The sequence below is a fragment of the Rheinheimera soli genome, from assembly GCF_021290985.1.
Taxonomy (GTDB): Bacteria; Pseudomonadota; Gammaproteobacteria; order Enterobacterales; family Alteromonadaceae; genus Pararheinheimera; species Pararheinheimera soli.
Genome location: NZ_JAJOYU010000008.1, coordinates 57,672 through 145,665 on the forward strand (window position 1 = coordinate 57,672; position 87,994 = coordinate 145,665).

General features: G+C 45.2%; 71 protein-coding genes, 1 pseudogene and 1 riboswitch. Of the genes and pseudogenes, 43 read left to right on the top strand and 29 right to left on the bottom strand.

The genetic code is table 11. The features are described 5' to 3' along the window. Positions 1-3 precede the first annotated feature (3 nt). Positions 4-453: a hypothetical protein gene (locus LSG37_RS07620; RefSeq protein WP_233079320.1), complete on the bottom strand. Its 450-nt coding sequence runs from the start codon at positions 451-453 to the stop codon at positions 4-6. A gap of 172 nt (positions 454-625) precedes the next feature. After that, the gene (locus LSG37_RS07625; RefSeq protein ID WP_233079321.1) at positions 626-1,474 is read right to left on the bottom strand and encodes a LysR family transcriptional regulator; all 849 of its coding nucleotides are present in this window, start codon (positions 1,472-1,474) and stop codon (positions 626-628) included. Between the two features lie 100 nt (positions 1,475-1,574). Here LSG37_RS07625 and LSG37_RS07630 point away from each other — a divergent pair, with 100 nt between their 5' ends. From LSG37_RS07630 to LSG37_RS07640, 3 genes are read left to right on the top strand one after another with little or no spacing between them, the layout of a single operon-like run. Beyond that, positions 1,575-2,750: an acyl-CoA dehydrogenase gene (locus LSG37_RS07630; protein ID WP_233079322.1), complete on the top strand. Its 1,176-nt coding sequence runs from the start codon at positions 1,575-1,577 to the stop codon at positions 2,748-2,750. A 13-nt stretch (positions 2,751-2,763) separates the two neighbouring features. Next, a complete protein-coding gene (locus tag LSG37_RS07635; RefSeq protein WP_233079323.1) occupies positions 2,764-5,085 on the top strand; it encodes a thiamine pyrophosphate-dependent enzyme in 2,322 nt (773 codons plus the stop codon). Further along, on the top strand, positions 5,082-6,158 hold the full coding sequence (locus LSG37_RS07640) for a malonyl CoA-ACP transacylase (protein ID WP_233079324.1): 1,077 nt from the start codon (positions 5,082-5,084) through the stop codon (positions 6,156-6,158). Before LSG37_RS07635 ends, LSG37_RS07640 begins: the two co-directional genes overlap by 4 nt. Positions 6,159-6,257: 99 nt before the next feature. On the opposite strand, the gene LSG37_RS07645 is transcribed toward LSG37_RS07640, so the two are convergent. Then, positions 6,258-6,656 (bottom strand): SirB2 family protein, encoded by a 399-nt coding sequence (locus tag LSG37_RS07645; RefSeq protein WP_233079325.1) that lies wholly within the window; start codon positions 6,654-6,656, stop codon positions 6,258-6,260. 288 nt (positions 6,657-6,944) lie between these two features. On the opposite strand from LSG37_RS07645, the gene LSG37_RS07650 reads away from it, so the two are divergent. The 3 genes from LSG37_RS07650 to LSG37_RS07660 all read left to right on the top strand — a co-directional run bounded on the left by LSG37_RS07650 (position 6,945) and on the right by LSG37_RS07660 (position 10,723). After that, a complete protein-coding gene (locus LSG37_RS07650; protein ID WP_233079326.1) occupies positions 6,945-9,206 on the top strand; it encodes a nitric-oxide reductase large subunit in 2,262 nt (753 codons plus the stop codon). Positions 9,207-9,394: 188 nt separating this feature from the next. Further along, positions 9,395-9,691, top strand: coding sequence for a hypothetical protein (locus LSG37_RS07655; RefSeq protein WP_233079327.1), 297 nt, complete (start codon positions 9,395-9,397; stop codon positions 9,689-9,691). Between the two features lie 336 nt (positions 9,692-10,027). After that, entirely contained in the window at positions 10,028-10,723 is a 696-nt protein-coding gene (locus LSG37_RS07660) for an outer membrane beta-barrel protein (protein WP_233079328.1), read from the top strand. 68 nt (positions 10,724-10,791) lie between these two features. On the opposite strand, the gene LSG37_RS07665 is transcribed toward LSG37_RS07660, so the two are convergent. Together LSG37_RS07665 and hemN are read right to left on the bottom strand one after the other, a co-directional pair. Next, the gene (locus LSG37_RS07665; RefSeq protein ID WP_233079329.1) at positions 10,792-12,756 is read right to left on the bottom strand and encodes a methyl-accepting chemotaxis protein; all 1,965 of its coding nucleotides are present in this window, start codon (positions 12,754-12,756) and stop codon (positions 10,792-10,794) included. A gap of 148 nt (positions 12,757-12,904) precedes the next feature. Then, positions 12,905-14,266 (bottom strand): oxygen-independent coproporphyrinogen III oxidase, encoded by a 1,362-nt coding sequence (gene hemN / locus LSG37_RS07670; RefSeq protein WP_233079330.1) that lies wholly within the window; start codon positions 14,264-14,266, stop codon positions 12,905-12,907. Positions 14,267-14,577: 311 nt separating this feature from the next. On the opposite strand from hemN, the gene LSG37_RS07675 reads away from it, so the two are divergent. Together LSG37_RS07675 and LSG37_RS07680 are read left to right on the top strand one after the other, a co-directional pair. Beyond that, entirely contained in the window at positions 14,578-15,792 is a 1,215-nt protein-coding gene (locus LSG37_RS07675; RefSeq protein ID WP_233079331.1) for an HPP family protein, read from the top strand. Positions 15,793-15,927: 135 nt separating this feature from the next. Continuing rightward, a complete protein-coding gene (locus tag LSG37_RS07680; protein WP_269836519.1) occupies positions 15,928-16,314 on the top strand; it encodes a putative zinc-binding protein in 387 nt (128 codons plus the stop codon). On the opposite strand, the gene LSG37_RS07685 is transcribed toward LSG37_RS07680, so the two are convergent. Both LSG37_RS07685 and norR read right to left on the bottom strand, forming a co-directional pair. Next, on the bottom strand, positions 16,304-17,080 hold the full coding sequence (locus LSG37_RS07685) for a HesA/MoeB/ThiF family protein (protein ID WP_233079332.1): 777 nt from the start codon (positions 17,078-17,080) through the stop codon (positions 16,304-16,306). The two genes, LSG37_RS07680 and LSG37_RS07685, sit on opposite strands and share 11 nt — an antisense overlap. A 31-nt stretch (positions 17,081-17,111) precedes the next feature. Beyond that, complete coding sequence (gene norR, locus LSG37_RS07690; RefSeq protein WP_233079333.1) at positions 17,112-18,635, bottom strand: nitric oxide reductase transcriptional regulator NorR; 1,524 nt, start codon at positions 18,633-18,635, stop codon at positions 17,112-17,114. Positions 18,636-18,808: 173 nt separating this feature from the next. Between norR and ytfE the strand changes: the two genes are divergently transcribed. Continuing rightward, positions 18,809-19,507, top strand: a complete 699-nt coding sequence (ytfE, locus tag LSG37_RS07695; protein WP_233079334.1) for an iron-sulfur cluster repair protein YtfE — start codon at positions 18,809-18,811, stop codon at positions 19,505-19,507. 536 nt (positions 19,508-20,043) lie between these two features. On the opposite strand, the gene ubiT is transcribed toward ytfE, so the two are convergent. Then, positions 20,044-20,538: a ubiquinone anaerobic biosynthesis accessory factor UbiT gene (gene ubiT / locus LSG37_RS07700; protein WP_233079335.1), complete on the bottom strand. Its 495-nt coding sequence runs from the start codon at positions 20,536-20,538 to the stop codon at positions 20,044-20,046. 103 nt (positions 20,539-20,641) lie between these two features. Between ubiT and ubiU the strand changes: the two genes are divergently transcribed. From ubiU to mog, 3 genes are read left to right on the top strand one after another with little or no spacing between them, the layout of a single operon-like run. After that, on the top strand, positions 20,642-21,637 hold the full coding sequence (gene ubiU, locus LSG37_RS07705) for a ubiquinone anaerobic biosynthesis protein UbiU (protein ID WP_233079336.1): 996 nt from the start codon (positions 20,642-20,644) through the stop codon (positions 21,635-21,637). Positions 21,638-21,641: 4 nt separating this feature from the next. Then, on the top strand, positions 21,642-22,535 hold the full coding sequence (locus LSG37_RS07710) for a U32 family peptidase (RefSeq protein WP_233079337.1): 894 nt from the start codon (positions 21,642-21,644) through the stop codon (positions 22,533-22,535). A gap of 4 nt (positions 22,536-22,539) precedes the next feature. Then, positions 22,540-23,097, top strand: coding sequence for a molybdopterin adenylyltransferase (mog, locus tag LSG37_RS07715; RefSeq protein WP_233079338.1), 558 nt, complete (start codon positions 22,540-22,542; stop codon positions 23,095-23,097). 4 nt (positions 23,098-23,101) lie between these two features. Here the strand turns inward: mog and LSG37_RS07720 are convergent, their stop codons facing one another. Further along, complete coding sequence (locus LSG37_RS07720; RefSeq protein WP_233079339.1) at positions 23,102-24,862, bottom strand: bifunctional protein-serine/threonine kinase/phosphatase; 1,761 nt, start codon at positions 24,860-24,862, stop codon at positions 23,102-23,104. Positions 24,863-24,892: 30 nt separating this feature from the next. Further along, positions 24,893-26,389 (bottom strand): NarK family nitrate/nitrite MFS transporter, encoded by a 1,497-nt coding sequence (locus LSG37_RS07725; protein WP_233079340.1) that lies wholly within the window; start codon positions 26,387-26,389, stop codon positions 24,893-24,895. 306 nt (positions 26,390-26,695) lie between these two features. On the opposite strand from LSG37_RS07725, the gene LSG37_RS07730 reads away from it, so the two are divergent. From LSG37_RS07730 to modC, 12 genes are all read left to right on the top strand, one after another. After that, complete coding sequence (locus LSG37_RS07730) at positions 26,696-27,988, top strand: MFS transporter (RefSeq protein ID WP_233079341.1); 1,293 nt, start codon at positions 26,696-26,698, stop codon at positions 27,986-27,988. Positions 27,989-28,016: 28 nt separating this feature from the next. Further along, a complete protein-coding gene (locus tag LSG37_RS07735; protein ID WP_233079342.1) occupies positions 28,017-29,234 on the top strand; it encodes an NnrS family protein in 1,218 nt (405 codons plus the stop codon). 126 nt (positions 29,235-29,360) lie between these two features. Then, positions 29,361-29,765, top strand: coding sequence for a putative zinc-binding protein (locus LSG37_RS07740; RefSeq protein ID WP_269836520.1), 405 nt, complete (start codon positions 29,361-29,363; stop codon positions 29,763-29,765). A gap of 200 nt (positions 29,766-29,965) precedes the next feature. Further along, a riboswitch (molybdenum cofactor riboswitch) is annotated at positions 29,966-30,125 on the top strand. Continuing rightward, positions 30,117-31,088 carry a GTP 3',8-cyclase MoaA gene (gene moaA, locus LSG37_RS07745; RefSeq protein ID WP_233079343.1) on the top strand — a complete coding sequence of 324 codons (972 nt, stop codon included), beginning with the start codon at positions 30,117-30,119 and terminating at the stop codon, positions 31,086-31,088. Its footprint overlaps the riboswitch before it by 9 nt. Before the next feature lie 49 nt (positions 31,089-31,137). After that, positions 31,138-31,698: a molybdenum cofactor guanylyltransferase gene (gene mobA / locus LSG37_RS07750; RefSeq protein WP_233079344.1), complete on the top strand. Its 561-nt coding sequence runs from the start codon at positions 31,138-31,140 to the stop codon at positions 31,696-31,698. Between the two features lie 42 nt (positions 31,699-31,740). Beyond that, positions 31,741-32,301 (top strand): molybdenum cofactor synthesis domain-containing protein, encoded by a 561-nt coding sequence (locus tag LSG37_RS07755; protein WP_233079345.1) that lies wholly within the window; start codon positions 31,741-31,743, stop codon positions 32,299-32,301. After that, complete coding sequence (moaC, locus tag LSG37_RS07760) at positions 32,298-32,861, top strand: cyclic pyranopterin monophosphate synthase MoaC (protein ID WP_233079346.1); 564 nt, start codon at positions 32,298-32,300, stop codon at positions 32,859-32,861. The genes LSG37_RS07755 and moaC overlap by 4 nt, the downstream gene beginning before the upstream one ends. Next, entirely contained in the window at positions 32,861-33,109 is a 249-nt protein-coding gene (gene moaD / locus LSG37_RS07765) for a molybdopterin converting factor subunit 1 (protein ID WP_233079347.1), read from the top strand. The genes moaC and moaD overlap by 1 nt, the downstream gene beginning before the upstream one ends. A gap of 1 nt (position 33,110) precedes the next feature. Continuing rightward, positions 33,111-33,584: a molybdenum cofactor biosynthesis protein MoaE gene (locus tag LSG37_RS07770; RefSeq protein ID WP_233079348.1), complete on the top strand. Its 474-nt coding sequence runs from the start codon at positions 33,111-33,113 to the stop codon at positions 33,582-33,584. Then, positions 33,578-34,363 (top strand): molybdate ABC transporter substrate-binding protein, encoded by a 786-nt coding sequence (gene modA, locus LSG37_RS07775; RefSeq protein WP_233079349.1) that lies wholly within the window; start codon positions 33,578-33,580, stop codon positions 34,361-34,363. Before LSG37_RS07770 ends, modA begins: the two co-directional genes overlap by 7 nt. After that, positions 34,360-35,049 (top strand): molybdate ABC transporter permease subunit, encoded by a 690-nt coding sequence (gene modB / locus LSG37_RS07780; RefSeq protein ID WP_233079350.1) that lies wholly within the window; start codon positions 34,360-34,362, stop codon positions 35,047-35,049. The genes modA and modB overlap by 4 nt, the downstream gene beginning before the upstream one ends. After that, entirely contained in the window at positions 35,046-36,263 is a 1,218-nt protein-coding gene (modC, locus tag LSG37_RS07785; RefSeq protein ID WP_233079351.1) for a molybdenum ABC transporter ATP-binding protein, read from the top strand. Before modB ends, modC begins: the two co-directional genes overlap by 4 nt. 10 nt (positions 36,264-36,273) lie before the next feature. On the opposite strand, the gene LSG37_RS07790 is transcribed toward modC, so the two are convergent. The 3 genes from LSG37_RS07790 to narL form a co-directional block, all read right to left on the bottom strand. Beyond that, entirely contained in the window at positions 36,274-37,941 is a 1,668-nt protein-coding gene (locus tag LSG37_RS07790) for a thiamine pyrophosphate-binding protein (protein ID WP_233079352.1), read from the bottom strand. 194 nt (positions 37,942-38,135) lie between these two features. Further along, positions 38,136-39,410 carry a molybdopterin molybdotransferase MoeA gene (gene moeA, locus LSG37_RS07795; protein WP_233079353.1) on the bottom strand — a complete coding sequence of 425 codons (1,275 nt, stop codon included), beginning with the start codon at positions 39,408-39,410 and terminating at the stop codon, positions 38,136-38,138. Next, positions 39,407-40,066 (bottom strand): two-component system response regulator NarL, encoded by a 660-nt coding sequence (gene narL / locus LSG37_RS07800; protein ID WP_233079354.1) that lies wholly within the window; start codon positions 40,064-40,066, stop codon positions 39,407-39,409. The genes moeA and narL overlap by 4 nt, the downstream gene beginning before the upstream one ends. A gap of 302 nt (positions 40,067-40,368) precedes the next feature. On the opposite strand from narL, the gene LSG37_RS07805 reads away from it, so the two are divergent. Then, positions 40,369-41,985, top strand: a complete 1,617-nt coding sequence (locus tag LSG37_RS07805) for an MFS transporter (protein WP_233079355.1) — start codon at positions 40,369-40,371, stop codon at positions 41,983-41,985. A gap of 96 nt (positions 41,986-42,081) precedes the next feature. Here the strand turns inward: LSG37_RS07805 and LSG37_RS07810 are convergent, their stop codons facing one another. Beyond that, on the bottom strand, positions 42,082-43,884 hold the full coding sequence (locus tag LSG37_RS07810; RefSeq protein WP_233079356.1) for an ATP-binding protein: 1,803 nt from the start codon (positions 43,882-43,884) through the stop codon (positions 42,082-42,084). 317 nt (positions 43,885-44,201) lie between these two features. On the opposite strand from LSG37_RS07810, the gene LSG37_RS07815 reads away from it, so the two are divergent. The 14 genes from LSG37_RS07815 to LSG37_RS07880 all read left to right on the top strand — a co-directional run bounded on the left by LSG37_RS07815 (position 44,202) and on the right by LSG37_RS07880 (position 63,818). After that, positions 44,202-47,933: a nitrate reductase subunit alpha gene (locus LSG37_RS07815; protein ID WP_233079357.1), complete on the top strand. Its 3,732-nt coding sequence runs from the start codon at positions 44,202-44,204 to the stop codon at positions 47,931-47,933. A 10-nt stretch (positions 47,934-47,943) separates the two neighbouring features. Beyond that, positions 47,944-49,479: a nitrate reductase subunit beta gene (gene narH, locus LSG37_RS07820; protein WP_233079388.1), complete on the top strand. Its 1,536-nt coding sequence runs from the start codon at positions 47,944-47,946 to the stop codon at positions 49,477-49,479. Between the two features lie 3 nt (positions 49,480-49,482). Next, positions 49,483-50,274 (top strand): nitrate reductase molybdenum cofactor assembly chaperone, encoded by a 792-nt coding sequence (narJ, locus tag LSG37_RS07825; protein WP_233079358.1) that lies wholly within the window; start codon positions 49,483-49,485, stop codon positions 50,272-50,274. A 1-nt stretch (position 50,275) separates the two neighbouring features. Continuing rightward, a complete protein-coding gene (narI, locus tag LSG37_RS07830; RefSeq protein ID WP_233079359.1) occupies positions 50,276-50,980 on the top strand; it encodes a respiratory nitrate reductase subunit gamma in 705 nt (234 codons plus the stop codon). A 129-nt stretch (positions 50,981-51,109) separates the two neighbouring features. Continuing rightward, entirely contained in the window at positions 51,110-51,886 is a 777-nt protein-coding gene (locus LSG37_RS07835; protein WP_233079360.1) for a peptidylprolyl isomerase, read from the top strand. Positions 51,887-52,131: 245 nt separating this feature from the next. Next, the gene (locus tag LSG37_RS07840; RefSeq protein ID WP_233079361.1) at positions 52,132-53,349 is read left to right on the top strand and encodes an alginate export family protein; all 1,218 of its coding nucleotides are present in this window, start codon (positions 52,132-52,134) and stop codon (positions 53,347-53,349) included. 396 nt (positions 53,350-53,745) lie between these two features. Then, the gene (nrdG, locus tag LSG37_RS07845; protein WP_233079362.1) at positions 53,746-54,360 is read left to right on the top strand and encodes an anaerobic ribonucleoside-triphosphate reductase activating protein; all 615 of its coding nucleotides are present in this window, start codon (positions 53,746-53,748) and stop codon (positions 54,358-54,360) included. A gap of 16 nt (positions 54,361-54,376) precedes the next feature. Then, on the top strand, positions 54,377-56,218 hold the full coding sequence (gene nrdD / locus LSG37_RS07850; RefSeq protein WP_233079363.1) for an anaerobic ribonucleoside-triphosphate reductase: 1,842 nt from the start codon (positions 54,377-54,379) through the stop codon (positions 56,216-56,218). A 195-nt stretch (positions 56,219-56,413) separates the two neighbouring features. Beyond that, positions 56,414-56,818, top strand: a complete 405-nt coding sequence (locus LSG37_RS07855) for a ribonucleotide reductase subunit alpha (RefSeq protein ID WP_233079364.1) — start codon at positions 56,414-56,416, stop codon at positions 56,816-56,818. Positions 56,819-56,875: 57 nt separating this feature from the next. Next, a complete protein-coding gene (locus LSG37_RS07860) occupies positions 56,876-57,148 on the top strand; it encodes an HU family DNA-binding protein (RefSeq protein ID WP_233079365.1) in 273 nt (90 codons plus the stop codon). A gap of 142 nt (positions 57,149-57,290) precedes the next feature. Further along, entirely contained in the window at positions 57,291-58,040 is a 750-nt protein-coding gene (locus tag LSG37_RS07865; RefSeq protein ID WP_233079366.1) for a substrate-binding periplasmic protein, read from the top strand. A gap of 375 nt (positions 58,041-58,415) precedes the next feature. Then, positions 58,416-58,997, top strand: a complete 582-nt coding sequence (locus LSG37_RS07870; RefSeq protein WP_233079367.1) for a hypothetical protein — start codon at positions 58,416-58,418, stop codon at positions 58,995-58,997. Continuing rightward, complete coding sequence (locus LSG37_RS07875; protein WP_233079368.1) at positions 58,994-60,994, top strand: hypothetical protein; 2,001 nt, start codon at positions 58,994-58,996, stop codon at positions 60,992-60,994. The genes LSG37_RS07870 and LSG37_RS07875 overlap by 4 nt, the downstream gene beginning before the upstream one ends. 64 nt (positions 60,995-61,058) lie before the next feature. Next, positions 61,059-63,818, top strand: coding sequence for a tyrosine-type recombinase/integrase (locus LSG37_RS07880; RefSeq protein ID WP_233079369.1), 2,760 nt, complete (start codon positions 61,059-61,061; stop codon positions 63,816-63,818). 185 nt (positions 63,819-64,003) lie between these two features. Here LSG37_RS07880 and LSG37_RS07885 read toward each other — a convergent pair whose 3' ends face one another. The 9 genes from LSG37_RS07885 to LSG37_RS07925 form a co-directional block, all read right to left on the bottom strand. Beyond that, on the bottom strand, positions 64,004-65,443 hold the full coding sequence (locus tag LSG37_RS07885) for a UvrD-helicase domain-containing protein (protein WP_233079370.1): 1,440 nt from the start codon (positions 65,441-65,443) through the stop codon (positions 64,004-64,006). After that, complete coding sequence (locus LSG37_RS07890) at positions 65,412-67,145, bottom strand: ATP-dependent nuclease (RefSeq protein WP_233079371.1); 1,734 nt, start codon at positions 67,143-67,145, stop codon at positions 65,412-65,414. Before LSG37_RS07890 ends, LSG37_RS07885 begins: the two co-directional genes overlap by 32 nt. 341 nt (positions 67,146-67,486) lie before the next feature. Beyond that, positions 67,487-68,131, bottom strand: a complete 645-nt coding sequence (locus LSG37_RS07895) for a hypothetical protein (protein ID WP_233079372.1) — start codon at positions 68,129-68,131, stop codon at positions 67,487-67,489. After that, the gene (locus LSG37_RS07900; RefSeq protein ID WP_233079373.1) at positions 68,128-68,820 is read right to left on the bottom strand and encodes an HNH endonuclease; all 693 of its coding nucleotides are present in this window, start codon (positions 68,818-68,820) and stop codon (positions 68,128-68,130) included. The genes LSG37_RS07895 and LSG37_RS07900 overlap by 4 nt, the downstream gene beginning before the upstream one ends. Before the next feature lie 31 nt (positions 68,821-68,851). Next, positions 68,852-72,112, bottom strand: coding sequence for a type I restriction endonuclease subunit R (locus tag LSG37_RS07905; protein WP_233079374.1), 3,261 nt, complete (start codon positions 72,110-72,112; stop codon positions 68,852-68,854). Between the two features lie 24 nt (positions 72,113-72,136). Beyond that, positions 72,137-73,504, bottom strand: coding sequence for a restriction endonuclease subunit S (locus LSG37_RS07910; RefSeq protein WP_233079375.1), 1,368 nt, complete (start codon positions 73,502-73,504; stop codon positions 72,137-72,139). Beyond that, positions 73,504-75,813: a type I restriction-modification system subunit M gene (locus LSG37_RS07915; RefSeq protein WP_233079376.1), complete on the bottom strand. Its 2,310-nt coding sequence runs from the start codon at positions 75,811-75,813 to the stop codon at positions 73,504-73,506. The genes LSG37_RS07910 and LSG37_RS07915 overlap by 1 nt, the downstream gene beginning before the upstream one ends. 220 nt (positions 75,814-76,033) lie before the next feature. Next, positions 76,034-76,450, bottom strand: a complete 417-nt coding sequence (locus LSG37_RS07920) for a hypothetical protein (RefSeq protein ID WP_233079377.1) — start codon at positions 76,448-76,450, stop codon at positions 76,034-76,036. Positions 76,451-76,760: 310 nt separating this feature from the next. Further along, the gene (locus LSG37_RS07925) at positions 76,761-79,622 is read right to left on the bottom strand and encodes an SNF2-related protein (protein ID WP_233079378.1); all 2,862 of its coding nucleotides are present in this window, start codon (positions 79,620-79,622) and stop codon (positions 76,761-76,763) included. A gap of 830 nt (positions 79,623-80,452) precedes the next feature. On the opposite strand from LSG37_RS07925, the gene LSG37_RS07930 reads away from it, so the two are divergent. Together LSG37_RS07930 and LSG37_RS07935 are read left to right on the top strand one after the other, a co-directional pair. Continuing rightward, positions 80,453-80,725: an HU family DNA-binding protein gene (locus LSG37_RS07930; protein WP_233079379.1), complete on the top strand. Its 273-nt coding sequence runs from the start codon at positions 80,453-80,455 to the stop codon at positions 80,723-80,725. A 247-nt stretch (positions 80,726-80,972) separates the two neighbouring features. Then, positions 80,973-81,269 carry a hypothetical protein gene (locus tag LSG37_RS07935; protein WP_233079380.1) on the top strand — a complete coding sequence of 99 codons (297 nt, stop codon included), beginning with the start codon at positions 80,973-80,975 and terminating at the stop codon, positions 81,267-81,269. A 10-nt stretch (positions 81,270-81,279) separates the two neighbouring features. Here LSG37_RS07935 and LSG37_RS07940 read toward each other — a convergent pair whose 3' ends face one another. The 5 genes from LSG37_RS07940 to LSG37_RS07960 form a co-directional block, all read right to left on the bottom strand. Further along, entirely contained in the window at positions 81,280-81,480 is a 201-nt protein-coding gene (locus LSG37_RS07940) for a peptide chain release factor family protein (RefSeq protein ID WP_233079381.1), read from the bottom strand. A gap of 116 nt (positions 81,481-81,596) precedes the next feature. Next, positions 81,597-81,905, bottom strand: a complete 309-nt coding sequence (locus tag LSG37_RS07945) for a hypothetical protein (protein ID WP_233079382.1) — start codon at positions 81,903-81,905, stop codon at positions 81,597-81,599. Between the two features lie 189 nt (positions 81,906-82,094). Continuing rightward, on the bottom strand, positions 82,095-82,988 hold the full coding sequence (locus tag LSG37_RS07950) for an HD domain-containing protein (RefSeq protein ID WP_233079383.1): 894 nt from the start codon (positions 82,986-82,988) through the stop codon (positions 82,095-82,097). Continuing rightward, the gene (locus LSG37_RS07955) at positions 82,975-84,189 is read right to left on the bottom strand and encodes a tyrosine-type recombinase/integrase (RefSeq protein WP_233079384.1); all 1,215 of its coding nucleotides are present in this window, start codon (positions 84,187-84,189) and stop codon (positions 82,975-82,977) included. The genes LSG37_RS07950 and LSG37_RS07955 overlap by 14 nt, the downstream gene beginning before the upstream one ends. A 12-nt stretch (positions 84,190-84,201) precedes the next feature. Then, a complete protein-coding gene (locus tag LSG37_RS07960) occupies positions 84,202-84,408 on the bottom strand; it encodes a hypothetical protein (RefSeq protein ID WP_082335862.1) in 207 nt (68 codons plus the stop codon). Positions 84,409-84,578: 170 nt separating this feature from the next. Here LSG37_RS07960 and LSG37_RS07965 point away from each other — a divergent pair, with 170 nt between their 5' ends. Beyond that, on the top strand, positions 84,579-84,782 hold the full coding sequence (locus LSG37_RS07965) for a helix-turn-helix domain-containing protein (RefSeq protein ID WP_233079385.1): 204 nt from the start codon (positions 84,579-84,581) through the stop codon (positions 84,780-84,782). Positions 84,783-85,025: 243 nt separating this feature from the next. Beyond that, positions 85,026-85,496: a hypothetical protein gene (locus LSG37_RS07970; RefSeq protein WP_233079386.1), complete on the top strand. Its 471-nt coding sequence runs from the start codon at positions 85,026-85,028 to the stop codon at positions 85,494-85,496. Between the two features lie 181 nt (positions 85,497-85,677). On the opposite strand, the pseudogene LSG37_RS07975 reads toward LSG37_RS07970, so the two are convergent. Then, positions 85,678-87,994: pseudogene (locus tag LSG37_RS07975) on the bottom strand (P-loop NTPase fold protein); the annotation flags it as partial.

Consider the following 87,994-nt stretch of genomic DNA (forward strand, 5'->3'; position numbering starts at 1 on the left):
GTCTCATTTACCATTAAAGAAAGCTGTTATCTGACAGAGCACCAGAAGTACGAGTATTGGGGAATAAAATCGTCTTATTGCGGGTGCCGCCAAATTGTCTAGTTGCAGAATTTTGACCCTGGACATGGCACTACTTAGCTCATTGGCAACATCTTTGAGCTCCCACTCATCAGGAGTTGCTCTGGATTTCTGGTACTGCTTAAGTATCACTCTCAGTGCAACATAGTAACCATCCATTAAAGCGCTTAAAAAAACAGGCAGGACTGCAACAAAAGTATAAGTTAGTTGATTGTTGTAAACTGCACCGAGCAAAATCGCAGCTACGACAGTAACGCACCAGGCTCGGTAATTTTCGCTATTGCTTGCAACACTCTGCTCCATACTCTGAATAATATCCTCATACCTTGATAATATAGAGTCATCTGAATTTTTGTGCCGGGGTGTAGTCTTCATTATCGATTTCCCAAACTCTCTTTTGGTTGCTCAATTTACCGTAAAAGAGTGAAAGCCAAAGAAAAGCGGACAACATTAACATTCTGAAGAGAAAAAATATCTTACCCAATGGGGTTATACCTCCAAAAGGTAAGCATTAAGTCATATAAGACAAAGAGTTCAACAACTAGAACTATTCACCAATCTGTTTGCATAACTGTAGTAAACAATTTAACAATGGACTGCTGCTTAAGCGTGGGCTCGCTAACCCCAACTCCCTGGGGAGAGTCAGCTCATTAAAGCTTTTCAAAACAATATCAGTACGCTGAGTAAATGCGTCAAAGTTAGGAACGAGAGCAGCTCCAACTCCGGCTGTTACCAATCCAACCGCATACTCTATGGTATGAATATCTGCACGAATGTCAGGCTTGATACCTTGCCTCAACAATTGCGGATATAAAACAGACCAGGCTTCGCAGGGGGTGCGTTTAATCATGGGTAAATTGTGGAAATCACTTAATGTTAACTGAGGCTTTAACATTAAAGGATGTTGGGCTGGCAGTGCTAATTGATATAGATCTTTCCAAAGCGGTGTAAAATCCTCCCCAGCACGCAAATGTTTAATGTTGATAATTCTAGCATCACAGGGATCATCAGGTTCTACAAGAACCAATTCCAGTTGTACTGAAAGATTCGCTGCCTGCTGTTGAAAATCCTTTAACAGCTGGCTCATTCGTTCAACTCCAAGCGCCTTTACCAATCCCAATTTGAACTGCACCCTTTCTGGCGCAGGTGAAAATGTATTTTGTACGGCTTGTAGTTGATTTAATAAATTACAGGCATGCCCATAAAGACGCTCAGCGTCCTCTGAAGCAACTACTCCTTTAGGAATACGCCTGAATAAACAAACCTGCAGTTGAGTTTCAAGTTGAATCATTGCGGCAGACAAAGTGGGTTGGCTAATACCCAGCCGTCGCGCGCCAGCGCTGACAGAGCCTGACTCATAAACCGCAATAAAATAATTTAATTGTCTAAAGTCCATAGATAAAAGCTATTGATACCAAAGGATACATCTAATTTAACTTTACATGGTCTCAAGCTAAGCTCCCAGCACTTTTTGTGTTTTCTATCTGGAGTCTAAGATGCGTGCAGCTTTTGATTGGCAAGACCCATTTTTATTAAAACAATTACTGTCTGAAGACGAGAGAATGATCTGTGATATGACGCATAGTTTTTGTCAGGATCGATTACAACCTCGAATTCTGGAGGCCAACCGTAAAGAATATTTTGATCGGGAAATCATGAACGAACTGGGTGAGTTAGGCCTGTTAGGCCCAACCTTACCAGAGCGTTATGGTTGCGCTGGCGTCAATCATGTTAGCTATGGCCTGATTGCTCGCGAAATAGAACGTGTGGATAGCGGCTATCGAAGTGCAATGAGTGTGCAGTCAAGTTTGGTGATGCACCCGATTTACACTTATGGTAGTGAAGCACAGAAACAGCACTACCTGCCGAAACTCGCGTCAGGCGAATGGGTTGGCTGCTTTGGATTAACAGAACCAGATTCAGGTTCAGATCCGGCGAGCATGCGCACAGTAGCCACACGCAACCAGGATGGGTTTACCATCAATGGCAATAAAATGTGGATAACAAACTCTCCTATTGCCGATGTATTTATTGTCTGGGCCAAGCTTGAGGGTGAAATTCGTGGTTTTATCCTGGAAAAAGGCATGCCAGGTCTGAGCACTCCAAAAATAGAGGGTAAGTTTTCGCTACGAGCCTCTGTGACTGGTGAAATTGTGATGGAGGATGTTCATGTGCCTGAATCTGCGTTATTGCCTGATGTGACAGGTCTAAAAGGTCCTTTCAGTTGCTTAAACAAAGCTCGCTACGGAATTGCCTGGGGCTCATTGGGGGCTGCAGAATTTTGTTGGCATGCCGCGCGCCAATATACTCTCGATCGCAGTCAGTTTGGCAGGCCTTTAGCCGCCAATCAATTGATCCAGAAGAAACTGGCAGACATGCAAACGGAAATTAGTATTGGCCTGCTGGCTTGTCTGCAGGCGGGACGATTAATGGATCAAGACGCACTCGCCCCTGAAACTATTTCACTGATCAAACGAAACTCCTGTGGCAAAGCATTAGAAATAGCGCGTAACGCTCGCGATATGCATGGCGGCAATGGTATTGCAGACGAGTTTCATGTCATTCGTCATCTGATGAATTTAGAGGCAGTCAATACCTACGAGGGGACACATGACGTGCATGCGTTAATACTGGGGCGCGCGCAAACTGGCCTTGCAGCATTTGCCAACTAGTTGAGGTCAGAAAATGAAGCACTCCCCCTGGCCCTGGGCGTCATTCACAGAAGACTCTGCTGATCATTCAGCAGAGTCTCAAAGTCATCCATGGTTTACCGATTTTTGCGTTCAACTGCAACAAGCAGACAACAGATTTTGGTCAGACTATCAAATCCATAGTCAAGAACCGGAAGCGGCATTGGACCAGGCAAAGTTCATGCAGATCTATCAAAGCCAGTGGCAAAGTCGTTTGCTGGATTTACGCTCAAGAACTTTGCAACGTCAGGGGCAGAGTTTTTACACTATAGGCAGCTGCGGTCATGAAGCTAATGCTGCCATAGCTGCCGCTTTGACGCCACAAGACCCAGCTTTACTTCACTACCGTAGCGGCGCTTTTTTCATGGAGCGCAGCAAGCAAGTGCCCGGACAAACTCCTCTGTATGATTTACTTTTGTCTTTCACTGCCAGCAGCCTGGATCCAATCTCTGGTGGACGGCATAAGGTGCTGGGTAGCGTACCATTAAATATATGGCCACAAACAAGTACCATTGCCTCGCATTTACCAAAAGCTTTGGGGGCAGCTTTCGCCATTGAATTAAAAAAGCGTCTTGATAAAAATCAGACGGACACCTCTGTGCCGTTGCCTGATGCCACTATTGCAGATCCAATAGTCATTTGTAGTTTTGGTGACGCATCAGCCAACCATGCCAGCGCTCAGGCAGCTTTTAATACGTCGGCCTGGACCAGTTATCAAGGGCTTGCTCTTCCTCTGCTGATGGTTTGTGAGGACAATCAGATAGGGATTTCAACACCCACTCCTGCCGGATGGATAGCCAGGCGCTTACAGAGTTATGCTGATATCGCCTATTTTACTGCAGATGGCAGGGATCTGTCCGCTAGCTATCATGCCGCAAAATCAGCTGCCGACTATGTCAGGTTTAACCGCAAACCAGCATTTTTACATCTAAAAACAATACGTTTGTTCGGTCATGCCGGTGCTGATGCCGAAGCAACCTACTTAAGTCAAAGCCAAATCGCCCAGAACCACGCCAATGATCCGCTGTGGTTTGGTGCGGCTTATCTTTTGTCCAAAGGCTGGCTGAGCGCTGCACAACTGCTGCACTGGTTACACAATCTAGAGCAACAAATAGTTCGGGTTAGCCAAAGTGTCATCAAGCAACCCAAACTACAAGGTGCAGAGACCATTACCGATAGCATTATTGCTAAAGTCCATTCGATAAAGACTAAAGCTCTGACAGCAGTTGACAGCCAACTCGCGCTGCAGTTTGACAAACATAATTTAGAAAAACCGCAACACATCGCCAAATTACTGAACTGGACTCTGCATCAATTGATGAGCCAATACCCTGAACTTATTTTATGCGGCGAGGATATTGCAAAAAAAGGCGGCGTCTATGGCATCACACAGCACTTGGTACAGGATTTTGGCTATAAAAGAGTGATCAACACTCTGCTGGATGAGCAAAGTATTCTGGGGCTAGCGATAGGTCTGGCGCAACAGGGCTTTATTGCCATGCCAGAGATCCAGTTCTTAGCTTATGTGCATAACGCTGAAGACCAAATCAGAGGAGAAGCGGCAACATTACCTTTCTTCTCCAACGGACAACTCCACAATGGTATGGTGATCCGTATTGCAGGCTTAGGTTATCAAAAAGGTTTTGGTGGCCATTTCCATAACGACAATTCATTTGCGGTGTTTCGCGATATACCGGGCCTTTTGGTGTTTTGTCCCTCGACCGGAGAAGATGCAGTTCTGATGCTGCGTCAGGCTGTTAGGTTAGCCTATGAGCAAAAACGGGTTGTGATTTTTCTGGAGCCTATAGCACTGTATATGATGCGGGACTTACATCAGAGCAAAGACGGCTTATGGCTAAACAACATGCCGGATATCAATGCGGCCTTACCTGAATTGGGTGCCCCCCGCAGTTATGGTGCAGGCAAAGATGTTGCGCTGTTAAGCTATGGCAACGGTCATTATTTATGTCAGCAGGCGTCAAAACATCTGGCTTGTCACAATATTGCTGTTCGTATTATTGATATCCGTTATCTGGTTCCTTTAGACATACATGCCATAGTGCAGCACCTGGAGGGATGTAAGAACATAGTGATCGTAGATGAATGCAGACGCCGTGGTTCATTAAGCGAGGAACTCTATACCCTGTTGCATGAAGCTAAACCTGAGCACTTTAGAATTCAACGACTCTGCGCTGTCGATAGTTTTATCCCTCTGGGCAAAGCCGCCTATGACGTTTTACCCAGCGTCGACGACATAGTGCATGCAGTTCTTTCTCATCTGTCGGTTCACGCTTCATCCTTAGCGGAGTCTGTATGAATTACTCAACGTTAGTGGTAGCTCCGGGAAGGGGCAGTTATCAGAAACAAGAATTGGGCTATATCAGCCAAAACCTGAGCGACACAGCTGCGGGCGCTGTATTATTAGCGGGCTTTGATCAGAGCAGAATAAAGCTTGGATTAAGCACTGTCACTAGCCTGGACCAGGCTCCACAATTTAATTTCAGGCGTTATCAGCAAGCGGACAATGCCGCCGCACTTATTTTGGCCAGTGGCCTGATTGATTATCAAACCTTGCAGCAAAGCTGTTATCAACCCGCAGTGATCACAGGGAATTCGATGGGATGGTACACGGCGCTGGCCTGTTCCGGAGTCTGGCATAGCACAGAGGCTATGCGGATAGCCAGCCTGATGGCTCAGTACACGTCCCAAAGCCACTATAAAGGTGACAATGGCGGTCAGCTCATTTATCCATTAGTGGATGAGCACTGGCGCCCCAAATTGGACTACCAACAACAGGTTAACGCTTTATTAGCCCGCTGCAGTGGTCAGCTGTATATGTCCATTCTTTATGGTGGTTATGCAGTATTGGCAGGCAGCAGTGAGGCTATCAGTCTGGCCATGCAGACTTTACCTAAAATTGACGAACGTTTTCCGCTGCTGTTGCCTGGCCATTCGGCCTTTCATTCTCCTTTTATGGCGCAAGCCTCAGAGCAGGCACTTCAGAACATAGGTCATTCATCCTTTCAGGCCCCTGCAGTGCCGTTGGTTGATGGCTGTGGCCGGATCTGGCAGCCAGATTGCAGCGATTTGAACAAGCTGCGTGACTACACTTTGCGACAGCAAGTAACAGAAACCTATAATTTCACCGCATCTATTCAAGTCGCGGTAAAAGAATTCTGTCCTCAACGTATAGTGCTTCTGGGGCCGGGTAATGGTTTAGCAGGTGCGGTGATCCAGGCCTTGATTGAACTGAACTGGCAAGGATTAAGCAGCAAACAAGATTTTATTGCTCAGCAGCAACAGCAGCCCTGGTTACTTGCCATGGGCACCCCAGTTCAACGCGCCATCCTGTTGGAGCGCCCCCCTTCAACAGAGGCAAAGAGGGCCTAAAGGCGACGTATAAAGCCTGAAACTGGTGAGTTAGGGCGAATCATCTATCAAGGTCCGATGCAGCATCACCCGATACAGGCAGGTAGCTTAAACAATGGCTTAAAATAGGACAGGCTTAAACTTTGCCAGATAAAACACCAGGAACAGAGACGAAATGGACAGCACAGAAAATATCAAACGGGTACGCCATCTGAATTTTTCCTTCATGGCAAAAAAGCCAAAAACTACATAACAAACAATAACTAATATCTTAATGCCTAACCATTGATGCACAAAGGGCTGCCAGGGGCCTATCGCCAACAAAACAAAAGCCAGAGTCAATAATATCGAATCATTAAAGTGCGGCAGATAGCGCAGAGAACTTTTACGCCAATCAAATTTACCTGTCAGATCCAATAGCAGACGAGCAATAAACAACGCGGCACTCAGATAAGCGCAAAACATGTGCAGCAGCTTCACATTTGGATAAAACTCCATAATCAGCTCCCAAAAAAACACTGCCGCCACCTTAAAGCAATTGATTAAGCCTTGCCTATATAGCTAAAGAGGTAAGGCTTCATACTTCCTTTTTACCATGGCAGGTACATTTGACCAAGTAAGGTATTTAGAACCCAAATTTAAATGGTTAATTTAACCATAGAATATAAAAACATAATAAAAACAACAATTTAAAATATGGCCCGTTTATTGATATCAGTCTGTGACCGACGGGAGGACCGTCCGTAATAGCACAACTGGAGTAAAAAATGAGATTTGGATACATCACCAACGTAGTGAGGGGGCCTCATGGCTGGATATCGTAAATTATGGTGGCTGTTAATTGCCATTCTGGCCATTACCTTTAGCGTGCTGGGCTATTTTGGTGCCGAGGTGTATCGCTCGGCGCCGCCTATTCCGGCCAAGGTAGTGAATGCGCATGGTCAGGTCATTATGACCAATGAGACTATCTTAAACGGCCAGACCGCCTGGCAATCTGTTGGCGGTATGCAATTGGGCTCTATCTGGGGCCATGGCGCTTACCAGGCACCGGATTGGACCGCCGACTGGCTGCATCGTGAACTGATGGCCTGGCTAGAGCTTGCAGCACAGGATGAGTTTGGGCAAAGCTACATTGAGCTTAACGCGGCACAACAAAATGGCCTCCAGTTCGCATTAAAGCAGGCCTATCGCACGAACAGCTATGATAAAGCTACGGATACCTTAGAGCTTAGCGATCGCAGGGTACAAGCCATAGCCCAAACTGCTGAACACTATATTGCCTTATTTGGTGATGATGCAGCGCTTAGCCAAACCCGCTCTAACTATGCAATGAAAAACAATACCCTGCCCTCTTTAAGCCGTCGGCAGGAAATGACGCAGTTTTTCTTCTGGACAGCCTGGGCAGCCAGTACTGAGCGCACCCCGGATAGCGCAACCTATACCAATAACTGGCCGCACGAACCGTTAATTGACAATAGACCCACGGCGGAAAACCTGATTTGGTCATTAGTCAGTATTATTTTACTGATCGCCGGTGTCGGTGGTCTGATTTGGGGCTGGGCATTTTTACGCAAACACGATGAAGAAGAGCCCGCAGTACCAAAATACGATCCTATCGCACAGCTTAAACTTACGCCGTCACAAAAAGCCTTAGGCAAATATATTCTGGTGGTGGTCGCACTATTTACCCTGCAGGTGATGTTGGGCGGTTTTACTGCGCACTACACGGTAGAAGGCGATGGTTTTTATGGGTTAAATACCACTGAATGGTTGCCTTACAGCCTGGCGCGTACCTGGCATATTCAGGCCGCCATGTTCTGGATTGCTACTGGCTTTTTAGCGGCTGGGCTGTTTTTAGCTCCGATTATTAACGGTGGTAAAGATCCGAAGTTTCAAAAACTCGGGGTCGATCTGCTGTTTTGGGCCTTAGTAGTGTTAGTGGCAGGCTCTTTTGCTGGTAACTACTTTGCCATTATGCAAATTATGCCGCAGCAATACAGCTTCTGGTTTGGCCATCAGGGCTACGAGTACATCGATATTGGTCGTTTCTGGCAAATTATTAAGTATGTTGGCGTCTTGTTCTGGTTGTTGCTGATGCTGCGGGCGATAGTGCCGGCCTTTAAAGCACCGGGGGATAAAAACCTGCTGGCACTGTTTGCTGCCTCGGTAATTTGTGTCGGCTTATTTTATGGTGCCGGGCTGTTTTACGGCGAACGTACGCATTTATCGGTGATGGAATACTGGCGCTGGTGGGTAGTCCACCTGTGGGTAGAGGGCTTCTTTGAAGTATTTGCTACCGTATCTCTGGCGTTTATTTTCCACAGCATGGGGCTGGTATCACGCAGCGTTGCCACCAGTGCCAGTTTGGCGTCAGCCTCACTGTTTATGCTCGGCGGTATACCCGGCACTTTCCACCATTTGTATTTCTCTGGTACCACTACACCGGTGATGGCGGTAGGCGCTACTTTTAGTGCACTGGAAGTGGTGCCACTGGTAGTACTGGGCTACGAAGCCTGGGAAAACTGGCGTTTAAAAAATAAAGCCCCCTGGATGGGCGATATTAAATGGCCACTGATGTTTTTCGTTGCGGTAGCATTTTGGAATATGCTCGGCGCCGGGGTGTTTGGTTTTATGATCAACCCACCAATAGCGCTGTATTACCTGCAGGGATTAAACACCACACCAACCCATGCCCACGCGGCGCTGTTTGGGGTGTATGGTTTCCTGGCACTGGGTTTCTGTCTGCTTATTCTGCGTTATATCCGGCCACAGCTGGTGTTTGATGAAAAGCTGATGAAAACCGCGTTTTGGTGGATGAACGGCGGCCTGCTGCTGATGTTGTTTACCAGCCTGCTGCCTATAGGTTTTATTCAGTTTTACGCAAGTGCAACAGAAGGACTGTGGTATGCCCGTAGTGAGGCTGTGATGCAAAGTGACATTCTGGTCACCCTTCGTTGGGTACGGACTTTCGGTGACGTTATATTCATCGTCGGTGCTTTAGCTATTAGCTGGCAAGTCGTCAAAGGTGTGTTTTCCAGCCCCCCTGTCAAAGAAAGCAAACAAAGCTAAATTGACAGCCTGACAACCCGCTGCGGTATGACAAATACTGCAGCGGTTTTACAAACGAACTCGCGTACTCAAGCCAACAACACGAAAGCGTCAGTTCAACAACAACTAACCCCTATGGGGAATATTCTGATTCTGTTACGCCTGATAGCATAAGGACACATTGCGTACAACGAGGTGCAAACAATGTGATGAGCAAAAAACCGGATTTGAAAACAGCAATGCTCCAGCTTATTGCAGAGGTCAAACAAACCCTTCCGCTCTACGAGCCATCCACTTTTGTTTGTGGCACTAACACAGATTGTGTCGGTTGCCCGAAGAAAATGCTGGAGATGGTTGACTCGGAACTTTCGTATTGGGAAAGCGCGATGAAAAGAGGCATTACGCCTAAGTTTGATGAGTTAAGGCGGTTTGGCAAATTATGCCAAAGCGTAAGACGCAGTTTGGTGCGGAACAAGATAATTCCCGATGTCATCACGCTGTCCTAAAGTGTTGTAGCTCCTCTTTGGCAGTTTAGCCGACAGGCTCCAATCTGACCTGGCGGTCGGTTGTGAGCGAATAGCAGAAATTTACCCCGCACCAGAATGTTCTGGCGGATGTCGGCTCGACTGCAAAATCGGACATATTGCCCGGTTTATTTAAATACGAAATTAACTAACTATAGGGCTAATTGTCCCAAATGATTATTGATGGATGACATGCGTAGCTCAATTTTGGAATGCAAATTTTATCAATTAGTCGGGCGTTAGGCGCTTGTGTTGCCGAGCTAAGTGCTATAGTGATTCGGAGTTGAAAGTCGATAATTCAGAATTAAGGGGGCACAAATGTTGAAGCAGCACAGAATGATCATGCTAGTGATTGCGGTATCGTTGGCTGCACCGGCGATGGCGCGCGCGGCAGATATCGGCTTTACCTACATCGAGGGCGGTATCGTCGGCGGCTTTGTCAACGACATCGAGACATCCGGAGCGGTCACGGGGAGCGTCCCACTCGATCTTGAAAGCGATGCTGATGGCGGTGGATTTATTGGCGGGGCGTGGCAGTTCGGAGATCAGATGCACTTGTTTGGCGAGTATGCATCACTTGGCCAAGAGCTTGAAATACGCAGCGGCACCAGCACTGCAGTAGGTGAGTACGACGTTGAGCGTTGGCGCATTGGTGTTGGTTATCAATACCCTGTCTCGGAAACGTTGGCTTACTACGGTCGGCTAAGCCTTGACCAGCTCGAGTTAAAGGATGCGCGCGCTACGGGTTTCAATCTAGATGTCGACGCTGACGATAGCGGCATCGGTGGGGAGATTGGCGCTATCTGGGAAGCAACCTCGACTTTTCATCTTCAGGGCCATGCACGTTACACCGTGGTCGGTGGTATCGCGTCCAGCGGTTCAGATCCCTTTGAATCCGACGTCCTGATCGGTGTGAACGGACGCTGGCATTTCCTTCCCAACATAGCACTGGTTACAGGCTACGAGTACGGAAAAATAACGACGTTGAACGTAGGCGTGCGTTTATCGTTCTGAGTGCTTCCCAATCACCGATGGAACAATAGCCTGCGGATTGAAGGTCCGCAGGCTTTATCTCAAGGTGATCAGGTTCTGAGCGTAAAACGGCTGACCTGGTCCTGCAACTGTTCAGCTAACTTAGCCAACTGATGACTGGTTGCTGCTGTTTGTTCTGCACCTGAACTCGTTTGGGTCGCTATATCACTAATACTTACAATCTTCCGGTTAATATCTTCTGCAACCGCGGCTTGCTCTTCAGTCGCTGAAGCGATCTGCATATTTTTGTCATTCATACCATGTATCCCTTCAAGTACTCCTGACAATATAGTTCCCGTCTCCGCAACTTTTTCTCGCCCGCTATGAGCCAAAGTGAGACTCAGGTGCATTGCATTAGATGCATTCAACGCATTATTCTGCAAAGCCTCAATCATTTGTTGTATGTCGCCTGTAGACTGTGCCGTGCGCTGTGCCAAAGTGCGTACTTCATCTGCTACCACCGCAAAACCACGCCCCTGGTCACCCGCTCTGGCTGCTTCAATGGCCGCATTGAGGGCCAACAAGTTGGTTTGTTCAGCAATCCCTCGGATCACATCAAGGACAGAAGTAATGGATGCACTATCGCGCTTTACACTTTCAATAACATAGGATGTATCTTCAACTTGAGTCGTTAACTGCTGGATCAGGCTTATTGTTTCCTCAAGCTTCAGCTGGCCATTCGCAGCGCCAGACTGCACAACCTCAGATAAAGACACGGCTTCAGCGGTACTACTAGCCACATCGCGCACTGTCGCTGTCATTTCATGCATTGCTGTTGCCACCAGTTCGGTGTCTAACTGTTGCCGTTGCACGCCCTTGCTCGTCTCTACAGCCACAGCTGAGGATTGCTCTGCGGCCGTTGCAACCTGAATGGTCGCCTCGCCAATCTCACCGATGACTTTCTGTAGCTCTGCAGCCATAGCGTTTGTGCTTAGTACGATTTGCCCAAATTCATCTTTTGAGCTGTAGGCACAGCGAACGGTAAGATTGCGATCGGCTAAAGCCCGAATGGTTCCGTCAACACTTTTCACGGCAGAGGTTATATTACGCACAGACACCATGGCGATATAAAAAACCACTGCTGCTATTACTAAAGTGAGGACAGACAGTACCCACAGATTAGTGACTGCTTGACGTTTAAGAGCATCAGCTCGACTTGTAATATCAGCATTAAGCAGTTTTTCAAATTCGGTCATATCAGCTAATCTTTTTGTAGCTATGTCAAACCAAAGACCATCATCAACATGCAAGGGCGCTTCCAAAGGAGTATTAAAAGCCAACTGCTGTAGTTTTACGACCTCCGAAAAACTATTCTGTAAAACAAGTTCTTTCCAATCATCAAGTCGTTCGCTAGACAACAATCGGGTAAAGTTTTCCGTTAAAGCATTGTATGCACCGAAATTATCACTGTATTTTGTTAACAAATCACTGTTAAAACTTCCTCTGCTAAATACTAAGCCTAATAGCGCCCGATCTCTGCCCGCCCGCTCTTTCATCTCAATAAACTGATTTAAAGTGGCAAGTTCTCTGGCCATATCACGATGAGGTACGTCAGCCTCTAATTGGTGATTGACCGCAATCATGGATTTTATAAGGTTGGTATAACGCTCAGCAGATTCAGTATTACTGATGATCAGTGAGTCAATCAGATTACGTAACTCAAGCACTGCGTCTAATTGCTGCTTCAAAGAGAGCAATTCTGGTTGGCTTAATGCAGCCACTATCTGCAGCTTCTCATCAGATTGAACACGTAATTGCTTCAGCCGATCGCCGAAACGCTGACCTTTGCTTGCCAAATAGACACCACTGGCCCCACGTTCAGCCTGTAAAGCACTGATTAAAGAGTTCATCGTGACCGAAGTGGTTATAGACGAGGACACATAGTTAGCCATCTGGTGCTGCGACCAACTCGCAACAAGACGCTCGCCCAGCAACCAAAGCACTACGCATACTGGGAATACTAATAATAAGCTGAGCTTTTGACGTATAGTCAAATCACGAATAAAGGAAGCCATGGGGTATACCTCTTGGTAGAAATTACCGTTATTTTAGGTAAAAACCACCAGAACCCCCAGAAAACAAAAGGCCTACCTCTATAGGATGAATGAATACTTCTTTTGCTCTCTTTATTTATCAATAAAACATGACTAACGCCTATAATTTCTAGACTACTTTTGAATAACTCTGCTGCCCTTGGGTAAGATAAAAATCAAAGCAAGCGCATATACTACGGACCCAAAGACGACCTTTCTCGGTCACTCGCAGATGACCCATACTGACTTCAACAAGCCCATCACTGATGAAGGGCTGGAGTTTTTTCATCGCATCGGCAAAATACAGCATAAAATCTTTGACGGGCCATTTAGTACAAAACGCTTTCAGATCCAGTTCAAAATGACAAATCAGCTGGCTGATCAACTCAGCCCGGATCTTGTCGTCAAGATTTAAGCAAAATCCTTTTTCAACCGGGATAGCATTGGATGCAATAGCTGCATAATACTCAGGCAATTCTTTGGTATTTTGCCAAAGCACGCCGTTCACCTGGCTGATACTAGATACGCCCAGACCAACCAAGGCATCCTGTCCAGAGGTGGTATATCCCTGAAAATTACGCTGTAGCTGACCAGACTTTTGAGCTTGGGCCAGGCTATCGTGAGGTTTAGCGAAATGATCCATTCCTATAAACTGATAACCAGCTTCTACAAATCTATTGATAGCGATTTGCATCAGTTCAAGCTTCAATGGAGCGTCTGGCAAACTGCTTTGTGGTATTTTGCGCTGTGACGCAAAGCGATCAGGAAGATGAGCGTAACTGAACAAGGAAATACGGTCAGGGTCCAGACGCACAATTTCCTCAACAGTTTCTGCGAAACTGTTGGTCTGCTGATGAGGGAGTCCATAGATAATATCGAGATTCACCGACTCAAATCCAAGCTCTTTACTTAATTTCACCTGACGACGTATCAAATCAACATCCTGCACTCTGTTGATGGCAATCTGAACTTTTTCATCAAGGTCCTGGACCCCAAAACTAACACGGTTAAAACCTAAACCTTTCAGATGAGCAAGTTTTTCATCACTGCAGCTACGAGGATCTATTTCGATACTCACTTCTGCATCTTTATTTAAAACAAAATGACGATGGATAAGACGCATCAAGCGACTCAATTGCTGTTCAGTGAGAAAAGTAGGTGTACCGCCGCCCAAATGTGCCTGATTGATCAATCTCCCCTTAAGTAGAGGTGAATACATTTCCATTTCTTTCTCAAGTGCATCCAGATAATCGTCAGCTTTATTTTGATGACGAGTGATGACTTTATTACAACCGCAGTAATAACAGAGCTTGTGACAAAACGGCAGGTGAATGTACAAACTCAATTCTGAAGAACTGGCTAAAAGCGTTTTATTAATAATCTGGTGTGAAAAACTTTTATCCATCGCAAGAGCTGTTGGATAGGAGGTATAGCGAGGACCGTTAATATTGTATTTGGCTATTAACTCAGGATCCCATAACAACGTATTCATGCTTACCTCGGCCCAGGAATGCTTTCGGTGGTGCTGCAAACCGCGACCACCGGAAAAAACTACTTTATTGCTTATTCTAACAAGCTAACCTGATAGGCTTGAAAATCATTGCGGGTACCTCCCAGTAACATTAGAGGTATAAACGAGTTTAAATCGGCTTTTATAGCTGGCAAAAAAACGGTAGCTAGCCATTTTGTAGCCATTCAGTCCGGTCTACAATTTGGTGTATTAGGTAGTTTTCAGAATGCACACTATAGAGTTGCACCAATTTAGTTCACAAAAACGCTGTACGCTTTGTTTTGGTGCAGTTTATGATAGCCCTACTTGCTTCCAACAGACCAGATTCACCAATGACTCCAGACACTTTGCTGCAACGACTGCTGCGTCAATTCGGACTATATCACCCTCACGAACAACGCTTGTCGGCCATTACGTTGCAACAGCGTTTAAAAGTAGTCTGCGCTGCATTTGTCGCGCTTGGTCTGGTCGCTCAGGTAAGTAGTCTGCTATTGGCCGGCAGCAGCTATACCCTATTACTTGCGTCAATGGGAGCTTCGGCCGTATTGTTATTTGGCATACCAAACAGCCCGTTGGCCAGACCATGGGTATTTCTGGCTGGCCATCTGTTCCCTGCAGCCATTGGCCTTGCATGCAGTCACCTGTTTAACAGTTTTCCACTGATGGCAGCGACCACCATTGCTGTGGTGTTATTTGTAATGTACCTGCTTGAGTGCATGCATCCACCAGGAGGTGCTACAGCGCTGGTCCCGGTGATCGCCACCACAGCAGGGCCTGCGCCTGGATTGGAATTCCTTTTTTATCCGGTAGGCCTTAATCTTTTGGTGATGCTAAGTTGCGCGCTATTTCTACAGCGCTACTGGCTTAAAGCAAAGATGACATCTGAGGGACCTGGCGCACCAGCAACAGCAGACGCCAAGCCGCTAGACAGGTTGCAGCTGCAGCACAGTGACTTAGCAGCGGCAATCAATAGCCTCGATCGGGTGCTGGATATTAGCGAAACTGATTTATTGCAGCTGTACCATAGAGCGCAACAGCATGCGTTTAGCCGCCACTCGCAGCTGTTGTGTCGCGATATTATGGCAAAAGATTTATTGACCATAACATCAGAAACACCATTGCAAACAGCCTGGCAACTGCTGCGTCGCCACAAGGTTAGTATGCTGCCCGTAATCGATCAGCAGCGGCAACTGGTAGGCATATTTACCTTGGTGGATGTAGTGAAAGACTTGACCGAATCTGATCTGTTCTCGTTCAGAACACAGATCCTCAGTTGGTTAAAACCACAGCCTGATTCTGCGCGAGCTACAGTTGGAGATTGGATGAATCGTAAGCTGGTAACAGTCAAAGAGACAGACCATATCGCGGCGTTGATTCCTTTGCTTGCACATAACGGCTTGCATCAAGTACCTGTGCTCAATGCCGCTCAGCAACTCTGTGGCATTATCACCCAATCTGATTTACTAGCTACATTGGTTCAGCAACAACCTCTGCGGCAAGCTATATAACATCCTAGGCGACAAGCGGTATAGCAAACTGATTACCCATAAAGTGGTAGTCAGGACAACGAATTGATTTGAATCAATTTTCTGCTGGCAACAAGTATTAGACTCGATAATCAATCTTGTTTGCTGGAATTAACTATGAAACATATTAGTGACAACAAGCCTCTTGTATATGCTTGTTCTGGTTGTTCAAACGTTGCGCAACTTGCTAATGATTTAGCCCTGATACTAAACAGGAAAAATCTGGCGGAAATGTCCTCTATTGCTGGTATTGGAGGCAATATCACAGAGTTGGTAAAAACAGCACAATCGGGAAGATCTATATTAGCTATTGATGGCTGCCCACTAAATTGCGTAAAACAATGCCTTGCGACAATAAATGTAGTTCCAACCTGGCATATCGAATTAACAATGTTTGGCTTAAAAAAGCGTGCCCATGATGACTATCTAGTAACAGACGCATACGACATACTTGAATTGTTCCCACGCGAAATTGTGACTGAAGACATTCGCGTCATCGATTAGAGCCACACACAGGACAATTTGGATCCTTAGCCAACTTAAATTGACGCCACTGGCCGTGAAAGGCATCAAAAAGCTGAAGAACCCCAAATGACGGAGATCCGACAGACGCGAGTATTTTTACTACTTCCAGTGCCTGAACCGCACCTATAACACCAACTACCGGGCTCAAAATACCAGCCTCCATACAAGTCAACTGCTGTTCTGTAAACTGAAGACTCAGACATTGATAACAAGGCATATCATCGTGCATATTAAAGCACACTACCTGACCTTCAAAACGAATGGCAGCTCCAGAAACCAGCGGCACGCGAGCCTTAAAACAAGCTTCATTTATCGCATTTCTCGTAAGTAAATTATCTGTACAGTCCAGTACCAACGAATAACCACCAACAAGTTTAGAAAGCTCTTCTGCATCCAACCTTCTGCAGAGCGCCTCAATTTCTATTTCAGAATTGAGCTCACGCAGAGCCATGCAAGCACGTTGCGCCTTGAGCGAACCCACATCACTTTCCCGATATAGGATCTGTCTTTGTAAGTTAGTCCGGTCGATCAGATCATCATCGACCAGAGTGATGTGCCCTATACCACTGGCGACAAGATAAGGAGCTGCTGCGCACCCAAGCCCTCCCATCCCCACCACCAATACCCTTGATGAGAGTAAAGTCTCCTGACCACGAAAGTCCATGGCAGGCAGCATCAAATGCCGACTGTAGCGTAAAGCTTCAGTTGTACTCAACTCAGCAGTGTCGCGGGATTTTTTTGTCATGTTGTTACCACTTTATTTTCGTCAATGATGATTATTTCAACCCGAGTCGTTGAGCTAGTTTATGCAAATTACTGGGGTCTAAATCCAGTTGGCGAGCAGCTTGGGACCAACTTCCATTATTTTTATCTACAGCTTGTCGAATAAGCGATTTCTGTATTTGCTCAACGCCTTGCCTTAATGTGACATGACTTAACTCGTCAACTCTATAGTTCTCAGAGTCTGGAAGATTCTGCATACCGTCAAAAATATCCAACAGGTCTGGTTCTATAGTAACAATGTCTGAACGTTGGGCGCCGCGGCTTAAAGCTTTGATAGCAGCTCTGCTAATGACGTGCTCAAGCTCTCTGATATTTCCGGGCCAGCTGTAATTGATAAGCCCGAGTTCTGCCGACGCAGACAACCGCAGAGCCCTCATTCCCAATCGACTTCGGTTTAGTTCGAGAAAATGACCGGCAAGTAATGGAATGTCGTCCTGTCGCTCTCTGAGCGGAGGAATAGGTAAAGGATAGACAGACAATCGATGGTATAAGTCAGCTCTGAATTCCCCCATTTTCACTTGTTGATGCAAATCCCTGTTAGTCGCGGCCACAATCCGCACGTTGACCTGACGCTGTTTGTCACTACCTAAGCGCTGAATCTCACCGTTTTGTAAAACCCGTAATAACTTTGCCTGTATAGACAATGGTAATTCTCCAACCTCATCGAGAAATAAAGTACCCTCATCAGCAGCTTCAAAACGTCCCATCCGCTCACCATGAGCTCCGGAAAATGCACCTCTGACATGTCCAAATAACTCGGTTTCAGCCAGGCTTTCTGGCAATGCTGCGCAGTTTACATACACCATAGGTTTATTTCTTCTGGACGAGCACCGATGTAAATGTCTGGCAAAAAGCTCCTTCCCAACGCCGGTTTCGCCCAACAGTAATACCGGAAGGTCTGAACTTGCCACTACGGTAAGCTCCTGCAATATTTGCTGTAAACCAGAACTTTGTCCTATCAGTTCGTATCGTTCAGGTAGTTCTCTATTTTGTTCCCCCTCATGCTGATGATTCAAACGCAGGGCCCGATTTGCCTGTTCCAGTTCAGTCATACGGACAGAGGCTTCAACCAATAAGCTATATCGCTGTAACTCGTACACAGCAACGTCAGTAAAACGGTCCGCTTCAAGTGCATCAAGAGTTAATACCCCCCAACACCGACCTTCTACATACAAGCTGATCCCCATGCAATCATGCACTGGCAGCGCTTGCCCTGGCTGATCAGCCAATAGTCCATCATAAGGATCTGGCAACTCTGAACCGGGCTCAAATCGAACGGGGTTACGGCTCGTAAGAATTGCAGCAAGCCGGGGGTGTTGCGACACAACAAACCGCCGGCCTAAAGCCTCGCGTACAAGGCCGTGCAAAGCCACAGGTTTGAGAACATCATATTCAAGCCGAAGTATACCTACAGCTCCACATGCGAAGTGACTGCGCAATGTGCTCACAAGCCGCTGCAAACGCACGGCAGCAGGCAAGTCAGTAACTAAATCGGCAATAAGGCTTTCTTCCAGCATGGTACTTTTTACCTTCGTGGTGCATTTAACCCAACCTCAACTGGGTGTAATTTACCATGCGGGGAAATAAACCTATATAAATCAAAGGAGGTATATCTGGCCTGAGTATTGCGATGTTTAAGCATGGAGAAACAACTCGTCCATATCAAACTCAGTCAATCTCAGGAGCTCTTATGTCATTACTAGATAAATCGTTAGGGGAAATTGCAACCACAATCCCTGGGGCCACTTCAGTATTTCATCAATACAAACTTGATTTTTGTTGTGGAGGTCATCAAAGCCTAGGCGAAGCTCTGGCGAAAAAACAACTGTCCCCCACTCAAGTTGTTGAGCAATTGCAGAAACTTCTCAATTCGGGAGAAACAATGATGGATTGGAGAAGCGTTCCCGTGAAACAGCTGATTGAGCATATCCTGGAACGTTACCATCAACGTCATCGCCAACAACTGCCAGAGTTGTGCCGCTTAGCCCGCCGTGTTGAACATGTGCATGCCGCAGCCAATGACTGCCCGACAGGATTGGCAGATCATCTGGAAGATATGTATCAAGAATTAGAAAGCCACATGATGAAAGAGGAACAGATTTTGTTTCCTATGCTTGCCAGAGGTATCTACCCTTCAGGTCCGATTTCCGTTATGGAAGAAGAGCATATTCAACATGGCGACGCATTGCAAAAGCTTGATGCACTCACCAACAATATAATGCTACCAGACGGAGCATGTAATACCTGGACCGCTTTGTACTTGGGTTTAAAAGAATTAAAAGAAGATCTGATGAATCATATCTTGCTGGAAAATGAAATTTTATTTGTTGAGTGGAATACCCCTGCTCAACCAGCCGAAAAACACATGTGCTGCGGCAGTTGCCAATAAATTGGAGCTACACCTCGAACTCTGCAGAGCCAAGTCGTGATTAATTAGTGAGGCATACAAATAAATGCCTCACTCTCAATATCCTCTTGAATACCTAATTTGGTGTATAGCCAGTTTATATTCAAAGAACACAGAATGAGAACATCCAGTGCAACCTAGGCAAACCAATATGACATTCGCCTCTAAAACAGACGACAACATCCTTTCAGCCCAAGACTTTACAGAACATAAACTCAGAACTCGCTTCTCTAAGCTTCAGAACGAACTTAAGACAACTCAAGACCCATCTAAACGGTATTTAGCCATGAGTGAAATGATGGCAATTAATTTAGATTTAGTGAAGATACGTCTGCTAAAACTCAGTGCAGAACTAAAATCTAGTGATTGTGCCAGCTAAATTAGCCCTACATAGCAGTCAAGTTCAGGCAGATCTGAAACAAATTCTGATGTTTCAAGACTATTATCTCAAATCCACCACACATTTAACTCAATAACGACAATATAAAATTCTCACTTAAGAAATACGGTAGCGAAATCTATTCCCTGAGCTTTAATAACTCAGTCGCTATATGTTGTTGCACACTCAACAACGAAGCTGGCACATGGGTTGTCGTATCAAAGCTATCGAGGAAGTTTTTCAGGTAAAGTCCAAGCTCAGTATCCCCCAACATGCTTAACCTGCGCTGGAAAAACAAAGTATCAGGATCCGCTTTAGCGCTGCAAAGAAGAAAGAAGTCCTCGCTGCTGGCCTTCACTCTTAGATCAGGTGCTGCCACCAAAGAATTCACCAGTAATTTTTGCTCAACTAAGCTCAGGCTAAATTGAAATTCAAAGTCACTCACTTCAATAAGAACTATTTTTCCTTTTAAAAAATCCAGCTCCCCTTCCTGGCAGGCGGTGAAAAAAAGCCGGTTCAAAACCTTACTGATCAACACATTTTTTAATGATGAAGGCAGCAAATTAGATAGGGTTTTACCGAACGCCGGCAATGCAACTATCACTTTTGGGGTAATCATTTTGCTTTTAAACATAGGGAACACCTCTCTGACACAACAACTTATACTGAATATCTGAATTGCGCACATAGTGTCACAGACAGGTTAAAACGCCCATCGGGCAAAAGAGGTAGTAGACATGGAATTATTATGTCCCGCCGGAAGTGTAGCGGCGTTGAAAGCAGCCATTGAAAACGGAGCTGATGCCGTCTACGTGGGACTTAGAAACGAAACCAACGCGCGTAATTTTGCAGGATTAAATCTTGATGATTTAAAGCTGGCTGAAGCAGCTGCCTATGTACATAAAGCAGGGAAAAAGCTGCATGTCGCAATCAACACCTTTGCACATCCAGACACATGGCAATTATGGCAGCACGCAGTGGATCAAGCCGTACATGCCGGAGCAGATGCACTGATTATCGCTGACATGGCGGTACTTGCCTATGCAGCTGAGCGTTATCCTGAAACCGAACTTCATTTGTCAGTACAAGCGTCGGCAACAAATCTCGCCGCTATAGAGTTTTATCGGCAGTACAATATTAAACGCGTAGTACTGCCAAGAGTCCTCTCCATTCAACAAGTAAGGGCTCTGGCACGCAGCACAGATATCGACCTCGAAGTTTTCGCTTTTGGCAGCCTGTGTATTATGGCAGAAGGTCGTTGCTATCTGAGCTCCTATCTGACAGGCCAATCCCCCAATACTTTTGGCGCTTGCTCACCCGCATCCTTTGTACGTTGGGAGGAAACAACAGACGGTCGACTTGAATCAAGACTTAATGGAATGCTAATTGATTGTTTTGAGAAGCATGAAACGGCAGGTTACCCAACCTTGTGCAAAGGACGGTTCGACGTCGATGGAGAGCGATACCATACGCTGGAAGAGCCAACCAGCTTGAACACCTTAAGCCTGCTGCCTGAGCTTTACAAAGAAGGGGTGAAGTCGCTCAAAATTGAAGGACGCCAGCGCAGTCCGTCTTATGTAGCCAGCTTAACCAGAGTATGGCGCCAGGCCATTGATTCACTTCTCACAGACCCAACAGCCTTTGAAGTTCAGCCTGCCTGGGACAAACTACTGGCGTCAATTTCCGAAGGCAGCCACACCACTCTTGGCGCTTATCACCGAGCCTGGAAGTAAGTTCATGACCAAAGAATCTATTCAACCTTTAAAATTTACTATTGGTCCGGTTCAGTACTATTGGACCAAACAGCAGATGCAACTGTTTTACAAGGAAGCTGCAGCTTCAAAAGCTGATGTCGTCTATTTGGGTGAGACAGTCTGCGCGAAAAGAAGAGAACTCAAGTTCTCAGATTACATGGACATTGCGATGATGCTGCGTGAAGCCGGCAAAGAAGTCGTCTTGTCGACCATGACTCTATTGGAGTCACCCTCCGAGCTTCGGGAACTTCGTCGCTACTGTGACAACGGCGAATTTATGATTGAAGCCAACGATGTGGGTGCTATCTCCATGTTGCAGGAGCAGCAACTTTCCTTTGCTGTAGGCGCTGCAGTAAGCGTGTATAACCATGTGGCGCTTCGGCAATTACTGCAGCTTGGAATGAAACGTTGGATCATGCCAGTAGAACTTTCGAGGGACTGGTTATCTAACATCCTGCATCAACCTCTGATCGCTGATGTCCGGGATTGTTTTGAAGTAGAGGTATTTGCACTGGGCCATTTACCACTGGCCTGGTCAGGTCGCTGTTTTACCGCCCGCTCTGAAAATAGATCTAAAGATCAATGCGAACTCTGCTGTCTAAAATACCCAAAAGGACGATTGGCAAATAGCCAGGACGGAAAGAAAATGTTTGTACTGAACGGCATACAAACCCAATCAGGTGATAGATATAACTTGCTCAATGATTTACCTTCCATGCATGGTTTAGTGGATTTAGTCAGGATCAGTCCAGAGCCGGAACATACTTTTTATTGGCTGGATCAATTTCAGCAAGAAAAACGCGCTGCGCTGCCACAAGGGGATTGCAACGGATACTGGCACCAATTAGCTGGGTTAAATCAGATAGAGGTTGAATAATTTCATGACGGACTTAAGTAAAGGCAATCAGCAGCAAAAGGCCAAAATTGGCATTGTCACCATCAGCGATCGAGCCTCAGCAGGAGTGTATGAGGATATATCTGGTCGGGCTATCATTGACAGCTTCACAGATTACCTGACAAGTCCATGGCAAGCGGAATATCGCGTGATTCCCGACGAAAAAGATCTGATTGAGAAAACGCTTTGCGAGTTAGTTGATCAGCTTGGTTGCGCTTTGATTGTAACCACAGGTGGAACAGGACCAGCGAAACGTGATGTCACTCCGGAAGCTACCGAAGCTGTTTGCGACAGGATGATGCCAGGTTTTGGAGAACTGATGCGGCAAGAGTCATTAAAATATGTACCTACAGCTATTTTATCCAGACAAACGGCTGGACTCAGAGGTAATAGTCTTATTATCAATCTGCCAGGTAAACCCTCTGCCATTCGTCAATGTTTGGACGCCGTATTTCCGGCTGTACCTTATTGTCTTGACCTGATGAATGGCCCTTATCTGCAAACCAATGAAGCCGTGATGAAAGTATTCAGACCGAAAAACTGACACCTCAATTGCTGCGGATCAAGAATAACCAGATCACCAAAAGCAGAGTGGCAAACCAAAAACCTGACATCATTTGCCAGAACAGCAGCCGGTTTGTTTTGTGTTTAGCCACCACCTGCTGCTGTAAAAACAGAGGATTAGGATTTTGCAGATCTTTCATCAGCAGAGGAACTGAGGCATAACGCTGGGATAAATCCAGGCTCACTCCAAGCTCTAACGCCTTGTCAAACCAAAGAGGGATCACAGGATTATGCAAATAACTGGGTTTGTAACGTAACTTCTGATAATCACGCATACTCTGGCATTCCTCCACTTTCGGACCGTACGGAAGCTCACCGGTAAAAAGTTCATAGCAGATAGTCGCCAGAGCGTACACATCCCCCTGCTCGCCTGAATTATGGCCGAGTAAATAATGCGGATCGGAATAGCTGGCAGTACCCAGCGCACTGTCCTGCGTAAGAGGTGAATAAATTTCCGCTAAGCCAGCGACATAAACAGAGCCAAAATCTACAAGTATCAACTGGTCATCATTGCGATACATGATATTCCCGGGTTTCAGATCCTGGTGTACAGCCCCTTGTCGATGAAACGCCAACAATGCTTCCGCAATTTGGCGAACCAGAGCAATAGCTTTTGTTGGTTTGATCGGCTTGCTTGTATTGGCAAACCACTGCTCAAGAGTTTCTCCGTCAATATACTCAAGCAAGTAATATAAAAAGGTTCTGGGACGCTTTTGCCTGTGAACCTGAACGACGTGAGGATGCTGTATCCTTAAACCAATCCACTCTTCCCGAATAAAACGCTCGATATAAGAATGATCCTCGCAGAAGTTTGTAGAGGGTGTTTTTAAAACCCAGGAAAGACCTGTTTCTGTATCACGGACCAGATATAAATGGCTACGACTGCTTGAAAACAACTCTCTTTCTATCAGATATCCATCTACTTTCATTCCAGGCACAAGTGCAGGTAAAAAAGGCAACTTCGTCAAACGCTCACTGTAATCATCCAGACTCTCTGAGGGTAAATTAATAATATCTACAATCAGTGCACTTACATTGTCGTCACTGCCTTTGGAGATAGCTATTTGACAGAGCTCAGCTGATAGTTCCTCGGCAGATTGGTTGGCACTTAACGCAGCAAATAGGTCTGACTCCTCAACAAAATCATATAAACCGTCACTACAAAGTAAAAACCTGTCTCCATTTTCAATGCTGATGCCATCTTGATCCCATTGGACACTTTGATCCATTCCCAAAGCCCGTCCGAGAAACTGCCTGCTCTCGCTAAGAACAGTGGTATGGTCCTGAGTCAATTGACGCAGCAGGCCTTGCCTCCAAAGATAAATACGACCATCGCCAATATGAAACCAATAGGCCGTCCGTGACTTGACCACCAGTGCATCAAAGGTAGTTAAGAAGCCTTTCTCATGATTGGTAAAATTATGGCTTTGTTTATAGAGTGCACTATTTATCGTGGCGATAAGTTGGCCAGCACTATAGGGCACTGACCAACTATCAGGGGTATTCAGGTACTCTTCTGCAAAATATTTAACTGCATATTCGCTGGCTTCTTGCCCGGCTTCCGCGGAGCTCACGCCATCAGCTAAGCAAAAGCAAGCTCCTTTGTACACAAGTAAATGCTTATCTGAAGGGAGCTGTTGGCTAATCGCATCTTCATTAGAAGCTTTGATACCAGCCAAAGTCTCACCACCAGCGGCAAGTTGTAACAACATACCGCCAGAACCAGCTATAACATCTGTGAACACTGAGCCTCCGTTCAAGCTAAGTAACTTAGATTAGCTGACATGTATATGATGCACATTGCCTTCTTCGTCTACCTCAGTCATGTGTCCCTTTGGATCATCAAGAAACATCACGGCCACTAATCCAACCAACGCAGATGCACCAATCACATAAAAGAACGTACTGTAGTCAACATAACTAAGTACTGTCAGATACACAACTGCTCCCACATTACCGTAAGCACCAGCCATTCCAGCTATTTGACCTGTCATTCTTCTTTTGATCAGCGGCACTATGGCAAAAACAGCCCCCTCACCACCTTGAACAAAAAACGAACAGGCCATGCTAACGAACACCGCAAGTGGCAACCACCAATGACTGTCCATCAAGCCCATCATGAAATAACCTGCAGATAAACCAGCTATCAATAACACCATGCTCTTACGTCGGCCAAATTTATCCGAAAACCACCCTCCCATAGGTCTGGATACCAGGTTCATAAACGCAAAACTGGACGCAAGTAAGCCTGCACTGACAGGACTCAAACCATCAAAGGTTTCCAGAAAGTACAAGGGTAACATGGAGACTACAGCTAACTCAGAACCAAAGGTTGTGAAGTACGCCAGGTCTAAAATTGCGACTTGTTTAAAGGAGTACTTTTCGTGTTGTGGTACACCTTTTCGTAAATGTTCAACGTTAACCCGCCACACCTGATGAGTTTGGACAATATACAGAATGACTAAGCTGGCCCAAATCAGATACATGTATTGTTCAGAAAACAGGTTGACTCCAGCAGGAGACATTTTCCAGGCCAACATAGCAAGAGCCAAATGCATCGGGATGTTTAACACAATCAGCAACCACAAATCGGTCCAACTTGTGACTTCCATTGCACCACTTTTTTTAGGTTTAAAATACACCGAGCCTTTAGGTGTATTGCGCGCCTGATGATAAAAGATAAAGGAATAGACAGCGCTGAGGACACCAACACTGATCAACGCATATCGCCAACCATCGGCCCCCCCAAATATCAACGCAATACTGGGGAGCGTCATAGCAGCTGCTGCTGAGCCAAAGTTCCCCCAACCACCATAGATACCTTCTGCGGTGCCCACCTGATGACTTGGAAACCATTCCCCCACTAACCTGATCCCCACAACAAAACCAGCGCCAACAAAGCCCAGCAAAAATCTGAATAATGCAAGAGTTTCGAAACTTTCAGCGAGCGCAAATCCAATACAAAAAAAGGAGGAAATCAGTAACAATAGACTGTACATGATCCGCGGACCGAACTTATCAACAAGGATCCCAACTACTATCCTGGCAGGTATAGTCAACGCAACATTTAAAATGAGTAAGGCTTTTACCTGTGCGTCAGTTAAGCTAAGCGCCAGCTTGATTTCAGTTAGCAGAGGCGCATGGTTAAACCACATGACAAAAGTCAGAAAAAATGCAAACCAGGTCAAATGCAGTGTTTTAATTTTTGCATCGCCAAAGTTCAGCAAATTGACCTTTCCGACATCAGCAGCGGAAGAGGACAGCTTGGACATATAAACCTCCATTGGGGAACCAATTACCTTTAAACAAGCTGAAGAATAGAGAGTCTGCAGACTAAAAACATTGACTTTGATCAATCAAAAAAATCCATAAACTTATGTTTTTAATTCAAATATCCACATATAGGTAGTTAGCCAATTACACCCAAACCGCCCCACAGCAACCCCCTCTACCACCTAGGAGGTAATGCAGCTCGTCATGCAGTTAAAACAAAAACGAAAGAGATACTCCCCCTGAAACCCCCTTAATGCTTCGAACAGGTTTATTATCTCGACTAACGTTAGAACAGAGGCTATCTGATGTCTCATCCACAAGCCCAAAGGGCTCTTATTAGCTCGATACTAGCTTTTGCCTGGTGCTTTGCAATCTGGAGTTTGTATGCTGCAGTAGGGCTTGAACTTGCCGCAGATTTAGAATTTAGCGCAACTCAATACGGGCTATTGGTTTCGGCCCCAATATTGACAGGGGCTTTACTACGATTTCCGGCCGGCTTGCTGACACAAACAACTGATCCACGCGCAATGTGGATGTGGCTTATGGTGCTGTTAATACCAGCATTACTGCTATTGCCTTATGCCCAAAGTCTGCTCAGTTTGCTGACTCTTGGGTTGTGGCTAGGGTTGTCAGGTGCCTCCTTTACCCTCGGCATTCAGTATGTTTCCGCATTTTACCCTCCATCTCAACAGGGCACTGTAATGGGGTTGTTTGGTACTGGTAATGCTGGCGCAGCGCTAAGCTTATTTCTAGTGCCACAACTTACAAAATGGGAACTTCCAGTCAGCATCGGCGCTGTTTATGCAATACTGACAACATTCGTTCTACTGTTTTTTTATTTATATTCTCCTGCAATGACACAAAATAAAACATCAGTGGTAACAACGGTCGAAGAAGCATCGGAACACTGCTTGATGTCAAGCCTTCAGTTGCTTAAAGATATAAGACTGTGGCGTTTTTCGCTCTACTACTATTTTGTATTTGGCAGCTTTCTTGCCCTTCTGTTGTGGTTACCGCATTACTACATGCAGGCCTATCAGCTAAGTGCATCAGATGCGATGACGTTCACACTCTTCTTTGTCGTTACTTCCAGTATGGCAAGAGCACTTGGAGGTTGGTTGGCAGATCAATATGGCGGCAGAGCAGTGAACTGGAGTGTGTTCTGGATTTGCCTGATTTGTCTGTTTATTTTGAGCTATCCACCCACCAGCCTGGTCATTCATGGCATAGAAAAAGAAGTAGTTCTGGAAATTAATATCAACATCTGGCTATTTACTGTTCTGATTTTTGTTATTGGGATTGCTCAAGGGCTTGGTAGAGCCAGTGTATTCAGAACGCTTTATGATTATTACCCGGAACAGTTAGGTGCCGCAGGAGGCATGGTTGCGGCGATAGGAGCTCTTGGTGGCTGTACTTTACCGCTGATATTCGGTTTGTCACAAGACTTACTGGGGATTCACACTGCTTGCTTTATGGTGCTTTATGGCGTCTTGGCACTTTGTATGATCCTTATGTTTTTCGCTAACCAACAACAACTTTATCAACGGGAACTATCTTTAGCCCGGGCTCATAATTTTTTATTGGATGATGACGCTTAAGTCGTCAACTTAACTACTGGAAACAGATATGCAAATCACTGACCTGGAAACTGAGCTTAAAATGCATCCGTTACTTAGACTGGCTTTTCGCCCACTTTTCTTGTTTGGTGCAGCATTTAGTGCTCTGGCAATATTAGTATGGGGTCTTGCGCTGTTCGGAAAAATCCACATTGAACCCGCTGGAAATATTCTATTCTGGCATAGCCATGAGATGATTTTTGGCTTTTCCTGCGCGATTGTGATCGGTTTTTTACTTACGGCTATGCAAAACTGGACGGGGCTAAGAGCTCCACACGGTAAGCAGCTATTTTTCCTTTTAACCATATGGGTTGCGTCGAGAGCGCTAGTGTTATGGGGAGCAGCCTTTCCTTTATGGCTAGTTGCCTTCATTGATATACTTTTTTTACCTTCAGCTGCAGTTCTGCTAGCCATTCCAATTCTGGCCGCAAAACAATGGCGGAATTTGTTTTTCATACCCGTATTACTGCTTCTGACTGTTTGCAATGCTATTAGTTGGCTAGGTTTATATCTGCACGACTATACATTACAGCAACATGGGCTCTACAACGCTGTCCTATTAATTACTTTATTAATGAGCATCCTCGGCGGCAGAGTTCTACCGATGTTTACCGCAAATGGTACCCAGACCAAAAAGGTTGAGCCTATTGTGTGGCTGGACCGACTTGCGCTTGGATCCCTATGGCTTATTTTCATTCAACAGTTTCTCAAGCTGGAGAATTATGTACCGCACCAACTGATTGGCCTGCTTTATGGTGTCGCAGCTGCCCTCTTAGCTATTCGCTGTGCTCGCTGGAAACTTTGGATCACCTTTAAAGTACCACTGCTCTGGTCTTTGCATCTGGCGTACTGGTTCATTCCTTTCGGACTGGCTTTCTTTGCTATGCATTATAGTGGCGTTGGTTTGAATGGAACTTTGATATTGAAGAGTACAGCAATGCATACATTGACCGCTGGCGCCATGGGATCGATGATTCTGGCAATGATGGCCAGAGTATCTTTAGGACACACAGGCAGACCTCTTCAGGTTGCTCCACTTATGGTGCCAGCATTTGTACTGATTCTAAGCGCAGGGATTAGCAGAAGCTTACTGGTCATCATTTTCCCAGAGCTGACTCAGACAATTCTTGCGCTCTCTGTCATATTTTGGGTTTTAGCTTACAGTCTTTTTTGTTTTTGCTATAGCAGAATACTCACAACTGACAGAGCAGACGGCAGACCAGGTTAACCCAAGCAGATAAACCAAAGAGAACAAGCTACCTATGAAGTAGTAGCTGAACAATAGAGTTGATTTATATCAATCTCCATGAGGCTCAACAGCCTAGACTGCATAGTAACTGTGCAGGAGATAAATATGGCAACGAAATCAGATAAACCTATAGTGTACGCTTGTTCCGGCTGTTCCAAAGTTGCTCAATTAGCCAACGACCTTGCAGTAGTGCTTGATCGTGAAGGAATTGCGGAGATGTCCTGCATCGCAGGTGTTGGGGGACAAGTAAAGCAATTGGTGCGAATAGCTAAGTCAGGGAGGGATATTTTGGCCATTGACGGCTGTCCGCTCAATTGCGTAAAACGTACACTTGCTTGCCATCAAGTCGTCCCAACATGGCATTTAGAGCTGACCAGCTTCGAAACAGAAGCTTTGGAAAAAGGTCAAAACGAAATTCAGCAGGCTTATAAACTGCTACAACATATTCAACAGGACATACTACCACCAGCTGCTTATACAGAATTGATTCGAGTTCAGACCATACATTAATGGCGTCACTCGAATAAGAGCCTATAAGTTCGGGCAGTCCTCAGGTATTTACCTGAGGACGTTATCACTCTTTCAGTATGGATAGAAAAATACATCTATGGATTTGAGTCACTTAAGATACGACGCATTTAAGGAACTACCCCCAAATAGGTATCCCACCCGCCACTTGAAGGTCATATCAATAAATAGCTTGGCACTCTAACATTCATCTAACGCCGAGCGATGCGGGCTAAGTCCGGAACACCGGATACGTGATAGCAAACAGCAATCCGTCTTCATCTGCCGTGGTAATAGTGCCACCGGGCCTGATTGGAAACATTCAGACCTCCCCACTTGGAAAGGTGTGAAATAATGCTTCAAGATCAATTTAGCCGAAGATTCAGCTACCTCAGACTATCGTTGACGGAAAGTTGTAATTTCCGTTGTAGCTACTGTCTACCAAATGGAAATGAATGCCATACACGTAGTAACGAACTCACATTGCCAGAAATAAAACGACTGGTTACGGCTTTCGCTATGGCGGGTACCCGGAAAATCAGATTAACAGGCGGAGAGCCGAGCCTTAGGCGCGATCTATGCGAAATTATCTCCATTTGCAAAGAAGTCCCCGGCATAGAAACCGTTGCAATGACCACAAATGGCTACAGACTAAAACGAGATATAAGTAGCTGGCTTGATGCAGGTTTAGATGCTTTGAACGTCAGTGTGGATAGTCTTGACCCTGCGACTTTTGAACTCATCACGGGACAGGACAAGCTGGCTGAAATCCTCGAAGGTATTGAACTGGCTACTGAACTTGGTATTAAAAAACTAAAGCTCAATACAGTGTTACTCAGGCAACACAATTCAGGTGCACTGCCGGACTTTATGGACTTTGTGAAACACCGCGCAGTCACACTGAGATTCATTGAACTGATGCAAACCGGTGATAACAATGCTTTCTTTGCGCGTCAGCACCTCTCGGGTGATCAAATCAAACAGCAATTATTGGCTGCTGGCTGGTTACAAGCGGTGAAAGACAAAGATGCCGGACCTGCGCAAGAGTTTTATCATTCATCCCACCAAGGTGGTATTGGCTTGATTATGCCGTACAGCAAAGACTTTTGTGCGGATTGCAACAGACTCAGAGTCTCCAGTTTGGGAGAGCTGTATCTGTGTTTATTCACCGAGCAACATCGTAGTCTTCGACACCTGTTACAACAGGATCAACCGCTTAAAGTTCAGCAGTTTTTGCAACAAAGTTTGCAATTTAAAAGCAGCAGTCATCAACTCTCAGAGCAAAAAACCGGGGCAACACGCCATTTGGCAATGATTGGCGGCTGATACAAACAACAGTCATCTTGGTATGCGATAGAAAGCGGGTGTAGCGGTAATGCAAAGTGCAATAATTTTGGCTGGTGGTCGCTCCTCAAGAATGGGGCAAGACAAGGCGCTGTTAAAGCTACAAGGCAAGACATTGCTGCATCGTGCAGTATCTCTGGTCAAAGCTGCTGGCATCAGTCAAATACTTATAAGCAGGAATGAACCCGGCTTTATCAATGATTTGTTCCCTGATACAGGGCCTTTGGCTGGTATTCAATCCGCCTTATTACATGTCAACGCAGATCATTGCCTGGTGTTGCCAGTAGATACCCCTTTACTTACTGCAGATTTACTGAAGTTGCTTCTACAACATCCTTGTAGCTGCTTTGCAGACTCCCCATTACCCGCAGTCATACCTAATACCAGTGAAGTAAAACACTGGTTATCAAATCAACTGCAACAAAAAACGCCGGACAGATCGGTTCAGCGTTTTTTGCAGCGCTTCGGTGTTGTGGAAATAAAGTGCCCGGACCAGCAAGCACTGGCCAATACCAATACACCGGATCAGTGGCAGCATGTGATAGAGCTCTGTGGGGATCATGCAAAAAACCTTCAGCACCATCAGCCATGATGGGTGAAAAATTAGTCCGAATTTTCTGAGAGAGCATGCAACATGGCAAAAAAAACGAAGCCCTTTAAATCAGTCAATATCGCTGTTTTGACTATTTCAAATCGCCATACCTCAGACACTGATGAGAGTGGGCATTTAATCCATCAATTACTGGTCGACGCAGGACACAGCGTGACTTGTCACGAAATAGTCCAGTCGAATTTATATAAAATCAGAGCGATCGTTTCTCAATTTATTGCGGATCCCGCTTGTCAGGTGATTATCCTCAACGGAGGCACAGGTTTTGCTCCGGATAATTGTACTGAAGAAGCACTGCTGCCCTTGCTGGATAAAAAAGTAGAAGGATTTGGCGAGCTGTTCCGTTACCTGTCCTACCAACAAATTGGTAGCTCAAGCATGCAGTCACGGGCCCTATCCGGCCTTGCCAATCAGACTTTGCTTTTTGCCATACCCGGCTCGCCCCCGGCATGTTCTCTCGCTATGGTAGCGCTCATACTACCGCAACTGGACGCGCGTCAGGGCCCATGCAATTTTGTTGGGCAACTTTGTGATATCACCTCTGCTTGTAGTAAAGATTCGGGGAACGAAGAAGGTATTTTATGAACAATGACCCAAGTGTAACTGCAGCCCTCACACATTTAACCAAAGATGGCAGTGCCCAAATGGTGAATGTTGGGCATAAAGCAATCAGCTCCCGAAGAGCAGTAGCATCAGCTGTTGTGATGACCACGCCTGAAGTGGTGGGCTTGCTGTTATCTGCATCACTGAAAAAAGGGGACGCCTTTGCTTGTGCCCGTATTGCAGGGATCATGGCGGCCAAAAAAACCAGTGATCTGATCCCACTCTGCCATAGCCTGCTGCTCAGCCAAGTCCAGGTGGAGTTCAGTGTGGATCAAAAATCAGGACAGGTAAAAATAATTACCTCTTGCGAGGTCAATGGAAATACAGGGGTAGAAATGGAAGCTCTGACTGCAGCAGCCGTTAGCGCACTGACTATCCATGATATGTGTAAGGCGGCAGACCCTGCTATCGTCATAACGGACATAAAACTTGAAGAGAAAACGGGTGGTAAATCTGGAGTCTGGACACGTGAAGACTATTTACAGCACAGAGCAGCCAATCCAGACCATACTGTAGCCGACAAGAAACAAGGAAACCTCTGATGATCAAGATCCTATTTTTTGGAGCCCTGCGCGAAAGATTGCAACAGGACAGCCTGAACCTTCCATTGACAACAAGCTGCAGTGTTGAAGAGCTGCAGCATAAACTTTGTTTTCATTCACCAGCTTTTACCGAGTCATTCACCAGCGCAAATTTGCTTTGTGCGGTAAACCAAAAACTTACAAAGAAGGATCAGATGATTCAAAGTGGTGATGAGGTTGCTTTTTTCCCCCCTGTAACAGGAGGATAAAATGACTGAGAAACAATCAGCAGCTATCACAGTAAAAGTTCAGACTGAGGATTTCTCTCAGGAACTGATTTACAAGCAGTTGGCCGCAATCCCCTATTGCGGCGCAATAGTCACCTTTGTCGGTCTGGTACGTGATCACCCTGAACTTGAGTTGAAGGCGCTGGAATTAGAACATTATCCGGGAATGACTGAGCACTGCCTGTACTCTATTGCTGAAGAGGCCGTTCAACGCTTTTCTTTGAAAGCAGTGCAGATAGTTCATCGTGTCGGTTATCTGACGCCAGAGCAGCAAATTGTAGTGGTTGGCGTCGCTGCAGGACATCGTTCCGATGCCTTTGCAGGTGCAGAATTCATCATGGATTATTTAAAAACCCAAGTCCCTATCTGGAAAAAGCAGCATGATACGTCAGGAACGCTGTGGGTAGAGGCGAAAACCAGCGATCAACAGCAATACAACAGGTGGTCGAAATGTTGAAACTCTGGCCAGCACAGTCCTTGTTAAATTTTTTTTGTAGCTTGCTTTGTCTTGTGAGTTTCAGCATCCATGCCGAACAACAGCTTGTACTCAGAGTTGCGGCAGCATCAGATTTACGTGACGCACTGAACGCTATTAGCCACGAATTTCAACAAACTGAGCCGGGAATACCTGTTCAGATCGTATTTGGGTCGTCAGGAAAACTGAGCCAACAAATACAGCACGGAGCTCCTTATGATCTCTATTTCTCTGCAGATATGCATTTCGCAGAACAGTTATGGCAAAAAGGTTTTGCCCAGCACGCACCAGTCGCTATCGGTATTGGCCATTTAGTTTTAGTCACAAGAGCTACACTTAAACCTGCAATCCAATTAGAAGACCTTGAGGCTCCGCACTTTCGCCATATAGCCATTGCTGAACCACAACACGCCCCCTATGGCGACAGAGCTAAACAAGCTTTAGAAAATAGCGGGCTTTGGAACAAACTGGAAAAAAAAATTGTATATGGAGAGAATGTCGCCAAGACTTTTCAACTGGTACAAAGCGGGGCAGCTGATGCAGCACTGGTTGGTATGGCATTGGTGACCAAACCAGAGCATACTCAACCATACCCAATCATAAACCAGAATTTGCACAGGCCTTTAGAAACGACTTTTGTCACGGTAAAAAGAGCGCAAAGTTCTGCAGAAATAACCTCCAGAGCTCACCAGTTCAGTGACTTTATGCGCTCAGACAAAGCACAAAAACTACTGCTGAGTTATGGATTCACTGCCCCATGAACCTTACGTTTCTAGACCTTAGCACCGAAGACTGGCAGGCTATTTGGTTGACGCTCAAATTGTGCAGCCTCACCACCCTGATATTGCTATGCATCGCTATTCCTTTGGCCTGGTGGCTGGCATTTGGTCAACAGAAACGTCATAGTTTCGTTGAGGCTTTGGTCACTCTTCCTCTGGTGTTGCCTCCAACTGTGCTTGGTTTTTATCTTTTGCTGCTACTCAGTCCAAATCATGGCATTGGTCATTGGCTTACTGCAGCTGGACTACCGCCCTTGTTGTTCAGTTTTGAGGGGCTTGTACTGGGGTCCGTGATTTATTCTCTACCATTTGCAGTACAACCTCTGAAGCAATGTTTTCGTAGCATTGGCTATCAACCTCTGGAGACAGCCGCATTACTGGGCGCTAAAAAGTTCGATAGGTTTTACAATGTGCTGCTGCCTCTGGCAAAACCAGGCTTAATAGCGGCAGCCAGCTTGAGTTTTGCCCATACCTTAGGTGAGTTTGGCATGATCATGATGATTGGCGGTAGTATAGCTGGCGAAACTAAAGTACTTTCCGTGCTTATTTACGATCACACTGAAGCCATGAATTACGACGCAGCCCATCAGCTGTCTTTTTTCCTGTTAGTGTTATCCGTTGTACTACTATTCATTCTAAATCGCTGGCAGCAGGATAGTCGCAGATGAACTACAGACACGACTTTATCCCTCCAGTGTCTGGTGGCAGGTTAGGCAAAGCTGCCGCTTACCTCAGGCAGCTGATGCATTCAATCGTCCACTCCACTGACGTAAAAGAAACGCCCTGTTTAAAGAAACCAGAAGCGTCATCGTTATTGATCGATATTTCGCTTCAACGCCAGGGTTTCAAGTTACAGATAAACACGCACATTGCTTTAACAGGTATTACCGCCATTTTTGGGCGCTCAGGATCCGGCAAAACAAGCTTACTAAGAGCACTAGCCGGTCTTGAACCCAAGGTCACCGGAGATATCTGTTTTGGCGAGCAAGTCTGGCTTTCAGACACGTACAAATGTCCGGCAGAGCAAAGGCGAATTGGCTTAGTGAGTCAAAATGATTCACTGCTACCTCATCTCACTGTTGAACAAAATCTGCTATTTGGTTACCAGCGGACCAGTCCAGACTTACGTCAATTGCATCCAGAGGATATCTATCAGCAGCTTGATTTAACCCCTCTGCTTCACAGATCTGTGCAGCAGTTGTCCGGCGGTCAGAAACAGAGAGTTGCTCTTGGCCGAGCACTACTGGCACAACCCCAGTTATTGCTGCTCGATGAACCATTGAGCGCTCTGGATCGGATAGGAAGACAAGAGATTGTGCCCTATTTACGGAAGGTACTTATCGATATCAATATTCCAGTTTTGTTTATCAGCCACCAATTAGAGGATGTGGTACAACTGGCCGACTATCTGGTTTTGATCGAGCAGGGACAGCTAAAGGCTCAGGGAGCGCTAGCAAAATTACTGCACAGCGAGCCTGGATTGCAATCAGAAGCGATGAGTTTGTTATATGCCAGACAATTACCCAAGGATGAATTATTATCTTCATCCGTCAGCCCCTTTATCCTGAGTGCTCAGCAAATCTTATTGCCAGCGCCGCTGTCACAAAGTACGGCCTTGCCTAACACATGTAGATTAAGGATCCGGGCAAAAGACGTCAGTGTCAGCCTGCGACCTTTAGAACAGAGTTCGATACAGGTGCAGTTGCCTGTTCAGGTAAAGCACTGGCAGGCGACGTCACATCAAGCCGAATTACTTTTATATATGTCACTCAGTGATGGCCAACAACTGAGCGCTCAGATAAGCCAATACTCTTTCGACCAATTAGGCATTAAAAAAGACTGCAGACTTTATGCAAATATAAAGGCTGCAGCTATCAGTTGATTATCATCTGCTAGATTGCCGGTAAGGCTTTTTTCTGCGCAGCTAGAAAACCATTTGCAAATGCCTGCAAACGCTCGCTGCGGCTATCCACCGGCAGTATCAGCTCGATTAATGTAAATTTTGTTGGTTCTTGTATCGCCATCATCATCGCTTGCTCTAATTCATCAAAATTTCTGACTTTATGACTCTCACCGCCCATGCCTTTGGCAATGACTGAGTAATCCCAGCCCTGGAGACAAGTAGAACTTAAATCGGGTGAAAAAGCTTTGATCATTTGCCAGCTACTATTGTTGAACAACAAGACAATAGGAGCAAAACCATATCTGGTGCAATGTCCAAGCTCCAGTCCCGTCATTTGGAAGGCACCGTCGCCGACTAACACTAAAGGACGAAGACCTGTTGCAGCCTGGACACCCAGCGCAGCAGGCACCGCATATCCCATAGACGCATAAAATGATGGGGCTAACAAGGTAGATGACCTCAGATGCAAAGACGCGAAAAGACAATCACCAATATCACTGACCACCGGAACAGTGGAAGAATGCTGGCTTAGTATCTCATCCACTACAGCAACTGCGTTGACCGAATTAAAGCTATTCGCAGAACGAGTTCTTCTGCTTTTTAATCTGTTTTGTTTTGCAGCCTGAATAGGAAAAGATGGTAAATCTGTTGAAAGCAAAATCGACAATAAATCCCGAATAGCCAAATCATGGAAGGCAAAGCCTGCCATTCTGAGTTCTCCCTGCTGGACAAGTATCGATTTTTCTATCGGAAACAATGCCTGATGAGCAGCAAAATTACTGTCGCTTTGAATAACTCCTAACTGAATGATTAAATCGGCGTCTCGGATCAGTTCATACTGAGACTGATCCTTGCTGTCGATAAAAACCCCCGCATACAAAGGATGTAACTGGTCAACACAAGCTCGCCCCAGCAAAGTGGTCATCATAGGAATATTCAATTGGGAGGAAAGTTGCTCAACTAAAGCGCCAATCCCAAAACGGCGAACTCCAATACCACACAATAACACCGGATTTTTAGCTTGAACTAACCGTCTTTTAATTTCCTCTGCCGCAACTGACAACAGTTGTTTATGCTGAAGATCTGAATGAATTAAGGCGCTGCATAGCTTTGAATCCGACCGTTCAACATCTATGGCCGGGAGTACCCAATTTGAAGCATCCCGAGGCATTTCAATCAATATTGGACGAGATTCCTTTAGGCAACAGTGAATGGCATGAGAAAGCTCTGCAGCCGCCGTATTCACGTCATCTAACCTTACTTGTGCACAAGTAATCTCCCTATAAATATCCCGCTGGGAATCTACATGCCGTGCTTGATGGTGAATAACTAATTCCCTATTTAGTTCTTGTTTAGATGGAAAACCCGCGATAATGATAAGCGGAACCTGTTCCATATAAGCTTGAGCCACGGCATTTACAGCATTGAGCGCTCCGGCTCCATAGGTTAATACAGCAACAGAAGGTTTATTACTGATCCTTGCAGCACCGTCCGCAGCAAAGATGGCTGATGGCTCATGACTCAGGTAATAAAGTGGGATTTTTCCGGACTGTTCTATCGCTAAAAATAAAGGTAAGACGAAGTCACCCGGAATGCCGAAGATTTGCTGGGCACCAGTTTGTTGAATTTGCTCTAACAATAAATCGACCAGCTTCATAATCACACCTCACATTTTTAGTTCACAAAGTGTGCGGCGAAGCTGGCTGGGTATTATTGATTTAGATCAAGCTGTGCAACAGACAAGGATGGCAATAAGGGGGTACTACCACCTACCCCTCTCTGCTCTTGCTAAAAAACTGCGGCTAACCAACTGAGAGGTTTACAGACAAAAAAGCGTTAAGGATCATTGAACTAATTTAATAGTTCACTGAAAAACTGTACTGCAACCAAGTCCCCAGCTGCAACATCAGAGCGTTCAGCCTCAAGAACAGCGAAACAATTCGCATCAATTAATGACGTCAGCATACCCGAGCTGTCTTTGCCTACAGGCCGGACTGTCAGGCGTCCATCGCCTTGCTCCACAACTGCGCGCTGAAAATCAAGACGCCCTGGTTTTTTGCGAAAGGTATGCGAGGCAACGGCCTCGAATAACGGCCTTTGCATCACCTTCTCTCCTGCTAACTTTCGAAGAGCTGGCTGTGCCAGTTGATCTAAAGTGACTATTGCAGACACCGGATTACCTGGTAGACCAAAAAACCAACAGTCATTTAATTTGCCAAACGCAAAAGGTTTTCCAGGTTTAATGGCTACTTTCCAAAAGTCTACTTGTCCTAATTCGGCCAACACTTGTTTGGTGTAATCAGAGTCACCGACCGACACACCGCCACTGGTGATCAGAGCATCAGCTTCTGCCGCAACCTTTTGGAACAGTGTTTTAAGCTGCACAGGATCATCTGCCACCCAGCCATAATCAACCAACTCAAGATCCAAGCGTTTCAACATAGCGGCCAAAACAAACCTGTTACTGTCATAAAGCTGTCCGTCGCTTAAGCTCTCTCCGGGTTTTACAAGCTCATCCCCTGTTGATAACACTCCCACTTTCAGCTTACGAAACACAGGCAACCTGGCAAAGCCCAAAGTCGCCGCCAAACCAAGGTGCAACGGGCCCAGCCTCTGTCCTGCCGATAAGACTAGAGTGCCTTTTTCAATTTCGCTGCCAGCAAGACGCACATGAGCACCTGCTGAAACCTTTGATTTAAACTCAATACTGCCATCCGACTGAAGCTGGACGTCCTCTTGCATCACAACAGTATCTAATCCCGCCGGTAATTCGGCTCCTGTCATGATCCGGACACAACAGCCAGCAGGAACAGGTTGACGATAAGGGTGTCCAGCCAGGCTATGGCCAACGACTCTAAATAACCTATGGCAGTGAAGGTCAGCAAACTTAACAGCGTAACCATCCATAGCTGAATTGTGATAAGAAGGTATTTGCAAGGGTGAATGAATATCCTCAGTGAGGATTCGGCCAAGACAACAATCTAACGGAGTAATTTCCGCAGAAAGTTTACAATTTACAGCATTGAGCAATGTTGTCACTGCAGCTTCAAAGGTCAACATCGTATTCTTACTCTCAGAGGCGTTCATTAAAAGATCCTTTGTCTTCGTAAAACGGCGTTCCTTCAACTCTGGTTATTTACCATCCAGACAGCCGCTTCAACTCTGGAACGTAAATTGAGTTTCTTCAATAAATGCTTAACATGCACCTTTACTGTTCCATCTGAGATATCTAATTCACGTGCAATAAGTTTATTGCTGCGCCCTTTAGCAATTAAACTCAATATTTCATATTCCCTGTTGGTTAGACTATTGATGTCGGCAGCTGGCTTTTCCGCAGGCCGCCTGATGGCCGCCGCTAACGCCGCATTCACGGCATCACTCAATACCATTTTTCCGCTCGCGGCTTTTTTTATTTGCTCTAACAACTCATCAGGGTCTGAGTCTTTCAGTAAGTAACCATCAGCTCCCTGACTAATGGCCTTGATAACATCTTCATTGTTATCAGAGACAGTCAACATAACAATTCTTGAGGTGATCCCTTCGTCACGAAGTCTTTTTAAGGTTTCAAGCCCATCCATCCCCTGCATATTCAAATCGAGAATAATCAAATCGGGTTCCGTTTCAGAGACCATTTCCAAGGCTTCAGCACCAGAGCCCGCTTCTGCAATAATTTCAAACTCAGGTTCAAAGCCCAATAACTGACGAAGTCCCTTACGAAGTAATGGGTGATCATCAACAAGCATCACAGTTGTTTTACAATCTGACATTTCATTCTCCGACATCCAAATCTCCACGCACAAGCATATGCTGCAGTATTGTATGGGTAGTTAGTTTGATTTATACCATGTCCCAGAGAATGTTTGACACATCCCTCTTTTACACACTATCTGACGAACCTACAGCAGCACCTGTAAGCCATTGTTTTATTTAAAAATAAATTTATAAACCACTATGCATACCTCCTTGTAGGTATCTACTCTGCCTAACAATTCTGTCAGAACTAACTCCTCAGAACAATTGTAGTGGCTTACAGCTGTCTGCATAGTTCCATAGCACCTTTTCTGGGTTAGCACGGAGTGAAACTATGTCGAATTTAAAACGTTGGGAACCGGAAAGTGAAACTTTCTGGCAACAGCAAGGCAGTAAAATTGCAAATCGGAATCTGTGGATCTCCATTCCCAGTCTGCTCTGTGGTTTTGGGGTATGGATGCTGTGGAGCATTATCACAGTACAAATGTTAAATGTGGGTTTTCCTTTTACAACCAGTGAGTTATTCACGTTAACAGCTATTGCGGGCTTAACTGGTGCCACTCTGCGCATTCCGTCGAGTTTCTTTGTCAGACTTTGCGGTGGTCGTTACACATTGTTTTTGACAACTACACTATTAATTGTTCCTGCCGTATTCACAGGCTTAGCATTGCAAGACAAAAGTACGCCTTTGTGGGTATTTCAGTTGATGGCTTTATTATCAGGTATCGGAGGTGGCAACTTTGCTTCTTCGATGTCAAACATTAGCTTTTTTTACCCCAAAAAACAGCAAGGACTTGCTTTGGGTCTGAATGCGGGTCTTGGTAACTTTGGTGTAACCACAGTGCAGATTGCTGTACCTCTGTTTATGTCATATGGTGTATTTTCGATGTTTGGCGCAGGTGAACCTATGGTTCTTGAAAAAGCCAGCGGAACAGTCATCGGCACTATTGCGGCAGGTTCTCAGACATGGATCCAGAATTCTGGCTTTGCCTGGCTAATAACCCTGGTGCCATTGGCATTTTTGCTATGGTTTGGCACTAACAACATTAACACCGAAGAAGTTACACCTAAACTTCCTGCCGCCCCGACGTCTTTTGCAATTATTTTGGCCATGCTAGGTATCGGCTTTTTGACATCTGTCGTTGGTCTTTGGTTAATGTTGCCAGAAAATGCCAATGGTTCAGGCTTTGGTATTCCCAAAGAGATAGTTATAGTCTTGGTTCTCTTTTCAACAGTAATGCTTCTGAAGCTACTACCTGGCGCAATTCGAACCAGTTTGGATCGACAGTACAAAATTTTCAATAATAAACACACCTGGGTTATGAGTGTTTTATATGTCATGACTTTCGGTTCGTTTATTGGTTTCTCTGCAGCCTTCCCTCTTTCTATTCAGGTTATCTTTGGTTATAGCCATATGATGGTTGATGGAGTCATGACTCATACAACTCCAAATCCTAATGGTCCAAGTGCGCTGACCTATGCATGGATAGCACCATTTATTGGTGCTTTGATCCGCCCTGTTGGTGGTTGGGTCGCAGATAAAGTAGGTGGTTCTTTTGTTACCCAGGTTTGTTCTGTCATTATGACTATTTGTGCGGTGGGTGCAGCCTACTATATGCAACTGGCTTATCAATCCGCTACTCCTGAACAATATTTTGTGCCGTTCTTCTTAATTTTTCTGGGGCTATTTGCTGCTAGTGGTATTGGTAATGGCTCTACGTTCCGAACCATTGCCGTGGTATTCCCTAAAGAGCAAGCAGGACCAGTATTAGGCTGGACCTCCGCTGTCGCGGCTTATGGCGCTTTCTATATTCCACAGGTACTGGGAGAACAAATCAAGGCTGCGACGCCTGAATATGCAATGGTTGGTTTCGCTGCATTTTATGTTCTGTGCTTGGTGTTGAATTGGTTTTTCTATTTACGGAAAAGTGGGGAGTTTTACAATCCATAGAAAACATCTTTGAATAAATACACAGAGAAGCCATTTTCTCCTTCAGTTGGCTTCTCTGTGATTAAGTATAATGCCCTGTTTAATTTCCTATTTTTCTTAAGCAGACAACTGAAGATAGTTTGGCGTGAATATAAAATAAACTCCTGTACCGCCCTGCTCCCGCCGACTAATTCGGATGGATCCTCCTAGTTGCTTACATCGCTCTTGCATGATGGCCAATCCATAGTGATTTTGTTTTTCAGCCTCGGGGGGGATACCTACACCGTTGTCTTCGATTGCGAGCTCTATCGCCTGGTCAGATCTCTGCACGATACGAATCAATACCTCAGTTCCCTGGCTGTGGTGTACCGCATTCTGGCTTGCCTCACGCACAATTTGTAGCAAGTGTATTTCTTCGTGTGGCTCTAATGGTGTATTAGTTAGTTGGTAATCTAACTTAAATTTCATTCCTGACTGAGCAGATAACTGGGTCGCGGTGGTTTCCAGAGCCTGCTGTAATCCACCACAATCAACTTTTAATCTAAAGGTCGTCAGCAGCTCTCTGAGCTGCCTGTAAGCTGCGTCCAGTCCGTGTTTTAATTCTGAGGCTACATCTAGCATCGACACTTTGTCATCCAACGAGATCGCTTTATTCAATCTGCTTACCTGAATTTTTAAATAGGACAACGCCTGTGCCAGTGAGTCGTGCAATTCGCGAGCTATCACTGTTCTTTCCTGCATTAAAGCTAGTCGTCTGGATTGTTCCGCCTCTGATTTAAGACTCATCGCAATAGCGAGCTGATCAGCGAAGGTAGATAGCAATTGTTGCTGCCACTCAGCCATATCAACTGATGGCTCTATTCTCACAACCAGTACACCGTAGTTATGATTATCACGGCGAAGCTGATAACGAAATACCACCATATCCCCAAGGGGAACACCTCTGGCCGGAGCTTCAATACAATCATCGCAAGTTGCTCTGCTGCAGGCATCATGATCTACATCTCCAGGTTGCAATTGCAAGTAAGGTAAATTACCGCTTTCAGTGATTAAACAAAGTTCAATATCCTTAATGTTTGACACCTCTTGCAGACGATTAATGAGGTCGTCAAGCTGCTTTCTATCTGGCACTTGCTGATTAAAGCTACGTGCCATGTCGTATAAAAATTGCAATTTGATATTACTTTGTTGTAATGCCTGGGTTTGTTGATCTACCCGTTTTTCAAGACTTCCATACATATAGCCTATGGCGTCACTCATCTTATTGATGGTGCCGGCAAGCACTCCGAGTTCATCATTCTGCTGGGGCTGTATTCTTGAGGTGAAATCACCTTGACCTATACGGCGTGCCGCACGAGTCAACTCTGAAAGAGGCTGCTCTACTCTGGTCTTTAACCAATACATAACAATCATAGCCAGAATCACGGTCAAAAATAATGCAACGATCTGAACAAGTCGCAAGGTACGAACCTTAGTCTCTGCATCACCTTGTATTCGACTTACCAAATCTTCCAACAAACCTACATGCCTAGTAATCCCTGCACTCAACTGCGCACTACTGAGTTTACTTTCACTCATAAGTGCAGATAACGTAAGCCAACTAAGTCGAGCCTCACGGAATGATTCTCTTAGTGGCAGATCTTCATGCTTTAATCTCAAAAAAACAGGATGCTGCCAACTATTCAGTAACTGTTGCTGCGCTTCAACCAGTTCATCCGATTTTCCTTGTTGGCTTAGCAAGGCCACTTTGTAAGTTTGCATTCGTAAAGAGCCAGCAATATTGATGGCTAAAGCGTCACTGTCAGCCTTCTCAGACAACCAGTAAGAAATAAGCATAGTGCCAAGAGCCAAAGTCACTATGCAGGACAAGGCAACACCGATTCGGGTAACAATTGAAAATTCTTTCACCTTCAAATTCATGTTCACTCAGACCTATTCAAAATTAAGTGCCATAGCAACAGTGTTGAGCAAGCTAGCTACCTCCTTTATCTTACCAGAGGTCAACCTCTACTGATCGCATAAAACAACAATGATATTTTTCATTTATTTTCATTGAGTTACAGAAATTCCTCTATACCTACTTAGTGGTATAACGTCTTCCTAGTACCTATTTGCGTGCCATAGCAAGCTTGTTCCAGATCAATCATTATTCCCTACACACTCTTATAGTGTTCGCAAGTAAAGCAGACAAGGTCACAACACAAGTAAAAGCTGTGATCAGCGCCAGGAGTAAACCGATGAGTCACCTTCTCGATAAATTACGGTTTTTTAAAACTCGTAAAACCCCATTTTCAGATGGGCATGGTATTACAACGAACGAAGACAGAACCTGGGAACAGGGTTACCGTCAACGCTGGCAGCATGACAAGATAGTCCGTTCTACCCATGGGGTAAACTGCACAGGGTCTTGTAGCTGGAAGATTTACGTGAAAGACGGGCTGGTTACATGGGAAACTCAGCAAACTGACTATCCGCGTACCAGACCAGACCTGCCAAACCATGAACCTCGTGGTTGCCCAAGAGGTGCTAGTTACTCTTGGTATATTTATAGCGCCAACCGCCTGAAGTATCCAAAAATACGTCAAAGTCTGATGAAACTGTGGCGTGAAGCTAAAGCTATCCACAAAGATCCTGTGTTGGCTTGGCAATCCATTATCAATGATCCAATCAAAGCCAAAAGTTATAAAGAACGTCGTGGTTTGGGTGGTTTTGTCCGTGCCAGCTGGGATGAAGTAAACGAGCTGATTGCGGCGGCAAACGTTCATACAGCAAAAACTTATGGTCCAGACCGCGTATCCGGTTTTTCACCAATTCCCGCAATGTCCATGGTGTCTTATGCGGCGGGAGCCCGTTATTTATCACTGATTGGTGGTAACTGTTTAAGTTTTTACGATTGGTACTGTGACTTACCTCCATCTTCTCCTCAAGTCTGGGGCGAACAGACAGACGTTCCTGAATCCGCGGATTGGTACAACTCAAATTATATTATTGTCTGGGGGTCAAACGTACCACAAACCAGGACTCCTGATGCCCACTTCCTCACAGAGGTGCGTTACAAAGGAACCAAAACCTGCGTCATCACTTCGGACTATTCAGAAGCATCAAAGTTCGGTGACACCTGGCTTGCCCCACGTCAAGGCACTGACGCGGCACTGGCGATGGCGTTTGGTCATGTCATTCTGAAAGAGTTTCATGTTAACAATCCTAGTGTTTACTTCACAGACTATGTTCGCCGCTACACCGATATGCCTATGCTGGTCATTTTAGAAGAGCAGGATGGAAAACTCGGTCAGGGTCGCTTCCTGCGCGCAGCAGACTTAGTAGATAATTTGGGCGAAAACAATAATCCAGACTGGAAAACTATTGCTCTGGACAACAAAACCGGCAAGTTGACCAGCCCGAACGGTGCTATTGGTTATCGCTGGGGTCAGAATACCGACCAGATCGGTAAGTGGAACTTAGAGCAAAAGGACAAAGATGGTGAAATTGAACTGGCTCTGAGTCTGAAAGATCAAAACGATGGTTTAGTTGATGTGGCATTCCCTTATTTTGGTGGTGCTCCACATGAATACAAGTACTTCCAACACACTGCGCATGATGACATTCAGCTGCGTAAAGTACCGGCGAAAAAGGTCACTCTTGCAAACGGTACTGAGGTTCTGGTTGCCACTGTATTTGATTTAACGCTCGCACATTATGGTGTCGACAATGGCATTGGTGACACAAATCGCGCCAGCTCTTATTCAGACAATGTGCCTTACACCCCTGCGTGGCAAGAAGCTATTACCGGCGTCAAACCTGAAGATGTGATCAGAGTCGCCACAGAGTTTGGCCGCAATGCGGACAAAACACGTGGCCGTTCTATGGTTATAGTTGGTGCAGCGCTAAACCACTGGTATCACATGGACATGAACTACCGTGGTTTAATCAACATGCTGATGATGTGTGGTTGTATAGGTCAAAGCGGTGGTGGCTGGGCGCATTACGTGGGGCAGGAAAAACTGCGGCCACAAACTGGTTGGGCTCCTTTGGCATTTGCAACCGATTGGCAAAAGCCTCCACGCCACATGAACGGTACTTCATTTTTCTATAATCACTCCAGCCAGTGGCGTTATGAAAAACTGGATATGGCAGAAGTGGTTTCACCTCTTGCCAATAAAGAAAAGTGGACAGGTTCGATCATCGACTTTAATACCCGTGCAGAAAGAATGGGCTGGTTACCTTCTGCCCCTCAATTGGCGGTCAATCCATTACATATTGCCGGTAAAGCTAAAGTTGCCGGGTTAGAGATTAAAGACTATCTGTTAGGCGAACTTAAAAATCGCAATATTAAGTTTGCCTGTGAAGAGCCTGAAAATCCTCAGAACTTCCCTCGCAATATGTTTATCTGGCGTTCGAACCTGCTGGGGTCAAGCGGCAAAGGCCATGAATACATGCTGCGCCATTTGCTTGGCACCAAACATGGCTTGTTGGGTAAAGACTTAGGTGGATTTGGTGGTAAAAAACCAGAAGATGTGACCTGGACAGATGAACCGGCAGAAGGGAAAGTTGACCTGTGGGTGACACTGGATTTCCGCATGTCAACCACCTGTTTGTATTCAGACATCGTGCTTCCTACCGCAACCTGGTACGAAAAAGATGATATGAACACGTCGGATATGCATCCGTTCATTCACCCGCTGTCTGCAGCAATAGACCCGGTCTGGGAAGCCCGCAGCGACTGGGAAATTTTCAAAGGCATTGCCAAAGAGTTTTCCAAAGTTTGTGTCGGTCATTTGGGCGTTGAAACCGATGTGGTCACTACCCCAATGCATCACGATACCCCTGCCGAGCTGGCGCAGCCTTATGGTGTTAAAGCCTGGTGGAAAGGTGAATGTGAGGCAATACCAGGCATCACTATGCCGCATTTAAATCTGGTGGAGCGTGATTATCCAAATACCTATCAGCGCTTTACTTCGGTGGGTCCTTTACTGGAGAAATCAGGCAACGGCGGTAAAGGCATCAGCTGGGATACTAAAAATGAAGTGAAATTCTTAAGGGAGCTCAATCGTACCCACACAACTGAGGGCATAAACAAAGGTTTAGCCAAAATCGAGTCTGCTATTGATGCCTGCGAAGTGGTGTTAACACTGGCGCCTGAAACCAACGGTCAAGTGGCAGTAAAAGCCTGGGCGGCACTGAGCAAAATCACTGGCCGGGATCACCGTCATCTTGCACTCAACAAAGAGGATGAAAAAATCCGTTGGCGCGACATTGTGGCGCAACCGCGCAAAATCATTTCATCTCCGACCTGGTCAGGTTTGGAAGACGAACATGTGTCTTACAACGCCGGTTACACCAACGTGCATGAGCTTATTCCATGGCGCACCATTACAGGCCGTCAGCAGTTTTATCAGGATCACGAGTGGATGCGCGATTTTGGTGAACAGCAATGTTCCTACAAGCCGCCAATCAACTTAAAAACTGTCGCCCCTGTGCTGAATAAAAAGCCCAATGGCAACACCGAAATCGTACTGAACTGGATCACTCCACACCAAAAATGGGGCATTCACAGTACTTATTCCGACAACCTGCTGATGCTGACGCTATCACGTGGTGGCCCTATCGTCTGGCTCAGTGAAATTGACGCTAAAGCGGCGGGTATAGAAGACAACGATTGGATTGAAATTTTTAACGTCAACGGTGCCATAGCAGCCCGTGCAGTGGTGTCACAGCGGGTGCCGGAAGGCATGAGCATGATGTACCACGCGCAGGAACGGATAGTAAACGTGCCTGGCAGTGAACAAACAGGTACCCGCGGTGGTATTCACAACTCTGTGACCCGCGCAGTAATGAAGCCCACCCATATGATCGGTGGTTATGCCCAGCAATCTTATGGCTTTAACTATTACGGCACTGTGGGGTGTAACCGCGATGAGTTTGTCATCGTTCGTAAGATGAACAAAGTCGACTGGCTGGACACCCAATAGGAGTAGCATGATGAAAGTACGCGCACAAATAGGCATGGTATTAAATCTCGACAAGTGCATAGGCTGCCATACCTGCTCCATTACCTGTAAAAACGTCTGGACCTCGCGGGAAGGCGTAGAATACGCCTGGTTTAACAACGTCGAAACCAAACCTGGTATTGGTTTTCCAAAAGAATGGGAAAACCAGCAAAAATGGAATGGCGGCTGGGTGAAAAATGCCAAAGGCGAACTGGAGTTAAAAATTGGCGGTAAACGCCGGGTGTTGGCGAATATTTTCGCCAACCCGGACTTACCGGAAATTGACGACTACTACGAACCTTTTGATTTTGACTACCAGCATTTACATAACGCACCGGACAGTAAACACCAGCCTGTGGCAAGACCACGCTCGCTGATCACCGGTAAGCGCATGGAAAAAATTGAATGGGGCCCGAACTGGGAAGAAATTCTTGGTACAGAGTTTGCGAAACGCAAAAAAGATCAGAACTTTAACGAAGTAGTGCAAAAAGACATCTACGGTCAGTTTGAAAAGACCTTTATGATGTATTTACCACGTCTTTGCGAACACTGCCTGAATCCGGCTTGTGTGGCTGCTTGCCCAAGTGGCGCCATTTATAAACGCGAAGAAGATGGAATAGTACTGATTGATCAGGACAAATGCCGCGGCTGGCGTATGTGTGTTTCGGCTTGTCCGTACAAAAAAATCTACTACAACTGGAAAACCGGTAAGTCAGAAAAATGTACTTTCTGCTTCCCGCGCATTGAAGCAGGTCAGCCAACAGTCTGTTCAGAAACCTGTGTAGGCCGGATCCGTTATCTGGGCGTTCTGCTCTACGATGCAGACAGAATTGCAGAAGCGGCCGGTGTCGCGAATGAACAGGATTTATACCAGGCACAACTGGATATTTTCCTGGATCCGAATGACCCTAAAGTGATCGAGGCGGCCCGCGCTGAAGGTATCCCTGATAACTGGATCAATGCAGCTCAACAAAGCCCCGTCTATATGATGGCGATGGAATGGAAAGTGGCACTGCCACTGCACCCTGAATATCGTACTCTGCCGATGGTTTGGTATGTGCCGCCACTGTCACCTATTCAAAGCGCTGTGCAGGCTGGTCATGTCGGTATGAATGGCGAGATCCCGGATCTGAAATCATTGCGTATTCCACTGCGCTATCTGGCCAATATGCTGACCGCAGGAGATGAAAAACCTGTAGTTCGGGCTTTAGAACGCATGATCGCCATGCGAGCCTTCAAACGCTCACAACAAGTGGACGGTGTTGAAGATCTGGAGGTTTTAAAATCTGTTGGACTGACTGCGCTGCAAGTCGAGCAAATGTACCGTTATATGGCACTTGCTAACTATGAAGATCGCTTTGTGATCCCAACCAGCCACCGTGCTTATGCTGAAAACGCTTATGACCTGAAGAGCAGCTGTGGTTTCAGCTTTGGTAACGGTTGTGGTGATGGCAATAACGGCGTCAGTCTTTTTGGCACTAAAGCTAAAGGCGTTCGTCAGGTAATTCCAGTTGAGCTGAAGGACTAACAGATGAAAATTTTACAAGTGTTATCGCTGTTACTCGATTACCCAACTGAACTACTGAGCGACAGTCGGGACGAGCTGATAAATCTGACACAAGACTCCTCCTTGTCAGCTAAGGCAAAAGAAGCAGTACTGGCCTTTATCAACACCAGACTGGATGGCGACTTAATGGACTGGCAGGTAGATTATGACGGCCTGTTTGAACGGGGTCGTTCACTCTCTTTGTTGTTGTTTGAACATTTACACGGTGAGTCGCGTGACCGCGGTCAAGCCATGGTCAATCTGCAAAATCAGTATAAAGAAGCAGGACTTGAAATTGGCCTGAAAGAATTACCTGATTATGTGCCGCTTTATCTGGAGTTTTTATCAACGCAGGGAGATGACAACGCTCGCTTCGGCTTGCAGGAGGTAGCGCCTATTCTGGCGCTACTAACAGCACGGTTGCAGAAACGCCATAGTGACTATTCGTCTTTATTTCTGGCGATGTTGGAACTGTCAGACACCGATATCGATCTGTCAGATATCGTACGTCAAATCGCTTCAGAAGAACGCGACGACACCCCCAAAGCACTTGATAAGGTGTGGGAAGAGGAGATGGTCACTTTTCTTGGCAATGATCAGCAAAGTGCCTGTAGTAGCAGTACCAGTCGACCAACAGAACAACAACGTAAAGATCAGTTTATTCCGCTGAATACCGAGCTACTGAACGGCCAGGAATTCAGCACGGATACACTGGCCGCCGAGCTTTTTGCCCATGCAGTGACTAAAGCACCGGCAACAGCGACCAAAGGAGCTTGATATGACCGCCTTTACCCCTTCAATTTTTGACAGTTTTGCCTTTGGTATATACCCCTATATCGCCATGGCCATCATGTTTATCGGTAGTTGGATCCGATATGACAGAGAGCAATACACCTGGAAAACCAGCTCCAGCCAGATTATGGAAAAGAAACAATTACGAAAAGGCAGTATTGCTTTTCATATTGGCGTAATTGCAATTTTCTTTGGTCACTTTGCGGGTTTACTGATGCCAAAATCTGTCTGGCATTTGCTCGGTATTACCACTGAAATGAAACAGCTGATCGCTATGGGTGTTGGTGGATTCTTTGGGCTCATTTGCTTTTACGGCCTGACGATTTTAATTATCCGCCGCCTGACCAATCCAAGAGTGCGGGCAGGTTCCAGTACTATGGATATAGCCATCTTGCTGGTGTTGTATGCACAATTGATTTTAGGGCTACTATCGATCTTTGTTTCAATGGGACACTTAGATGGCGCTGAAATGCTGAAGCTAATGGCCTGGGCACAAAATACCATGACCTTCCAGAGCGCGGCGGCAGTTGAAGCCATATCTGGAGTTCACTGGATTTTTAAAGCTCATGTGTTTTTAGGTATGACTATTTTTGTACTGTTTCCGTTTAGCCGCTTAGTGCATATGTTAAGCGTACCAGTGCAATATGTTCGTCGTCAGCATCAGATAGTACGCCAACGTTTCGTGCGTTAAACCTGAAAGTAAGCACGGATGATTGCATCAGACAGCATCCGTGCTTTATTCGAATTACCGCTGATGTTGTCTGTCAACCATTGACTGTAACGACAAAACCAACATCAGAAGAGCTGTGAAGAGGTCTACATGATCATTGTCAATGAAGTTAAAATTCCTGAACACGCTATTATGGCGGAAATGCAATATCATCCAGCACCAGAGAAAAGAACGGCAATGCTCAAGGCAGCTGAAAGTCTCATTATTTCGGAGCTGCTTAAACAAAGAGCTGTGGAACTGGGCTTAGCTGAAGTGGACCAACTAGAAGATACTTCACCGCAGGCACAAGATGCAGTCTTAGACATGCTGATCAAAAAAGAAGTACTGATCCCAAAAGCAAGTGAAGCCGAGTGTTTACAGTATTATCAGCAAAACCCTGGTCGTTTTGTCACCTCTCCCCTATTAGAAGTACGTCATATTTTGCTGCCAGCGGCACCAGACAATGACGGTGAGAGAATCAAAGCCAAGCAGCTTGCAGAAGGCATCATCACTGAACTGCAAAAAGCGGCTGATTTTGCAGCATTAGCAACCCATTATTCAGTCTGCAGTACAAAAGATAGCGGCGGATTGTTAGGCCAAATCACCAAAGGTCAGACCGTGCCTGAATTCGAACGACAAATATTCAAAGCACAACCCGGATTAATGCCTTACCCGGTGGAAAGCCGTTTTGGCTTACACGTCGTCGATGTGCTACGTAAGGTTGAAGGAGACCTCCTGCCGTACGAAGCAGTCGAAGTAAAAATTAACGACTACCTCAACGAGAAAGTCCGCCGTAAAGCCATTGCACAATATATTGAGACTTTAATCAGCGCTGCCGCAATTGAGGGGTATGATTTTAAAGTAAGTAGCTCCCCTTTGATGCAATAACAGATCCGAAGCTCTTACTCACAGGCCTGTATTCAGGCCTGTGTCCATTTTTTGCTTCGATACCTCCTTTTGGCCTTCATATATACCCCAAGTTCCTGTCACTTCAATCTCACAGAAGCTGTCCGCCGAAGTGTCTGACCAGACTGCCACCCTACCCACAAGTAGGTAACCATCTAATTTAATTAATATTTAAATCAAAACACCTTACAATTATGCGGCGTTATACAGTCATATTGAAGGGTTCTATGAACACAACTTCTTTTGTATCTTCAGTTAAAATTAACACCATAGTCTGTGCTCTGTCCGGTTTAGCACTGATGCCGGCACAAGCCACAACAACCACTCTGGCCGATGCCTTAAAAGAAGGCTCTATCAACGCTCAGTTTCGTTACCGTCTGGAAAATGTAGATCAGGACAATGCACTTAAAACTGCAACAGCTTCGACATTACGTAGCCGGCTTACTTTACAATCAGGTAGCTGGTTCCATACAAAAGCGCTGATTGAGTTAGATAACGTCAGCAGTATAGGTGGTGAGCGTTACAATAGTGGAGTGAACGCAAATAGCCATTACTCCGCAATCACAGATCCAACCGGAACAGATATCAATCAGGCCGCATTGTTATTCACCCCTTATAAAAACAGTCAGTTTACCCTAGGCCGACAACGTATTAACTTACAAAACCAACGCTTCATAGGCAGCGTAGGCTGGCGTCAAAACGAACAGACGTTTGACGGTGTGCGGTTGACGCAACAGCTTGGTAACCAATGGCAGATTGACTTATCTAGTCTGCACAACACAAACAGAATCTTTGGCACAAAAGGAGCTGATGCAGATCTACACGGCCGATTTTCTTTAGGGCAACTGAAATGGCAACCAATGCCTCAGCATACTTTCACCGCATTTCACTATGATCTGGATTTTGATATTCTGAATAGCCGCGACAGCCTGACACAAGGTTTGGATTACGCTGGTTATTTGGCGGCATTGCCGGATTTTAAATGGCTGTTTGTTTTTGCTGAACAGGAAGACAAACATCAGGCTCCATTGCAATTCCAGCATCATTATCATCGCGTAGATCTGAGTTACACCTTCAAAGATATTATAGTGAAGCTGGTACAGGAAAGACTTGGAGGCGATGGTCAAACTGCCTTCCAAACCCCTTTTGCTACACTGCACGCATTTCAGGGCTTCACTGATGTGTTTCTGGTAACCCCAACAGTGGGTATCAGAGATCATTATCTTGAAATCAGTCTGCCATTAAGCTCTGTATATCTTAGTGCAAGCTGGCACAGCTACCATAGTGATGCAGGCAGCAGTAAATTAGGCACTGAAATAAATAGCAGTGTTACTTATGATCTCCTGAAACAACTCAACCTGATGTTCAAACTCAGCCATTATCAAGCGGACAGTTACGGTGTTGATACGAATAAATTGTGGCTGATGGCAACCTACTCTATTTAAGGCTCTTCTCAACCCGACTCCCCACGTCGGTTTGTTGCTACGCCATTCAATAGGTTCTGAATGGCGTTTTTTTCCTCTTAAATCCGCAAATCTGTACAGGCCCCAGACAAATTCGAAGTAGCTCCAATGGCTAGCATCGCTGACACCACTGTGCATAACTGTATTGTCACACCCCGAGTTTAATCACCATAACAGAGACATCTTTACAGTTAAAAGTCTCAGCTTACGGACTATTACCACCATAGGGGTAACAACCCTAAACAAAATGCGGCGTGCAGAGATAAGGAAATTCTGATGAATGAATTTATTGATCTAGATCAATCTTTATTCCCCACCGAGGTCTAACCTACACAACATGTAGTGCTAAAAATGAAAATAAACACAAGATAAAGCGTTATGAACAATCTCAACTATTATGCGGAACAAGTAGTGTGGCAAGAGGTGCCAGAACATACCAGTCTGGCATTTACCATTTGCGGATGCCCCATTGGCTGCAAAGGTTGCCACAGTGCCGAAAGTTGGCCTGAGAATTCCGGATATCCCTTATCAGCAGAGATGCTGCATGACAAGCTACTGAAGTACAGTGGGCTCATCAGCTGCGTGTTATTTTTAGGCGGAGAATGGCATCCGGCATTGCTCAAAGAATTACTTTTACTTTGTAAAAAGCACCGACTTCACACCTGTTTATACACAGGGCTGGAACTGCGGGAAATACCAATAAACTTAATCGACTCTCTCGATTTTGTTAAAACAGGTCCCTGGAAAAAAGAATTTGGTCCACTGGGTTCTCCCTCAGGCAATCAGCGTTTTTATGACTTAAAAAACAGACGAGATCTGACCTGGAAATTTCAGTCGCCACAACATCATGATACTCAATTTCATGACATGAGCTCACGCAGGGATATACCTGAAAAAGTTGCCCCATCTCATGGCACCGCTGTCGGAGCTGAAAACATCTCTTTTGTATACATCGACACATCAGAAGTAACAACAAAGCCACCTATCAATTAAAATAAGGGATTTTGCTATGCAAAGATTAATGAAGCATCAGGTCGAACATAAACTTAACTTTATAGAGCAGTACCTTCATGCACAAAACGCTGCGGACGGTTCGAAGATGGATGCGAATGCCAACGTAACGCAAAAAAATATCGCCACACTGGAAGCGGAAATAATGAAAGATTATTTTATTCAAGTGAATCGAGCTCAGGTCAGTAAAAAAATATCTGAGCTTTTTGGTCAGGATTTAGCTTCAGAGTATGTGAGGCAAATTGAAGCTCATGAAATATACGTACATGATGAAACAAGCCTGAAGCCTTACTGTGTGTCTGTCACTATGTATCCGTTCCTTCGTGATGGATTAACCAAGCTGGGCGGCGAATCAAAAGCACCTCAACATCTCGAATCATTCTGCGGCTGCTTTGTTAACTTTGTTTTCGCTGTCAGTAGTCAATTCGCTGGTGCTGTCGCTACGGTTGAGTTCCTTACGTACTTTGATTATTTTGCCCGTAAGGACTACGGTGACAATTATCTCCATACACACCGCAAACAGGTTGAAAACCACCTTCAGCACGTGGTTTATGCATTAAATCAGCCTGCTGCTGCACGCGGTTATCAAAGCGTGTTCTGGAATATTTCTGTGTATGACTACTATTATTTTGACAGCATGTTTGGCAACTTTGTATTTCCGGACTTTGTAAAACCTGAATGGAGTTCAGTATCTGCTTTACAGGACTTCTTCCTGAACTGGTTTAATGCCGAACGAGAAAAAACAATCCTTACTTTCCCGGTTGTTACCGTTGCAATGCTCACTGAAAAGAGCGAAGGAAAAAGCCACTGCAAGGATCAGCATTTTGCTGAGAAAATGGCTCATCAACTTGCAGCGGGCAGCGCCTTTTTTGTTTATTTATCAGATAGTGCGGATTCGCTAGCCTCCTGCTGCCGCTTGAGAAGCGAGATCAGTGACAACACTTTTTCATACTCCCTTGGCGCAGGTGGTGTGGCAACAGGCTCCATCAACGTCATTACAATCAATATGAACAGGTTGGTACAGGACAACAGAGATTTAGCCGAAGAAGTGACTAAAATTCATAAGTATCAGGTCGCTTACCGCAAACTGATGGAGGAATACCAGGCTGCAGGTTTGATGACAGTATATGACGCAGGTTTTATCAGCCTGGATAAACAATTTCTGACCATAGGTATTAATGGCATGGTCGAAGCCGCTGAGTCTCAAGGCTTTGAAGCGAGTAATAATCCTGCTTACATTGACTTTGTCCAGCAAAAATTAAAAGTCATATTTGACGCGAATAAAGAAGCCAAAGCTCTTTATGGTTACTTGTTTAATACCGAATTTGTACCAGCGGAAAACCTTGGAATTAAAAATGCAAAATGGGATAAAGAAGACGGTTATTTTGTCCCAAGAGACTGTTACAACTCTTATTTTTATGTCGTTGAAGACAACAGCAGTAACGCGATAGATAAATTCCAGTTACATGGCAGAGCTTTACTGGATTATCTGGATGGCGGTTCTGCTTTGCATTTAAATCTGGATGAAAAATTAACAACCCAGGGATATATGCAGTTATTAAACATAGCCGCTCATACTGGCTGTAATTACTTCTGTATAAACGTAAAAATTACTATCTGTAACCAGTGTGAAAAAATCGACAAGAGAACCTTAAACTCATGTCCACATTGTGGCAGCCACGATATAGATTATGGCACCAGAGTCATTGGCTACTTAAAACGAGTATCGTCTTTTAGCAAAGGCAGACGAACTGAGCATTCACTTCGTCACTACCACCGAAAACCGGCGGTGGCAATAAAAGCGGCCTCCCCCGCGATACAAGAAATGGCAGAAGCTTGATCTTTTCAGCTCAAGGCTAAGCAGGACGGTAAAACGACAGGATAACACTGTCGTTTTGTTAGCGCCTTAAAAAAACTACCTACAAAGAGGCATCCTGAATGCCCATTTTTTGCAGCAACCAATGCCGTTGGTGTTGATAAACTTGAGTATGTCGATTATCAGTCAGAAAACTACAGAACTCCCCGGGGTACTTTAATGAATATACAGAGTTATCAGGATTTAATCACAGCTGCAAAGCAACAGCATGAACCACAGCGATTGCTCTTGGTATTTGCAAAAGCCGAGCTCCCCAATGGTTATACCGAAAGCCAACACAATAATTTTCTGCGTGGTGAAGGCGGCACTTTGAACCCTGTACTTTGCGTTGATAAATTGCCAGACGAAATTGCTGAATTTGAAATACTGAGAGCTGAATCCGAAAAAACAGGCTTCGACTGGGATATTGCTTTTGTGTCCTCGTTGGCCGGCCGCGGTGGTTTTCCGCCAAACAGTGATGAAGCCGAGCAACCACTTAAAATGATGTTAGCCAAAATTCAGTCTGGCATGATCGCAGACTTTCTGACATTTAACCGCTCAGGCGAACTCGTAGCTTTATTATGAAATTGCACGAGCTGATTTTAATCCTAATGGATAAAAACTTAATGGTTGGTGGCCAAGATGAAAAAAGCACAACTCGTCGAAAAAATTGCTTTTGAAGCAGATATAACACTATCAGAAGCACAAGCCGCTCTAAATGCTTTACTTTGTTCAATTACAAATGCATTAAGAACAGGTGATAATGTCGCATTAGTCGGGTTCGGCACCTTTGAAAATAGAACGCGAGCAGCACGCTCAGGCCGTAACCCCAAAACTGGACAACCCATCCACATTGCGACCTCCCATATCCCAGTGTTTAAAGCTGGCAAGGTATTTAAAGATGCCATTAATTGATCTTCTGGCTACCGTCGTATTATAGCCATTGATATGCCCAGTGACACAGGAATGTGAGTTTATCCTCAGTGTATTGGAGCATACCCAAAAAACTGATACCTGAACCTTTAAAAGCATTAAAAAAACGGATGAACGCTGCTTTATGAAATGGATATTCTTTTTACTTTGCATATTTAATGCTTCAACACCCTTTGCCACATCACTAAGTTTCTGCCAAGAATCTGATGCAGAGGCACCGAATCTCGCAGACTACGATATTGGCCAACAAAGTTACAAAGGTGTGCATGCAGCAGTTGTCGCACATGCACTATCTACTTTAAAAATTGATTTCACTATTAAACGTCTGCCATGGCTCAGATGTATGCATGACGCTCAATCAGGCAAATTTGACGGAATTATAGGTATTGGTTGGTCGGGTGAGTGGGACTTAATCTTTGACTTTCCAGGAGATTCGGAAGCCGAGCCGATGAAGCAATATAGTATAACCAGAGCCGACTACTATATTTATTCAATAAAGGGTAACTCTCTTAGTTGGGATGGCTATGCACTTTCAGGTCTAAGATATGGTATAGCTGCACCCAAAGGCTATGTAGTGGAAACACTTTTAAAAAATTTGAATGCCCATAAAGAGCTTGATACTGGATTGGCAGTGAGTTTTGAGCTTTTAGTTAATAAACGTGTCGATGGAGTGGTAATGACTGATAGCTCCTTAAAAGCTTACTCATTACAATACAAAGGTACAAAGATAGTGAAGTTAAGTCCTGTCTTTTATCAACAACACGTTTATATGGCGTTTAGTCTAAAGTCTACAGTATCAAATCAAACACGAAACCTTATCTGGCAACAGATTGCACTCTCAAAGAGAGTGATAGCAAACAGTGAGAATTCCTAGTTCTGAACGGGGAAGCATCACAAGACCAATGTTAATTATCAGCAGAATTATTCATAACGGTGCAGACCGTCAACTTCACTTTGCCACTTCCTGCCAGAAAACAAACAGCTAACACCCACGGCCTGCACTCATAGGTATTATTCAGAGATTTCTAAATTTATCAATTGGATAGGAAATCAAATAAGAGCGTGGATCTTTCTTTTATTGACCCACCTATCTTCTACCAACAAACGGGCAGCTCCATATCATTTGACAAATAAAAAACAAATGAATATAAACATTAAATTTACATTTAATTATTTAATAAATAACAAATAACACTTGCATGAAACATTCATCTCGAATAATCTCCGCGCAAATTGAGAGAATAATTTTATGTGCGACCCTATACAACAATTTGAATGGCTACCAGCTTTTGCGGAACTAGCTAACGCTTTAATTAATGAATCACTGGAATTCGGTTGTTCCGCTCAAATAATCGCCCAACTTGAATTTTGTGACCTGCGGGTTATAAAAAACCAAGACAAACGTTATTACCTGATGCCTTTGGGGGCATTTTTTCAGTTGCACGATAGTGTGGATCTGAAGACGGAATCCGCGGAACAATACGCCCGAGTCTTTTCTGATCACAATGCAGCCCTTACATTTTTATTAAATGACCTACTCACTATCTGCTCCGCGATTTCACCAATTCAACGTGTTGATCTGCTGGATCGATTGTTCCTGAAAAACCGCAGGGGGCAGTTACCAATAATACGCAATCAGGCACTGCTCGCAGCATTTAGATTAATGTTAGGCTTACCGGTCACTGGCTACGTTACTGTCGGCACTCTGTGTGAAAAGCTAGGGTTGTCTGATCAATCCAGGTCTCTGAAAAATCATAGACATTACCGCAATTGTCTGAATCGGTCAGGGAATTCCCCACATAAAATCAGACAACAGGGGGCCGCAAAATGAACAATTTTGAACAGCTACCTAATGAACTGAAATTTTTTGACGGTCAACCTGTGCTGCAATTGGTTGTGCAGGTTGCACAGCAATTGTTGCCTGAGCGTCGTAACGAACTGCTGGCGCTGAACCAATGTCAAGTTGCCTCTGATGAGTGGTCTACACCACAGGCGCTCTGGGCGGCACTGAAAACCAGACATCAAATTTCAAATTATCAGCTGCTGGCGGCACTGGTGTTTCCCTACCCAGAAATGCAACCAGTGATAAGAGCTGCACTGAGATTGTTGTTACAGCTGGTTTTTGACTGGCGGGGTTATGAACCCGGCGACACACCTTCAATAGTTAAAACCTGCGCGCAGGCAATTCGAATGGTTGGTAGGGGTAAACATAATTCTGGGTTCCCACAGCCTGATGCTGACCTGACGGATCCGCAATTAGACTCCTGGCTGCACACTCTATTGGGTTTAACAGCACCAGCTCAGTCCCAACTCGACATTGAACTGCGTAAAGTGGCTGAATATCTGCGAGCACAGCGCCCTGCTATCACAAAAATTAGGCAAAAATTTGCGCCTGTTGCGCTCTATCCTACTGATACTGTAGAAACAAAAATTTCTGCTCCATTAATGAGACGTGCGCCGACCACTATGCCGGCTCAGGGTAATAATTTAAACGATGGCAGTCTGAAGCTCCTCACGCACTTTTTAGAAAAAAAGCTTGTGTCGGCATCTCCAAGTGAACAGTCAAACGCGGCTTATTTGATCGCATTGTTATTAGCTGGCGTGTTACTGCCATCGCGACCACAGGATGACCAAACTCCTATTCAAAATTTGGTGCAAAACGGGGTGATCAAATTTCGTTACGATGGTATTTCTGTTCATTACCAATTGGAGCTGCCTCAAGGGATTAATGATAGCCAGGGCTGCCTCAATGACGATTTTGAAGTTCAGATTAAATACAGTTGGCCCTGCACCGTAAATCCCGATTTAATTTATGAACAAAAAACTCGAGAGCTACTCAGCGAGTTTAATCAGGCGAATGGCCTGCGGCTGTCCCAAGCTGTATTAGCACGCTATCAATCAAGTTATTTTAAACGCGTGGACTCGGATGTAGTTCTGAGTTCTCATCTGGCAGGACGTAGCGCAAAAAAAGATGTATTGAATAACTATGTTTATTTAGAGTCTGGACAACTACAACTGGCTAAAGACAGCTACCTACAACATATTCAAACCGTCACCGCGTCCGAGTTCCTGTTGCCCGATTGTGCGGTTCCGCAGGGCTGGTTGGGGTCAACCCGTGTGCCTGAAGTATCAGCATTGCTAACAGATTTATTTAAATTTCTGTATAAAAAATCCAATCAAAAAAGCTTGTCCCGGCACAACAGGATCGCACTGCACACACTGTTAATACTGCAGTTGTCTACATGTCACAGGCCAATTCAATCCCCTTTTGAGAGACTCAATCATTTTGACCACAACCTGAAAACCTGCAGGGTCAATGATAAAAATTTAGAATTTGAGCCGCGAATTATTGTTTTGCCAGATCTAGCGCAGAAACAGTTAACGGCCTATATAAGCCACCTCAGACAAACAGGGGAACGTTATGCTAGCCCTCAACATTTAAAACATGCTGCAAAATCTGCACTACAAAACCTAGGCGATCTGTTCTTTTTCGAGGAGAGAACTGCTGTAATTCCGGTCACGCCATCCAAAATGCATGCGTTGCTAGTCGATGTTATTGAGGCCCTGAACAATCATTACGAAAAAAACTATTACGAAAAACTTCAGCTATTTGCCAAACTCCCGCTCAATTGGTACCGGCATTATCTGGCAACACAATTTCGGCCTTTGATCCAACAAGGAAAATTTTCTCAGGCGAGCTTTGATTACTTTTTTGGCCATGGCGAAAAATCACTGGCAGCAGATGGCAGCGGTTCAGTAGCAATCGCAACACAGATCAATGGTCTGTTACAGAGCCTCAAGATCAAAACGGTGAATTGTAATGGGTAGTCCAAGCCGCCAAAGCAGAGTCAAAAATCATTGGTCTCGCTGCAGAACACTTGCAGAGCAATTGATGCCAAAACTCGCTGAATTGCCGAAAAATTGTAGTTATGCCGATTTGCGAAAATGGCTAAAAACCACGGTGAATAAATCCACTATTGCCAATTCGAACAAATCGAAGGTGCGAAATTTTTTACGTCAACTCGCACTCAATACTGCAGAATTTAGTAAATTCAAACGAAATGAGAAATGGAAAAGCAGGCCGCAACGTCGACAAGAAGAATTTTTTATCCTGCAAAATAACCTGAGGCAATTCAGTGATGCATTGTTGAATTACCCTATTGAGCCGCAGACCACCGCCAGCGACTTTTTGCGGGTATTGCTGAGCTCGATTATTGTGCATAGTGGTCTGAATTCAATGCAGATGTTAGGTGCTGTTGTATCGCAATTACACGACAGCTCGGCACTGCATCTGGTTGAGAACATAGCATGGTTGCAGCTGGAATTTGAGCATCCTCAACGATTAATAAACTCTCCTACCGGCTACCAGCATCAACTATTTTTTCACCCATTCACTTTGTTGCTGTGGCGTTATTGGTTCCAGTCAAGACTATTTGAGCAGTGCGCTATACCGACAGCAGAATCGGCATTGAGTCTAGTGCATGATCTGGCAGAGCAACTGGGTATTACACTTCCTAAAAGAAAACAAAAAATTTTAGCTGCAGCTATTCACGCTGTTCCAGATTGTGCGGGTCTCACAGAGTTATTACGCAATACACTCAATGGAAGTTATCCGAATGCCTGCCTAAATCACCAGCAATTCAAACACCTATTCAACCCGTTAAGCACTCGGCAGGCGCAAAGCCTGCCTCCGCGAGGTCCAAGAACAGCAGAGCAGTTTTTCTATTCGCAGGATAACCATCATAGCTATAAACAGCTCTTAAATGCCCTCAAGCCTCCCGCTGGAGAGCTGAAATCCAGCATGTCATACTCGATCCGCGAACTGAAAAAACTGGCAGAAACAGCACCAGGCCTCCTTTTGCGCGACTTGGCCCTGTGGGGTGTGCAACAACTATCTGAAAAACATATAAAAATTAGTAGCCTATTGCGGTATTACAACGCATTCGCAAAATCGTTGTTGAACGCTCTGCATGGGATGGATTGGCAGGATTTTTCATCGGAATCCTGGACTGAAATTTACCAGCGCTTACTGGAGCAACCTGAAAAAATTCAGGCCGTGATTTACCGCAGAGATAGGCTGGTTTCATTCCATAATTTTTTAATCGCTACTCACTCTGTCACAACTGTTCAATGGCCTGATGCCAAATCGGCTCCTGTTGAGCGTGTCCGGACAGGTTTTATAGACGAGTCGCTGTTCATTCGACTGTGCAATTTAATCTGGCGCACCGAGCCCAATCCCGGCATGGCACAACAACTAATATTAGCGTGCATCATGGCATTCCGACTGGGCCTGCGGATCAGCGAGGTGTTAAAAATCCAGCTCAGAGATTGCAGTACCGCTGAGCAGCCAACAGTGCTCATTCATAGCAACCGATACGGAAACGACAAAAGCCCAAATAGCCGCAGGCTACTCCCGATGCAACTGTTGTTAGACCACGAACTGGATATGTTTTTATCCCAGCTCGCAAGGCGTCGGGCCACGGCCGCAGGCCATTCTGAATTTTTATTGTTCCATTATGATGGCTCGCCAACAGAGCAATTAGATGGCAATCAACTGGCGAGTTGGGTATCTGCAATGCTCCGGGAACTCTCTCCTGCCACTAAATGGACGTTTCACCATTTTCGCCATACGGCGATCAGCAGACTGATGCTAATCAGTCACAACCAACTGCTGGAGAAACTACCAGCAGCACTACGCTCCAAATTAGTGCCATACACCGCGAAAGTGACCGCTGAATTAGCAGAAATGTTGTCAAAAAACTCCTTTGAAAACCTGGTGACAATCGCAGGCCACGGTGACATAAAAATGACAGCTCGGTCATACGTCCATATCGCACCGCTACTGACTGGACTGGCGCTGCAAAATCATCAAACTGATGTTAATCCAATAACGCTGCAGACACTCACAAACGCTTCCGGGCGCCAAATATCGTCATTAAAACGCCAGTTTACCCTCTCAGCAATCCCAGAATTACTTAGTAAAAAGCTGGCGCGGGAACAGACCACAGTAGCAGTTTATCGGCCGGAAACTTGGTTGCCGACCACTACAGTCGAGGATATGGAAATTTGCCACCAAGCATTGCGAGCTCTCGAATCAGGCCACAACTCCCAAGATGTTGCAGAGTATTTTTTATTGCCAGAGAGCAAAATCAGCCAATGGCACCAACGAGCACAGGCGCTGGCTGAATTAAAAAGCCGTAATGGAAATTCCAGGATCATTCCGCTGCAACGCGCACCAGCATTTATGCCAGCCCCGCTGCGCGACAGGGCTGACCGGGCAATATTTGTGCAGCTCACTGAACGAATGCACCAGCACCAGCTCGGACAAAAATTAACACATGTTGCCAAACAGGTTTTGCTGAGCAGCAACGCTACACACAGCCGTGTCAGCCTGAAAACTACGACTGATCTAAACAAATTTTTGTTTGATTTTTCTAAAATGTTAGACCAGCGCCAACTCATCATCACCGATAAAACCGGAGCGTTATACAACCCTGATAATAAGAGATTTTCGTATGGGACTCCATTCCACGTATCGGCAAAATTCACACGGTACGGGGAACCCGACTCAGCTGTATGTACTAATCACGCACTGAAATTGTTTTGTTTTTTGGTGGTGGTTTACTACGGTGATTCGAGAGAATTGGTGTGAATAGTTGACTGAGGTTATGAAGAAAAATCCTGGGTTCAAAAAAACGAATGTCGACTTTGCCTTAATTGCGGACATTCGATTTTTCGAGAGCCCAGCAAATGTTCTCTAATCGCTTAGCTAAATTCAGTGTGCCACTACAAATCGAAGACAAGCTGCGTTAATTGGAGCAAATGTTTTCAATTCGATTATTGTGGTATCAGCTCTGGAGTACTAGAACATATAACTAATCGGGATGAACCACGTGTTAGTGCGACATAAAGATGTCGAGCGTCCATTGTTTCAGGGTTGGGTACTACCGCAACCTCTGCTTCAAGCCCCTTTAATAGCAAGGTACTACCTATAGCTCTACGATTAATTTGTCGACTCTCATGCCTATTGCGTTCACGTTCTCGCACGGTTGCTTCGGGAAAGGTGTAGTTGCCAGCAGATGCAATTTGCAACGCTCGCAAGCAACAATATAGTAATTCAGGTCTATAGACACGTGCATTATCTTGACGTGTCAGCGCTCTGAGCGCCTCTGCAGCCAAGAGAAATGTAGGAGTATTCGCGAATTCTACCATTGTAGCCTCGGCTGGTGTGGGCGGTGTTCGAGCAGTACCTCGCTGCAGGCTGTGAATTCTTGGCAACAACGTTGTAGCACCAACTTGCGTCATTGTTTCTGCTGCAAAGTTTACTAGTACTGCAACAGCATTTGGAGTTTGTAAATCGAATGTTCTGCCGAAACTTGTAAGGTCGGCCAGATCTGCAGGTTCGACAGTTGTAGCTCCAGGAGTCTGACTCGCCATTTGTCTACGACCTCGCGGATTACGGCTGTCACCGATCACGAGTACTTGTCCGTTTGGGGTAACTGGACGAGTCAATGCGGCAGCTAAACGTTGACGATCGGCAGTTTCATCTTGAATTGGGATCCAAATGACTTCTTCAGGTATCTGGCGCAGATCGACATTGCCACCAGCGTATAATCGTCGTCGACAATCAAGTAGCCACTGACCTAAATTGGGAGTGCCTGCATTAATCCAACGCCAGGGTTGGTTTAGCTCACCAATGGAAGGAAACTGTTGCAATACGTGCACGTTCCAGTCGACCAATTGGTTACCACCAAAACCGAAAATAGCTTGCATTGGGTCTCCGAGAACGCAGGTAGGTAATACCGATGAAATTGCGGTAACCAGAGCATGCTGTACTAGATTGCAATCCTGATATTCATCAACAATTAGGTGGGCGTAGGTTGATGCCAAAGCATCGCTCACATGTCCAGCTTGCACCAGGGTGAAGGCAGCCAGACGTATAGCAGGGTAGTCTGTGGCAGGAGTCCTCAGCTCAAGAGTTTCTGCCGAGATACCGCTGCGTTGAGGGAATGTGCTCACTAATCTCATAGCAAAGCCATCAAGGGTAGTAATTCGATATGCAGAAGCAGGTACATTCCCACGTTGCATACGCTGGCGCAACGCCGTAACCCCAGCGTTTGTATGGGTAAGGATGAGTACTGGTTTCGAGCCAACATGTCGGTTCAATGTATCAGCAATAATTTGCGTCTTTCCACAACCAGCTGGTGCCGTTATAGAACCAAGGCGAAAAGCAAATAGGTCATACTCAGGAGGCATGCGCCCACCTAAATAATTCATTTACTAGCGCAATAAAACCAGGCTCTGCTGTTTGCATATTTGGCCCAACAACACTTTTTGCGAGCACCTCAAATTTTGACAGTGATTTAAACCAGCCATTCTTTCTATGTCTAGAGACCAAGCCAAGTAGTTGCCTCATTTCAAGAGTATAACTTTGCTGAAGTTGGCGCTGGTGATAAATGTCATCCAGAGTTATTCTACCTTGAGATTGTGAGCTGATTTGAGCGGCGATTAGTTCTCTATCTACAAACTCCAACGCTAGTTGAAGCATTGAATCTACTCCGGTATCTGAGAGACTGAGAAATAATTCATCCTCCAAAGCGCGCGTTGGTCGCCATGTAATTAACTGTCCGCCAGCAGCTGTATAAGAGTTAACCACTGCTTGAGTGGGGGGCTTATCTGCATCGACCAGAACCAAAACGCGGTATCCTAGCCGGAGCATTGCAAGGCCACGTATAAAGCAACGATCTGGTTCTCCGCCTCCAACATTGACATATGCGGTACCTGCAGCCAAGAGTGAGCGATAATTCTGATCTACCCAATATTGATCCAGACCACGAATGAGACCAACTTCACTGGCCCCCTCGCAAACGATAACACTTCGTGCCAGGAAGGCTTCAGGGTCTAATCTGATGGTACTTTGTATGTCGTCTTCAACCCCAACCATATGTATATGATGTGAACCATCCTGCTGCTTTCGAACAACGAAAATCTGATCGCCTCGAAGTTCTCTTACTGCAACTGGAGAGTGGGTCGTCAAAAATACTTGCAGTGGTGGTGGATTCTCTTTAGCTCCGAGTGAATCAAGCAGTCGAATAAGCCGATGAGGCTCTAAGCCATATTCCACTTCATCTACCAGTGCAATTGACGCTTTCTGCGCCGCAACACGTTGAAGTCCTGCTACCAGCAATCGCGATGAACCGGTACCTAATGACCGCAGAGGTATGCCACTTTCATTATGAAGAGAGATCGCACCTTCGCTGATCGATACCGCATGGATGTCCAATAAAGCTTGGGCTTGAGCGCCTACAGGAACGCCTAAACTGGTAGCTTGTTGAGTTACGATTTGCAGTGTTTCAGTCAATTGCGCGCTAGCTTGGTTTCCAAACGCAGTGCGAGCTTCGCGGGCCGAGCTTGCTAGTTCTGCACCTAGGTTAGGACGTTCTTCACAAAGACGGTTGAGAATAGAGCCTCTTGTCCAAGATAGGTTGGAATTAGCATATGTGCCTAATCGGGCTGGAGCGACCAGCAAACGGTCTTTCCATGCAATGTTTCGTTCGTGTCCTAATGCTTGAGCGCGTTGAGAAACAAGTGACCAATTAGGCTCCAAGTCACTACCCACCATGAGACGTAAACAAAGGACTGTATCAAAGCCTTGCGCAGGTTCATCTTGGAGCACTCCAGTATTTAGATCAAATGCCTGCAGATAAATCCCGTAATTATCTAGGTCTTTAAGTGAATCGGGTAACTGACCCAGAATTAGCGTAATTTGGATAGACTGATTGACATCAAGATTAAAAAAATCCGTGTCACTGAAGGCTGTAGTCCGACGAGCTCCCAAGCACAGATCTATTGCATCCAATATTGTTGTTTTGGCGCTATCACCAGGTCCGACCAAACAATTCAGTCCTGATGATGGTCGCCAGATTAATGATCGTATAGAACGAAAATTTAAGATTTCAACTTTACGAATTCGTACCACGGCAATCTCCCTATAGCCTTATATTGCAGCAAAATAAATATTCTATTTGTCATTACCTGTTTATGACTTTGCAAGCTCAGTGAACGACACGCAACTTTCTCTGACAATAAAATTAGTTTCGACGGCTTCCGATGGCAGCATAAAAAGAAGGTCAAGTGGCAATTCACTTCCTGCTAATTTAAGCTCTTGTTTCAATCGTGATAGAGGCTCTCCCGATGGGCCGACGATAAGGATATCGAAGTCCGTCCCAACTCGATTTAAGGAGGAACCAAACATATAAGACTCAAATTCATTTAGTGTTTTACATGATTCAAGAAGGTACCTAGCCACATCTCTGCCATTCATATCCCATTCCTAAGCACTTCTCTCAACTCGTCCCATTTCATAACTGCACATCCCAACGATTGTCCAGCCTCTATGGCCTCAGCAGTAGGATTACTATTGGGATTAATGTTCCAAGCAACATCAATATGTCCAAATCTGTCATAGAAACTTCGAATAACATCAGCAGTAGGTTCGTATTCCAGAATCATACCTACCCTAAGGGCGCGTCCATTTTTGAGTGTAACTGTAAAGACTCGGTCAAATTCCCTCACGAGATTAGTATAGACCCTCAATTGCTTTACTAGTCTGTATGAGAAAGAGAACTGTTTATGAGATAGCCCATTGGCTGAACCCTTGTGAACGGCATCAAGAAGTGTTCCTGCATTTCCCCACCCTATAGAATGAGCCTCTACGTAATCGATCGCCTGACCTTCCCAAACACACTCTTTCCGATATCCACAAAGAAAATCCATATTAGGAAATGCCGAATGGTACTTAACTACTAAATCAGCAGTTATTGTTACTGCATCAGAGATAACGGCGACGATGTCAGCATTCTCACGTATTGAAATTTTGAGAGCTTCATCACCAACAGGTACAACTTTTTCAACTTTTGAAATTTCTGAAATATTCTTCCACGCGAACTTTATTTGCCACTTCATAAAAAAATATCATCCATCTGTGCGGGGTAACGGATTGCTCGGCCAGAGATACCGCAAACATGTCTTTCTGATAAACCGCGGACATGCTCTCGATATAAAGCGAATACATGCTGCTCAGCGTCAGTCAAAAGATGATGATTGGTATTAATAATGCCTTGAATTCGATACAGATTAGGAATAATTACCCCGCGGATCCGTTGCGACCATGTTTTGGCGACTTCAGACTCAGGGTCATATACAAAGCTTGCACCATCCTCTGGGGCATACTCTTTCCAAATCGCTTTGTTCTCAGCCATAGCAGCTGCAAGTACCCTTCGTACCTCAGCACGGCTATCATATGCTCGAATGCCTTGGCTCTGGGTTAACGTGATCAGATGATTACTTTTCCAACCGAGTAAAGTCTCGCGATTAAATCCCTCAGGACTCTTATCGATCATGGTATGACATGTAGGACACAGCAAAATAAGGTTATCAAACGTATCCGGCTCAAAATCAGCTGATGGCCGATCCTCATGCCTTGGTCCGGTCTCGCCATGGGGAATGACATGCGCCATTTCAGCAATATGCTTATCTCCGCCCATTTCTTCAGGGAAAAGTGGCCGCAAGCATTCAGGTCTTTGACAATACCCAGCGGCCTCCGAAAACAGCCTTAATTTTGTTTCTTTTGATAGAGCTTTACGAGCTGTCATAGCAGTACAATCCGAACAATATGCAATTTCACTAAAACCCAGCCCCTCTCCCAGCCACCAACAAATCAAACACCACCTTCGCAAACAACGCAGACTTCTTCGGATCCCCCAACAGCTGCATCATCTGATTCTGCTGCGCCTCGTTACTGTCCAGAATTGCGTCGTCAATGGCTTTTGAGAAATCACCAAGCATGGCTTGTTCTGGTGAGTTGTTGGCGATTTGGGTCATCACTAATTCGTTTTCGCCAACTTTGTCACGGATGGTGTAGGCGTAGTTGACCATATCGGCATCGGTTAGTTGATCGGTGATAAATAGCTCATTGAGTCGACTGATAATTTGCGATAGAAACTCTTCTTTCTTGTCGCGTGGTCTGGCTGTGCCCAGGGCTTCGTTTGGCTCTAGGTTGTAGTCGCCTTTGTTTTCTTGCAGCTGCAAATTCTGTTGGCGTATTTTCGATACGCGATAGTGGCTGAGCATCACGTTGTTAAGGTCGATGTCGTCCTCTTCAAGAATCGCCTCACGCAGCATCGGGCGCAGGTTGCGTGCGTAAAGGCAGAGCTTTTCTAAGTTGGTGTCATCGTAGTCGACAATTTGCGACATAAACTCGTAAAAACGCACAAAGGTCCCTAAGTCTTTTTTGAAGATCTCCAGCGCATCTTTTTCTTTTTGGCAGTCTTTTAAGCTGTTTTCTGCGTTGGCAATTAACACGGCATCGCCAGTTTTCTTGGTGCGTTCAAACATCTCTTTGGCTTGCTTAAATGCATCCACAGCCGATTTGTAACGCTTCTGCCAGCGCTCTACCGCCGGTTTGCAAATGTTGGCAATCGCAGCATTGGATTTATTGCTTTCATAGAAATAGGTGCAGAACTGCTCTACTTCATGCCAGGTGAAAATGCTTTCAGCGCGTAACTTGTCGTAAAGCTGGAAAATCAGATTTGGATCAGACACATCCGCCAATTCTGCGGTTTGATAATAAGGCTGGAACGCTGCAAGAATTTCTTCCGGTTCATTAAAGAAATCCAGTACATATGTGCCGGTCACTTCTTTACTCGGATAGGTGCGGTTTAAACGCGACAAAGTTTGCACACATTCCACGCCGCCGAGCTTCTTATCAACATACATCGCGCACAGTTTTGGCTGGTCAAAACCGGTTTGAAACTTATTGGCAACGATCATCACTTGGTAGTCATCGCTATCAAAGGCTTTGCGCATATCGCGGCCTTTGAGATGGGCATTCATATTGGTTTCAGTGAATTTCTCGCCAATCAGCGCGGCTGAATTCGGATCTTTCTCGCTAAATTCCACCTCACCCGAGAACGCCACCATGGCTCGAATACTTTGATAACCCTTTTCTGTGATGTATTTATCAAAGCCCAGTTTGTAGCGTACTGCTTCTTTACGTGAGCTGGTCACTACCATGGCTTTGGCTTGGCCGCCTAATAACCCCATCACGTTGTCTTTAAAGTGCTCGACAATCACCATCACCTTTTGGGCGATATTGTGGTCATGCAGGCGAACCCATTGGTTTAATTTTACTTTGGCTTTTTTGCTATCAACTTCCTGATCGGTACCGTTAATTTTCTGGGCGAGGTTATATGCCACTTTGTAGTTGGTGTAGTTTTTCAGCACATCCAAAATAAAGCCTTCTTCAATGGCCTGGCGCATGCTGTACACATGAAATGCCGCTGGCTTATTGGTTTTCGAGGCTGCTTCATCGGGCTTGGGTAAGCGGCCAAATAGTTCCAGCGTTTTTGCTTTGGGCGTGGCGGTAAAAGCGAAGTAACTTAAATTGTTCGATACACGGCGCGAGGCCACAGCGGCGGCGATAATGTCATCGGCACTTAAGTCTTCATCCTCATCTTTTGTTTCCACCATTAGCACTTCTTTTAACTTGCGCGCGGTAGAGCCGGTTTGGGATGAGTGCGCTTCATCGGCAATAATTGCGTAGCAACGCTCTTTCAGCGATGCGCTTTTTTCGATGGCCTGCAGCACAAAGGGAAAGGTCTGAATGGTAACGATAATAATCGGTTGCGAGCTTTGCAGTGCGCTGGCCAACTTCTCCGATTTTGAGCCGTCGCCTTCCTCGCGGTTAATGCGCCCGACCACGCCATCGGTATGTTCAAACTGATAGATGGTGTCTTGTAACTGCGCATCCAGCACTGTTCTGTCGGTGACGACAATTACCGAATGAAACTGCTTGTTGCCCTTTTGGTCGTATAACGATGAAAGCTGGTGAGCAGCCCAGGCAATAGAGTTGGATTTACCAGAACCGGCACTGTGCTGGATCAGATATTTTTGGCCAGCGCCCTCAGTTTTTGCTGCATGCAATAGCTTTTTCACTACATCCCACTGGTGATAACGCGGGAAAATCATGCTTTCTTTTTTGTACTTACGGCCTTCCCAGTCTTCTTTTTCTTCAATATGCAAGTGCACGAATCTGGCAAGAATATTTAAAATATTGTCCGGCAACAGCACTTCATTCCATAGGTAATCGGTAGCGTAGCGCGAAATATCCGCAGGGATATCATTACCGGCTGCGCCTTCGCTGGTGCCTTTGTTAAAGGGTAAAAAATACGTGTTAGCACCGGCCAGTTGCGTGGCCATATACACCTGATATTGGCTGACGGCAAAATGGACAATAGCGCCACGTTTAAAAGTCAGTAAGGGTTCTGGCTTTTTGGTGGTTGGGCAAATCGGCAAGCGCGTGGTTTTGTATTGCTTAACTGCATTATCCACCGCTTGTTTAAACTCGGACTTTAGCTCCAAGGTCGCAATCGGAATGCCGTTAACAAACAACACCAAATCAATTCGCCACGCTTTGGCTTTGCTACCGGTCTCAAGCAGCTCAGCGTCAGTGGCCCAAGGGCTGTAGACCAATTCCGGCACCAGTCGCAGACGGTTTTGCTGATAGCGCGCCAGTGTATCTGGGTTTAAGTCATGCTCTGGTTTAAATTGGCACAGCGTTAAACGCACATTGCGGTCGCGCAGCTCATGGCGAAGTACACCCAGCGTACCATAGGTGCGAGAGTCTTTATGGGTGGCATTTGGGTCGGCTTTATTGAGCTGCGCTGCCACTAGCTCCAGCAGCTTTTGCTCGGCGCTGTGTGGATACAGCGTTTTAAACTTTTGCCACTGTGCATCTTGAGTGTCTTGCACAAAACCAATTAAATCTTCAGGGTATAAAGCCAGCTCACGATTGTAGTTTTCCGGCTGCCCCAGCTGCCAGCCACTGGCTAGCATTTGCTGGATAATGTCATTTTGAAATACACGTTCAGTTGACTGATCAGACATCATAAATCCCTTTATTCATCGTTATTATTGTTGGGGGGCTTGCCAGTTACGCACATCGATTTTGCCGGTGACGGCGGCGGAGATTAGCGCGGTGCGGCGCTCTTGTAAGAGCCTTACCTGAACATTCACTTTTTCCAATAGAACATCAAATTTATCCTGATTTAGCTGGATAAACTTTTCTATTTCAACTTGTTCTTGAATTGGCGGTACAAGAAACAGGAGATTATTTAATTCGCCTAAAGATAAGGCTGGCTGTGCAGAACCGTTAACGCCATCATCCATTGCTCCCATTTCTTTCAGTACTGTTAAAAGTTTATGAGCATACATTCGGCTGACAACATTAGCATTTACAGTTAATTTTAAGGAGTTTCCAGATACAACGCTCTTTTTATCTAGTGAAGGCAAAATAGATGACATACCAAACCTTGCACCAATCTTTGCGATAATAATGTCACCAGCAGTTGCCTCACTTCTTTTTATTGTTTCGAAGTGTGCGTTTGAGATTGTTTTTAAACTAGATGTATCAATCTCACCAGTAGTCGCAAAATTACTTTCAATGACATAGACGTCACCATTATCTATAAAATGTTCAGATTTTAAGTTGCTACCAAAAGGCCCATCTACAAAAGCATTTTGTGACAGCGACTTTATGTGTTTTAAGCGGCATATTACCCAATGCTCAGGCACTTCGCCCAACCATTCCACACCAGAATCTTTCATCGGGGCATCGAGGTTTAGGCCTTTTGTCACCGCATGGCTGATCACGGCCTGCCGTTTCTCTTTGAGCAGTTGAATCAGTTGTTGTTGCTGTTCAATCAAGGTGTCGATTTTTGCGGTTTCGTGGTCGAGGAAGTTGGCGATTTTTTGTTGTAAGGCATAGTCAGGAGCGCTCACTTTCAACGAAGCAATTTTTTCCTGATTAACATTTGGCTGACCGCCGCCGGAGGATAAATTAATAATCTCTTGGCGAGTTGCGAACAACCAGTAAAATAAAAATTTGTTGAATAGAATTTTAGATGGAGGCATAACACAACAAGCTTGATTTGTTGTTGCTTCTTTTCCAAATATCCCTAGTCGACCTATTGTTGCACCATACATGGCAATAGAAACAGATCCTTCAGGATGGACCCTTAGTGTTGGCATATCCAACAATGCTCTTTCAGTAACCTTTTTATGCGTATCTAAAACTACATTCTCTCGAAGCTCACCAGTAGTTACCCAGAGAGTTTCGCCGCCGTAATATTTGCTCTCGTCATCTGATTTTGGAGTTGTCCCACTTGCAATGTAGTCACACGCATGGAAAATTTTCCACATATCCCAATCAGTTGGAATTCGGCCAATCCAATCAACACCAGAATCTTTGTATTCCGGATATGCCTGATATCTACCCATTACGAATGCACCTCTTGCAACAGCTCAAGAATGTTCTTCGTTACCGCATCTAAATCTGCATCGATATCTTCTAACTTGCGTGGCGGTTGGTACACATAGAAATGGCGGTTAAATGGGATTTCGTAGCCGACGATGCCAATTTCTTTGTCATTGTCGTCGCGCTTGTCTGGGTTAATCCAGGCATCCGGTACATGCGGCTGCACTTCCTTTTGGAAGTAAGCTTCGTTAATGTCGTTGACCGGAAGGCTTGGGTTTAGCGGCACGTTCTCGTTATCGCGCAGGTCGCCGTCGGTTTCAAACTCGACTACTTTGCCCTTGTAGCTGAACTTGCCATAGATCGGACTTTCTTTGTCCTTCAGCACTTTTTTCACAATAGGTTCGGCGTCTGGGTTTTTCCAGGTAATGGCATCGAGCAGTTGTTTTTGCTCTTTGGCATCGAGTTTCAGGTCCGCAGTTTTTTGTGCTTGCGCGAGTGTTTTCTCAAACTCGTTAAAATCATCATGCTGCGCATCGCCAATAATAGAACGGAGCTTTTGCGCTTTTTCCAGCAGGGCTTTTTGGCTTAGCCAGATGCCTGCATCCAGTACATCTTTAATCAGCTTCTCTTTGACATCGGCAAAGTCTTTTTTGATTTTGCTGCGAATGGCCTCTTCGTGGCTTGCTAGTTGGCCATAGCTGCTTTCGGTCCATTCATCGCCGACATGCTGATAAATCCACTCCATCACCGGTTTAAGTGCACCGGTAGCAAAACGCAGCGAGGCAATGGCCTCATCGGTAAACTGGGCCGATAAACGCAATGGCCGCTCGATGGTAATACGGCGATAACCAAATTCATGGGTGGCGAATATTTTGCTGGCAAAGGTCTTCGGCACTTCAGCTTTAGGTGAGGCAGACTGACGACCACGGTTGCTTTTTACATCAGCGGCTTTATCCAGGCTGTAGGCATCAACCGCTGCAAACTCGCCAAAGCAACGCGTAATAGTGGCGATATCGCTGTCATCCATCACATTGCGTTTAGAGCCCAAAGATTTACGCATTTTACTGCAGAGATCTGTGCCACTAATCAGTTGCACCTTGCCTTTGCGCTCGCGGGATTTTTTGTTAGAAAGAACCCAGACATAAGTGGCAATGCCGGTGTTGTAGAACATGTCGGTTGGCAGCGCGACAATGGCTTCTAATAAATCGGCTTCTAAGATATAACGGCGAATTTCACTTTCGCCGCTACCCGCGCCACCGGTAAAGAGTGGCGAGCCGTTCAGGATAATGCCAATACGGCCACCGTTTTCATCGGCACCGCGCAGCTTGCTAATCAGGTGCATTAAGAACAATAAGGAACCGTCGGATACACGTGGCAAACCAGCGCCAAAGCGGCCATCAAAGCCTTTTTCGTTGTGCTCTTTCAGGATATCGGTTTCGATTTTTTTCCAGTCCACACCAAATGGCGGATTGGACAGCATGTAATCAAATTTATCGGCGTACAGGTGGTCGTTAGACAGCGTGTTACCAAGCTTAATGTTGCCAACTTCTTGGCCTTTGATCAGCATATCGGCTTTACAGATAGCGTAACTTTCAGGGTTTAGCTCTTGGCCATAAGCACGCATCACCGCTTGCGGATTCAGCTCATGCACGTATTCCATCCCTGCCGATAAAAATCCGCCGGTGCCCGCGGTTGGGTCATAAATGGTGCGAATGATGCCTGGTTTGGTCAGCGCTTCATCGTCTTCCATAAAGACCAGTGAGGTGGTCAGGCGCACGATATCGCGTGGGGTGAAGTGCTCACCGGCGGTTTCATTTGAACCTTCGGCAAAACGACGGATCAGCTCTTCAAACACCAAGCCCATATCGTGGTTGGAGATGGCTTTCGGACTTAAATCAATGGTGCGGATTTTTTGCACCACTTTGTACAGCAGGTTGGCGTCGTTCAGCAGGCCAACAAATTCCATAAATTTAAAGTGCTCGAAAATCTCACGGGCATCTTTGGAAAAGCCATGGATATAGTTTTCGATGTTGGCCTTGATGCCGGTTTCACCAAGCTTGGAGAGGTCCATTTTCGAGGTATTAAAAAATGACAGCCCGTTAGTGGCGCGCAGCAACATTTTCTCATGCGCTTCTTCCGGCAGGTTCATCGGCTGGATTTGTTCAAATTTGGCCAGAACCGCTTCTTTGGTTGGCTCCAGTACACACTCTAAGCGACGTAACAAACAAAACGGCAGGATAATACGGCCATACTGGCTCTGCTTAAAATCACCACGAAGTAAGTCGGCAATAGCCCAGGATTCAGCGGCTAGGTTGTTTGAAGATTGAGACATAAGAAAAATTTTCCACCAAAGTTGGTTCGCAAACCTTGGCAGCCCTGAAAACTTGATGCGCTGCCATGCGTTTTTAGACGTTTCTGGAATAGTACCTGAAGATTAGGCGGTGTTGCTATGGGAATGAAATATTTTGGGGCTTGATGTGTATTTAAAGCGTTCACTACCATGGATTATATGACTAAAGCGTTTCGATTTTAGGTTATAAGATAATCGAAAATTATCTACGTTTGCCGTTGCCAAAAGCGCCACCACTGACCGTTAAACCCCTATCAAATACATCTGTTGGGCGGCTTTTCTTTTTGGCTTTTTTTGTTTTCTCAAGAGACTCGAGAACTTCACTGAATGACGGGCCATCACCCATTTTCAACATCTGGCCAGGGATTTGATTGTGGATCTTTTGCAGGTGGGATGCCAAATTCCGTCGTTTGATCGATTGCTTACACACTTGGCAGGTAACAATTTGATTTGCTTCTTCTCTTTTTCTAGTTTCAAACTGCTCTAGTGCTGCCCGTTTCTTTTCAGCCTCTGCACTATGTACTTTCTCAAGATGCTTTTGAAGGCGATTTCGCGAAACACTATCCCCACAAACTGGACAATTAACTAACTCATTAAGGTTTTGTGAGCGGTCTTCCATGATCACTTCTTTGCTTCAAAATAAAAATACCTTATCTCGTTCTCTTTATGCTTGTCCACTTTGAATCAATAGTGATGCTCGTCTCACTTTTGGTCACAGCGGCACAAATTAAACGCTGAGATTTCTTGAATCGGAGAATGAGTGATGGAGGCTTTTCCAAAATTTTAGCATCGAGCTGAAGTCTCGAAATTTTCGAGAGCCCCCAAATCAGTGTTGTCGTCAAATGTCTGCTTTCAGTGAAAAGCAACGATTCAGCAATAAGTTAATCAGCTCTTTACTCAACTCATATCCGCTAAGTGGCTTACCTTACTCAACCACAAACCACCTGCCCAATAACGAACACGTCAAAATCCGCGATTTGGCATTCATTTAGACTCAGTTCCTTAAGCGTTACCTGTTTCAAATATGCAGCAAACTCAGAGGCTAGCGCTGCGTGCTCCTGTTGAATTGCATCCAGCGATGCCATCAACTGTTCTGTGTTTTTTGCTGCGGTTTTTACAGAGCGAATTAGATGTTGGCGTTTGAGTTCTAGCCGTTTTAACGCTTTCTTATAGGCAGTTTTGCAGTGGTGCTGAATGACTTCATTACGCTTCTGGTCATATGTGGCCAATATACTGAGCTCACTGAGCCATTGTGATACATGATCAGCGCGAACTAACTCTGCCCGTAACTCATCACTAATCCCAGAGCACGCTGCGGTTTTCTTATCAGAAGGATCAGACTCTTGCAGTAGCTCTGTTGCCAGAAACAATTGTTCGGCAATCTCGTGAGGTAAAATCCGGCCATCGCCACAATAACCTAACACAGCAGAAATACTACCGGAAGGTTCCCCCCTGGACCTCAATTGATAAACCTCCAGTGTGAAACCGGAATTTAATGAGGCTTGCCATGACTCTGGAACCAGAGATAACACCTGCGAGTCGACCCTACCCTGCCCGTAAAAAGGCACAAAGCTTCTGGACGATCCTTGAACCAGCTCATTAATCTGATGAGACATTAGCAACGAGTTTTTGTCCTTCTGAACATCAGCAATGTTATCAGCTCTCAACAGATGTGTTGTTGCCGGATGAATACCGTATACCTGCTCGTGCTGAGTGGCAAACTGCTGCTGGTATTTACGGTAACCAAGTTGTCCAGAATATAATAGCTCCGCATTGCTAACATCCGGCCACAGATCTGGCGCGCGATGAACGTCCAGCACCATAGCTGCAATACTCTGAGATTTTTTACTCCAATCTACAGACGTCGTGCCCATACACAAATCTGCTACTGACATACTCAAAATTTCGTGCTGCAACAGCTGCTGCTCTGGCTCTAGAGAGGCATCCAGCGCCGGAATTTGAAACTCTGTGTGGCTGAGAATTTCATCTGAGGATTGAAAAAAGCGTTTAAACACACTGATTTTTTCTGCCAACCGTTTTGCTATATGGGCGTCTGCACCATATTGCAGGTTAAATAAATGATAGATATATACTTCGTGTTTTTGGCCAATACGGTGTATCCGGCCAATACGCTGCTCTACAACCTGAGGGTTCCAGGGCAAATCGTAATTGATCAGGACGTTACAAAACTGCAGGTTCAACCCTTCGTTAGCGGCATCTGTAGCGATCAAGATTTTGCCATGCTCGCGAAAATACCATAAAAGGGCTTTTCTCTTGTTCTGATCATGAAGCGGTAACGTATCTAAACCCAATGATTGCCGGTACAGCTCAACAATTTCAGCCACTCGCTCTGAAGTGTTATCGCCACTAATCAGTACGAGTTCGTCCACGGAAAAACCTGCAAGGAGTAGCTGCTGATAAACCTCCTGTTGTGTTTGTTTAAACGAAACAAAGACAATTGCTTTTTCTGGCATTTGTCTTTGTTGAAGGTCCTGCAGCAGCTTTGGTAATGCGTTTACAAGCTGTTCTATTTTGGGATTAACATCAAACAAGCTTAACTTGTGAATTAACTGATCTAAACAGGCTTTCAGGCGTTGTAATGAGCTCACTGAGCGCAAATACAGAGGCTTACTCTTATCGGGTTCCACCTCAAAGCTTGACATACAGGCAGCCAATGCATCGTCGTCCAACGTTTCATTTGGCTCATAGGTTCTACTCGCATCCGCAGATTGCCTGACACGAGCAGAATTTGCGGTATCAAGTGCAGCAATGATCTCCAGCCTCAGTTTATTGAATACAGACAAAAGCGCTTGATTTGAAGATCCCCAAATCCGTGAGAAAGCGAGCTCAAGCAAGTTGAGTAACGGCATAAAAACACCATTAAGGCTAAGCCCTCGGCCTTCACACTCATAGAAGTCGTAAATAAATTCGAAAAGTCGTTCCTGAAACTCATCATGCTGAGCAGTAGCACTTTGGTTAAAAAATATAGGTAGCAAGCGACGCTGCGTAATGTCCAATTGCCCCCGCGCCTGTAAATCAGATCTGAGATTACGAACAACCAAATACTCGGTCAGGCCAGCAAGATCTTTATCTGAATCGATGGTTTTGAAATGAGGCTGAATAAACTGCAGTAAATTCCGATAATCCTGCCACCTGTTTTGCAACGGTGTAGCGGTTAGCAATAATTTAGGCACGCCATAAGTAGCCTGCAACAACCTTGCGGCTCTGGAGGTTTTAATGCCCTCGTCCTCTTCAGACGGTTTTGTTGGTGGAACTTCCAGATTTCTGACTACATGAGCCTCGTCCAGTACCACTAAATCGTAATGACTAAAATCCAGTTGCAGGCCCTTTTGATCCAAGCAATGGTAATTCGTCACTACAACAGCTGGGGTTTTCGGGAAAAATAATTCGACTAACTGTTCAGGTTGCTGCCTGAATTGACTGCACAAGCCACTGGTAACGACACGAACAGGCAAACCGAAATGTTCGCTCAATTCATCAAACCACTGCCCTACAAGCATGACCGGAGCAACAACCAGAATACGCCGCCGCCCTTCAAACCAGAGCTGGCTAATAACCAAGGCGGCTTCAATGGTTTTACCAAGCCCTACCTCATCAGCCAATACACAGCCACCACATCGCAATGAGTTAAGGGCAAACAAGGCTGAAGAAATTTGATGAGCGGTGGGTGTTCTGGAAGATGTTGTGAACAGCCGGGAAACAGTAGTGGTAGATGTCTGAGATTCGGATAATCGCAGAGCTAAATAATTCAGTTTGAAAACATTGTGCATAATTGAACCAGGGTATTTTCCGTGGATTATGCACAGTCAAAAACAAATGTAAACAAATAAATTAACATTAACTCAAAAATATAACATTCAATAGAACCTAGGCTTGTTCGACTCAGCAGCTCCCAGCCATTTTTTCTCAAACTGTTGAAATGACAGTCTGAATTTTCAGACCGTCGACTGGCCAACGCTATTAATTGAGCGGTTTGCGCTAATGTCTAAGCTCAGTTATACCAAATGAATTGAATGGCAAATCGAGCCTAATTCAATTTATTACACAGAGCTTTCTCAACGCTACACAACAATACCAGGGATGTCCTGCGCCTGTGCCGCCAAGTATATTGTGCGATCTTTTTATATGCTGTCTGATTAACTGCCAAGAATTTCGTTCCAGCACAGTCCATGAGCTACGCCCCAGCCATCGCCAAGGTTACGCTCATATTTGTAGTAGCGAGGCAAATCCAGCGCCTGGCAACCATCAATCACGTGCTGACGCAGTAACCGGCCCGCCCTAGGGTCATATTTACGAGCGAAACGTTTTACTAATAACGTGAGTGATGGCCAAACCGCATGAACAGCACTGACGCAACAGCCAAACCGACCCAATAAATAGCAACAATAACCACCGATACTGGTTAATATTTATAGGTCTTGCTTTAAATACAATAAATTCACCGCTATAGGTGAATATACTGATAGTTCAACACGGTAGCCCTGCCTTTTTAGTTTCCATCCCAGCACAAGCAATGTAAATTAAGCGCCGTTTACGAAGAACCACCTTGTGTATTCAACATTATTGCCAGCGACCTACCTGGCTAAAAGGATTTCCAAACATGAATAAATCTGAACTGATTGAAAAAATTGCCCACAAAGCCGATATCAAAAAACCAGCAGCTCAAGCCGCATTAGATGCCATTGTTGACTCGATTACAGCGGCATTAAAAGAAGGCGACAATGTCAGCCTGGTGGGCTTTGGTACATTTGAAAGCAGAACTCGTGCTGCTCGCTCAGGCCGTAACCCTCAAACAGGTGAGACTATCCAAATTGCGGCAGCAAACATTCCAGCGTTCAAAGCAGGCAAAGGCCTCAAGGATGCTCTGAACTAAGCTTACAAAAGCAGTTTCCACACATTAACCAGTCAACCAAACTAGCGAAAAGCTGCATACGAGGAATCCCGTTGTTAGCATCGCGAAAGAAGTAGTTTGTACTGCTGAAGCATTGGCTCTGGCTGGTTTCAAAGCAACAGATTAAATCCTGTTGTCATGGGGATGCACTGAGCAGTAGTGCCATACAATCCTCGGGATCTCAGGACTCTCCTACCACAAGTTTAAGTCGGCCCCAGACACAACTCAGTTGAATCCAGAACAATTTGAACGCGTGAGCCACCTTCTGAATATTCACCAAACACTGAGAACGACGTTCAGCACCCCTGCTAATCTTAGCGGGTTTATGGGTATGACAAACGACAATGCTCCTTTTGATGGCCGCACACCACTAGCCATGATTGCGTCTGGTGAGCTTGCCGATCTGCGGGAAGTTGCCCAGCATATCGATACATTCAAAAGTGGATTGCCCCGGCTGACTGCTCAGAGCGCACAATCCATATTGATCTCACAGACAAAAGAGCAACCAATTGAAACTGTGATTTAAGTTGTCTTCTTCAATTTCCAGAACTTACTTGCACCAGTTGCATTTTCAGCATCTCCAGCGCATTTCGCTTGTTCGCATATTGCGTTGTCTCAGATGAACTATCTGCTGTTAGCCCCGATACTTTATGCTGGATTCTGACGCCCACGTGAGCACCTACAACAGGATCGTGCAAAGACGGAATCACCTCAATTTCTAACTCATTAGAGTCCATGTGCTAACTCGCTATGCCCCAAAATCTTATTTCTGAATGTATACGCGTAACTCGTATTTTGCTACCAGCTCGCAGTGCTTAACACTTCTCAGCAGTCCGCTGCTAAAGCTCAGATACTACTCAAGGTCACAATCAGGGGAGCCCCATTCCAGTCCAACAGGGCCACCCAGCCTGCCTTGCAACTTTCGGCTTTTACACCACGCAATTGCGATTTCATCAAAGCGTTCCGCAGGAATTTCCACTACAAGCTGGGAGTACGGCTCAGCACCAGCCAGATCCTCTTGGGTGATTGAAAAGCTTCTTGGGTTTTCAATTTGAATGACCGCGGGGTTAGGATTTACTGCATGCTTTTCAAAATCGTAAAAACATTCTTGGTAAAGGCTGGCACCACTTGGATGACTTGATACCCACTCTTTTGTACTCATAAAATTTCCTCTGTACGTTATCTGATCGGCAAATATTTTAAGTTTCGTAATAGTAGGCATCTATCGTTGATTAGCGCCTACTGATGATAAATGCTCAAACACCGCTCCCTCTGTCTGCACTCAAAACAGAAAAGGAAATAAGCCTAAAAAGCCTATTTCCGTTTCTATCTTTCAAAAACTGGTCAGTAGCTAGTCAAATTTCTCCATATGCTGAAACTGCGTTGCGCGGCGGTAGTAAAGGTCGGTGCAGCCTTTTTTAGTTACCACTAAATCGTAGTAGTCCGCCGTATCAGCAAAAGCTTTATCGAACTGATGTTTAGTGCGCGAAAGCTTATCTGCGGCTTTAACTATCGTATCCGCCATATAAATAATCTGTGGTTGCTCAATGCAGTTTAAGCAAGACATCAAGGCCTCATAAAGCGCTGGGTCACGTTCAAGCACTTGAATTAAGTAAGGGCCTACTACTGCTGTGACCGCGACTTTTTCGCTCACTAAAATGCCAGACTGGCTATTGTAGTGCAGGCGAATTTTGCCAATTTCGTGCAACAGCGCGGTCACCAGAGCTAAACTCAGCTCAACATCGGATAGCTGGTAGTAATTAGCCAAAGATAAGCTGACACAAGCAATGTCAACACTATGCCGGGCCAAATCACCTGCCTGACTAAAATCCCCATCTTCCGAGCCTTTCGCTTTATAGAACAGCGAAATAACCAGCGGGTCGCACAAAACTTCCTCCAGAAAATGCCTCAAATCAGGGTAAGTAATACAGCTCACTAAAGTCCAAACGCCTGACAAAACCTCAAACATCGGAATTGGGCACAGCATATATTGGTTTTGTAGCCTAACCTTGCTTAAACCAACCAGCTTAAGTTTACGCACCGAAGTGGGCGCTAACAAATCGTCTGTCTGCAGTAAAACCGACGCCTCTTGTCCATTCAATAATGCGCTGTGCGTTTCACCCACAGGCAAGGTGATACTGAAATGTAGTGCGCTGAACTGGTAATACTCTCCGACAATGCCAGTTGCGACAATAGGGCTGGCCCAACATAACACTGGCGGATTTTGGTCTTTAAACATTCTCATAGTCTAACTCCTGCAGGGCCTCGCCCATGGTTTCAAATGGTAATTTGTGTTCTGACAATAAACGCTCTAACGCTGTACCATCGCGGCGCACCAAGTTGGGCACATAACGCGAATACACTTTAAACAGCATGGTGGTATTGGCATGCCCTAACTGTTTTGCGATCCACTCAGGGCTCTCACCCGATGCCAACCAAATAGTGGCTGCGGTATGCCGGGTCTGATAAGGTGTGCGTCGTTTGAGTTTCAACGTCTCCAAAAGCGGGTACCACACCCGGCGTGTTACGTTTTTGTGCGCCAAAGGCCCGCCCTTACTGTTACAAAACACATACTCACTGCGATGCCGGGTCAGTTTTTCCTGAGCAGCCAGGGCCTGATACACCGCCGTTGTCATTTGGATCGCCCGGCGAGACGACTGAGTTTTTACTTTTTCCACCCGTTGCCGCACCAAGGCCTGCTCCACATGGATAGTTCGGTTGTTGAAATCGATATCCTTCCAGCGCAAGCCATCGATTTCACCGGTACGCAATCCGGTAAAAAAGCGCAGAGTGAAATAAGGTTTAAAATCCTCAGGCGCCGCAGTGATAATTCGATACACCTCATCTAAGTTAAAGGGCTCGATTTCCGGACGCTCCAACGGCAGCGGCTTAATGTTCCGAAACGGCGACTCAAACCTGAACTGATCAGCAGCATCATTTAAGATCATCCGCACACAGTTCATGATGTGATTAATACGAGACGCCGAAAGCCCTGTTCCATCCTGCTTTTTATGCTGCGACAACTTTAACCGAAACTCCAAAATCTGCTTTTTGGTGATCTGGCTAAGCTGCTCGTCCTCAAAGGCTGGCAGAATATGGGTATCCAGCATGCCGTTGACGGTTTCAATCTGGCTGTGCCGCCACTCCAGCTTTTTCAGCGTCAGCCAGCTCTCGGTAAACACAGCAAAAGCCGTATCCCCGCCACTGGCATTGCGTTTTTCCATCTGATGAATAGTGCGAAAATATTCAGCATGCGGGCTATTCGGAAAATGGTAGGCAAAATCAAAAGTACCGGCTTTGATCTGCAGCTCCATCTGCGCCATAGTGGCAGCCAAGCGTTTCTTGTTGGCTGGTGTATCACTCAGGTTTGAGCTCTCACGCAGCCTTTTTCCCTTAAAACGAAAGTCGAGATACAACTTACCGTAGCGTTCAACGATACTTCCCATACGCGCCTCCGATTAATCTCGTAAAGAAGAAATAGAAGTGCCTTTCAGCAAGGCCTGCTCTACCCGCTCCCAAATAAACAACAACTTCCTGCCGCCGAAAGGTCGGATATAGTGCACGCCCTCAAAGAAAACGCGATCTTTGAGCGAATCCCGGATGGTACGAATGTCATATTTGATTTTTGTAGATAGTTCTTCAGTTGTTAGATAAGTTTGTGCCATACTTCACCTCAGTAGATAACCAGACATTACAGAAGAAACAAATTACCTTCAGCAGATAATTTTTATCTTCTAAAGCAAATATAAGACACTTATTTGCTCTTGTCACGTCATTTTTTATCTTTTAGTGAAAATAATTACCTCCTAAAGATAATTTATACCTAGAGAAGACTATGATTAAGTGCAATTTATCCAGAATAATGGGCGAGCGAAGATTAAAAGTGGCTGATGTTGTCAAAGACACAGGCATAAACCGCGGCACCTTGGACAGGATTTACAACGAAAGTGCTAGTCGTGTAGAGCTGGAGGTTATTGAACAGCTGTGCCGCTATTTAAATGTGACCGTTGGTGAGTTGTATGAGGTTAAGGACGAGTAGTGGTTTATACACTGGAGTAAGGTGGCTTAGGGCAAATATCAAGCACCTTGTTTTCAGAAAACGGATTTGATCGATTGCGAATCCAGTACTTGGAGTTTAGAAGCAAGAAGTACATATGGACGCGGTAGCGTCGTAAAGTTAATTTTTTCCCATTGGTTGTATACTGCTCTTGGGGTAGCTGGCTCTCCTAGTTTTCCGCAGTGCTCAGAGTTATATAAATTTATCAACAATTGGAGTAAATAATTGGGCCAGTTAGATGTAATGCAATACGGATATTTGGGGTTGGTAGCATTAGCCTTACTGGTTGTAGGTCATACTGTAGTGACTTACATAAAGACACCTAACCCTGCAAAATATAGCATTTTTTTAATTTCAGCATTCTTGCTGCTTTCATGTGGTCTAATTTTTGTTGGTTACATATGGGCTGAAAAAGAGCTACAGAGCTCAGAAGCTAAAAAATCTACAGTGACTATTATTCAATCAGAAATTGCTAATGCGAGAGATCGCCTGCAAAGGACAATTGAGCCACTCATTAAAGCCAGGGATAAAGCCCTAGAACAGAGTGTTTACAGTGGTAATATAGAATCAACGCAGGAGCGGAACAGAGTCAGAGCTAAAGAAATTACGGAAATGATTGAGTTACAAGAAAAGCGATTTGATGAAGAGTTAAAAAATATTAGCGTATCTTTTTCTTCGGCTAAAATTAGCCAGTAAACATTTGTGTAACAACGCTCGCAGCGCACACTATGTGCGCCCGACCTCGTTTCAATCGGGCAACTATTGGCCGTTAACATCCGGTGCTTGCTTATAGATGTTACTAGGAGCGTGCACAATGCAGGTATGTGACGATGATTTTTTGTTGAATTCTAGAACTGATGCAAAAAGTTTGAACCGTCTACCAGCTTCTTTTAAGATTCACTTTAATTTCACTGAATAAACTATTGTCACTCCATGACGAAATAATGTTTCTCGACTCAAGCCACCTGACTAAATTTAAATTCTCCGGACTTTTTTTCAATTTAGGCACATGACGGCCAGTTGTTATTGTGGAATATGGCAACGGCAACTTGGTCAAGACCTGACTCACTTCGCCATTAGTCATCACTGGTTGATATCTGTTGAGGAGAGTTATTTGTGTCAGTATGGGCGAGGAGTGCCTTATAAGAGATTGCGCAATCCCCCCATTAATACCAGATATATTGGCGTTGCTATTGTAAACAATCGCACCAACGAGCGCCGCTCGTTTGGGAAAGTCATCGAGAGCTTCTAAATCTATCAATTTGACTATCTCGATCTTGGCAGCATTATCAATTCCAGATCGAAGAAGTTCCTCTAGGAAGTCATCGTCTAATTCAAATTTGTCCGGAGCGCTTAGATAGAGTTGAATATTGGCCGCAACGAATTGTATCTGCAAATCCAAGTGCTCAGAGAGGTCATCAAAAGACTGCCTAGCGAAAGCAATTTTTCTTTCAGAGATCAAAATTCGAATCTTAGTTGGTTCGATTCCTTTTGGTGGATTATTGAACTGCTTAGGTAGTGCACAAACATATTCTCTGTAGGCAGGGTCTGTCAGCGAACCCGCATTTAAAATGAACTCACGCAACTTCAGTGAGTCTGCATCACTAGGTATAGGGTGTTTCAGGATAGTGGTCCGAGTATTCTGTCGCTCCAAATATTCAATTAAGATCTCTTTCTCGAACCCTTCACTCTCCATAAAAACGAGGCAGTTCGACCAGCTTGGCTCAATCATATTTAACTTGAAAAGCATCGCATATAATTTCTCAGGTACATTGTCTAGAACTGGTAGCTGATTTGTCTGGCGTTCAAGAAACATCTCAATATCTTCTTGAGCAAGGTCTTCATGGCAAACTACTGCTAGTATAGCGGCAGTATCTTCCTTGGAATTTCCTTGAAGCTCTAACAAAACATTACGCAAGTAGAGGTAGAAATCACGCTCAACTCGCTTAATCAATGTATCGTTATTCGCCAAACGGATGGCAGTGAAATTCATTTCGCGCATAGGTTCGAGATCTTTTATTCCCAAAATCGTTTGGTAGATGTATTCCAAGTTTTGTACTGTGAGTTCGAAAAGCCCCTTATCAAACATGAAGCGTACAATTTCTGAGTGATCTTTGATTGCTGCTAGGTTTCTAACCTCAAAGTTGAGTAGAGCAAGGCGTTGCGGGGCAATTTCTGGGACATTCTCTAGAATGTCTGGAAGGTTTTCCGAAACAAAATCTGGAAATTCATCGAAAGTCCTCGCAAGCTTTTTTAACTCATTTTCGGGTAGTCGGGAGATCATCTGGCTGATATGGGAAATGTTGTTGCTGCTTGAAATAGCCTTTGGAACAAAACCTTTCCATTTGTTGCTCAATCCCAAAAGTAACGAAGCGACATCACGACCACTGGTATAAAACGCATCGAAAAAAGCTTCACAATTATCAAATTCGGATGAAACAAACACGAAAAAATTCCGTGTTTGGTCGCTATAAACTTGCGGTTCATTTAGCAGGCAATCGACGAGATTGACGTTTAATACATAGCTTTGAGCGAAGTCTTCCTCTCGCATCGCTGCGATGACCTCTTTCGGATTGTCGATTGGAAAACTCGGCTCAGGTATAACGAATGCTCGAATCTGGATCAGAAACTTGTTGTCATTGGGTGACAAACGGCCTGAGTGAAAGAGCGATGTGTATTGGTAATAGGTATCGTCGATATGGCCTTCAAGAATCAGAAAACGAGCAAGTTCAACATTGCCTCCGAGGGTCTTGAGAATAGATTTCACAGGGTCAGCATTCAATCGCAACATTTCATTGAGCTTAACTGTGCGAAGCGTTGCTATCTTTGATCTAAGACTATGTATTTGGCGCAAGATATTGTTCTTATTATCTGCTGCCTTACGTTCAATTTCTTCCTTACGTTGTTGGTACGATTTCAGAGTGTCTACTTCACTTTGCAAATTGGAAATATCAATAGATTGTTGGTTATAGTAGTTGTTGGTTTGACAGTGAATACGCGAAGCTTTTATAAATTGTTCGAATGCTTCGTGGTTGCTAAGTTGCTGAAGCCCAATCCAAACTTGCTGATTAAGACTAATGCTTGAAACATTCGGTGGGAGCTTCTCTATTAAAGTCATAGCATAGATCTGCCGCAGCTCTCTGATATTTGAAGGAGTTTGTTTTTCGGCTACTTCTAGCCGCATTTCCATTTCG

What these genes read in the sequence shown, in the direction of transcription:
- narH (WP_233079388.1), top strand. Translation starts at nt 47,944, where the DNA reads ATGAAAGTACGCGCACAAATAGGCATGGTATTAAATCTCGACAAGTGC.
- LSG37_RS07680 (WP_269836519.1), top strand. Translation starts at nt 15,928, where the DNA reads ATGAAACATATTAGTGACAACAAGCCTCTTGTATATGCTTGTTCTGGT.
- LSG37_RS07730 (WP_233079341.1), top strand. Translation starts at nt 26,696, where the DNA reads ATGTCTCATCCACAAGCCCAAAGGGCTCTTATTAGCTCGATACTAGCT.
- hemN (WP_233079330.1), bottom strand. Translation starts at nt 14,266, where the DNA reads ATGAATACGTTGTTATGGGATCCTGAGTTAATAGCCAAATACAATATT.
- LSG37_RS07930 (WP_233079379.1), top strand. Translation starts at nt 80,453, where the DNA reads ATGAATAAATCTGAACTGATTGAAAAAATTGCCCACAAAGCCGATATC.
- LSG37_RS07810 (WP_233079356.1), bottom strand. Translation starts at nt 43,884, where the DNA reads ATGAATTTGAAGGTGAAAGAATTTTCAATTGTTACCCGAATCGGTGTT.
- LSG37_RS07900 (WP_233079373.1), bottom strand. Translation starts at nt 68,820, where the DNA reads ATGACAGCTCGTAAAGCTCTATCAAAAGAAACAAAATTAAGGCTGTTT.
- LSG37_RS07960 (WP_082335862.1), bottom strand. Translation starts at nt 84,408, where the DNA reads ATGGCACAAACTTATCTAACAACTGAAGAACTATCTACAAAAATCAAA.
- LSG37_RS07880 (WP_233079369.1), top strand. Translation starts at nt 61,059, where the DNA reads ATGCCAAAACTCGCTGAATTGCCGAAAAATTGTAGTTATGCCGATTTG.
- nrdD (WP_233079363.1), top strand. Translation starts at nt 54,377, where the DNA reads ATGCAAAGATTAATGAAGCATCAGGTCGAACATAAACTTAACTTTATA.
- LSG37_RS07710 (WP_233079337.1), top strand. Translation starts at nt 21,642, where the DNA reads ATGACCAAAGAATCTATTCAACCTTTAAAATTTACTATTGGTCCGGTT.
- LSG37_RS07740 (WP_269836520.1), top strand. Translation starts at nt 29,361, where the DNA reads ATGGCAACGAAATCAGATAAACCTATAGTGTACGCTTGTTCCGGCTGT.
- LSG37_RS07920 (WP_233079377.1), bottom strand. Translation starts at nt 76,450, where the DNA reads ATGGAAGACCGCTCACAAAACCTTAATGAGTTAGTTAATTGTCCAGTT.
- LSG37_RS07955 (WP_233079384.1), bottom strand. Translation starts at nt 84,189, where the DNA reads ATGGGAAGTATCGTTGAACGCTACGGTAAGTTGTATCTCGACTTTCGT.
- LSG37_RS07895 (WP_233079372.1), bottom strand. Translation starts at nt 68,131, where the DNA reads ATGAAGTGGCAAATAAAGTTCGCGTGGAAGAATATTTCAGAAATTTCA.
- LSG37_RS07650 (WP_233079326.1), top strand. Translation starts at nt 6,945, where the DNA reads ATGGCTGGATATCGTAAATTATGGTGGCTGTTAATTGCCATTCTGGCC.
- mog (WP_233079338.1), top strand. Translation starts at nt 22,540, where the DNA reads ATGACGGACTTAAGTAAAGGCAATCAGCAGCAAAAGGCCAAAATTGGC.
- ubiU (WP_233079336.1), top strand. Translation starts at nt 20,642, where the DNA reads ATGGAATTATTATGTCCCGCCGGAAGTGTAGCGGCGTTGAAAGCAGCC.
- LSG37_RS07860 (WP_233079365.1), top strand. Translation starts at nt 56,876, where the DNA reads ATGAAAAAAGCACAACTCGTCGAAAAAATTGCTTTTGAAGCAGATATA.
- LSG37_RS07855 (WP_233079364.1), top strand. Translation starts at nt 56,414, where the DNA reads ATGAATATACAGAGTTATCAGGATTTAATCACAGCTGCAAAGCAACAG.
- moaD (WP_233079347.1), top strand. Translation starts at nt 32,861, where the DNA reads ATGATCAAGATCCTATTTTTTGGAGCCCTGCGCGAAAGATTGCAACAG.
- LSG37_RS07755 (WP_233079345.1), top strand. Translation starts at nt 31,741, where the DNA reads ATGGCAAAAAAAACGAAGCCCTTTAAATCAGTCAATATCGCTGTTTTG.
- LSG37_RS07910 (WP_233079375.1), bottom strand. Translation starts at nt 73,504, where the DNA reads ATGGGTAGATATCAGGCATATCCGGAATACAAAGATTCTGGTGTTGAT.
- LSG37_RS07965 (WP_233079385.1), top strand. Translation starts at nt 84,579, where the DNA reads ATGATTAAGTGCAATTTATCCAGAATAATGGGCGAGCGAAGATTAAAA.
- LSG37_RS07665 (WP_233079329.1), bottom strand. Translation starts at nt 12,756, where the DNA reads ATGGCTTCCTTTATTCGTGATTTGACTATACGTCAAAAGCTCAGCTTA.
- modB (WP_233079350.1), top strand. Translation starts at nt 34,360, where the DNA reads ATGAACCTTACGTTTCTAGACCTTAGCACCGAAGACTGGCAGGCTATT.
- modA (WP_233079349.1), top strand. Translation starts at nt 33,578, where the DNA reads ATGTTGAAACTCTGGCCAGCACAGTCCTTGTTAAATTTTTTTTGTAGC.
- moaA (WP_233079343.1), top strand. Translation starts at nt 30,117, where the DNA reads ATGCTTCAAGATCAATTTAGCCGAAGATTCAGCTACCTCAGACTATCG.
- LSG37_RS07840 (WP_233079361.1), top strand. Translation starts at nt 52,132, where the DNA reads ATGAACACAACTTCTTTTGTATCTTCAGTTAAAATTAACACCATAGTC.
- ytfE (WP_233079334.1), top strand. Translation starts at nt 18,809, where the DNA reads ATGTCATTACTAGATAAATCGTTAGGGGAAATTGCAACCACAATCCCT.
- moaC (WP_233079346.1), top strand. Translation starts at nt 32,298, where the DNA reads ATGAACAATGACCCAAGTGTAACTGCAGCCCTCACACATTTAACCAAA.
- LSG37_RS07885 (WP_233079370.1), bottom strand. Translation starts at nt 65,443, where the DNA reads ATGAATTATTTAGGTGGGCGCATGCCTCCTGAGTATGACCTATTTGCT.
- LSG37_RS07735 (WP_233079342.1), top strand. Translation starts at nt 28,017, where the DNA reads ATGCAAATCACTGACCTGGAAACTGAGCTTAAAATGCATCCGTTACTT.
- norR (WP_233079333.1), bottom strand. Translation starts at nt 18,635, where the DNA reads ATGCTGGAAGAAAGCCTTATTGCCGATTTAGTTACTGACTTGCCTGCT.
- LSG37_RS07655 (WP_233079327.1), top strand. Translation starts at nt 9,395, where the DNA reads ATGAGCAAAAAACCGGATTTGAAAACAGCAATGCTCCAGCTTATTGCA.
- narJ (WP_233079358.1), top strand. Translation starts at nt 49,483, where the DNA reads ATGAAAATTTTACAAGTGTTATCGCTGTTACTCGATTACCCAACTGAA.
- LSG37_RS07630 (WP_233079322.1), top strand. Translation starts at nt 1,575, where the DNA reads ATGCGTGCAGCTTTTGATTGGCAAGACCCATTTTTATTAAAACAATTA.
- mobA (WP_233079344.1), top strand. Translation starts at nt 31,138, where the DNA reads ATGCAAAGTGCAATAATTTTGGCTGGTGGTCGCTCCTCAAGAATGGGG.
- LSG37_RS07685 (WP_233079332.1), bottom strand. Translation starts at nt 17,080, where the DNA reads ATGACAAAAAAATCCCGCGACACTGCTGAGTTGAGTACAACTGAAGCT.
- LSG37_RS07635 (WP_233079323.1), top strand. Translation starts at nt 2,764, where the DNA reads ATGAAGCACTCCCCCTGGCCCTGGGCGTCATTCACAGAAGACTCTGCT.
- LSG37_RS07905 (WP_233079374.1), bottom strand. Translation starts at nt 72,112, where the DNA reads ATGTCTGATCAGTCAACTGAACGTGTATTTCAAAATGACATTATCCAG.
- ubiT (WP_233079335.1), bottom strand. Translation starts at nt 20,538, where the DNA reads ATGTTTAAAAGCAAAATGATTACCCCAAAAGTGATAGTTGCATTGCCG.
- LSG37_RS07870 (WP_233079367.1), top strand. Translation starts at nt 58,416, where the DNA reads ATGTGCGACCCTATACAACAATTTGAATGGCTACCAGCTTTTGCGGAA.
- nrdG (WP_233079362.1), top strand. Translation starts at nt 53,746, where the DNA reads ATGAACAATCTCAACTATTATGCGGAACAAGTAGTGTGGCAAGAGGTG.
- LSG37_RS07620 (WP_233079320.1), bottom strand. Translation starts at nt 453, where the DNA reads ATGAAGACTACACCCCGGCACAAAAATTCAGATGACTCTATATTATCA.
- LSG37_RS07640 (WP_233079324.1), top strand. Translation starts at nt 5,082, where the DNA reads ATGAATTACTCAACGTTAGTGGTAGCTCCGGGAAGGGGCAGTTATCAG.
- LSG37_RS07660 (WP_233079328.1), top strand. Translation starts at nt 10,028, where the DNA reads ATGTTGAAGCAGCACAGAATGATCATGCTAGTGATTGCGGTATCGTTG.
- LSG37_RS07915 (WP_233079376.1), bottom strand. Translation starts at nt 75,813, where the DNA reads ATGTCTCAATCTTCAAACAACCTAGCCGCTGAATCCTGGGCTATTGCC.
- LSG37_RS07625 (WP_233079321.1), bottom strand. Translation starts at nt 1,474, where the DNA reads ATGGACTTTAGACAATTAAATTATTTTATTGCGGTTTATGAGTCAGGC.
- modC (WP_233079351.1), top strand. Translation starts at nt 35,046, where the DNA reads ATGAACTACAGACACGACTTTATCCCTCCAGTGTCTGGTGGCAGGTTA.
- LSG37_RS07945 (WP_233079382.1), bottom strand. Translation starts at nt 81,905, where the DNA reads ATGAGTACAAAAGAGTGGGTATCAAGTCATCCAAGTGGTGCCAGCCTT.
- LSG37_RS07790 (WP_233079352.1), bottom strand. Translation starts at nt 37,941, where the DNA reads ATGAAGCTGGTCGATTTATTGTTAGAGCAAATTCAACAAACTGGTGCC.
- LSG37_RS07725 (WP_233079340.1), bottom strand. Translation starts at nt 26,389, where the DNA reads ATGTCCAAGCTGTCCTCTTCCGCTGCTGATGTCGGAAAGGTCAATTTG.
- LSG37_RS07675 (WP_233079331.1), top strand. Translation starts at nt 14,578, where the DNA reads ATGATAGCCCTACTTGCTTCCAACAGACCAGATTCACCAATGACTCCA.
- narL (WP_233079354.1), bottom strand. Translation starts at nt 40,066, where the DNA reads ATGTCGGAGAATGAAATGTCAGATTGTAAAACAACTGTGATGCTTGTT.
- LSG37_RS07770 (WP_233079348.1), top strand. Translation starts at nt 33,111, where the DNA reads ATGACTGAGAAACAATCAGCAGCTATCACAGTAAAAGTTCAGACTGAG.
- LSG37_RS07875 (WP_233079368.1), top strand. Translation starts at nt 58,994, where the DNA reads ATGAACAATTTTGAACAGCTACCTAATGAACTGAAATTTTTTGACGGT.
- LSG37_RS07835 (WP_233079360.1), top strand. Translation starts at nt 51,110, where the DNA reads ATGATCATTGTCAATGAAGTTAAAATTCCTGAACACGCTATTATGGCG.
- LSG37_RS07815 (WP_233079357.1), top strand. Translation starts at nt 44,202, where the DNA reads ATGAGTCACCTTCTCGATAAATTACGGTTTTTTAAAACTCGTAAAACC.
- LSG37_RS07865 (WP_233079366.1), top strand. Translation starts at nt 57,291, where the DNA reads ATGAAATGGATATTCTTTTTACTTTGCATATTTAATGCTTCAACACCC.
- LSG37_RS07925 (WP_233079378.1), bottom strand. Translation starts at nt 79,622, where the DNA reads ATGCACAATGTTTTCAAACTGAATTATTTAGCTCTGCGATTATCCGAA.
- LSG37_RS07950 (WP_233079383.1), bottom strand. Translation starts at nt 82,988, where the DNA reads ATGAGAATGTTTAAAGACCAAAATCCGCCAGTGTTATGTTGGGCCAGC.
- narI (WP_233079359.1), top strand. Translation starts at nt 50,276, where the DNA reads ATGACCGCCTTTACCCCTTCAATTTTTGACAGTTTTGCCTTTGGTATA.
- LSG37_RS07940 (WP_233079381.1), bottom strand. Translation starts at nt 81,480, where the DNA reads ATGGACTCTAATGAGTTAGAAATTGAGGTGATTCCGTCTTTGCACGAT.
- LSG37_RS07805 (WP_233079355.1), top strand. Translation starts at nt 40,369, where the DNA reads ATGTCGAATTTAAAACGTTGGGAACCGGAAAGTGAAACTTTCTGGCAA.